General features: G+C 67.3%; 111 protein-coding genes (1 of these 111 only partly in view). 43 read left to right on the top strand and 68 right to left on the bottom strand.

From position 1 onward, the window contains the following. Positions 1-430: 430 nt before the first annotated feature. The gene (gene tyrS, locus ACFYO1_RS41895) at positions 431-1,708 is read right to left on the bottom strand and encodes a tyrosine--tRNA ligase (protein WP_387244644.1); all 1,278 of its coding nucleotides are present in this window, start codon (positions 1,706-1,708) and stop codon (positions 431-433) included. Positions 1,709-1,789: 81 nt separating this feature from the next. Next, positions 1,790-2,431 (bottom strand): TetR/AcrR family transcriptional regulator C-terminal domain-containing protein, encoded by a 642-nt coding sequence (locus tag ACFYO1_RS41900; RefSeq protein ID WP_387244647.1) that lies wholly within the window; start codon positions 2,429-2,431, stop codon positions 1,790-1,792. A 91-nt stretch (positions 2,432-2,522) separates the two neighbouring features. Here ACFYO1_RS41900 and ACFYO1_RS41905 point away from each other — a divergent pair, with 91 nt between their 5' ends. Next, positions 2,523-2,849 carry a hypothetical protein gene (locus tag ACFYO1_RS41905; RefSeq protein ID WP_387244650.1) on the top strand — a complete coding sequence of 109 codons (327 nt, stop codon included), beginning with the start codon at positions 2,523-2,525 and terminating at the stop codon, positions 2,847-2,849. A 50-nt stretch (positions 2,850-2,899) separates the two neighbouring features. Here the strand turns inward: ACFYO1_RS41905 and ACFYO1_RS41910 are convergent, their stop codons facing one another. The 6 genes from ACFYO1_RS41910 to ACFYO1_RS41935 form a co-directional block, all read right to left on the bottom strand. Further along, positions 2,900-3,313 (bottom strand): DoxX family protein, encoded by a 414-nt coding sequence (locus tag ACFYO1_RS41910; protein ID WP_387245214.1) that lies wholly within the window; start codon positions 3,311-3,313, stop codon positions 2,900-2,902. Between the two features lie 96 nt (positions 3,314-3,409). Beyond that, positions 3,410-4,036, bottom strand: coding sequence for a DNA-3-methyladenine glycosylase (locus ACFYO1_RS41915; RefSeq protein ID WP_387244653.1), 627 nt, complete (start codon positions 4,034-4,036; stop codon positions 3,410-3,412). A 15-nt stretch (positions 4,037-4,051) separates the two neighbouring features. Then, entirely contained in the window at positions 4,052-4,333 is a 282-nt protein-coding gene (locus ACFYO1_RS41920) for a DUF3761 domain-containing protein (RefSeq protein ID WP_387244656.1), read from the bottom strand. A gap of 79 nt (positions 4,334-4,412) precedes the next feature. Beyond that, a complete protein-coding gene (locus ACFYO1_RS41925) occupies positions 4,413-5,561 on the bottom strand; it encodes a low temperature requirement protein A (RefSeq protein ID WP_387244659.1) in 1,149 nt (382 codons plus the stop codon). Between the two features lie 57 nt (positions 5,562-5,618). Further along, on the bottom strand, positions 5,619-6,503 hold the full coding sequence (locus ACFYO1_RS41930) for an RNA polymerase sigma-70 factor (protein ID WP_387244662.1): 885 nt from the start codon (positions 6,501-6,503) through the stop codon (positions 5,619-5,621). Positions 6,504-6,507: 4 nt separating this feature from the next. Next, complete coding sequence (locus ACFYO1_RS41935; protein ID WP_387244665.1) at positions 6,508-7,707, bottom strand: NAD(P)/FAD-dependent oxidoreductase; 1,200 nt, start codon at positions 7,705-7,707, stop codon at positions 6,508-6,510. Positions 7,708-7,930: 223 nt separating this feature from the next. Here ACFYO1_RS41935 and ACFYO1_RS41940 point away from each other — a divergent pair, with 223 nt between their 5' ends. The 4 genes from ACFYO1_RS41940 to ACFYO1_RS41955 all read left to right on the top strand — a co-directional run bounded on the left by ACFYO1_RS41940 (position 7,931) and on the right by ACFYO1_RS41955 (position 11,865). Further along, positions 7,931-9,454, top strand: coding sequence for a multicopper oxidase family protein (locus tag ACFYO1_RS41940; RefSeq protein ID WP_387244668.1), 1,524 nt, complete (start codon positions 7,931-7,933; stop codon positions 9,452-9,454). A gap of 206 nt (positions 9,455-9,660) precedes the next feature. Further along, on the top strand, positions 9,661-10,392 hold the full coding sequence (locus ACFYO1_RS41945) for an ABC transporter ATP-binding protein (RefSeq protein WP_387244671.1): 732 nt from the start codon (positions 9,661-9,663) through the stop codon (positions 10,390-10,392). 40 nt (positions 10,393-10,432) lie between these two features. Further along, on the top strand, positions 10,433-11,227 hold the full coding sequence (locus ACFYO1_RS41950; RefSeq protein WP_387244674.1) for an ABC transporter permease: 795 nt from the start codon (positions 10,433-10,435) through the stop codon (positions 11,225-11,227). Beyond that, entirely contained in the window at positions 11,224-11,865 is a 642-nt protein-coding gene (locus ACFYO1_RS41955; RefSeq protein ID WP_387244677.1) for a TetR family transcriptional regulator, read from the top strand. Before ACFYO1_RS41950 ends, ACFYO1_RS41955 begins: the two co-directional genes overlap by 4 nt. 135 nt (positions 11,866-12,000) lie before the next feature. Here ACFYO1_RS41955 and ACFYO1_RS41960 read toward each other — a convergent pair whose 3' ends face one another. The 4 genes from ACFYO1_RS41960 to ACFYO1_RS41975 all read right to left on the bottom strand — a co-directional run bounded on the left by ACFYO1_RS41960 (position 12,001) and on the right by ACFYO1_RS41975 (position 17,416). Continuing rightward, the gene (locus ACFYO1_RS41960; RefSeq protein WP_387244680.1) at positions 12,001-12,228 is read right to left on the bottom strand and encodes a Trm112 family protein; all 228 of its coding nucleotides are present in this window, start codon (positions 12,226-12,228) and stop codon (positions 12,001-12,003) included. A 9-nt stretch (positions 12,229-12,237) separates the two neighbouring features. Further along, positions 12,238-12,879, bottom strand: a complete 642-nt coding sequence (locus ACFYO1_RS41965) for a GtrA family protein (RefSeq protein WP_387244683.1) — start codon at positions 12,877-12,879, stop codon at positions 12,238-12,240. 148 nt (positions 12,880-13,027) lie between these two features. Further along, the gene (locus tag ACFYO1_RS41970) at positions 13,028-15,274 is read right to left on the bottom strand and encodes a hypothetical protein (protein WP_387245217.1); all 2,247 of its coding nucleotides are present in this window, start codon (positions 15,272-15,274) and stop codon (positions 13,028-13,030) included. A 15-nt stretch (positions 15,275-15,289) separates the two neighbouring features. Next, on the bottom strand, positions 15,290-17,416 hold the full coding sequence (locus tag ACFYO1_RS41975) for a hypothetical protein (protein ID WP_387245220.1): 2,127 nt from the start codon (positions 17,414-17,416) through the stop codon (positions 15,290-15,292). Positions 17,417-17,800: 384 nt separating this feature from the next. Here ACFYO1_RS41975 and ACFYO1_RS41980 point away from each other — a divergent pair, with 384 nt between their 5' ends. Both ACFYO1_RS41980 and rffA read left to right on the top strand, forming a co-directional pair. After that, on the top strand, positions 17,801-18,904 hold the full coding sequence (locus ACFYO1_RS41980; RefSeq protein WP_387244686.1) for a glycosyltransferase: 1,104 nt from the start codon (positions 17,801-17,803) through the stop codon (positions 18,902-18,904). Then, a complete protein-coding gene (gene rffA / locus ACFYO1_RS41985) occupies positions 18,894-20,033 on the top strand; it encodes a dTDP-4-amino-4,6-dideoxygalactose transaminase (protein ID WP_387244689.1) in 1,140 nt (379 codons plus the stop codon). Before ACFYO1_RS41980 ends, rffA begins: the two co-directional genes overlap by 11 nt. A 295-nt stretch (positions 20,034-20,328) precedes the next feature. Here rffA and ACFYO1_RS41990 read toward each other — a convergent pair whose 3' ends face one another. After that, positions 20,329-20,991 (bottom strand): winged helix-turn-helix transcriptional regulator, encoded by a 663-nt coding sequence (locus tag ACFYO1_RS41990; RefSeq protein ID WP_387244692.1) that lies wholly within the window; start codon positions 20,989-20,991, stop codon positions 20,329-20,331. A gap of 115 nt (positions 20,992-21,106) precedes the next feature. On the opposite strand from ACFYO1_RS41990, the gene ACFYO1_RS41995 reads away from it, so the two are divergent. Both ACFYO1_RS41995 and aat read left to right on the top strand, forming a co-directional pair. After that, a complete protein-coding gene (locus tag ACFYO1_RS41995) occupies positions 21,107-22,048 on the top strand; it encodes a PLP-dependent cysteine synthase family protein (protein WP_387244696.1) in 942 nt (313 codons plus the stop codon). A 103-nt stretch (positions 22,049-22,151) separates the two neighbouring features. Next, on the top strand, positions 22,152-22,889 hold the full coding sequence (gene aat / locus ACFYO1_RS42000; RefSeq protein WP_387244699.1) for a leucyl/phenylalanyl-tRNA--protein transferase: 738 nt from the start codon (positions 22,152-22,154) through the stop codon (positions 22,887-22,889). Between the two features lie 13 nt (positions 22,890-22,902). Here the strand turns inward: aat and ACFYO1_RS42005 are convergent, their stop codons facing one another. Next, on the bottom strand, positions 22,903-23,445 hold the full coding sequence (locus ACFYO1_RS42005; RefSeq protein ID WP_387244702.1) for a dihydrofolate reductase family protein: 543 nt from the start codon (positions 23,443-23,445) through the stop codon (positions 22,903-22,905). Between the two features lie 134 nt (positions 23,446-23,579). Here ACFYO1_RS42005 and ACFYO1_RS42010 point away from each other — a divergent pair, with 134 nt between their 5' ends. Continuing rightward, positions 23,580-24,818, top strand: coding sequence for an alpha/beta hydrolase fold domain-containing protein (locus ACFYO1_RS42010; RefSeq protein ID WP_387244705.1), 1,239 nt, complete (start codon positions 23,580-23,582; stop codon positions 24,816-24,818). 208 nt (positions 24,819-25,026) lie between these two features. Here ACFYO1_RS42010 and ACFYO1_RS42015 read toward each other — a convergent pair whose 3' ends face one another. Both ACFYO1_RS42015 and ACFYO1_RS42020 read right to left on the bottom strand, forming a co-directional pair. Beyond that, a complete protein-coding gene (locus tag ACFYO1_RS42015; RefSeq protein ID WP_387244708.1) occupies positions 25,027-25,650 on the bottom strand; it encodes a class I SAM-dependent methyltransferase in 624 nt (207 codons plus the stop codon). 129 nt (positions 25,651-25,779) lie between these two features. Further along, positions 25,780-28,755, bottom strand: a complete 2,976-nt coding sequence (locus ACFYO1_RS42020; protein WP_387244710.1) for an acyl-CoA synthetase — start codon at positions 28,753-28,755, stop codon at positions 25,780-25,782. A gap of 500 nt (positions 28,756-29,255) precedes the next feature. Here ACFYO1_RS42020 and ACFYO1_RS42025 point away from each other — a divergent pair, with 500 nt between their 5' ends. The 4 genes from ACFYO1_RS42025 (at position 29,256) to idi (ending at position 33,883) form a co-directional block, all read left to right on the top strand. Then, positions 29,256-30,662 carry a family 2B encapsulin nanocompartment shell protein gene (locus ACFYO1_RS42025; protein ID WP_387244713.1) on the top strand — a complete coding sequence of 469 codons (1,407 nt, stop codon included), beginning with the start codon at positions 29,256-29,258 and terminating at the stop codon, positions 30,660-30,662. 491 nt (positions 30,663-31,153) lie between these two features. After that, complete coding sequence (locus ACFYO1_RS42030; protein ID WP_387244716.1) at positions 31,154-32,359, top strand: family 2 encapsulin nanocompartment cargo protein terpene cyclase; 1,206 nt, start codon at positions 31,154-31,156, stop codon at positions 32,357-32,359. Positions 32,360-32,441: 82 nt separating this feature from the next. Beyond that, positions 32,442-33,314 (top strand): geranyl diphosphate 2-C-methyltransferase, encoded by an 873-nt coding sequence (locus tag ACFYO1_RS42035; protein ID WP_387244720.1) that lies wholly within the window; start codon positions 32,442-32,444, stop codon positions 33,312-33,314. Further along, positions 33,311-33,883, top strand: a complete 573-nt coding sequence (gene idi, locus ACFYO1_RS42040; RefSeq protein WP_387244723.1) for an isopentenyl-diphosphate Delta-isomerase — start codon at positions 33,311-33,313, stop codon at positions 33,881-33,883. The genes ACFYO1_RS42035 and idi overlap by 4 nt, the downstream gene beginning before the upstream one ends. Here the strand turns inward: idi and ACFYO1_RS42045 are convergent. The 4 genes from ACFYO1_RS42045 to ACFYO1_RS42060 form a co-directional block, all read right to left on the bottom strand. Next, positions 33,861-34,385, bottom strand: coding sequence for a hypothetical protein (locus ACFYO1_RS42045; RefSeq protein ID WP_387244726.1), 525 nt, complete (start codon positions 34,383-34,385; stop codon positions 33,861-33,863). The genes idi and ACFYO1_RS42045 overlap by 23 nt on opposite strands. Positions 34,386-35,195: 810 nt before the next feature. Next, a complete protein-coding gene (locus ACFYO1_RS42050; RefSeq protein ID WP_387244729.1) occupies positions 35,196-35,939 on the bottom strand; it encodes an aspartate/glutamate racemase family protein in 744 nt (247 codons plus the stop codon). Continuing rightward, positions 35,939-37,444 carry an NCS1 family nucleobase:cation symporter-1 gene (locus ACFYO1_RS42055; RefSeq protein WP_387244732.1) on the bottom strand — a complete coding sequence of 502 codons (1,506 nt, stop codon included), beginning with the start codon at positions 37,442-37,444 and terminating at the stop codon, positions 35,939-35,941. Before ACFYO1_RS42055 ends, ACFYO1_RS42050 begins: the two co-directional genes overlap by 1 nt. Positions 37,445-37,530: 86 nt before the next feature. Beyond that, the gene (locus ACFYO1_RS42060; protein ID WP_387244735.1) at positions 37,531-38,253 is read right to left on the bottom strand and encodes a GntR family transcriptional regulator; all 723 of its coding nucleotides are present in this window, start codon (positions 38,251-38,253) and stop codon (positions 37,531-37,533) included. A gap of 159 nt (positions 38,254-38,412) precedes the next feature. Between ACFYO1_RS42060 and ACFYO1_RS42065 the strand changes: the two genes are divergently transcribed. Together ACFYO1_RS42065 and ilvA are read left to right on the top strand one after the other, a co-directional pair. Beyond that, a complete protein-coding gene (locus tag ACFYO1_RS42065) occupies positions 38,413-39,582 on the top strand; it encodes a serine hydrolase domain-containing protein (protein ID WP_387244738.1) in 1,170 nt (389 codons plus the stop codon). A gap of 199 nt (positions 39,583-39,781) precedes the next feature. Beyond that, the gene (ilvA, locus tag ACFYO1_RS42070; RefSeq protein ID WP_387244740.1) at positions 39,782-41,011 is read left to right on the top strand and encodes a threonine ammonia-lyase; all 1,230 of its coding nucleotides are present in this window, start codon (positions 39,782-39,784) and stop codon (positions 41,009-41,011) included. A gap of 117 nt (positions 41,012-41,128) precedes the next feature. Here ilvA and ACFYO1_RS42075 read toward each other — a convergent pair whose 3' ends face one another. The 5 genes from ACFYO1_RS42075 to ACFYO1_RS42095 form a co-directional block, all read right to left on the bottom strand. Beyond that, entirely contained in the window at positions 41,129-41,275 is a 147-nt protein-coding gene (locus tag ACFYO1_RS42075; protein ID WP_387244743.1) for a hypothetical protein, read from the bottom strand. A 276-nt stretch (positions 41,276-41,551) separates the two neighbouring features. Continuing rightward, positions 41,552-42,526: an ABC transporter substrate-binding protein gene (locus tag ACFYO1_RS42080; RefSeq protein ID WP_387244746.1), complete on the bottom strand. Its 975-nt coding sequence runs from the start codon at positions 42,524-42,526 to the stop codon at positions 41,552-41,554. 42 nt (positions 42,527-42,568) lie between these two features. Next, complete coding sequence (locus tag ACFYO1_RS42085) at positions 42,569-43,621, bottom strand: ABC transporter permease (RefSeq protein WP_387244748.1); 1,053 nt, start codon at positions 43,619-43,621, stop codon at positions 42,569-42,571. Between the two features lie 122 nt (positions 43,622-43,743). Then, complete coding sequence (locus ACFYO1_RS42090) at positions 43,744-44,550, bottom strand: ATP-binding cassette domain-containing protein (RefSeq protein ID WP_387244751.1); 807 nt, start codon at positions 44,548-44,550, stop codon at positions 43,744-43,746. Positions 44,551-44,850: 300 nt separating this feature from the next. Further along, positions 44,851-45,015, bottom strand: a complete 165-nt coding sequence (locus ACFYO1_RS42095) for an SMR family transporter (protein ID WP_387244754.1) — start codon at positions 45,013-45,015, stop codon at positions 44,851-44,853. Between the two features lie 237 nt (positions 45,016-45,252). Between ACFYO1_RS42095 and ACFYO1_RS42100 the strand changes: the two genes are divergently transcribed. Further along, positions 45,253-45,801 (top strand): Uma2 family endonuclease, encoded by a 549-nt coding sequence (locus ACFYO1_RS42100; protein WP_387244757.1) that lies wholly within the window; start codon positions 45,253-45,255, stop codon positions 45,799-45,801. A gap of 57 nt (positions 45,802-45,858) precedes the next feature. On the opposite strand, the gene ACFYO1_RS42105 is transcribed toward ACFYO1_RS42100, so the two are convergent. Further along, positions 45,859-46,182, bottom strand: a complete 324-nt coding sequence (locus ACFYO1_RS42105) for a DMT family transporter (RefSeq protein WP_387244760.1) — start codon at positions 46,180-46,182, stop codon at positions 45,859-45,861. Between the two features lie 124 nt (positions 46,183-46,306). Here ACFYO1_RS42105 and ACFYO1_RS42110 point away from each other — a divergent pair, with 124 nt between their 5' ends. After that, complete coding sequence (locus ACFYO1_RS42110) at positions 46,307-46,978, top strand: hypothetical protein (RefSeq protein WP_387244763.1); 672 nt, start codon at positions 46,307-46,309, stop codon at positions 46,976-46,978. A 335-nt stretch (positions 46,979-47,313) separates the two neighbouring features. Here the strand turns inward: ACFYO1_RS42110 and argH are convergent, their stop codons facing one another. From argH to ACFYO1_RS42125, 3 genes are all read right to left on the bottom strand, one after another. After that, positions 47,314-48,735 (bottom strand): argininosuccinate lyase, encoded by a 1,422-nt coding sequence (gene argH / locus ACFYO1_RS42115; RefSeq protein ID WP_387244765.1) that lies wholly within the window; start codon positions 48,733-48,735, stop codon positions 47,314-47,316. Continuing rightward, positions 48,732-49,655, bottom strand: coding sequence for an SAM-dependent methyltransferase (locus tag ACFYO1_RS42120; protein ID WP_387244768.1), 924 nt, complete (start codon positions 49,653-49,655; stop codon positions 48,732-48,734). The genes argH and ACFYO1_RS42120 overlap by 4 nt, the downstream gene beginning before the upstream one ends. A 160-nt stretch (positions 49,656-49,815) precedes the next feature. Beyond that, complete coding sequence (locus tag ACFYO1_RS42125; protein ID WP_387244771.1) at positions 49,816-51,018, bottom strand: argininosuccinate synthase; 1,203 nt, start codon at positions 51,016-51,018, stop codon at positions 49,816-49,818. A 256-nt stretch (positions 51,019-51,274) separates the two neighbouring features. On the opposite strand from ACFYO1_RS42125, the gene ACFYO1_RS42130 reads away from it, so the two are divergent. Beyond that, a complete protein-coding gene (locus ACFYO1_RS42130) occupies positions 51,275-51,427 on the top strand; it encodes a hypothetical protein (protein ID WP_387244774.1) in 153 nt (50 codons plus the stop codon). Positions 51,428-51,433: 6 nt separating this feature from the next. Here ACFYO1_RS42130 and ACFYO1_RS42135 read toward each other — a convergent pair whose 3' ends face one another. The 6 genes from ACFYO1_RS42135 to argC are packed head-to-tail and all read right to left on the bottom strand — an operon-like array spanning position 51,434 to position 57,370. Continuing rightward, the gene (locus ACFYO1_RS42135) at positions 51,434-51,949 is read right to left on the bottom strand and encodes an arginine repressor (protein WP_387244777.1); all 516 of its coding nucleotides are present in this window, start codon (positions 51,947-51,949) and stop codon (positions 51,434-51,436) included. Positions 51,950-51,977: 28 nt separating this feature from the next. After that, entirely contained in the window at positions 51,978-52,934 is a 957-nt protein-coding gene (gene argF / locus ACFYO1_RS42140; RefSeq protein ID WP_378721568.1) for an ornithine carbamoyltransferase, read from the bottom strand. Beyond that, positions 52,931-54,154: an acetylornithine transaminase gene (locus ACFYO1_RS42145; RefSeq protein WP_387244780.1), complete on the bottom strand. Its 1,224-nt coding sequence runs from the start codon at positions 54,152-54,154 to the stop codon at positions 52,931-52,933. Before ACFYO1_RS42145 ends, argF begins: the two co-directional genes overlap by 4 nt. Beyond that, the gene (argB, locus tag ACFYO1_RS42150) at positions 54,151-55,083 is read right to left on the bottom strand and encodes an acetylglutamate kinase (protein WP_387244783.1); all 933 of its coding nucleotides are present in this window, start codon (positions 55,081-55,083) and stop codon (positions 54,151-54,153) included. The genes ACFYO1_RS42145 and argB overlap by 4 nt, the downstream gene beginning before the upstream one ends. Then, complete coding sequence (argJ, locus tag ACFYO1_RS42155) at positions 55,080-56,300, bottom strand: bifunctional glutamate N-acetyltransferase/amino-acid acetyltransferase ArgJ (RefSeq protein ID WP_387244785.1); 1,221 nt, start codon at positions 56,298-56,300, stop codon at positions 55,080-55,082. Before argJ ends, argB begins: the two co-directional genes overlap by 4 nt. Next, the gene (gene argC, locus ACFYO1_RS42160) at positions 56,297-57,370 is read right to left on the bottom strand and encodes an N-acetyl-gamma-glutamyl-phosphate reductase (protein ID WP_387244789.1); all 1,074 of its coding nucleotides are present in this window, start codon (positions 57,368-57,370) and stop codon (positions 56,297-56,299) included. The genes argJ and argC overlap by 4 nt, the downstream gene beginning before the upstream one ends. Before the next feature lie 171 nt (positions 57,371-57,541). Here argC and ACFYO1_RS42165 point away from each other — a divergent pair, with 171 nt between their 5' ends. After that, positions 57,542-58,012: a DUF1877 family protein gene (locus ACFYO1_RS42165; protein WP_387244792.1), complete on the top strand. Its 471-nt coding sequence runs from the start codon at positions 57,542-57,544 to the stop codon at positions 58,010-58,012. A 36-nt stretch (positions 58,013-58,048) separates the two neighbouring features. Here ACFYO1_RS42165 and ACFYO1_RS42170 read toward each other — a convergent pair whose 3' ends face one another. From ACFYO1_RS42170 to ACFYO1_RS42195, 6 genes are all read right to left on the bottom strand, one after another. Then, the gene (locus ACFYO1_RS42170; RefSeq protein WP_387244795.1) at positions 58,049-58,600 is read right to left on the bottom strand and encodes a dihydrofolate reductase family protein; all 552 of its coding nucleotides are present in this window, start codon (positions 58,598-58,600) and stop codon (positions 58,049-58,051) included. Positions 58,601-58,688: 88 nt separating this feature from the next. Further along, positions 58,689-59,690: a hypothetical protein gene (locus tag ACFYO1_RS42175; RefSeq protein ID WP_387244798.1), complete on the bottom strand. Its 1,002-nt coding sequence runs from the start codon at positions 59,688-59,690 to the stop codon at positions 58,689-58,691. A gap of 79 nt (positions 59,691-59,769) precedes the next feature. Continuing rightward, entirely contained in the window at positions 59,770-60,453 is a 684-nt protein-coding gene (locus tag ACFYO1_RS42180; protein WP_387244801.1) for a hypothetical protein, read from the bottom strand. 4 nt (positions 60,454-60,457) lie between these two features. After that, positions 60,458-61,381, bottom strand: a complete 924-nt coding sequence (locus ACFYO1_RS42185) for an LGFP repeat-containing protein (RefSeq protein ID WP_387244804.1) — start codon at positions 61,379-61,381, stop codon at positions 60,458-60,460. Between the two features lie 214 nt (positions 61,382-61,595). Next, positions 61,596-61,844, bottom strand: coding sequence for a hypothetical protein (locus ACFYO1_RS42190; RefSeq protein WP_387244807.1), 249 nt, complete (start codon positions 61,842-61,844; stop codon positions 61,596-61,598). A 429-nt stretch (positions 61,845-62,273) separates the two neighbouring features. After that, positions 62,274-62,621: a thioredoxin family protein gene (locus ACFYO1_RS42195; RefSeq protein ID WP_387244810.1), complete on the bottom strand. Its 348-nt coding sequence runs from the start codon at positions 62,619-62,621 to the stop codon at positions 62,274-62,276. Between the two features lie 424 nt (positions 62,622-63,045). On the opposite strand from ACFYO1_RS42195, the gene ACFYO1_RS42200 reads away from it, so the two are divergent. After that, a complete protein-coding gene (locus ACFYO1_RS42200; RefSeq protein ID WP_387244812.1) occupies positions 63,046-63,774 on the top strand; it encodes a 14-3-3 family protein in 729 nt (242 codons plus the stop codon). Between the two features lie 106 nt (positions 63,775-63,880). Here the strand turns inward: ACFYO1_RS42200 and ACFYO1_RS42205 are convergent, their stop codons facing one another. From ACFYO1_RS42205 to ACFYO1_RS42225, 5 genes are all read right to left on the bottom strand, one after another. Beyond that, positions 63,881-63,985, bottom strand: a complete 105-nt coding sequence (locus ACFYO1_RS42205; RefSeq protein ID WP_387245223.1) for an integrase core domain-containing protein — start codon at positions 63,983-63,985, stop codon at positions 63,881-63,883. Positions 63,986-64,273: 288 nt separating this feature from the next. Next, positions 64,274-65,194, bottom strand: a complete 921-nt coding sequence (locus tag ACFYO1_RS42210) for an SMP-30/gluconolactonase/LRE family protein (RefSeq protein ID WP_387244814.1) — start codon at positions 65,192-65,194, stop codon at positions 64,274-64,276. Positions 65,195-65,503: 309 nt separating this feature from the next. Beyond that, positions 65,504-66,787: an amidohydrolase gene (locus tag ACFYO1_RS42215; protein ID WP_387244817.1), complete on the bottom strand. Its 1,284-nt coding sequence runs from the start codon at positions 66,785-66,787 to the stop codon at positions 65,504-65,506. A 137-nt stretch (positions 66,788-66,924) separates the two neighbouring features. After that, positions 66,925-68,529 (bottom strand): benzoylformate decarboxylase, encoded by a 1,605-nt coding sequence (gene mdlC / locus ACFYO1_RS42220; RefSeq protein WP_387244820.1) that lies wholly within the window; start codon positions 68,527-68,529, stop codon positions 66,925-66,927. A 117-nt stretch (positions 68,530-68,646) separates the two neighbouring features. Further along, positions 68,647-68,775, bottom strand: a complete 129-nt coding sequence (locus ACFYO1_RS42225) for a hypothetical protein (RefSeq protein WP_387244823.1) — start codon at positions 68,773-68,775, stop codon at positions 68,647-68,649. 532 nt (positions 68,776-69,307) lie between these two features. On the opposite strand from ACFYO1_RS42225, the gene ACFYO1_RS42230 reads away from it, so the two are divergent. Continuing rightward, the gene (locus tag ACFYO1_RS42230) at positions 69,308-69,949 is read left to right on the top strand and encodes a TetR family transcriptional regulator (RefSeq protein ID WP_387244826.1); all 642 of its coding nucleotides are present in this window, start codon (positions 69,308-69,310) and stop codon (positions 69,947-69,949) included. Between the two features lie 482 nt (positions 69,950-70,431). Here ACFYO1_RS42230 and ACFYO1_RS42235 read toward each other — a convergent pair whose 3' ends face one another. Further along, a complete protein-coding gene (locus ACFYO1_RS42235) occupies positions 70,432-70,824 on the bottom strand; it encodes a nuclear transport factor 2 family protein (protein WP_387244829.1) in 393 nt (130 codons plus the stop codon). Continuing rightward, positions 70,821-71,258, bottom strand: a complete 438-nt coding sequence (locus ACFYO1_RS42240) for a TetR/AcrR family transcriptional regulator (protein ID WP_387244832.1) — start codon at positions 71,256-71,258, stop codon at positions 70,821-70,823. Before ACFYO1_RS42240 ends, ACFYO1_RS42235 begins: the two co-directional genes overlap by 4 nt. 1,221 nt (positions 71,259-72,479) lie before the next feature. Between ACFYO1_RS42240 and ACFYO1_RS42245 the strand changes: the two genes are divergently transcribed. From ACFYO1_RS42245 to ACFYO1_RS42260, 4 genes are all read left to right on the top strand, one after another. After that, positions 72,480-73,403 carry a polyprenyl synthetase family protein gene (locus ACFYO1_RS42245; protein ID WP_387244835.1) on the top strand — a complete coding sequence of 308 codons (924 nt, stop codon included), beginning with the start codon at positions 72,480-72,482 and terminating at the stop codon, positions 73,401-73,403. Between the two features lie 73 nt (positions 73,404-73,476). Next, positions 73,477-73,683 carry a hypothetical protein gene (locus tag ACFYO1_RS42250; RefSeq protein ID WP_387244838.1) on the top strand — a complete coding sequence of 69 codons (207 nt, stop codon included), beginning with the start codon at positions 73,477-73,479 and terminating at the stop codon, positions 73,681-73,683. Positions 73,684-73,831: 148 nt separating this feature from the next. Then, positions 73,832-74,854: a terpene synthase family protein gene (locus ACFYO1_RS42255; protein ID WP_387244840.1), complete on the top strand. Its 1,023-nt coding sequence runs from the start codon at positions 73,832-73,834 to the stop codon at positions 74,852-74,854. 269 nt (positions 74,855-75,123) lie between these two features. Beyond that, positions 75,124-75,639 (top strand): hypothetical protein, encoded by a 516-nt coding sequence (locus ACFYO1_RS42260; protein WP_387244843.1) that lies wholly within the window; start codon positions 75,124-75,126, stop codon positions 75,637-75,639. 86 nt (positions 75,640-75,725) lie between these two features. On the opposite strand, the gene ACFYO1_RS42265 is transcribed toward ACFYO1_RS42260, so the two are convergent. Further along, a complete protein-coding gene (locus tag ACFYO1_RS42265; protein ID WP_387245226.1) occupies positions 75,726-75,908 on the bottom strand; it encodes an integrase core domain-containing protein in 183 nt (60 codons plus the stop codon). A gap of 146 nt (positions 75,909-76,054) precedes the next feature. On the opposite strand from ACFYO1_RS42265, the gene ACFYO1_RS42270 reads away from it, so the two are divergent. Beyond that, positions 76,055-76,255 carry a hypothetical protein gene (locus tag ACFYO1_RS42270; protein WP_387244846.1) on the top strand — a complete coding sequence of 67 codons (201 nt, stop codon included), beginning with the start codon at positions 76,055-76,057 and terminating at the stop codon, positions 76,253-76,255. On the opposite strand, the gene ACFYO1_RS42275 is transcribed toward ACFYO1_RS42270, so the two are convergent. Further along, positions 76,206-76,967: an ArsR/SmtB family transcription factor gene (locus ACFYO1_RS42275; protein WP_387244849.1), complete on the bottom strand. Its 762-nt coding sequence runs from the start codon at positions 76,965-76,967 to the stop codon at positions 76,206-76,208. The two genes, ACFYO1_RS42270 and ACFYO1_RS42275, sit on opposite strands and share 50 nt — an antisense overlap. Before the next feature lie 64 nt (positions 76,968-77,031). On the opposite strand from ACFYO1_RS42275, the gene ACFYO1_RS42280 reads away from it, so the two are divergent. From ACFYO1_RS42280 to ACFYO1_RS42300, 5 genes are all read left to right on the top strand, one after another. Beyond that, positions 77,032-77,718 carry a hypothetical protein gene (locus ACFYO1_RS42280; RefSeq protein WP_387244852.1) on the top strand — a complete coding sequence of 229 codons (687 nt, stop codon included), beginning with the start codon at positions 77,032-77,034 and terminating at the stop codon, positions 77,716-77,718. After that, complete coding sequence (locus tag ACFYO1_RS42285) at positions 77,715-78,494, top strand: isocitrate lyase/phosphoenolpyruvate mutase family protein (RefSeq protein WP_387244855.1); 780 nt, start codon at positions 77,715-77,717, stop codon at positions 78,492-78,494. The genes ACFYO1_RS42280 and ACFYO1_RS42285 overlap by 4 nt, the downstream gene beginning before the upstream one ends. Before the next feature lie 404 nt (positions 78,495-78,898). Continuing rightward, positions 78,899-79,240, top strand: a complete 342-nt coding sequence (locus tag ACFYO1_RS42290; RefSeq protein WP_387244858.1) for a YciI family protein — start codon at positions 78,899-78,901, stop codon at positions 79,238-79,240. Next, positions 79,241-80,470: an RNA polymerase sigma factor gene (locus ACFYO1_RS42295; RefSeq protein ID WP_387244861.1), complete on the top strand. Its 1,230-nt coding sequence runs from the start codon at positions 79,241-79,243 to the stop codon at positions 80,468-80,470. 121 nt (positions 80,471-80,591) lie between these two features. After that, complete coding sequence (locus ACFYO1_RS42300) at positions 80,592-81,278, top strand: Clp protease N-terminal domain-containing protein (protein WP_387244864.1); 687 nt, start codon at positions 80,592-80,594, stop codon at positions 81,276-81,278. A gap of 19 nt (positions 81,279-81,297) precedes the next feature. Here the strand turns inward: ACFYO1_RS42300 and ACFYO1_RS42305 are convergent, their stop codons facing one another. After that, complete coding sequence (locus ACFYO1_RS42305) at positions 81,298-82,005, bottom strand: SDR family oxidoreductase (RefSeq protein ID WP_387244867.1); 708 nt, start codon at positions 82,003-82,005, stop codon at positions 81,298-81,300. A gap of 108 nt (positions 82,006-82,113) precedes the next feature. On the opposite strand from ACFYO1_RS42305, the gene ACFYO1_RS42310 reads away from it, so the two are divergent. Further along, positions 82,114-83,016 (top strand): LysR substrate-binding domain-containing protein, encoded by a 903-nt coding sequence (locus ACFYO1_RS42310; RefSeq protein WP_387244872.1) that lies wholly within the window; start codon positions 82,114-82,116, stop codon positions 83,014-83,016. A gap of 4 nt (positions 83,017-83,020) precedes the next feature. Here the strand turns inward: ACFYO1_RS42310 and ACFYO1_RS42315 are convergent, their stop codons facing one another. After that, entirely contained in the window at positions 83,021-83,512 is a 492-nt protein-coding gene (locus ACFYO1_RS42315) for a pyridoxamine 5'-phosphate oxidase family protein (RefSeq protein ID WP_387244875.1), read from the bottom strand. Between the two features lie 62 nt (positions 83,513-83,574). Here ACFYO1_RS42315 and ACFYO1_RS42320 point away from each other — a divergent pair, with 62 nt between their 5' ends. Beyond that, positions 83,575-84,543: a helix-turn-helix transcriptional regulator gene (locus tag ACFYO1_RS42320; protein ID WP_387244877.1), complete on the top strand. Its 969-nt coding sequence runs from the start codon at positions 83,575-83,577 to the stop codon at positions 84,541-84,543. A gap of 449 nt (positions 84,544-84,992) precedes the next feature. Then, positions 84,993-85,973 carry a helix-turn-helix transcriptional regulator gene (locus ACFYO1_RS42325; RefSeq protein WP_387244880.1) on the top strand — a complete coding sequence of 327 codons (981 nt, stop codon included), beginning with the start codon at positions 84,993-84,995 and terminating at the stop codon, positions 85,971-85,973. A gap of 10 nt (positions 85,974-85,983) precedes the next feature. On the opposite strand, the gene ACFYO1_RS42330 is transcribed toward ACFYO1_RS42325, so the two are convergent. Beyond that, positions 85,984-86,151 (bottom strand): hypothetical protein, encoded by a 168-nt coding sequence (locus ACFYO1_RS42330; RefSeq protein WP_387244883.1) that lies wholly within the window; start codon positions 86,149-86,151, stop codon positions 85,984-85,986. A 399-nt stretch (positions 86,152-86,550) separates the two neighbouring features. On the opposite strand from ACFYO1_RS42330, the gene ACFYO1_RS42335 reads away from it, so the two are divergent. Genes ACFYO1_RS42335 through ACFYO1_RS42345 form a run of 3 tightly spaced genes read left to right on the top strand, consistent with a single transcriptional unit; the run spans position 86,551 to position 88,116 of the window. Further along, the gene (locus ACFYO1_RS42335; protein WP_387244886.1) at positions 86,551-86,703 is read left to right on the top strand and encodes a hypothetical protein; all 153 of its coding nucleotides are present in this window, start codon (positions 86,551-86,553) and stop codon (positions 86,701-86,703) included. Further along, positions 86,684-87,220 carry a DUF6879 family protein gene (locus ACFYO1_RS42340; RefSeq protein WP_387244889.1) on the top strand — a complete coding sequence of 179 codons (537 nt, stop codon included), beginning with the start codon at positions 86,684-86,686 and terminating at the stop codon, positions 87,218-87,220. Before ACFYO1_RS42335 ends, ACFYO1_RS42340 begins: the two co-directional genes overlap by 20 nt. Then, positions 87,217-88,116, top strand: coding sequence for a helix-turn-helix domain-containing protein (locus ACFYO1_RS42345; protein ID WP_387244892.1), 900 nt, complete (start codon positions 87,217-87,219; stop codon positions 88,114-88,116). The genes ACFYO1_RS42340 and ACFYO1_RS42345 overlap by 4 nt, the downstream gene beginning before the upstream one ends. A gap of 58 nt (positions 88,117-88,174) precedes the next feature. Here ACFYO1_RS42345 and ACFYO1_RS42350 read toward each other — a convergent pair whose 3' ends face one another. From ACFYO1_RS42350 to ACFYO1_RS42365, 4 genes are read right to left on the bottom strand one after another with little or no spacing between them, the layout of a single operon-like run. Next, positions 88,175-89,641: a GntP family permease gene (locus ACFYO1_RS42350; RefSeq protein ID WP_387244895.1), complete on the bottom strand. Its 1,467-nt coding sequence runs from the start codon at positions 89,639-89,641 to the stop codon at positions 88,175-88,177. 10 nt (positions 89,642-89,651) lie between these two features. Next, positions 89,652-90,272 carry a bifunctional 4-hydroxy-2-oxoglutarate aldolase/2-dehydro-3-deoxy-phosphogluconate aldolase gene (locus ACFYO1_RS42355; protein ID WP_387244898.1) on the bottom strand — a complete coding sequence of 207 codons (621 nt, stop codon included), beginning with the start codon at positions 90,270-90,272 and terminating at the stop codon, positions 89,652-89,654. Further along, positions 90,269-91,882, bottom strand: a complete 1,614-nt coding sequence (locus ACFYO1_RS42360; protein WP_387244901.1) for an amidohydrolase family protein — start codon at positions 91,880-91,882, stop codon at positions 90,269-90,271. The genes ACFYO1_RS42355 and ACFYO1_RS42360 overlap by 4 nt, the downstream gene beginning before the upstream one ends. A 13-nt stretch (positions 91,883-91,895) precedes the next feature. Next, positions 91,896-93,230 carry an amino acid deaminase gene (locus tag ACFYO1_RS42365; protein WP_387244904.1) on the bottom strand — a complete coding sequence of 445 codons (1,335 nt, stop codon included), beginning with the start codon at positions 93,228-93,230 and terminating at the stop codon, positions 91,896-91,898. Positions 93,231-93,335: 105 nt separating this feature from the next. On the opposite strand from ACFYO1_RS42365, the gene ACFYO1_RS42370 reads away from it, so the two are divergent. Genes ACFYO1_RS42370 through ACFYO1_RS42380 form a run of 3 tightly spaced genes read left to right on the top strand, consistent with a single transcriptional unit; the run spans position 93,336 to position 95,591 of the window. Then, positions 93,336-94,379 carry a sugar kinase gene (locus ACFYO1_RS42370; RefSeq protein ID WP_387244907.1) on the top strand — a complete coding sequence of 348 codons (1,044 nt, stop codon included), beginning with the start codon at positions 93,336-93,338 and terminating at the stop codon, positions 94,377-94,379. A 31-nt stretch (positions 94,380-94,410) separates the two neighbouring features. After that, positions 94,411-95,181: an IclR family transcriptional regulator gene (locus ACFYO1_RS42375; protein WP_387244910.1), complete on the top strand. Its 771-nt coding sequence runs from the start codon at positions 94,411-94,413 to the stop codon at positions 95,179-95,181. 2 nt (positions 95,182-95,183) lie between these two features. Then, positions 95,184-95,591: a RidA family protein gene (locus tag ACFYO1_RS42380; protein WP_387244913.1), complete on the top strand. Its 408-nt coding sequence runs from the start codon at positions 95,184-95,186 to the stop codon at positions 95,589-95,591. Between the two features lie 185 nt (positions 95,592-95,776). Here ACFYO1_RS42380 and ACFYO1_RS42385 read toward each other — a convergent pair whose 3' ends face one another. The 6 genes from ACFYO1_RS42385 to ACFYO1_RS42410 form a co-directional block, all read right to left on the bottom strand. Continuing rightward, positions 95,777-98,467, bottom strand: coding sequence for a dipeptide ABC transporter ATP-binding protein (locus ACFYO1_RS42385; protein WP_387244916.1), 2,691 nt, complete (start codon positions 98,465-98,467; stop codon positions 95,777-95,779). Positions 98,468-98,478: 11 nt separating this feature from the next. Next, positions 98,479-99,393, bottom strand: coding sequence for an ABC transporter permease (locus tag ACFYO1_RS42390; RefSeq protein ID WP_387244919.1), 915 nt, complete (start codon positions 99,391-99,393; stop codon positions 98,479-98,481). Beyond that, complete coding sequence (locus tag ACFYO1_RS42395) at positions 99,390-100,346, bottom strand: ABC transporter permease (protein WP_387244922.1); 957 nt, start codon at positions 100,344-100,346, stop codon at positions 99,390-99,392. Before ACFYO1_RS42395 ends, ACFYO1_RS42390 begins: the two co-directional genes overlap by 4 nt. 6 nt (positions 100,347-100,352) lie before the next feature. Beyond that, on the bottom strand, positions 100,353-101,984 hold the full coding sequence (locus tag ACFYO1_RS42400) for an ABC transporter substrate-binding protein (protein ID WP_387244925.1): 1,632 nt from the start codon (positions 101,982-101,984) through the stop codon (positions 100,353-100,355). A gap of 183 nt (positions 101,985-102,167) precedes the next feature. Further along, complete coding sequence (locus ACFYO1_RS42405) at positions 102,168-103,799, bottom strand: ABC transporter substrate-binding protein (RefSeq protein WP_387244928.1); 1,632 nt, start codon at positions 103,797-103,799, stop codon at positions 102,168-102,170. Between the two features lie 162 nt (positions 103,800-103,961). After that, positions 103,962-105,743: a gamma-glutamyltransferase family protein gene (locus tag ACFYO1_RS42410; RefSeq protein WP_387244931.1), complete on the bottom strand. Its 1,782-nt coding sequence runs from the start codon at positions 105,741-105,743 to the stop codon at positions 103,962-103,964. Between the two features lie 71 nt (positions 105,744-105,814). Between ACFYO1_RS42410 and ACFYO1_RS42415 the strand changes: the two genes are divergently transcribed. After that, on the top strand, positions 105,815-106,714 hold the full coding sequence (locus ACFYO1_RS42415; protein WP_387244934.1) for a LysR family transcriptional regulator: 900 nt from the start codon (positions 105,815-105,817) through the stop codon (positions 106,712-106,714). A 13-nt stretch (positions 106,715-106,727) separates the two neighbouring features. Here ACFYO1_RS42415 and ppc read toward each other — a convergent pair whose 3' ends face one another. Further along, positions 106,728-109,502 (bottom strand): phosphoenolpyruvate carboxylase, encoded by a 2,775-nt coding sequence (gene ppc, locus ACFYO1_RS42420; RefSeq protein WP_387244937.1) that lies wholly within the window; start codon positions 109,500-109,502, stop codon positions 106,728-106,730. A 102-nt stretch (positions 109,503-109,604) separates the two neighbouring features. On the opposite strand from ppc, the gene ACFYO1_RS42425 reads away from it, so the two are divergent. Next, a complete protein-coding gene (locus ACFYO1_RS42425; protein ID WP_387244940.1) occupies positions 109,605-110,099 on the top strand; it encodes a nitroreductase/quinone reductase family protein in 495 nt (164 codons plus the stop codon). 37 nt (positions 110,100-110,136) lie between these two features. Here the strand turns inward: ACFYO1_RS42425 and ACFYO1_RS42430 are convergent, their stop codons facing one another. From ACFYO1_RS42430 to ACFYO1_RS42445, 4 genes are all read right to left on the bottom strand, one after another. Further along, positions 110,137-110,556 carry a VOC family protein gene (locus tag ACFYO1_RS42430; protein WP_387244943.1) on the bottom strand — a complete coding sequence of 140 codons (420 nt, stop codon included), beginning with the start codon at positions 110,554-110,556 and terminating at the stop codon, positions 110,137-110,139. 79 nt (positions 110,557-110,635) lie between these two features. Further along, a complete protein-coding gene (locus ACFYO1_RS42435) occupies positions 110,636-111,775 on the bottom strand; it encodes an AAA family ATPase (RefSeq protein WP_387244946.1) in 1,140 nt (379 codons plus the stop codon). A gap of 32 nt (positions 111,776-111,807) precedes the next feature. After that, on the bottom strand, positions 111,808-112,365 hold the full coding sequence (locus ACFYO1_RS42440) for a sugar O-acetyltransferase (protein WP_387244949.1): 558 nt from the start codon (positions 112,363-112,365) through the stop codon (positions 111,808-111,810). A gap of 84 nt (positions 112,366-112,449) precedes the next feature. Next, a protein-coding gene (locus ACFYO1_RS42445; protein ID WP_387245229.1) for an ATP/GTP-binding protein crosses the window boundary here: on the bottom strand, positions 112,450-112,599 show its end. The gene runs 393 nt beyond the window's last position; only the last 150 of its 543 coding nucleotides appear in the window; the start codon falls outside the window, past its right edge; its stop codon occupies positions 112,450-112,452.

The raw sequence follows: 112,599 nt of genomic DNA on the forward strand, positions 1-112,599 counted from the left end.
ATCAACCGGGGGGTATGAGGAATCGGAACCAATAAAATATTGGCACTGACATTCATCGACACACTATTGAGTTCTCAAAGAACACACGCACACACTTCATCCCCGGCGCTAACCGGTTCGTCCGTGAGGCAACTGTTCCAGCCTAAACGGCGTATCCCACAGAGTCAAGTCCGTGTGATCACCCTAGGTTTCTATCTGACGGCCAGGCGCTCTCGTCCTACCTCGTTTCCCAGTCCATCCACTCAGCGTTTCCACTGGGCTTCCCGGCTCCGGGTCGGTGTCCGTGTCGCTCTGACTCGAACTAAGTTACGCGGCGGATAACGCAGAGTCAAATCCGCTGTTCCAGCCGGTGTTTCCCCAGGTCAGAGCCTCGGATCCGACCCGACCGGAAGCTTGAATCACACGGATGTGATTCAAGCCACCGCGATCTTCATGCACCTGCCCGCAGTACCCCCGCGAGGTTCTTCTTTCCACGCCGCAGCACCAGCCAGCGTCCGTGCAGGTAGTCGCTGTCGGCGGGGGTCCATTCCAGATCCGAGACCCGCTCGTTGTTCACCGAGGCGCCGCCCTCGTTCACCGCGCGCCGGGCCGCACCGCGACTTTCGCTCAACCCGGTGGCCACGAGCAGATCGACGATCGTGCTCGGCTCTCCCGCACCCAGCTCGGCCACCGCGGCCTCGCGCAGCGCCGCCCCCAGCGTCGGCTCATCCAACTCACGAAGTTCGCCGCGCCCGAACAAGGCCTGACTCGCCAACTGCACCGCACGCGTATTCGCCTCGCCGTGCACCAGCGTGGTCATCTCCGCCGCCAGCTTGCGCTGCGCTTCCCGCGCGTGCGGCCGTTCGGCGGTGGCCTGCTCGAGCTCGGCCAGTTCTTCTTGCGACAGGAAGGTGAACCAGCGCAGGTACCGCATGACATCGGCATCGGCCGTGTTCACGAAGTACTGGTACCAGGCGTACGGGCTGGTCATCTCCGGATCGAGCCACAGGCTGCCGCCACCGGTCGACTTGCCGAACTTCTTGCCGTCGGCCGAGGTCACCAGCGGAACGGTGAGCGCGTGCACGGACGCGCCGTCGACCCGCCGGTTCAGTTCGACGCCGGCGATGATGTTGCCCCACTGATCGGAGCCGCCGACCTGCAACGTGCAGTCGTACTGACGCCGCAGCTGCAAGTAGTCGTTGGCCTGCAACAGCATGTAGCTGAACTCGGTGTAGGAGATGCCCTCACCGTCGAGCCGCCGCTTGATGGTGTCGCGGGCAAGCATGACGTTCACCGAGAAGTGCTTGCCGATATCGCGCAGGAAGTCGACGGCGGACAGCTGCCCGGTCCAGTCCATGTTGTTCGCGATCACCGCGCCGGTCGTCAGGTCGTCCAGGTCGACGAACCGTTGCAGCTGCGAGCGGATGCGCCCGGCCCATTCCTGCACGGTGTCGGTCGAGTTCATGGTGCGCTCGCCGACGTCGCGCGGATCGCCGATGAGTCCGGTGGCGCCGCCGGCCAGCACGATCGGCCGATTGCCCGCACGCTGGAACCGCTTCAGCGCGAGCAAAGGAACCAGATGGCCGGCGTGCAGGCTGGGACCGGTGGGATCGAAACCGGCATAGACGGTCAACCGTCCCGCGTCCAGGGCCGCACGCAGGGCGTCCAGGTCGGTGGATTGCGCGATCAGTCCGCGCCAGGTCAATTCGTCGATGATGTCGCCGCTCACGGTGTCCCATCTTTCCGCACGGGTAGTAGGTGGTTGGACTGCACTCAGTGTGTCGAGGTCAGCCGCCCCGGGTCGAGCTGTTTATCCGCCGGCGGCGAAGCCGCGAACGAGAATCTGCACGGTCAGGGCGAACCGCGATTCGAAGTCGAGACCCGCACCCGTGGCCAGGGATTCGGCCAGCAACGGGTACGCCTGAGGGTCCGCCGGCGCCTGCGCGGCATCGGCCTGCTCGTGGCCGGGCGTGGTTCCCGCTTCGGCGAGGGTGTGTCCGATGACGAACGTCATCACCGCGTTCACTACATCCATCGCCCGCCCGAGCGGCACGCCCTGGTCACTCATCACCGCCAGAGCGGACTCCAGAATCCGATATGCGCCGGGCGAGTTGACCGGCCTGGTCGCGAGGATGCTCGCGGTCGCGGGATGCGCGAGCAGCGTCGCCCGGAGCCCATGCGCCATCGCGGTCACGGCGTCGGGCCACGGTCGATCGCCCGCGGGCAGCAACTCCACCATCGATTGCTCGAGCAGCCGCTCGACCATCCCGTCCAGCAACGCCGCCTTACTCGGCACGTAGTGATAGAGACTCATCCCGTCGACGCCCATCGCCGCGCCGAGCTTGCGGGTCGACAGGGCGGTGAGCCCGTGTTCGCCGACGAAAGCTATCGCCGCGTCCAGGATCTTCTCCCTGGTGAGCCCGGCGCGCGGGCGGGACCTTCGATCAACCACGCGACCATCCTCCCAGATTTTTCTTGCACTGCAAGAAAACTGCGGTTAGGTTTAACTTGCACTGCAAGATAAATCGGAAAGGCCCCCGAAGATGCTGATCGCAGCCATGTCTCGTCGCCTCAACGACGGAGTCGACTATGCGACTTTTCGTAAGGCGTGGATCCCCGACGAAACCGTCCCCGGCGACCCGCGCACCCGCGTACTCAGCGCGCTGAACCTCGACGACCCGCGCGAACTGTTCACCCTCGCCCTCATCGAGCATGCCGAGCCGGAAGACATCCCGGTGTGGATGGAGCGCATCGCACCGATCGAGGAACGCCGCTACGAGCGCATCAAAGACCTGGTGGGCGAACCGACCCTGAACGCCGTGTACCAGGTGGTCGCGGAAGACGATCTCGCCCAACCGATTACGGGCTGACGCGGCGCAACGATCGGCGAACCGAAGTCCGCCGATCGTAGGCAACTCACTCAGCCGAACAGCGTGTCCCGCAGCGCGACGATGGTGTCGCGCCGCTCGTAGGCGATCCAGGCGAACACCGCGGCCAGCACCAGCGGGAAGGGCGCGAGCGCGGGCGCGTCCAGCAGGAACGCCTGGGTCGCGGCGGCCAGCACCATGGTGATCGACAGTCCGGCCGCGGCCAGCCCGCTCAGCCGCGGCACCAGCAGGCCGATGCCACCGGAAAGCTCGACGACGCCGGTGAGGTAGCGGAACCAATCACCCCAGCCGATGTCGTTGAACGACTGCACGGCGTCCTCCTGGCCGAACAGTTTCGGCAGCGCGGAGGCGATGATGAAGAACAGGCCGAGCAGGATTTGCAGGGTCCAGAGCACGCGATTCAGCGTCTTGCCGGGGCGAGCGGAGGCGGCGGGCACGGCGGTCATGATGTCTTCCTTCAGGTCGGTCGCGCGGGGTGGTAGCGCGTTCACCTGATAGGACGTCATCCTCCGGGAAAACTCATCGGCCGCCGCGGAAAATCCTCAGGACGCCTCGGCACGCGGCGCCCGCGGACTGCGCCGGTACGTCGACACCGCCGGCGAGGACGGCAGCCAGAACCGCCACGCCAGATCCGCCGCTGTGCTCACCCCCACCCGGGGACCGCTGGCGATCTGCTTCGCGGGAATGGCCTTGCCGAGTTCCAGCCGGATCGCCGAACTCGCATCGAACAGCGGAGTTCCGTAGTCGCTCAACATAATTCCCAGCGCACTGCCGAGGTTGCCCGGCCCCTTCGCCAAGTCGGCATCGGACCGCGCGGCCGTTCGCCGAGCCCGGGCCTCGTCGAGCCCGGCGATCACCTCACCCGACCTGATCAGCGCGGCGCTGGCGATCCCGTCCGGGCCACTGGTCACATTGACGCAGGTGTGCATCCCGTAGCTGAGATACACGTACAGCACCCCCGCCGGCCCGAACATCACCGTGTTCCGTTTGGTCCGCCCGCGCCCGGAGTGCGACGCGGGATCCGGCCACGGCCCGGCGGGATCACCACCGTAGGCCTCGACCTCGACGATCCGCACGCCGACCGCTCCCGACCAGAGGGTCGCCCCAAGCAATCTGCGGGCGGCGACGGGCGGTTCGACGGCTAGTTCATCGGCACACACAGCCGCCATTGTCCAAGACGGCGGCTACGGCAGATCGACCAGCCACTGCTCGACTCCCTTGTGCCCGGAGCAGGTCCCTTTGCGAGTCAGGCTGGAGCTGTAGGTGCCGTCCTTGCACTTCGCGGTCGCCCCGTCCGGCGGGGTCAGGGCCTGCTGCGGGCGCGGCACACACTTCTTGTCGATGTTCTCGTACTGACTCGCCGGGCATGCCGCGTGCAGCACCGGCGTCGCCGCCGCGGGCGCGGACATCAGGGCACCGAGGCCGGCGACGGCCGCGAACAGCCCGAGCAGAGGTTTCGTTCTCATTGCGAAATTCCTTGCGACAGAATCATATTCGCAATGAACCTAGCGCGGGCGGGCGGTGCGCCGGTATCGGTCGGACGACCTACACGTAGGAGCTGTGCTGACCACTGCGCAAGGTGATCAGGTCATCGATGATGACGGCGGCGTAACCTACCGCGACCAGCGCCGCCAGCTGCGCCCACGACACCCACACCACCCCGATCGGCGTGGTCGCGGCGACCGCTGCGGCGGCGATCAGCCGGCTCCACGCCCGCGGCAGCCGCAGCGCCCGGCGGAAGAAGAACTGGCCGAGAAAATACAGCGCGACCCCGCCGGACAACGCGGCGGCGGTCGCGACGGACGCGGGTTCGTTGCCGTGCGCGATGCTCATCTGAATGCCCGCCGCCGTCACGATGATGCCGATGAGCAGGACGTACAGCGAATATCCGTACCCGAGCACCGCGGGCCGGGACCGCTCCCGCTCCGGCACCGCCGCGAGCGCGTGTTCGCCGCGCTCGTCGTCGATGCCGAAGTACGCCCACCACAGCACGTAGGCGAGGCACAGCCCCAGCGCCACGGTCGCGATGAGCGGCACCGTGATCTTCTCCCCCGCCAGCCCGACGCCGATGGCCACGATCGACTCACCGATCGCGACGATGACCACCAGCCCGTGCCGCTCACAGAAATGGCTGGCCCGGATCCGGAAGTCGCCGGTGTCGACCAGATACGGGGTCAGCACCTGCACCGCGAGCGCCGCACCCCAGAACGCGTATTGGTGCCAGCCGTGCACGAAACCGCCGGCCAGCACCAGTCCGGCGGCGAGGGTATTGAGCGGCGCGATCCGCTTGATCGCGAGAACGGCGGACTCGCCGCCATTGCTGTAGAACAGCCCCGTGTGCACCGCGGTGATCACGAAGTAGCCGACGCCGAAGGCCACGCCGGTGCCGTGGAAGGCGTCCGGGATGGCCAGTGACACCACGAAGAAGCCGAACATGCCGATCAGCAGCCAGGTGCGCCGGGCCGAACTGCTCGGCGCCACCTCGTTGGTCAGGAAGACGAATCCGCTGTACATCCACCAGATCACGCCGAACAGCAGGGCCACTTGCCCCAGCGCCGACCAGCCGGGGTGATGGGTGAAGACATGGGTGAGCTGGGTGATGGTGAAGACGAACACTAGATCGAAAAAGAGTTCCAGCGTCGAAGCCCGCAGCTGTCCCCCGTCCGCGGACGGGGTCGCGTTCTCGTTGGTCACCGCAGGAGCGTAATTCGGACACGCCGTATACGCGCGCCGGAGGGTGGGCGTGGCGCTTCAGCCGAGCGGTTCGGTATAGAGCCCCTTCAGCTTGTTCGGGTTCACCTGGAACCGCAGGTTCTTGATGCGGCCGTCGGCGATGTCGTAGGTGAACGCGCCACCCGGGTTACCGCCCTGGCAGGCCAGCGTGCCGAGTTCGCCGTTGAGGTAGGCGGATTCGAGCTCGACGCCCGCGGACACCGGCTTGGCGAACACGCCGAGCAGCCAGCGGGCCACGTGATCCGGGCCGTGCAGCGGACGACGCGCGGCCGTGACCACGCCGCCGCCGTCGTTCCACAGGGTGACGTCGGGGGCGAGCAGGTCCATCAGCGCGTTGAGGTCGCCGCCGGAGCAGGCGGCCATGAATCGGGCGGTGATGTGGTCGCGTTCGGCCTTGTCGGTGTCGAAGCGCGGACGGCGGGCCTGCACGTGGGTGCGGGCGCGGTGCGCGATCTGCCGGATGGTCGGCTCCGGGCGGTCCAGGGTGTCGGCGATCTCGGCGTGCGTGTAGCCGAATACCTCGCGCAGCAGGAAGACGGCGCGTTCGACGGGGCTCAGGGTTTCCAGCACGACCAGCATGGCGGTGGAGACGGTGTCGGCCAATTCGGTCTCCTCGGCGATGTTCGGGGTGGTGCGCAGCGGTTCGGGAAGCCATGGGCCGACGTAGTTTTCGCGGGTGGCCTGGGCGGAGGTGAGCCGATTCAGCGAGAGGTTGGTGACGGTGCGGACCAGGTAGGACTTCGGGTGCCGCACCGTCGACTGATCGGTGTCGTGCCATTTGAGCCAGGTGTCCTGGAGGATGTCCTCCGCGTCGGTGACGGTGCCCAGCATCCGGTACGCGGTGGCGAACAGCAGCCGCCGGTGTTCGAGAAAGGGATCCTGCTGGGCAGTGACGTCGACCATCGGGTCATGCTCCCAAACCCGGCTCCGGCTCAACCGCGCAGGTCAGCGCCGGGCGGCCGGCCCTCAGCTTGATCGGGACGTTCATCCGGCGGCTGAACCGGACGACCGGTACCGGGCTGGCGCTGACCGATTCCTTGTACGCGACCGCCACGCGACCGGTCAGGTAGAACCGGGCGGGGGTGTCGTCCGACTTGGTGAACTGGATGACGCCGTCGCGGCGGCCGAGGCTGACCGGCTGATGGAAGTAGCCGAAACGGAACGGCCGCACCGGCTTTCCGCGCAGCCGCCGCGCGAGGGTGTCGGCGGTGTACGCGGCGGTCGGCAGGCCGCTCTGGCAGGTGCCGTGGATCTGGCCCCACGGCATGCGGATCGCGGCCGCGTCACCGATCGCGTGGATGTTCGGGTGCGAGATCGAACTCAGGGTCTCGTCGACCACGATCAGTCCGCGTGAGTCGGTCTCGACGCCGGCCCTAGCGGCCAGGGTCGAGACGCGGACGCCGGCGGTCCAGAGGGTCAGGTCGGCGAGAATCATTGTGCCGTCGGCCAATTCGACCGCGTCCGGCAGCACCTTGGTGACGGCCCGGCCGGTTTCGCGGGTGACGCCGAGGCGATTCAGGGTGCGGTGCAGGTAGGCGCGGGCCTTGTCGCCCATCATCGCACCGGGCTCGCCGGTGCTGATCAGGGTGACGCGCAAACCCGGGTGCCCGTCGGCGATTTCGGCCGCGGCCTCGATGCCGGTCAGACCACCGCCGCAGACCGCGACCGTACCGCCCTGGGCCGCAAGGGCGTTCAGGTGTCCGGCGAACCGGTTCGCGGCGCGTGGGTCGTCGAGGGTCCAGGCGTGGTCGGCGACGCCGGGGACGAGGGTGGTGTCGGTGCTGCTGCCGAGGGCGTAGACCAGTTCGTCGTAGGGCAGGTTTATCGCGTCATCGATTATCACCTGCTGGGCATCCGGATCGATGGAAGTGGCCCAGCCCTGGACGAATTCGACGCCGGTACCGGTCAGGATGTCGGCGATGCGATGGTCGGCGAGTTCCTGGCCCGCGGCGATCTGGTGCATGCGCAGGCGTTCGGTGAAGCGTGGCGACGGGTTGACCAGTGTGATCCGGGCGCTCAGCTTGCGGGTGCGGCGAGCCAGGCGCGCGGCGGTGAGCAGGCCGGTGTAGCCGGCGCCGAGGATGACGATCCGCTGTTCGGTGTTCATGGTGTTGCTCCGATGGTCAGGTCACCGGGGTTGGTGACGACCATGGGACAAATGACCCCCGGCAGACGTGACATCAGATCGTTGTGAGCCGAGTCACATAGTCTGACCAGGTCTTATCCGGCGTTTCCGGATGAACACCCTGGGCACGTCGGTACGAAATCAAGGGTTGGAATAGGGACGCTCCCGGATGTGCTGCGGGGGTGACGATTTCTACCGTCAGCAGATGGTTTCGGTTTACCGGCCGCGCAGGTGGCGGCGGTTGTTTCTCGGTCTTGCCGCGTTCGTGGCGTTGCTCGCGGTGGCGATCGCGGGCGGCGTCACCCTGACGTACGTGAATGCGGACGTATCCACGGTCGGCAGTGCGGAATTCAGCAATGAGCTAGCCATTCCGCCGCTCGCGCAGGCACAGGTGCGCCCGGACGGGACGCGCGAGTTCCAGCTCGATATGCGTTCGGGGCGAACGGAATTCAAGCCCGGTGTGGCGACGGAGACCTGGGGGTTCAACGGCAATTACCTCGGCCCGACCTTGCGGGCCAGACGCGGTGAGAAGGTCGCGGTTGCCGTGCGCAATCAACTGCCCGAGGCGTCGACGGTGCATTGGCACGGCATGCATGTACCCGCGGCGATGGATGGTGGTCCGCACCAGATGGTTCCGGCGGGCGGCACCTGGAATCCGCAGTGGACCGTAAACCAACCTGCCGCGACGCTCTGGTACCACCCGCATCCGCACGGCGTTACCGAACAGCATGTGCGGCGTGGGCTCGCCGGGATGTTCCTGCTCGACGACGAGGTGTCCGACGCGCTGCCGCTGCCGAAGAACTACGGTGTCGACGATCTGCCCGTCATCGTCCAAGACGTGAAATTCAAAGGGAGCAAGTTCGATTCGGCGCACGCGATCTTCCGCGATGTCGGCTTTCTCGGCGATCAGACCATGGTCAACGGCACGCTCACGCCGTACCGCGACGTCGGCGACGAGTTGGTCCGGCTGCGCCTGCTCAACGCCTCGACGGCGCGGATCTACACCTTCGGCTTCGCCGACGAGCGCCAATTCTCGCTCATCGCGACCGACGGCGGGCTGATCGAACGCCCGCTCGCGCTGGATCGCGTGCAGCTGTCGCCCGGCGAGCGCGCCGAGATCGTGGTGCGGGTGCGTCCTGGTGAGCGAACGGTGTTGCGCGGCAACAAACTCGACGCCGGGCTCGATTTCTGGGGACAGCGGTTCGCGGGCGGGGACGACACCTTCGACATCCTCGAACTCCGGGCCGCCGGAACCCTGCGTCCGTCGCCCGAATTGCCTGCGGCACTGGCTCATCCGTCGACTCCCGACGGTTCGGACTCGGTGCGGGAACGCCGTTTCGACATCAATCTCGCCGGCATCAACGGCAGGCCGATGGCGATGGACCGGATCGATCTCACCGTTACTCGCGGCACCGCCGAGACCTGGACCGTGCACAACAACGACGGTATGCCGCACAACTTCCACATCCACGACGTGCAGTTCCGCGTGCTCGCGCGCAACGACGGACCGCCGCCGGCCGAGCTCGCCGGACCGAAAGACACCGTCTTCCTTCCACCGAACGCCACGGTGAAACTGGCCATGCGCTTCGACGGACCCGCCGATCCGAACGCGCCGTACATGTATCACTGTCATCTGCTGTGGCATGAGGACCAGGGCATGATGGGCCAATTCGTGGTCGTCGAGCCGGGCGGGTCGGCTGGGACTGTGCCCATGCAGCACGGGCATTGACCTGGCGGACGCCGGGACGCGAGGGGTCGATTGCGCCAGGGCCGCACCCACCGTGACACCAACTCGCCCCCGCCGGACCACACCTGGCGGACACCGTGACACGAGTAATCGACACGCCGAGGCGGGCCCAGGCCTCTTGCCGTTGCGGCGTACTCGCGCTAAATTCATCGCACAGTGAATTCAACACTCGATGAATTGAGGCGACCATGTCGCAAAACACCTCATCACCTGCTGTCGAGGTGCAGAACCTGACGGTGCGGCGCGGCGGACGCGAGGTTCTGCACGACGTCTCGCTCACGATTCCGCGCGGTTCGATCACCGGCCTGCTCGGGCCGTCGGGCTGCGGTAAGACCACGCTGATGCGCAGCATCGTCGGGACCCAGGTCGTCGAGTCCGGGGAGATCTCGGCGCTGGGCAGGCCCGCGGGGGCGGCGGAGCTGCGGCGGCGGATCGGTTACGTCACGCAGGCGCCGAGCATCTACTCCGATATCAGCGTGCACGAGAACGTCGCGTACTTCGCCGCGCTCTACGGTCGCGAACGCACCGCCACCGAAGACGCGATCAACGCGGTCGGCCTGACCGAACACGCCGCGCAACGCGGCGATCAGCTGTCCGGCGGGCAGAAGACCCGCGCCTCGCTGGCGTGCGCGCTGGTCGCTCAGCCGGAACTGCTGATCCTCGACGAGCCGACGGTGGGGCTGGATCCCGTACTGCGCGTGGACCTTTGGAAGCAGTTCCGGGAATTGGCCGCCGACGGAACCACTTTGCTGGTGTCCAGCCACGTGATGGACGAGGCCGAGCACTGCGATCGGCTGCTGCTGATGCGCGACGGCCATCTGCTCGCCCAGCTGAGCCCGGACGAACTGCGCGCCGAGACGGGCGAGCAGAATCTCGAACGCGCGTTCCTCTCGCTGATCACGAAGGCCCACGCGGCCTGACCACGCACCGCCGCAACGACATCCAACTCAGGCAGGAACCATGACCATCATCCTCGAGCCGCCGGCCCGGCGGGCTCCCACCCTTCGTCCGTATATCGCGACCACCACCCGCATCCTGCGCCAGCTCCGCAACGATCACCGCACCGTCGCGATGATCGTGGTGGTTCCCGCGCTGCTGATGACGTTGCTGTACTTCATCTACAAGGACACCCCGGCCAATCCGTTCAATCCGGTGTCACTGTTCGACCGGGTCGGCATCAGCATGCTCGGCATCCTGCCGTTCATCGTGATGTTCCTGATCACCGCCATTGCCATGCAGCGCGAACGCACCTCCGGCACGCTGGAGCGGCTGCTCACCACACCGCTCGGGAAACTCGACCTGCTCGGCGGCTACGGCACGGCGTTCTCGCTGGCCGCGGCGGCGCAGGCGGTGGTGGCGTGCCTGGTGTCGTTCGGTCTGCTCGGTCTCGACTCGGCGGGCAGTCCCGGGTGGGTGGTGCTGATCGCGGTGGTCGACGCGGTCTGCGGCGTCGCGCTGGGCCTGCTGGCAAGTGCCTTCGCGCGCACAGAGTTTCAGGCCGTGCAGTTCATGCCGGTGGTGGTGGCGCCGCAGATCTTCCTGTGCGGCTTGCTCGTTCCGCGCGGCGAGCTGCCCGGCTGGCTGGAGGCGATCAGCAATGTGCTGCCGCTGAGCTACGCCGTCGATGCGCTGCAACAGGTTTCGACGCATTCGAACGCCACCGGCGCGATGTGGCGCGACCTGGCGGTGGTCGCCGGGTTCGCGGTGGTCGCGTTGTGCCTCGGCGCGGCGACGTTACGGCGGCGCACTCCGTGACGGCGAACGGATCACCGGCCGAGGATCGCCCCGCCCGCTCCGGGCGCAGACCGGGTCAGTCCGGCGCGCGCGAGGCGATCCTCGCCGCGGCCCGGGCGCGATTCGCCGAGGTGGGCTTCGACAAGACCTCCATCCGCGCCGTCGCCTCGGACGCCGGCGTCGATCCCGCGCTGGTACACCACTACTTCGGCACTAAACAGCAATTGTTCGGCGCGGTCGTCCAGCTTCCGGTGGACCCCGAGATCACCCTCTCCGCAGTCGACACCGCTCCCCTCGACCAACTCGGCGAAACCATCCTCCGCGGGGTACTCGGCGTGTGGGACTCCCCCGCCGGCCCCGGCATAGTCGCCATGGTCCGCAGCATCATCGGCGGCGGCGACAACTCCCTCGCCCGCGCCTTCATCCTGGAGGTCGTCATAGAACGAGTCCGCCAGCGCATCGCCACCCCCGAAGACGACGGCCGCCTGCGCGTATCCCTGCTCGGCTCCCAAATGATCGGCGTCCTGATGGCCCGCAAGGTTATCGGCATAGAACCCCTGGCCTCCGCCGAAGCCGAAACCCTGATCGCCGCAGTAGCCCCCACCCTCCAACGCTACCTGACCGGCGAAATAGACACTCCCCCAAACAAACCCGACTGAGCCCGCCACTGCGACGCCCCTTTGCATATGCGGCGCCGACTCGCGCAGCCGCACTACTTCTGATTTCTCGCACCGAGATCTGCATGCGATTTCTGGTGCGGGAAATCAAACGTAGTGCGGGTGGCGGGGTGACGCTCAGGCCTCTACCGGCTGCTCGATGAAGTCGTTGTGTTCGTCGTCGGAGACGTCGCGGGCCTCGTCGATGAGCAGCACGGGGATGCCGTTGTCGATGGGGTAGGCGCGGCGCAGGCGGGGGTTGTAGAGGACGGGGCCCTCGGTGGCGCGGACCAGCAGTAGCGGGCCCTTGTCCTGAGGGCAGGCCAGCAGGCTCAACAGCGTGGCGTCCAAGGTGTGCTCCGGCATGAGCAAAACCTACCCGACGGCGCTGTCCGGTTCGACCGGTGGTCGGCGCCGGAAGGAGATGTGCCGGTGGCCGAAGTAGCTGGCGACGGCGACCAGGGCCATCACCACGACCGCGGCGGGCTTGTCCGGGAAGTGCCAGACCGAGACGGCCAGCTCGAGCAGCGCCATATTCAGCAGCAGCCCACCGGAATTGACCGCGACGAACCGGACGAAGTCGCGCACCAGGTGCCCGCGCACCCGGAACACCAATGTGCGATGCAAGACGAACGCGACGACGATGCTGACGGCGTAGGCGGCGGCCACCGCGACCGACGGCGGCACGTTGTCGCCGAGCACCGCCAGCCAGACAATCGTCAGCCCGATCCCGAGCGCGGTGTTGAACCCGCCGACCGCGGCGAACGCGACTTCCTGCCGCTGGACGAGCCGCAGCAACGGTCCGGGTTTCGCCGGCTCGGTCGCATCAAGTTCGTGCGCCAGTTGAACCGATCCCGCTGATTCGTCCGCCTCCGCCACCGGGATCGAAGCATCGAGACCGGCGCCGCGCATACTTGGCCCATCGCCATCGGCCAACGACCGCACGTCTCGCGTCACCGTCGGCGCGATCCCGTCGCCACCCGCGGACGCCGCACTTCGCTCACCGTTGAAACTCATCAGACGCCCACCTCCAGTCGCGCCAGGCACTCTATCGCCCCGCCATCCTCGCCGATCGGCGGGCGCACCCAACACGCCCCCGCGCACCCATACCCACAGGCTCGACGCCGTTGCATCAGGTCCAGAAGTAGCCCGCCTCGACGCGAACTCAGTTCTTCGCGTCGACCAGGTCCGGCTGTGGGGTGGTCGGTTTGTCGGTGTCGGCGGGTTTCGGGGAATTCGGTTCGTCGTCCTCGCGGCGGGTGCGCAGGAACGCCCATTGGAGGACGCCGAGGCCTAGGAGTCCGAGCAGGATCGATACGCCGCCGATCTTCCAGCCGGGCGGGCGCCAGCTCAGTTCCAGGTCGCCGTTCTTGGTTCCGGCCGGAATATCCAGCGCGACAAAGGTTTTCGCGACGACGCGGATAGGGATATCTCGTCCGTTGAGGGTGGCCCGGTACCCCGGCCAGCCGAGGCGAGCGAACACGACCTGTCCACCGTTGTCCGAGTTGACCCGGACTCGGCTGTCCATGTCCGATTCCGAAACGGAGGTCGCCACAACTCCGGACGTGGCCGCGACCCGCCCGTTGCGCGTCGAGATCAGCCCGTTCGCCCGCTCCAGCACCGAGATCTGCTGCTCGTGCCCGGGATAGTCGACCCACTTCCAGCCGTCCGGCGCGGGCTGGTTGCGCGCGTCGGGATACATCGACCGCTGCAATACCACCCGATCGACCTTCATCAGATCGACAATCGTGCGCCCGGTGGTCGGCTCGACCTCGAACGCCCGCCGGAACGCATCGGGGCACACGCTGGTGTCCCACCGCATGCAGAGCATCTCCCCGAACCAGAAGTGCCCGTTGGGCGTGTACCCGCTGACGTAGGTCAGCTCCAGATCCTTGGCGTAGTTGCCGAATACGAGCGAGCCGTAGGCCCCTTTCAGATTCTTCTCCGCCGGCGGAATCGGCCCACGATCGGCGAGTTGCAGTGTGGTGCCGGGGAAGTCGGGGAACGCCGCCTTCATCTCCGACCGATTCTCCGGCAGGTTCCAGCTCATCGGCGTCGGCTGCACAGCCCAAACCTGAAGGTAGGCAATCGGGAACACCGCGACGATCGTCAGCGCACAGGCCGCCACCGCCCCCTTGGTCCGCGCGAGCCACACCACCGCCGCCCCGAGCGCGGCCACCGAAACCGCCGCCAGCACATGCCAACCCAGCTCCCGCGGCGCCGCCGAGAACGACCGCACGAACAGCAACCCGATCAGCACGCCCGCCGCGACACCGCGCCGCCGCCAACTGACGAAGGTCGCGTACCGTCCGAGCAGCACGCACACCAGCACCAGCAGCCCGAGCGCCACCATCGGCAGCACGCGGGCCGGCCAGCGCAGCGGCCCGATGGTCCCCGGCCCGGCGGTCCACATCAACCCCATGATCGCGACGAGCGCGATCGCGGTGAACTCGCGCCAGTTCTCTCGCGCTTTACGCCAGTCGATGAACGCCAGCGCCGGAATCAGGAACCAGGCGATGTAGACCACCGGCATCGGCTGCACATAACCCCACCAAGAGCTGTACGCCGGCAACGTGCTCGGCAGGCTGGCATTCAACGACTCCGACCACGGCACGGTCAGGAACTGATCGTTGTTGATCTGCGCGGTCCCGCGCCAGGTCACCTTCGCGGACAGAATGCTCGGCAGATAGGTCGCCAAGCCGGCGAGGGCCGCGAACGCCGAGGCCGCGAGCAACCGCAGCGACGGCATCCACTTGCGTTGGTAGACAACCTCTCCGACGGCCACCGCGCCGATCATCAGACCGGCCTCGACCGCCGGGAATATGTACTGCACCGAGATCGCGAGATACAGGAACACGAAGGTCGGAATCGGCCCGCTGCGTCCCCGCGCATAACGAACACCCGAGGCCCACGCGTGCACCAGCCACGCCGTCCCGACGAACGCGGTGTACCAACTGGCTTCGTCGAAGAACAGCAGCCACCCGGTGAACGGAATCGCCACCCCGGCCACCGCCGACCACGGCGCGCTGGCCCCGTACTCCAGGCAGACCCGGTACACCCCGAGCCCGAGCACGATCGCGAAGATCAGCTTGACGATGGTGGCGTAGAGCGCGACGTTGTCCACCGAGGGCGCGATCAGATCGATCAGCAGCTGCGGCGGATTGAGCAGGCCCGCCTCTTCGATGGCGTAGTTACCGGCCATCCAGTGTTCGGGGACCATCGCCGGGAACTGCCCGTCCCGCAGGCGATTTCCGAGCATCACCCACAGCGGGGCGTACTGCGACTCGGTGTCGTCGGTGTAGAAATGCCGGACGTTGGCCAGCAGGACGGCACCGTATCCGGCCACCACACCGAGCGCGGTTATGAGGCCCCACTTGAACACGTCCCGCCGGGCGAGGGCGCTGCTTTCCACCACGAGTTCCAGACCCTACATGGCGGCGGACGGCACCTTGGCACGCCGCCGCGACCGCGCGTACAGCCATTGCAGCACACCGGTGCCGGCCACGCCCGCGGCCAGCGCGCCGATGCCGATCTTCCAGCCCGGCGGACGCCAGGTCAGGACCAATTCCGCGTTCTGCGTGCCGGCGGGGATATCCACGGCGACAAACGATTTGGCCACGGTGGTGATCGGAATCTGCTTGCCGTCGATAGTCACCCGATAGCCGGGCCAGCCGAGCCGGGCGAACACCACGCGGCCGCCGTCCGGCGAGCTGACCCGCACCCGGCTGGTGGTGTCGGTCTCCGCGATCGACTTCGCGGTCACGTTCTTGGCCGCGGCGACCCGGCCGTTCACCGTGGAGATCGGCCCGTCGACGCGTTCGAGCACCGAGATGAACCGCTCGTGGCCGGGATAGTCGACCCACTTCCAGCCGTCGGGCGCGGCCTGGTTGCGTGCGTCCGGGAACAGGGCGCGCTGCAACACGATCCGGTCCAGCAGCATGAGATCGGCCAGGTTGCGTCCGGTGGTCGGCTCCGGGGTGAACATCCGCCGGAACGCGTCCGGGCAGACGCTGCTGTCCCAGCGCATGCAGAGCAGTTCACCGAAGTAGAAGTGCCCGGTCGGGGTGTACCCGTTGACGTAGGTCAGCTCCAGCGACTTGGCGTAGTTGCCGAAAACCAAGGAGCCGTACGCGCCGTCGAGGCTCTTGTCCCCCGGCTGGACCAGTCCGCGCTCGGCGAGTTGCAGTGTGGTGCCGGGGAAATCCGGGAACGCGGCCTTCGCGTCGGAGCGGTTGGTCGGCAGGTTCCAGGTCATCGGCGTCGGCTGCGCGGCCTGCACCTGGAAGAACGCGATCGGGAACATCGCCACGATCACCAGCACACACGCCGCGGCGATCCCCTTGACCCGATCCAGCCACAGCACCGCGGCGCCGAGCGCGACGACCGCGAGGGCGGCGAGCACATGCCAGATCACGTCGTGCGGATCGGCGGAGAACGACCGCACCCACAGCAGCAGGATCAGCACACCCGCGGCGATCCCGCGATTCTTCAGGTCCTTGGTCGTGCCGTAACGCGCGAGCAGCACGCACACCAGCACCAGCAGCCCGATGGCCAGCATCGGCAGCACCCGGACCGGCCAGCGCAGCGGACCGATGGACCCCGGCCCGGCCGCCCACATCAGCATCACGACCGCGAAGAACGCGACCCCGGACAGTTCCCGCCAGCTCTCCTTGGCCCGCCGCCAGTCGATGAACGCGAGCGCCGGAATCAGGAACCAGGCGATGTAGACCACCGGCATCGGCTGCACATAACCCCACCAGGAGGTGAACGCGGGATGCGTGCTCGGCAGGCTGGCGTTCAGCGACTCCGACCAGGGCACGGTCAGGAACTGGTCGTTGATGATCTCCATGGTGCCGCGCCAGGTCACCTTCGCCGAGAGCATGCTCGGCAGGAACGTCAGCAGACCCGCGAGCCCGGCGCACCCGCCGACGATCGCCAGCCGCACCACCGGCCACCACTGACGTCGATAGACGACCTCCCCCACCGCGACCGCGAGCAGCATCAGCGCCGCCTCGACCGCCGGGAAGATGTACTGCGTCGAGATCGTCAGATAGAGATAGATGAAGACCGGGATCGGCCCGCCCTGACCGCGCGTGTACCGCACCGACGACGCCCACGCGTGCACCAACCACGCGGTGCCGGTCAGCGCGGTCATCCAGCTGGCCTCGTCGAAGAACAGGAAGAAACCGGACAGCGGGAACGCCACACCCGCCACCGCGGACCAGGCTGGCTTGCCGCCGTAGGCCAGGCAGATCCGGTAGACGCCGAGCGCGGCGATGATCGCGAAGATCAGTTTGACCACGGTGGCGTAGAGCGCCATGTTGTCGACCGACGGCGCGATCAGGTCGATCAGCAGCTGCGGCGGGTTGAACAGGCCCGCGTCGTCCATCGTGTTGTTGCCCGACATCCAGCGCTCGGGCACCAGCACCGGGAAGGTGCCCGCACGCAGCGCGTGGCCCAGGCCGACCCACAATCCGGTGTACTGGGATTCGGTGTCGTCGGTGTAGAAGTGCCTGGCGTTGGCCAGCAGTACCGCGGCGTAACCGAGGACCACGCCGACGGCGGTGATCAGGCCCCAGAGGTAGACGGTGCGGCGCGCGGCGGGATCGCCAGGGCCGTCGGCCGCGGTGGTTCCGGCCGGAACTTCCGCCTCGGCCGGGTCACCCCCGTTGACCTCGGCGGACCCTGGGCGCGTCACCCTCGACACTGCACTATCCGTCACGAGTTCCAAACCCTACACAGCAGTGTGGCGCTTGGCATCCGGCCGCCGACGCGTCGATGATGGTGGGATGCACACGGCGGTAGCGGCAGGCGGACGCCGCAGGGGATCCGGCCCCCGATTCCGAAACCCGCACCATGCTAGAGTTCTGGGCGGCTCGGGCCCTGCTGTCCTGCGGGGGACACCGGCACGCACCGTCATCGAAAGTCGATCCAGCTGATGCCGATTCCCTCCCGCACGCCCCGCCCCGCCACGGTCACCTCGAACGGCAGGCCGTCTCGGTCGCATGCCATTTCTGTGGTCGTGCCGATCTATCGTGGCGAGGACACCATCGGCGGTCTGGTCGCCGAACTCCACGAACTGACCCGGCCCACGCAGACGCCCGGCGGGACCACCTTCCAGGTCGACGAGATCATCCTGGTGCACGACCGCGGCCCGGACCGCTCCGACGTGGTGCTGCAAGAGCTCGAGCAGGCCTATCCCGAGGTGCGCACCATCTGGTTGAGCCGCAACTTCGGCCAGGACGCCGCGACGATCGCGGGCATGTCCGCGGCCGGCGGCGACTGGATCGTCACCATGGACGAGGACGGTCAGCACGATCCCCGGTTCATCGGCACCTTCCTCGACACCGCGCTCACCGAACGCGCCGAGCTGGTGTATTCGAAGCCCAGCAACACCCGCCCGCACGGCTTCCTGCGCAACATCACCTCGCGCGGGGCGAAGCTGGTGCTCGCGACGCTGTTCGCGTTCCCGGACTCCACCCGGTTCGAAAGCTATCGGCTGATCCGCGGTGCGATCGGACGGCAGCTGGCCGAGGTCGCGTCCAATGGCGTGTATCTCGATGTCGCGCTGACCTGGGTGGTCGGCACCGTCGCGCAGGCGCCGGTGGTGCTGCGCGCCGAGGGCCGCGAGGAGTCCGGCTACAACTACCGACGGCTGTTCTCGCTGTTCTGGAAGATGGTGCTGTGCAGCGGAACTCGCGGCCTGCGCCTGGTCAGCCTGCTCGGCGTGACGCTCGGCCTCGGCGGCGGCGTGATGGCGGGCGTCATCGTCTACGAGGCGCTCACCACCGACAACTGGGCGCCCGAGGGCTGGGCCTCGATGATCGTCGTGCTGCTGCTGGTCTCCGGGGCGATCCTGTTCTCGCTCGGTCTCATCGCCGAATACCTCGGGGTGGCGTTGCATATCCTCGTCGGTAAGCCGCTCTATCTGACCGTCGATTCACCGACGCCGCGCCCGGACGCGGCGACCGGCTACCCGGACGATGCCCGGGAACTGACCACGACCACCGCGAACAAGGGGAACGACCGGGTTGAGCACTGACCGCATCATCTTCAGCCGCCCGTTCCGGGCTCGCCGCGAACTGGCCAACCTCGAGGCGGTGCTCGGCTCCGACCAGAGCCACGGCGACGGGCCGTTCACCGCGACGGCGACCGAGAAGCTGAAGGTCATCACGGGGGCGCCGCACGCGCTGCTGACCACCTCGTGCACCTCCGCGCTGGAGATGGCCGGCCTGCTGCTGGAGCTGGGCCACGACGACGAAGTGATCGTGCCGAGCTTCGCGTTCACCTCCACCGCGACCGCCATGGCGTTGCGCGGGGCCACCTGTGTGTTCGCCGATATCGACCTGGCCACCGGCAACCTGGACCCGGAGTCGGTGGCGGCCGCGATCACCGAGCGGACCAAGGCCGTGGTGGTCATCCACTACGGCGGCGTCGCCGCGGAGATGGATCAGCTGCTCGCCCTGGCCAATACGCACGGTTTCGCCATCGTCGAGGACAACGCGCACGGCCTCGGCGGCCGCTGGCGGGGCCGCCCGCTCGGCACCCTCGGCAGCCTGGGCACGCTCAGCTTCCACGACACCAAGAACGTGCACTGCGGCGAGGGCGGCGCGCTGCTGCTCACCGACGAGATCCTGATGGCGCGCGCGGAGATCATCCGGGAGAAGGGCACCGACCGGGCCCGGTTCCTGCGCGGCGCGGTGGACAAGTACTCCTGGCAGGACATCGGCTCCAGCTACCTGCCCAGCGAATTGAACGCCGCGGTGCTCGACGCACAACTCGACGAATTCGACACCATCCAGGCCGGCCGGCATCGCGTGTGGGACGCCTACGCCGCCGCGCTCCCGGAATGGGCCGCGCGCAACAACATTCAGCTGATGACGGTGCCCGCCGACCGCGAACACACCGCCCACCTCTACTACCTGCGCACCCCCACCGAGGAACGCCGCGACGACCTGATCGCGCACCTGCGCGCCCGCGGCATCGTCGCCCCGTTCCACTACGTCCCCCTGGATTCCAGCCCCGCCGGCCTCAAACTGGGCCGCACCCCCCACCCGTGCGTGCGCAGCGCGAAGTTCTCCGGAACCGTTGTCCGCCTACCCCTTTGGCCGGACCTCACCGACGAGCAGGTCGGCCGCGTCATCGAGGCGGTCACCGACTTCACCGTCTGAGCGCTCGGCACGAACGGCCGCCAACCGGTAACCATCCGCGCACCCACCGCAGAGACGCGCACCTTCTAGCAAACGCACGCGGGTCAGCGCGGCAAGTCGGCGTGCGGGAAATCAGAAGCTGTGCGGCTGCGAGGGTGGCGTCGCACAGCCTCGCCAGGCGGCCTGCGATCTGTTCCTGCGAACCCAGTGACGCGCTGTAGCCGTTTGCCTCGGATCTTCGTACGTCTTTCGTCGCGCCGCAGGACGTGGTGGTTCCCCACGCGCGGGCCTACGTGCGAGAAGAGCGGCCGGCGCTTCAGGTCGCGTTCGCGGCGAGGGATTCGGGGGTGAACAGGTAGCGGGCGAACCAGGTCGGTATTTGACGTTGCAGCGCGAGGTCTCCGTGCACTTCGACTCCGGGTTGTCGCAGTAGTTGCGGCCAGGAGAGGTTTCCGAGCCACCATTCGGTCGCTGCACGGGTGGGTGTGGTGAGCCAGAGGTCGACGGGGGCGCCGGTGTCGTCTCGGCACAGGTCCACGCCGGTCCGGGCCAGGTGTAGCCAGAATCTGCGGTCGGAAGCCGGTCGGTCGGTGAATTCGATGGCGAGCACGACTCGGCGGGCGGGCAACGCGTCGGGGTCGACGCGTCGGCGCATGTCCCAGGTGAGGGCGGCGGTGTCGAGATCGTCCTCGTCCAGGGTGGCGCTGTCGGTGGTGATGGTCCAGCGGGCCAGTTCGCGGACCACCGGGGCGAGCGCGGCCCCGGCCTCGGTGAGCCGATAGCCGTCGACGATGCCGGCGGCGCGCAGCGTTCGCAGCCGCGCCGACAGGGTCGCCCGGGGGATCCGCGGCAACCCTCGGGACAGGTCGCCGAAGCTCGACGCCCCGAGCAGCAGTTCCCGAACGATCAGCAACGTCCATCGCTCGCCGAGCAAATCCAGCGCCCGCGCGACGGCGCAGAACTGTCCGTAACCACCCATACCCGCAGCGTACGTACTGCCCGGCCGCAAGCACGGTTCAAAGATTGAACTTCCGGCGCCGAACCGAGGTGCCGAGGATCGACAACGTCAAGGTATGCCGCAGAAAGGCGAAGTCATGGAAATCGAGACCAGCGTGCTGACCACGATCGGCCACACGCCACTCGTTCGATTGCGCAAAGTGGTGCCCGCGAACTGCGCGACCATCCTGGTCAAGGTCGAGGGCCACAACCCGACCGGCAGCATGAAAGACCGGATGGCCCAGTCCATGCTGGCCGCCGCCGAGGCAGACGGCCGGCTACAGCCCGGCGACTCCGTCGTCGAATACACCGGCGGCAGCACCGGTGCCGCACTCGCATTGGTCTGCGCGGTGCGGGGGTACCGGCTGCGCATCATCAGCTCCACGGCGTTCAGTGGGGACAAACTGATCCAGATGGCCGCGCTGGGCGCCGAACTCACTCTGATCCCCAGCGCGAACGGGCAGATCACCAAGCAGCTGATCCGCGAGATGATCGGCACCGCCGCCGAATTCGGCCGCCGACCCCACACCTACTGGACCGATCAGCTCACCAACACCGCCAGCATCGCCGGCTATCACCCCATGGGCCAAGAGATCTGGGATCAGACCGGCGGCCGCGTAGACGGCTTCGTCCAAGCGGTCGGCACGGCGGCGTCGCTGCGCGGCGCGACCACACCACTGCGACAACATAATCCGCGCCTGCGGGTGGTGGCGGTCGAGCCGGCCGAATCCGCAGTGCTGTCCGGCGGCGCCCCCGGCGCCCATCTCATCGAAGGCATCGGCATCGGCTACCACCCTCCGATGTGGGACCCCGACCTCCCCGACGAGATCATCCCCGTACCCACCGCCAACGCCGAAGCCATGGCCCGACGACTCGCGACGGAAGAAGCACTGCTCACCGGAACCTCCTCCGGCGCAAACGTTGTCGCGGCGATCGAACTCGGCCGACGACTCGGTCCCGACGCCACGATCGCCACCGTCCTGGTGGACTCCGGCTTGAAATACCTCAGCACGAACGTGTTCCGTACGAACCAGATCTGAACAGAGCACACAGGCCGCGCCGCCACCGGCATACAGCGTCCGGGCCGGTCATCGGGACCTGCTCTACCCGAGGCCGATGGCTCGAATCGGTAATGTCTGTCCGGTGACCGATGCCGGCGACCTGATGCGGATGTATCTGGCCGATCCAGAACAGCCTTTCCCACCTGTCGAGCTCGCGGATCCGTCCGGGCTGGTCGCGTTGGGTGGGGATTTGTCGCCGGAGCGGTTGTTGGACGCGTATTCGGCGGGCATTTTTCCCTGGTACAACCCGGGTGAAATGATTCACTGGTACTGCCCGGATCCGCGGAGCATTCTGGTGCCTGCCGATTTGCGGGTGAGCAAATCCTATCGCCGGTCTGTCGCCAAGGCCGACTATGCGGTGACCATGGATCGCGCCTTCGCCGAGGTGATGGCGAATTGTGCTGGGCCGCGGGACAAGGAATCCGGGACCTGGATCGGTTCCGACATGATGGCGGCGTACCTGCGGCTGCACCATCTCGGTCATGCGCACTCGGTCGAGGTGTGGCGCGACGGCGACCTGGTCGGCGGACTCTACGGCGTCGCATGTGGCCGCTCGTTCGCCGGTGAGTCCATGTTCTCCCGCGCCCGAGACACCTCCAAGATCGCACTGTATTGGCTTTGCGCCCAGCTGACCGCCTGGGATTTCGCCCTCATCGACTGCCAGGTCTCTTCGGCCCACCTCACCTCCCTCGGCGCCATCGACCTCCGCCGCACGGACTACCTGCGCCTACACACCCAGGCCGCCGCCCGCCCCGGCCGCTCCGCCCCGTGGCACTTCGAATTCCCAGTCCCCAACTCCCCCAACCATTTACCGGCGTGAACGAGGGAATCCGTCAGTCCCGTTTGCGGTAGTGGAGCAGGAGGCACTGGCCGGATCGATCGCTCTCGCGCAGCTCGAATTGCTGAAGGGTGCCGGTGTCGGCGAACAATCGGCGCCCCCGACCGGCGAGATTGGGCGCTACGACCAGGCGCAGCTCGTCGACGAGATGAGCGGCGAGCAGGGATCGGGCGAGATCCAGACTGCCGTGGACGCCGATATCGCCGCCGGATTCTCGTTTCAGTTCGGCCACAGCGGATTCGGCGGGTTCGGTGACGCGGGTGGTCGCCGTCCATTCCCGGGTGAGTGGTTCGCCGGCAAAGACGAGTTTCGGCGTGTGGTTGATGAAGTCGGCGAACGGTTGCATTGTCGACTCCGGCCAGTCGACCGACCAAGCGTCGAAAGTTCGCCGGCCGAGCAGGACAGTGTCCTGCTCGGCGATGATGCGGCCGAGGTTGTCGACGAGCCGTTCGTCTGCGCCACTCATCCAGTCACTCCGCCCGGGGTCGTCGGCGAACCCGTCGAGGGACATCAGCTCGTAGAGGACGACTTTGCGCATCGGAGTGCCTTTCGGTTCGGTTCTGTCCTTCCGATCGTGCTGAGCGGAAACGGCAGAAGGAATGGCCGGATCGGCATAAGCGACTACCCGTAATGGCATAACCCGCGCGCTATCGATGGGCAAGACTGTTCGGTATGGACAGCGCGCGGCCCGGCAACCCGACCGATGCGGCGGTATTGAAGATGACGGCGGCGCCCGACGCGATCGAATTACGTCACCTGCGGGCATTCGTCGCGGTGGCCGACGAGCTGAACTTCAGTCGCGCCGCGGACCGGCTCTACATCACCCAACCGGCATTGAGCCGGCAGATCCGCAGCCTGGAACGCCTGATCGGCTGTGATCTGCTGCGGCGCTCGACCCATCGCGTCGAGCTCACCGTCGCGGGCAGCGCCTTCCTGGTCCGCGCGCGGCGGGTGCTCGGCGAACTCGATGACGCGGTGGCCATGACCCGCTCGGTCGGTGGCGAGCACGCCCAGCGGCTGACCCGGCTGTGGGAACTGTTCGTCGATCTCAACCGAACCGGCGCGGAGCTGGCCGAGATCCGCGCTGCCGTCGAGCAGCTGCACGCGCAGTTCGCACCGCCGGCCGACGTGCAACTACGAGCGGTCAATGCCGGCGGTGTCCCGTCGCTGCTGTCGGTGTCCGCCGGAGTGGATCCGGCGAGCGCGCCCGTGCTGTTCCTGCACGGCGGCGGGCACGTCGCCGGATCCTCGTTCGGGTATCGGCATCTCGCCGGCGCGCTGGCGGCCGTAGCTCGACGTCCTGTCCTCGTCCCCGAATACCGTCTCGCACCCGAGCACCCGTTTCCCGCTGCGCTGGAAGACGCGTTGCGCGCCTACCTGTCCGTCCTGGACGCCGGAGCCGCGCCGGAAACCGTCAGCGTCGCCGGCGATTCTTCCGGTGCGGGCCTGGCGTTGTCGATGACGCTCGCCCTGCGCGAACGCCGGCTGCCGATGCCGGGCCGAATGTTGCTGATGTGCCCGTGGATCGACCTCACCGGCGCGGCGCAAACCCGGGCCGAGGACGCTCCCCTGGTCTTCACCTCCCATGATGCCGCTCGATTCGCCGACCTCTACCTGGCCGGACACCCCGCCGACGACCCGTTGCTCACTCCCCTGCGGACCGACCTTTCCGGCCTACCCCCGATTCTCGTGCAGGCCGCCACCGGAGACAGCGTCCTGCCCGAGGCCCGGCTCCTGGTCGAACACGCCCGCGCCGCCGGTGTCCCTGCGAACCTCGACCTCTACCGATCCCCGACGCACACCTTCCACCTCTTCTGGAGCTTCCTCCCCGAAGCCGCCGAGGCCCTCGAACGCGGCGGCCGGTTCCTCGCGGCCGCTCCCGAAGTGAAGGCTGCGGCGTCCCCGGCCTGAACGATCATCGGACGGGCGAGGGCGAGCACGTAAGAGGCTGGTCACTCCTCGATACGGCCAGTCAACGCCACGGTGTTGGCGGTGTCATGTGCGAGGAGAATGTAACGACAACGCGGCGTTGGGGTCTCGTGCGCTGCTTCGGTGGGCCGACAGCACCTCCGCACACCTGAAGCACGCGTGTCAGGGCGGCACGGCGATGTGCGGTAGGTCAGGGAGTGTGCGGCTGTTCGGGATCGGCGTCGAGTACGTAGAGCTTTTCGCGGCCACCGGCGATCAGTTCTCGGCGGACCACTCGCGACTCGTAGGGACCGAAGAACGCGTCGAGGGTGGTTTCGGTGAAGCGGTGGGCTTGGATGCCGTCGCCGGCGTTGGTGAAGCGCTGGCCGACAGCGGCGAGGACGCGGTTGTCGCTGCTGGCCATGTTGCGGATCGGTTCGGCGATGATCACCTGTTCGCGGGCGGCGGCGAGCATGCGGTCGAGCACGGGGGTGGCTTCGGGGAGGAAGTGGTAGAGGCTGGCTTGCATCAGGACGTAGTCGGCTTCGGGGAGCGGGTCGGCGGAGGTCAGGTTCCAGACCTTGCCGTGCGCGCCCGCCTCGGTCAGCTTCGCGACGAACCGATCGTTGCGATCGAGGCCGGTGTAGTCGACCGACTTCTGCCGCAGGTAGCGGGTGTAGAGCGTCGCGGGTCCGCAGCACAGGTCGAGCACGCTGGCGCCGTCGGGCACGAGGGCCGCGACGGCTCGGTAGCGAGCGGTGTAATACCGGCCGTAGAGCGCGCGGATCAGCAGCTCGTAGAGGGTGGCGTTGCGATAGATGAGGCTCGTACTCACACCAAGTACTCCTGACAAATCGGGCAGCAACGTCAGCGTCGGATGGTACGGCGCGGGGTACCCGCACGCACGACCGGGTCGAGCGGCCGAACCGGTGAATCCGGCCGCTCGACAACTCGATTCAGGGTGTCAGCTGTCGCCGAGGACGCGCGTCGCGTCGTCCTCGGTGAGGATCTCGTACGCGTCGGACGCCCGATTGAACCACCAGGTGTCCGGGCCCGGCACCGGACGACCCGCCGCCTGCACCGCCCGCGTGGACGGCCGGTAGGACGAGCTGCGCGGGATCTCGTCCACCACGTAGACCAGATCGGGCCGCTTGCTGGGTTCGAGCGCACGCAACGCCTCGGTCACGTCCTTCGGCTCCAACCGGAAACCCTTGCGCACACTCACCGCGGCGACGGCGATGCAGTGTCTACCCACGCCGCCGGCCGCCGCCTCCCCGACCTCGAGACCGTAGGCCACCTCCATGTCGATCGCGGTGATGTCGTTGAGCACGTCGACGATCGGCTGCCCATACACCGGCCCGCGCGGTGTATGGATCACCGTGTCCTTGCGATCGACCAGCCAGTAGTCCCCCTCGCTGTCGCGGCGGAACAGATTCTCCGTCGGCATCCACGAATCACCCGGCGCGAACACGCCGCGCAACCCGCCCGCGGAGATGTCCACCCCCTCCGAGGCCTTGCCGATCAGCAGTCCGACCTCGTTGTCCGCGCACCGGCGGGCATACCCCGAGTCGTCGACCAGGATCTCCTCGGCGATCGGGTCGTAGGCGACCAGCTCGACCCGTGCGGTGCCCGGCACCGGCCTGCCCTTGCAGCCGCGCTTCACGCCCTTCACGTTGGCCAGCACCACGTCGCCCTCGATGGAGGCGTAGAACTCCAGCACCCGAGCCGGATCGAACTGCTCGGTGGTCCGCCGCCACAGGCCCGCGGGCATGCCGGAGCCGATGAACAAGCGGATCGGATGCCGATGCCCGGCCGGGAACACCTGCGCGTCGAGGATGTCGCGCAACATCGTCCAGGTGTAGGTGACGACGGTGACGCCGTAGCGGTGCACCTCCTCGGCGAACTGCGCCGGATCCAGCGAACGCGCCAGCGCGATCCGGCTACCGCCCGCGATCGCGCCACCCAGACTCACCAGCAGTCCGGACGAATGATGCAGCGGCGCAAGGCAATACACCGTGTCCCTGCGATTCAGATCGGCGGTCGTCGCGGTGCCGAACGCGGACAGCGCCCAGCGATGGTTGCTGATGAATTTGGTCTCCAGCCGATCGCCGGTGCCGGTGACCAGCACGAACGCCAGCTCGCGCGCCAGACCGGGATCGGGCCGATACCACCCGGGCAGCTTCACCTGCGCCGGATCGATCTGCTCCAGGTCGATCACCCTGTCGCTCAACGGAATACCGAGCTGACGGGAATCGCCACCGCCGAGCACCAGCACCCGCGCGCCGGTCGAGGCGGCTTGCCGCAGGTTCTCCGGATCCGCGACAACCGTGTCCACGCCGGTGATTTCGAGCGCACGGACCAACTCGCTGCCCGGCGCGAGCAGCACCGCCACCGCACCGAGCCGGGACAGCGCGGCCACCGTCGCCAGCGCACTGGGCCGGGTCTCCATGATCACGCCGACCCGCATCGCCGGCCGGATGCCGACCGAGATGAGCCCGCGCACCACGTTATCGATGCGCACGTTCACCGCCGCATTGGTGTGCACCCGATCCTCGAACAGGAACAGATCCTTCAACGGCGCCCGCCGGCCCTGCTCGGCGATCAACCGCCCGAGCGAGATCCGGGTGTGCGGCTGAATCATGCCGAGCCGGGTGAGCCGCGGCAGCGCCCGCGCCGCCTCGCCGGCCAGCTCGACCGAGCCGCGGACGGTATTGCTCGCGATGCCTTCCAGCGCCTTACCGACGCCCGCACCGGCCTCGGCCAGGGTCGCGGCGGTGTGCACCACGCGGGTGGCCGCCGAACGCGGCCGGTTGCTGTCCACATGCTCGGCCATCCGGTGGATCTCCGGCGGCAGCAGGGTGTCCCGCTCGAGCCAGTCGATCCACTGCCGCACCAGCGGCCAGGTGTGATTGGTCGCCGTGCTGCCCGCCACCAGGCCGAAGTGCCCGGCGACCAGGTTCGCCTCGTACACCTCCGCGTTCGGCGCGGCCCGCACGATGCCGCGCACCGCGGCGGGCTGGCCGATGTCGTCGACCTCGCCGACGAACGCCAGGATCGGGCACTTCAACTCGGCGAGCGAGACCGGCTGATCGCGAATCACGAAGCCGCCCAGCATCAACCGGTTGTGCGCGACGAACTGCTTGAGCAGATCGGCGGCGGCCGGTCCGGCGTAACCGACCCAGCCGTCGTTGTTCAGGAACCGGCGCTGACGCTCCTTGGGCAGCAACGCCTCCCGGTCGTGCAGCTGGCGCAGGAAGTCGATCCTGGCCTTGGCCGTCTTCATCGGGTCCAGCATCTGGAAGCCGATGCGCACCATGGAGTCGGTGATCGGCAGCCGGGTGACCACGTGATCGGCCAGGAAGTCGGCGACTTCGGAGACCATCCCGTAGGGCAGTCCGAACGGCATGCCCGCGACCACATCGACCGGGCTGCCGAAGGTCACGATGCTCTGCACGCCCTTGCCGTAGCGGTAGGCGGCGACCTGGTAGGCGAACATGCCACCCTGGGAGTAGCCCATCAGGTGCACGGCGCTGCCGGTCGCCTCGGTCACCGCGTCGATCGCGCTGCTCACCGCGAGTACGTGGTCGGCGAGGTCGCGCTCCCAGCCACCCTCCTCGCTCGCCGGGGAGCCGAAATCGACCACCCAGCAGTCGATTCCGCCGCGCTGCAGGATGCCGACGGCACCGTCCTCGACGTTCACGTCCCAGATGTCCGCGTTCACCATCAGCGGCGGCACCAGCAGCGCGACGGGGCGCCCCGGCGTAGTGTCGTCGGGGAAGTAATGCCGCAGCCGGTACATCCGCCTTCGCTCGACCACCTCGAACGGGGACGACTCGACGTCGTGGGTCAACCCGCCGAAGCGGATGACCTCGAGGCCGTTCTGCGCGGTCGCCATCAACCGCTGTACCGATCCGACCAAATCCTTCGCACTGAACTTCAAGATCGCTCCTGGCCCTACCCTAGAACGTTGCCCTCATCCGTCTCCGCGTACTCCACCGGAGGGATACCCTTCGGTCCCCAAGAAGTACGCGGCGATGTTTCAGACGAGCTTCCCACATCGTGTGTCCATTATGTGTCCGCTGTGACCCGATCCATGCACGTAATCCGGGGTCAGTGGCCGAATATCGGCAGATTCCCGCGAAGCCCGCCGCGCACGGTAGCTACCAGGCGGCGACCTGTCCGTGGTTCTCTCGATTCCTGCCGGGAAGTTATGTCCCGGCGATTCGATCGGCAGCGTGTCGTAACCATCCGCGACGGTATCCGCCGTTTCGCTGCGTGCGGCCCGCTGTCCGACCTAAGATCGATGCCGTCTGGAACGCACTGTCGCGTAAGCCATTTCGCTCGAGTGACTGGTTTCACGGGCCTTTTGCCCGCTTGTTTTGCTGTGCAGAATAACCGTCGCCGCATCACGGGGTGACCCTCTCGAGGTGAGGACAACGCATGACTATCGAAATGCCGGTCCAAACGGAAAACAACCACCGCAAGAGCCTCAGCACCTCGGCCGCGGCCAAGCTGGCGCACACCACCAAATCCGAACCCCAGATGCAGGGCATCAGCTCCCGCTGGCTCACCCGCATGCTGCCGTGGACCCAGGTCAAAGGCGGTGTCTACCGGGTCAACCGGCGGCTCACCCACACCCTCGGCAACGGCGAGGTCGAATTCGACGTGGACGGCTCGCAGGCCCGCGTCATTCCGGCGGAATTACGGGAGCTGCCCGCCCTGCGGGATTTCGACGACGAGCAGGCGCTGCACGCCCTCGCACAGCGATTCCAGCAGCACGATCTCGCGCCCGGCAGCATCGTCGCCGAATTCGGCAATCCGATGCATCAGCTCGTCCTGGTCGTGCACGGCAAGCTGACCAAGAACGGCATCGGCGAATACAACGAACGCACCATGCTCGGCATTCTGGCGGGCGGTAATTACTTCGGCGATCAAATCTTCACCGACCCGCACGCGGTCTGGCCGGTCACCGTCAAAACGGTCACCAGGACAACCCTTCTGGTACTCCCCCGCCAGGCCCTGCACGACGTGCTCGGCAACTCGCCGCGGCTACGCGAGCAACTGTCCAGAATGGCCGAGGCGCCGGCCCGGCCGCAGAACACCAAGGGCGAGGCCGCGATCGAGATCGCCTCCGGCCACGCGGGCGAGCCGCTACTCACCGGAACGTTCGTCGACTACGACGCCGCGCCGCGCGAATACGAGCTAAGCCTCGCGCAGAGCGTGCTGCGGGTGCACACCCGCGTCGCCGATCTGTTCAACGATCCGATGGATCAGGTCGAACAGCAGTTACGCCTGACCGTCGAGGCGCTCTATGAGCGGCGCGAGCACGACCTGGTCAACAATCCCGACTTCGGGCTGCTGCACAACTGCGACCTCAAGCAGCGCATCTCGACCGAGTCCGGCCCGCCCACCCCCGACGACATGGACGAGCTGCTCAGCATGCGGCGCAGCACCAAACTCTTTCTGGCCCACCCGAAAGCGATCGCCGCCTTCGGCCGCGAATGCAGCAAACGCGCCCTCTACCCCGACCCCGTCGACGTCGACGGACACCGCGTACCCGCCTGGCGCGGCGTCCCGATCTTCCCCTGCGGCAAGCTAGGGGTCAGCCCGACCCAGACCACCACGATCCTCGCCATGCGGACCGGTGAGAAGGACCAGGGCGTGATCGGCCTGCACCAGACCGGCCTGCCCGACGAATACGAACCGAGCCTCAACGTCCGGTTCAAAGGCATCGACGACCAGTCGATCATTTCGTACCTGGTCAGCTGCTACTACTCCGCCGCCGTACTGGTACCGGACGCACTCGGCGCGCTCGACAACGTCCTGGTCGCCCGGCAAACCGACTGACGAGGTGATGCGCCATGTCGATGCTGTCCCGCACTATGGCCCTGCCCGCGACCCACGAGGTCGCCACCGCCGTCGCCGCCCTGCTGTCCGACCTAGGCGGCAGCGCCCCGCCACTGTTGACGCACAACGATTCCCTGTCTCCAGAGGTGACCGACTCGGCTACTCCGCAAGACCCGGGTGTCCCGATACCGGACACCCCCGGCGCGCCGACCCTGAACGCGCCCGATCGGCTTCGCATACTCGGTCCGCGTGGACTCGGGACTTCGACACTACCGATAAACCCGCCCGCTGATCCGTCAGGATCCGCTGTCCCACAGTACATCTCGTCAACCGCATCGGCACCGCCACCCGTGCGGTCCACCGGCGCGGTGTTGCCTGCCGTCGTAGCGTCTCCATCGACCGCCCCCGCCGCGCCGGAATCGTCCGTCCCGACCGGTCCGCCCCTCTCGTTCGGTCCTGCAGCTCCACCGGCCAGCCGATCCGACGAGTCGATGGGAAGCGGTATCCCCACTGGCCCAACCGGATTAGGTACCGGATCGACCCACAACAGCGGCACCGCGCCCGCCAGCGTGGGGCAGGCGACACCATCGACCAGCTCGATCGATCCCGCCATCGCTCGAACGGTCGATCGATCATCGGAGCCATCCGGGGGTCGAATCCCCACCGGTCCAACCGGATTGGGTACCGCGTCGACGCGGCGCGGCGCCGAGGGTTCGGCGATCCCGCCGCTCTACTGCCCACCGCCGATGCGTGATGACCCGGTGCTGGCGGCCGATGTCAACGAGCGGATCGTCGCGTGGGCCGGTTCGATCGGCCTCTACGAGGGCAGGTTGGACGAGCTGCGGGACGCGGGGTTCGGGCGGTTGATCATGCTTGCCCATCCCGATTGCGACGACCCGGATCGGCTGCTCGCCGCGGCGAAATGCGCGGTGGCCGAGTGGGCGGTGGACGACTACTACTGTGATGCCGACGCCAGTGACGTCGCACCCGACGGCACGCCGTCGAGCGCCGAGGCGGAACTGGGACCGCGCCTCGAACTCGCCGCCGCCGCAATCGATCCCGTGCACCTGCCCGCCCGCTACGCCGCGCGGATCGAGCAGGCATTGCAGGCGGACCCGATCGTGCGGGCCTTCCGCAGCGGATTCGCGCACCTGGGCCAGTTCTCCACACCGGCGCAATTGGCGCGGCTGCGCACCGAGATCGCGGGCTGGTTCATCGCGCTCGGCGCCGAAGCGGGCTGGCGGCAATCCGGGCGGACACCACCGGCCTGGGAATACCTGACCAACCGCCAGCCGCACAGCTTCCTGCCCTGCATGGCGCCGATCGATATGGTCGGTGGCTACGAACTCCAAGCCGCCGAATACACCGATCCCCGGGTGCGCCGGGTGATCACCACCGCCGCGCTGGCCAGCCAGCTGGTGAATGACCTGTACTCGATGGCCCGCGAAGACCGTTCGGACGGAAGGGAATTCAACCTGCCGACGGTCCTGGTCGCGGAGGAGGGCTGCACCCGGCACGAGGCGGTGCTGCGCACCGCCGAGTTGCACGACGAACTGATGCATCGCGTCGAACTCGAGGCGGCACCGCTGGCCGCCACCGGCTCCGCCGAACTACGCCGGTTCCTCACCGGCGTCTGGGCCTGGCTAGGCGGCAGCCGCGCCTGGCATGCGGAGAGCAAACGGTACTCCGACCAGTAGATCACCGAAGCCGCGACACCTCCACGGCGGTGACCCCCGCCGATGAAATATTCAGTGCTGCAACGAGAGAGGGTGAATTGGCATGACCATTCTCAATCCGGACACCGATGCCGTGCTTCAGACCAGCTACCAGAAGGCCGTTGCCGCGTACTGGAACAACAACCCGAACGATGACCGGGTCAACACGAAACTCGGTGAGGTGGACGGGCTTTACCACCACCACTACGGCATCGGCGCCCCGGACCTCTCGGTGCTGACCGGTCCGGAGGAGACCCGGCAGCAGCGCATCGTCAAGGAGCTGCACCGGTTGGAGACCGCGCAGGCGCAGCTGCTACTGGACCATCTCGGCACCGTCCACCCGGACCAGCGCCTGATGGACGGCGGATCCGGCCGGGGCGGCACGAGTTTCATGGCGAACCAGCGTTTCGGCTGTCAGGTCGACGGCGTCACCATCTCCGAGTACCAGGTCCGCTTCGCCAACGAGCAGGCCGCCGAGCGCGGGGTGGACGACAAGGTGCGCTTCCACTTCCGGAACATGCTGGAGACCGGTTTCGAGCCGTGGTCGATGCGCGGCATCTGGACCAACGAGACCACCATGTACGTCGACCTGTTCGATCTGTTCCACGAGTTCTCCCGGCTGCTCGAACCGGGCGGGCGCTACGTGTGCATCACCGGTTGTTCCAACGACGTCACCGGCGGCCGCTCGTCCTCGGTCAGCTGGATCGACGCGCACTACGGCTGCATGATCCATCCGCGCAGCGAATACTTCCGCGCGATGGCGGAGAACAACCTCGTCCCGGTCGACGTGACCGACCTCACCGCGGCGACCATCCCGTACTGGGAGCTGCGCACGAAATCGGAGCTCGCGACGGGTGTCGAGCAGCCGTTCCTGACCGCGTACCGGGAGGGCAGCTTCCAGTACCTGTTGATCGCCGCCGATAAGGTGGGCAGGTGACCGACACCGCTCCCCCGGCATTCACCGATCGCGAAGCTTTGCCCGTCGAACTGGTCGACGACGCGGGGCACGCGATCGGCACCTGCCCGGTGTCACAGGCGCATCAGGCGCCGGGACAGCTGCACCGCGCGTTCTCGGTGCTGCTGTTCGACGACGCCGGGCGGGTGTTGTTGCAGCAACGGGCCGCGGTGAAGACCCGCTTCCCGTCGCGGTGGTCCAACGCCTGCTGCGGCCATCCCGCGCCGGGCGAGCCGGTCGCCGCGGCGGCCGCGGTCCGCCTCGCCGAGGAGATGGGCCTGGCCACCACCTTCACCGAGGTGGGCGTGTACCGCTATCGCGCCGAGGATCCGTCGACCGGCCGGGTCGAAGTCGAATGGGACCACGTGCTGGTCGGCCGGCTCACCGCCGGCGCACCGCGACCGAACCCGGACGAGGTGGCCGACTACGTCTGGATGGCGCCCGACGCGCTGCACGAGGCAATGGCCGCCGAGCCGGACGCCTACACGCCGTGGCTGACCGGCGTGCTCGAGCTGGCCGAGCGGGCGCTCACTGAAACGTGGCCGCGCTGAGCCGTCCGACGCCGGTGCGCAGGCCGGGACCGAGACAGCCGCCGACCATGGCCGGCGTCATCATCTCGTAGTCGGCGGTGATCCGGACCCGGCTGCCCTGACCGAGACCGTCGACCACGTCCAGCGTGCCGATCGTCGGCTGCTGCATGGTGACCGGCCACGGCCCCCACAGCCTGCTCGTCTCGCCGTTCGACCAGAGCACGTCCACGGTGATCGGGCCGTCCGCCGGGCGCATGCAGTCCGAGGTCGCGATGTGCGTACCGGTGAAGGTGCCGCCGGTGATGCCCGCGGGTCCGCCGGAACAGTCGCGCAGCGTGCCGACCGAGGTGAAGGTGAGTACGTGCGGGGTCATGTCGATCGCGCCGTCCACGGCCGTCCAGCGGAAGTCGCCGTTCGCGCAGGTGCCCGCGGGCGGCAGCGCGGTTGCGACGGGAAGGTCGAACGGGACGAGCAATGCCGCGGCTACGGCGGTCGTGGCGGCGGCCTTCCCGAGCATCAACACTGCGGCACCTCTTCTCGCGGGCGGTATACCTGCAAAAACGGGTGGAGCACGCGCAGGGGAAGAATCCCATACCGTCCATGCTGTTTTTGGGTCCGACACACAGGCGAGCGAGTCAAGATCTTGCTGGCAATCACATTGATAAATGCGCATATCTACGTAAAGCAATGTCGCGAACCCTGAGAGAAATCATAGGAACGGCACAGGCTATGACCAGGTCCACCCGGCATTGTGAGGTGCGTAGGAGTTGTCGGCGAAGTGAGGTGCGCGATGGTCGAAATCGAGGTCACGGGGACGACTGTGACGATCCAGGTGGTCGGTGGACACCAGGTGCTCGCGCTGCGGGAGCACATCACCTTCGATCTCTCCGACATCACCCAGGTGGTCCGGGCCGAGGTGGACCTGCGCCCGCCGTGGGTGCGCGCGCCGGGCACCTTCTTCCCCGGTGTCATCGCGGCAGGCACCTTCCGCGGCAAGGGCCGTAAAGAGTTCTGGGACACCAGGTTCGACGGCCGCGCGGTCCGCATCGAACTCGACGGCGGCCCGTTCACCCGGTTGGGGGGGGGGGGGGGGGGGCCCGCCCGCCCCCCCTGCGGCTCTCTCTTCCTACGCGCGGGCGCCCCCCCCCCCCCCCCCGGCCCCCCGCCCCCCCCCCCCCCCCCCCGGCCCCCGCCCCCCGGGGCCCCCCCCCCCCCCCCCCCCCCCGACCTGACCCTGCACGCCCTCCGCACCGCCGTCGCCGCCTAGCCCACGCAGCCGCACCACTTCTGATTTCCCGCACCGAATTTCGCATGCGATTCTCGGTGCGGGAAATCAGGAATGGTGCGGGAACCTACCGAAGCTGTGCAGCAGGCCGGTGTAGGACTTGGGCGGGGGCGCAGCGAACTCTCCCCTGCCGGACTTGCGCAGGCCGAGCGTGATCAGCGACTGGACGGTCAGGGTCGCGGCAGCGACTCCGTCGATCACCGGGACCCCGATCTCGTCGCGGATGTCAGCGCACAGGTCCGCCATGCCCGCGCAGCCCAGCACGATCGCGTCGGAGCCGTCGGCGTCGACCGCCTCCCGGCAGGCCTCGGTGACGATCTTGCGGGCATCCGGATCCGAGTCCAAGGCCAGGACCGGCAGCTCGCAGGCGTGAATGCCGAGGCAAAACCGTTGCCGTCCATAACGTTCCACCAGATCGCCGGCGCGTCCGATGGTCCGGCTCAGGGTCGTGACGACGCTGAACCCACGGCCCAGGTGACTGGCCGTTTCCATCGCCGCCTCGGCAATCCCGATCACCGGTCCCCCGGCCACTTCGCGCGCGGCGTCCAGCCCCGGATCGCCGAAGCAGGCGATCACGTACCCGTCGACACCCGCTGCCTCCCCACGCCGGATGGCCGCGAGAATCCCTGGGACGCTGAGGGCTTCGTCGTAGTGACTCTCGATCGACGCGGGCCCCATCTCGGCGGTCACCGCGTCGAGCAGCGTGCCGGGACCGGCGACGGCCCTGGCACACTCCTCGATCGTGTCGGTCATCGCCCGGGTCGTGTTCGGGTTGACCACACGGATACGCATCAGGCAGGTACTCCCTTCACCGCCAGCCTCGTTCGGGTGGCCAGCACGTAGTAGACGGCGAAGCCGAGGCCGCAGCCGATGAACCAGCTATACTGCGCCGCGGTGTACATGCCGGTGACGTCCTTGGCCAGCACCGGGATCACCGCGACCACGGCGCCGATCGCGGTGGCGAGAACCGCCGCCGGGTTGTAACCCTTGCTGTACCAATAACGTCCGGTCTTCGACAGGGTGAACAGGTCGTCCACCACCACGTGCTGCTTGCGCACCAGGTAGTAGTCGGCGATGAGCACACCGAACAGCGGGCCGATGAACGCGCCGAGCACCTCGAGCGTGTAGTGAATGACCTCGGGGTTGTTGTAGAGGTTCCACGGGGTGATCAGCACCGAACCGACCGCCGCGATCATGCCGCCCGCCCGCCAGCTGATCCGTTGCGGGTCAACGTGCGAGAAGTCGAAGGCCGGCGAGATGAAGTTCGCCACGATGTTGATGCCGACGGTGGCGACGGTGAAGGTCAACGCGCCCAACACGATCGCGAACGTGCTGTCGATGCGCGCGACCGTCGCGACCGGGTCGGTGATCAGCTCGCCGTACACCGGAACGGTGAGCGAGGCGGTGACCACCACCAGCAGCGAGAACAGCAGGAAGTTGACCGGCAGGCCGAGCAGGTTCCCGCGCCGCACGGCGGCGAAAGTCTTTCCGTAGCGGGAGAAGTCGCCGAAGTTCAGCATCGGCCCGGAGAAGTAGGACACCACCAGCGCGATGGCGCCGAGCATCACCGGCAGCGAGTCCCAGCCGGTGTATTTCACGTCCCCGAGGTTCAGATCGATGGCGCTCCAACCGGCTTTCGCGATCAGGTATCCGCAGAGCAGGAACATCACCACATAGACCGCGGGCCCGCAGAAGTCGATGAACTTACGGATGGATTCCATGCCGCGCCAGAACACGCACGCCTGCACCACCCACAGCGCCAGATAACTCCCCCACCCGAGCAACGAAAGACCGAGGAAGCCGTAGTCGTCGACCACCGCATAGGGCGCCAAACCCGGAAAGAGCTTCACCAGAACGACATCCAGCGCCGCCGACGCCAGGAAGGTCTGAATCCCGTACCAGGCCACCGCGATCAACCCGCGGATGATGGCCGGGATATTGGCGCCGATCACCCCGAAGGCGCTGCGGCACATGACCGGATACGGCACACCGGTCACCTGGCTCGGCTTCGCCACCAGATTGCAGAAGAAATAGACGATGGTGATGCCGATCAGCAGGGCGGCCAGCACCTGCCAGCTGGCCAGGCCGAGCGCGAACAGGCTGCCCGCGGTGACGTAGCCGCCGACGCTGTGCACGTCCGACATCCAGAAGGCGAAGATGTTGTACGAACCCCAGGTCTGCTTGCGCAGCGGCGCGAGGTCGGCATTGGTGAGCCGTGGATCGTAATTCGGTGGCACGGTGCCGGGAACGGCGACAGGTGGGGTTACGACGCTCGGTGCCGCGATGGTTTCGGTCATGGTGTTTCCCATCCGGGAGGTGAAACTGTGATCGAAACGACGGTAGGGATTCGCCATTGCCCGCCCGTTGCGTCGTTATTGCCCGGCTATTGCGCGGCAGATATATCTTCCGGCGCGAGCAGGCCGGTGTCCGTCGGCAGAGTCGAGATGACCGTCTCCAGCCTGCGGTGATGGCGTTCGGCGATGAGCAGCAGGCGATCGACGTCGCGAGCCAGGAACGCGTCCATCATGAGCGCATGGTCGGTGTGCAGCCGCACCCGGTCGCCCCGGCTGATGTGCACCATCGACTGCACCGGCTCGGTCACGTTCCACGCCGATTCCAGCATGTGCAGCAGCCGGAACATGCGCGACGGCTTGGTCAGCGCGACATGGAAGTTGCGCGATTGGCGATGGTAGGCGGCCGGATCGTCGTCCCGGATCGCCTGCTCGAGCAGCGCGTTCACCTCGATCAGGGCGGCCCGGTCGGCGCCGTCCGCGTTCAGCGCGGCCGCGGCCAGCGACGCGTTCTCCAACGTCTCCCGCACGATGTACATCTCGCGCAGTTCGGCGGCGGTCAGCTGGGCCACCGCGTAGCCGCCGTGCGGTTCGTGGGTGACCAGGCCCTCCCCGATCAGCGTCTTCAGCGCCTCCCGGACCGGGATGTGACTCACCCCGAACAGCTCGGCCACCTCGCGCAGCGGGATGACCGTGCACGGCGGCACGGCGCCGTCCAGGATCACCCGGCGTAATTCGCCGAGGATCACTTGCGGTCGGCCGGGTGCGTCGACAACCAACCTCGCGAGCAGCGCCGAACGTCGTCTCGGGGGCATGCGAAACACGCTAGGCCAGGCGTGTTGCGGTTTCGGTCAGCTGTGTGACGCTCAGGAAACGTATTCGGACAGAACCAACCGGTCGCACCAGCCGGCCTTTGCGGTGATCCGGCACATCCGTGTAATTGTGGACCGGACCCGTACTACAGAGAGTTCCCGATGACGGTTTCGGCAGCACAGTTCGTAGATCGCCGGTTCGCGACCCTGGTCGCCGAGTTCGACCGGCTCTTCCGGCGACCCGGCGACGGCGGTGGGGCGCTCGCGGTCTACCTGCACGGCGAGCCGGTGGTGGACGTCTGGGCCGGGTACGCGCGGCCGGAGGTCCCATGGGCGCGCGACACCGTCGCCATGGCGTATTCGACCGGCAAGGGCGTGGCCAGCACGCTGCTGCACCGGCTGGCCGAGCGCGGCGCGGTCGCCTACGACGAGCCGGTCGCGACGTACTGGCCCGCCTTCGCCGCCGCGGGCAAGGACCGCATAACGGTGCGCGAATTGCTCAGTCACCGAGCGGGTTTGCATCGCCTGCGCGGCCTGCTGCCCGGACCGTACGACCGGTTCTTCGACGACGCGGCGGTGACCGCGGCGCTCGCCGCGGCCGAGCCGGACCCGCGCCGCCTGGTCACCAGCGGGTATCACGGAATCACCTTCGGGCACTTGGTCGCCGAGCTGGTCCGCCAGGTCACCGGCACCGAGTTCACCGAGGTGCTGCGCACCGAGATCGCCGAACCGCTTGCCGCCGAGGAACTCTGGTTCCGCGTCCCGGACGCCGAACGCGACCGCATCGCGACCAACTTCCCCCGCCTGACCGTCGCGGGAATGAGCTGGGAGAACAGCTCGCGACTGCTCGGCAGGACCAGATTCTCCGCCGCCATGGACACCACGCCCAAGGGCTTCGCCGATCTGGTTTCCGATTCGCGCCTGCATGATTCGGTGATGCCCGGCCTCAACGGCGTTTTCTCCGCCCGCTCACTCGCCCGCGTCTACGGCGCGCTCGCCAACGGCGGCGAACTCGACGGCTACCGGCTGCTCCGCCCGGAGACGATCGAGCTGATCACGCAGCGCCAGGTCTTCACCCCGGATTACGTTCTCGCCCTGCGGGTTCCCTGGGCGCTCGGCTATCACGCGGTTCCGATGAAACCCTCCAGGGCCGACCCGATCTCCGCCTTCGGCCACTTCGGCCTCGGCGGCTCCGGCGCCTTCGCCGACCCCGCCACCGGCATGTCCCTCGGTTTCATCACCAACCGCCTCGGCGGCCGTCTCACTCCCCTCGGCGACGCCCGCCTGGCCCGCCTCGGCACCCTCGCCCACAACCTCGCGAAAGCCGCCTGACCTGCCTGACCCAAGGTCTCCGCCAGTCCCCGAGACACGACGAAGGTCCCGGTCAGTCGAGTGCCCGCCGAGTGCAGGCGTCCCTGCTGTCGTTGTCCCGCAGTGCTGGGCGCATTCGGTCGGGGGGCTACGACCGGGAGTCTTGGGGGCGAGACACCCAGTTCAGAATCGTCGGACGTTTCGGCCCGGGAGTGGCAGCATGTGCGGCATGGAGTTGGTCGGGATGGAACGAATCGCCGCTGCCGCGGAGTTGCTCGCGCCGGTGATTCGGAAGACGCCCATCGTGGCGTCGCGCGTGCTGTCCGAGCGCGCGGGCACCGAGGTGTGGCTGAAGTGCGAGAACTTGCAGCGGACCGGGTCGTTCAAGCCGCGCGGCGCCTATAACCGGATCGCCAATCTGCCCGCCGCGGACCGCGCTCGCGGCGTGGTTGCCGCGAGCGCGGGCAACCACGCGCAGGGGGTGGCCTGGGCGGCGACCTCGCTCGGTATCACCTCGACGGTTTTCATGCCGGTGGGCGCCTCGCTGCCCAAGCTGGCGGCGACCAAGGCCTACGGCGCCGAGGTGCGGCAGGTCGGCGAGACGATCGAGGACGCGCTGGACGCGGCCAAGGACTTCGCCGAGCGCACGGGCGCGACGCTGATCCATCCGTTCGACCACCCGGACGTCGTGGCCGGGCAGGCGACGGTGGCGCTGGAGATCCTGGAGCAGATCCCCGATGTCGGCACGGTGCTGGTGCCGACCGGCGGCGGCGGGCTGCTGGCCGGCATCGCGGTGGCGCTTCATCAGCTGGCCCCGCAGGTGCGGGTGATCGGGGTGCAGGCGAAGGAGGCGGCGGCCTGGCCGGATTCACTGGCGGCGGGCAAGCCGGTGCGGGTGGGGCGGATGTCGACGATGGCCGACGGTATCGCCGTCGGGCTGCCTGGCCAGGTGCCGTTCGTGCATGTGGCCGAGCACGTTCCGGCGATGCTGACCGTGGACGAGGACTCGCTGTCCAAGGCGCTGCTGCTGTGCCTGGAGCGGGCCAAGCTGATCGTCGAGCCGGCGGGCGCGGCGTCGGTCGCGGCGTTGATGAGTTGCACCGCAACGGAACTGGACCTGAAGGGTCCGGTGTGCGCGGTGCTGTCCGGCGGCAATATCGACCCGCTGCTGCTCACCCGCCTGATCGGCCACGGACTCAGCGCGGCGGGGCGTTATCTCGATGTGCGCGTGACGATCTCGGATCGGCCGGGCGGGTTGAGCGCGCTGCTCGGGGTGGTCGGCAAGACCGGCGCCAGCGTGGTCGACGTGGCACACGCCCGCACCGGCAGCCGCCTGGCCCTCGGCGAGGTGGAGGTCTCGCTCACCCTGGAAACGCGCGGCCCGAACCACCGCGACGACGTGCTGAACGCCCTGGCCAACGCGGAATACTCGGTCCGGGTGGAGGACTGATGGCGACCTCGCCGGGGCCGGATCTCGTTCAACTCGATCCGATCCCGGCGAGGTCCCGTCGAACACCTTCCCGCACAGCCGAACTCACGCTGGATTACGCGCGGAAACGCGGGACGCTCAGCTGCCCAAGAACAACATGGGGCTCACGATGGCGGCCATCGGCAGCAGCACGGCGTCCATGATGGAGCCGCCGATCGGGAAAGCGACGGCCAGGACAGCGGCCATGAACATTGCCAGACTGTTGCCCACGATGGATCCGATCATGTCCTCTTCTCCTTCGGTTCGTTACTTCTAGCTGTCGAGCTACAGAAGACTCGAAGTGCGTAGAGCAGTGAACTGGGTAGAGGCCACCTCACCCGGGGAGGGCGAGGCGTGCGGACGCCGATCAGAGGGGCGCCGCGAATCATGATAGAGCACGGATGATCCGTTTTGGGTGTTTCCAGAAGTTTGCTGGATATCCCGTCCGGGGGCGCAGAATCTGCAGCGCACCCCGTGCCGACCGGACGCGGGGCGTCCGGTCGGCCCCTCATCGGATAACCCTCAGCACTTGCGCTTGTAGAAGTACTTCGAGTTGGCGTCCATGTCGGCCTGCGTGATGGCGATCATGTCGGTCTGGATGTTGCGGGTGACCGGCTTGCCTTCGATCGCCGCGGCCGCCTGATCGACCCCCTTGGCCCCGATGCCCGCCGGGTCCTGGGCGATAAGCGCTTGCACCGTACCGGCTTTCAGGTCCTCCACCTGCTTGGGGCTCGCGTCGAAGCCGACCAGTTTGACCTGGCCGAGCTTGTTCGCGTTGCGCAGACCGGTGGCCGCGCCCTCGGCCGAGCTGAGGTTGGTCGCGAAGATACCGGCCAGGTCCGGATGTGCGGCCAGCGTCGCGGTGACGATCGAAGCCGCCTGTGCCGCTTCGTTATTGTTGTACTGCACGCCGAGCGAGGTGATGCCGGGGAAGCTCTTCACCGCGTCCTCGAAGCCCTGCGCCCGCGCGTCGGTGGTGGACGTACCCGCCTTGGTGTTGATCACCAGCACCGGGCCCTTGTCCCCGACCAGCTTCGCCAGGGTCTGCGCAGCGAGCGCGCCGCCCTTCTTGTTGTCCGACGAAATCGACGACAGCGCAACGGAAGTGTCGTCCAGCGCGGTATCCACCTCGACGATCTTGATGCCCGCGTCCTTGGCCTGCTTGATCGGATTGGCCATGGCGGTGGCGTGCGTCGGCGCGATCAGGATGCCGCCCGGCTTGTTCGCCACCACACCGGTCAGCACCGGGGTCTGCGACCCGGCGTCGAACTTGGTCGGCGCCTGCGTGTCCAGCTTGTAGCCGAGCTTCGCGGCCTCGTCCTGCGCGCCGCACTGCATCGAGATGTAGAACGGCTCGTCGGCGACGCCCGGAATCAGCACCAGCTTTTTGCTGTCACCGCTCCCCGAGTTGCTCACCTGCCCGCTACAGGACACCAGCAGCGCGCCGACCGACACCATCGCGCCGATCACCACCGCTGTCCGCTTGGCCACCCTCATTTGGCTACCTCCGCCGTATTGTGTTGTTCCACTGTCGAATTCCTATTTCCGATCGCGGGCCCGGCGGCGGAGCTGGTCGAACCAGACCGCCGCGACCAGCACCACGCTCACCGCGATCGGCTGCCAGAACACCGGCACCTGCGCGATGACGAACCCCTTCTTCAGCACCGACGGAATGAACACGCCGATCACCGTGCCGACGATCGATCCGACCCCGCCGAACAGGCTGGTGCCGCCGATCACCACGCCCGCGATGGCGTCCAGGTTGTCGGTGGTGTGCCCGCCGATCGTGGTGGTGCCGAAGTAGGCCAGGTTCATGAAGCCGGCCAGACCGGCCAGCACGCCGGTGAGCAGGTACACCGTCACCAGATGCCGGGTGACCGCGATGCCGGAGCGGCGGGCGGCCTCCTCGTTGGAGCCGATGGCGTAGGTGTAGCGGCCGAAGCGGGTGGTGTGCAGCACCCATGCGGCCAGCACGGTCACCACGGTGGCGACCAGCACCAGGTTCGGAACGCCGCCCAGGGTGGTGCCGAAACCGAGGGTGTCCCGCAGGTTTTCGGGCACCGTCCGGGTGTCCACGCCGCCGGTGATCAGTTGCGCCGCGCCGAGGGCGGCGCCGAACGAGCCGAGCGTGACGATCAGCGGCGGAATCTTGGCCTTGGCCACCAGCAATCCGTTGATCAGGCCCCAAACACCGCCGCCCGCAATGGAAAGCAGGAAGCCGACCGCGATGATGCCCCAGCCCGCGTTGGTGGCGTCCTGATCCGGGCTGAGCCACTCCATCGACTTCGCGCCGATCACGCCGGAGAAGATCAGCACCATGCCGACGGAGAGGTCGATGCCGGAGGTGATGATCACGAACGTCATTCCCACCGAAAGCACCAGCAGCACCGAGGTTTCGATCAGCAGTGTCTGAAAGGTGAAGCGGGTCGGGAACGCGTCCGGGCGCAGCACGCTGAACACGATGCACAACGCGACCAGCACGACGCCGATCCATACTGTGCTCGCGCCGAGAAGTCGTTGCAGGACAGTGCGTTCGGGTAACTCCTGGCCGTTACCGTTCCCGTCGGCACCGACGGACTTGACCTCACTCATACCTTCGCCTCGCTGACGCTCGGCTCCGGTATGCGCGATGCACACTGTGACATGATTCGTTCGCTTCGCTCACTCATAGTCCTGCACCTCAACACAATTCGACGCCGCGGGGCACGGATGTCTCACGCCGCCCCCTCCTGTGACAACGCGCCGGTCATGGCGCCCACCAACTGCTCGAGCGTGGCCTCGGCCGCGGTGAACCTGGCCACCCGCCGGCCGAGCCGGAGTACCTCGATGCGGTCCGCGACCGCCAGGACTTCGGGCATGTTGTGGCTGATCAGCACCACCGCGATGCCCTGATCGGCGACCCGGCGGATCACATCGAGCACCCGCTCGCGCTGCACCACGCCGAGCGCGGCGGTCGGCTCGTCCATGAACACGACCTTGCTCGCCCACATCACCGCCCTGGCCACCGCGACGCTCTGCCGCTGCCCGCCGGACAGCGAGCCGATCGGCACGTCCGCGCTCTGCAAGGTGACGCCGAGGCGCCGGAAGTGTTCCACCGCTTGGGCTCTCATCGCGGTGCGGTCCAGCATGCCGAGTTTGCCCGGCAAGCCCTTGCGCACCAGCTCCCGGCCGAGAAACAGGTTCGCGGCCGGGTCCAGATCGGGGGCGACCGCGAGGTCCTGATACACCGTCTCCACGCCGAGTTTGCGCGCGGCCGTGGGCGTATTCAGCACCACCTGCTTGCCGTCCAGCAAAATCCGCCCGGAATCCGGCTGCTCGGCGCCGGAAAGGCATTTCACCAGAGTCGATTTACCCGCGCCGTTGTCGCCGATCAACGCGACGACTTCACCGGCGCTCACCTCGAAGTTGGCGCCACGTAACGCCTCGACCCCGCCATAGCGCTTCACCAACCCCTCGGCCCGCAGCACCACGGCGGAATCACCCGCGGGTTCGGCCGGTTTCACGGCATCGTCCGAGGTCATCGGCCACATCCGTGCGCGCACAGCTGAGCAAACGTCCAGTCCATCCCGCGATGCTACGTTCGGCCCATCCGTTCGTGGGACATATTCGGCAAAATGCGGACGCCGCAATGCAATCCCGGTTTGCGAGCCGAGAAAACAATGCACTCAATACCCGAACGGCCGTCCCATCCGGTAGGGCATCAGCAATCGCTCGGTTTCACCGCTGAAACTCGTCGGGATTCACCGGAACCATTGATCGGCAGCTCGCATCAAACGGTAATGCATGACGTTACGTCACCGTGGGAGAAGCGCGCCGTTCGATCAATGCTGGCCGCCGAGTTCCAGCGCGAGTACGCCGATGATGACCAGGGCGATGCCGCCCACTTGGATCAAGGTCAGGCGTTCGTCGAGGAAGAGGGCGCCGATGATCGCGATGGCCGCCACGCCGACGGCCGACCAGATGCCATAGGCGACACCGATCAGCATGCCGCGCTTCAACGTTGGAACTCGCGGAGATTCGCGGGAACTATCGGGCGACATCGCACGTCAAAGGAAATGCACAACCGTCATGTCGCCGAGTAGGAGGAGTTCCAGAATGGACCGTAGCAGCCCACAGTCGGCACCGGGGCCCGGATGAGCCCGCGCACCGCGGCGCGGCACCTGCTGGCGGACGACCAGCGAACCGAACCCGCGCCACCCGGTTACCCTGGGGATATGAGCAGCATGGACGCCGATGTGACCCTCGCGGAGTTCGAGGTGCTGGAGCGCGCATCGTCCGAGGAAGTCGACGTCGAGCTGATCAATGGAAGGATCTACGTGGTTCCCGTTCCGGATGGTGAGCATGTCGAGTTCACCAGCATCGTGGGCGATCAGATTCGGGACCACTGCCCGGAATGGCGGCTATTCTCCGAGGTCGGCGTACGCATCCCGGCCTATCGCGAAAGCCGTGCGCGAGTAGATGGCGCAATCGCACCGCGTGGCTATTTCCGGGACCAGCCGTCGTGGTCCGACCCGGCCGGCATCCTGATGATCGTGGAGATCACGTCGGGGCGCGAACGCGACGCGGAGGTCGATCGCGTCGAGAAGCGCGATGCATACGCGCAGGCCCACATTCCCGCATACCTGCTGATCGATCGCCATCGTGCCGACATGACTGTCTATTGGGAACCGGCGGACGGGGAGTATCGGCACACCGCCACCGCCAAGTTCGGCGCCGCACTCCGGCTCCCGAAACCCTTCGAGTTCGACCTGGATACCAGCGAATTCCTCTGATCTACCCAGCGTTCGGGCGTGCCTATGGTCTCGGTGACCATAGGCACGCCCGCTTGATCAATGCTGGCCGCCGAGTTCCAGCGCGAGTACGCCGATGATGACCAGGGCGATGCCGCCCACTTGGATCAGGGTCAGGCGTTCGTCGAGGAAGAGGACGCCGATGATCGCGATGGCCGCCACGCCGACGGCCGACCAGATGCCATAGGCGACACCGATCTGCATGCCGCGCTTCAATGCCTGGGAGAGGAACCAGAAGGCGCTGCCGTAGCCGAGCACGACCAGGATCGACGGAATGACCTTGGTGAATCCGTCGGAGATCTTCAGCGAGACGGTGGCGGTCACCTCGGACGCGATGGCGATGGCCAGCAGAAGCAGGGTCATGGCGGCAGCGTATCGAGTGGCGCAGAATAGGGGTCTGGCGCGCTGTCGGACAGGGAGCGGCCTGGGGGAACTGGGGATCGAGCCGTTGCTTCGACGACCGATGACAAAGAGTGGGGGATCGGTCATGGACGCGGTGGAATTCGGTGTCTACGCATGTGTGGGGCTCGCGGTCGTCGCGCCGGCCGCGCTTATCCTGGTGCCCATGCGCAATGACCAGCAGCGCCGGAATGCGCTGTGGGAGTGGACGACAGCCAACAACTGGACCTGCACGCAGAACGCGCACGCGAACTGGACTGCGCGGCTGCCCGGAGGCAGCAAAGGACAGCTCGGTCTGGCGATGACCGGTCAATTGGGTGGCCGATGGGTGACCGTGGCGGACTACAACTATCAGACGACGCGCACTACCTACGACTCGGAAAACAATCCATCGAAAAAGGTCACGACGCATAACTACAACGTCGTCGTCGTACACCTGGACCGGCCATACCCGCCGATCGCGGTCGTCCCCCGCGGCCCGCTCGCACAGCTCTCCCATGCGGTATTCGGCGACAAGCCCACCGCCACCGGCAACCCCGACTTCGACTCCCGCTACCGCATCCACACGAGCGAACCCGACTACGCCCGCTGGCTCATCGGCAAACCACTGATCGACGCCCACCTGTCCGGCGCAGCGCCGCACTGGAGCCTCAGCGGCCACGAACTACTCACCTACCGCGCAGGCCGCCTGCAATCCCCCGACGCCATCCCCGCCCTCGCCGCACCCCTGCTCCACATAGCGGACCTACTCCCCCGCTGAATCGGCAACATCCGCACTCCTGCTCAGATCACGCGAGCGCGTGTGCGTCCGCACGCGGTTCGGATGAGCGGCCGCGCCACCTGCGGAACCGCACGCCAAATGGGCACACGGCCCAACCACCCACGGAACCACACCGGGCGGGCGCACGGCACCACCACACGCGGTTCGGATGCGCGGCTCGGGCACCTGCGGAACCACACACCAGACGCGCACGCGGCCCAACCACCCACGGAACCGCACACCGGGCGGGCGCACGGCTCTGCCACCAGCGGATCCAGACGTGGCTCGGTCAGCGGGCCCGCACGGGGTGCTGATCTACACAGGGCTGCGCGAGGTCAGCCCAGCCAGCTACGGAGTTGGGTTGTGGTGGCGGCGATTTCGTCGAGCTGTACGGCGACCTGGGTGCCTGCGGTGCCGCCGCGGGCGTTGCGGGAGGCGATGGAGCCGTGCACGGTGAGGACCTCGCGCACCTTCGGGGTGAGCGCCGGGTCGATGGCGGCGAACTCCTCGTCGGTGAGTTCGTCGAGACCGACGCCACGCGATTCGGCGGCGCGGACACAGGCGCCGGCCGCCTCGTGCGCCACCCGGAACGGAACACCTTGGCGGACCAGCCATTCGGCGATATCGGTCGCGAGAGTGAAACCGGCGGGCGCGAGTTCGGCCATCCGATCGGTGTGGAAGGTCAGCGTGCCGACCAGACCCGCGATGGCGGGCAGCAACAGCTCCAGCTGCGCGACCGAGTCGAACAGCGGCTCCTTGTCCTCCTGCAGGTCACGGTTGTAGGCCAGCGGCTGCGCCTTCAGCGTGGCCAGTAGTCCGGTGAGGTTACCGATGAGCCGCCCCGCCTTGCCGCGGGTGAGTTCGGAGACGTCCGGGTTCTTCTTCTGCGGCATGATCGAGGACCCGGTGGACCAGGCGTCCGCGAGCGTGATGTATCCGAATTCCGGTGTGCTCCAGAGGATCACCTCTTCGGCCATACGGCTGAGATCGACCCCGATCATGGCGAGCACGAACGCGGCCTCGGCGGCGAAGTCGCGCGAGGAGGTGGCATCGATCGAATTCGCCGCGGCGGCATCGAAATCCAGCTCGGCGGCGATCGCCTCGGGATCGAGGCCGAGCGAGGAACCGGCCAGCGCGCCGGAACCGTACGGCGACACCGCCGCCCGCTTGTCGAAGTCGCGCAGCCGGTCGATATCGCGCAGCAGCGGATGCGCGTGCGCGAGCAGATGGTGCGCGAGCAGCACGGGCTGCGCGGCTTGCAGATGCGTCTTGCCCGGCATCACCGCGTCCGGATGCGCGCTGGCCTGCGCGACCAGCGCGTCGACCACGTCGAGCACACCGGCGGCGACCCGGCGCACGCCGTCGCGCAGCCACATCCGGAACAGCGTGGCCACCTGGTCGTTCCGGGATCGTCCGGCACGCAGCCGCCCGCCGAGTTCGGCGCCGACCCGTTCGATCAGCCCGCGTTCCAGCGCGCCGTGCACGTCCTCGTCGGACTCGGCGGGCGCGAACGCACCCGAATCCACGTCCGCGGCAAGCCGATCCAGCCCGGCGAGCATGCCGGCCAGGTCGCTCTCGGACAGCAGCCCGGCCTTGTGCAGCACGCGTGCGTGCGCCTTGGACGCGCGCACGTCGTACGGCGCCAGCACCCAGTCGAAGTGCGTCGACTTGCTCAGCGCCGCCATCGCCTCGGCCGGTCCGGACGCGAAGCGCCCGCCCCAGAGCGCCCCGGTGTTGGTGCTGCCGCTCTGCGTCATGGTGTGCTGTCTCCTCCGGGTCGGATTGCGGTCATCAGTAGGTGGGTGCGCATGTCGGCGGCGATGTCGTCGGGCACGTCGCGGCCGCGGTCGATCAGCACGGCGGCCGGGTCGGCGCGCACGACCGTCCAGCCTTGTTCGCCGAACCACTCGGCGGGATCGGTGCGCCCCTCGGCCGGATACCAGAGCGAGTCGACGTCGAGATCGATGTCCAGCGCGGCGCGCAGCCGGTTGCGATTGTCTTCCTGCTCTTGCCTATTCGACGTCAGGTTGCCCGGCGTCATATTGAGTGCCACCCGGCTTCCCGGCGCGCTCTGTGCCGCTAGGTGGGTCAGCAGCCGATCCTGCGCGTCCACCGGCAGGTAGCGCAGCAGTCCCTCGACCAGCCACGCGGTCGGCACGGCCGAGTCGAAACCCTGGTCGCGCAACGCCGCAGGCCAATCCTCGCGCAGATCCACCGCGACCTCGCGCCGATCGACCGCAGGCCCGGTGTCCTGCGCGGCCATCGCGGACGCCTTGAACTGCAACACTTTCGGCTGGTCCAGCTCGAAAATCGTGGTGCCGGAAGGCCAGTCGAGCCGGTACGCCCTGGCGTCGAGCCCGGCGGCCACGACGACGAACTGCCGGATGCCCGCCGCGGCCGCCGCCTCGACATAGTCGTCGAAGTAGCAGGTGCGGGCCACCAGCAGATCGCCGAGCGCCCCGTAGGAACGCGCCACGTCCTGGTCGATGTCGCCGACGTCGCGCTGACTCAGCCGTGTCCAAGCGGGCGATCCGACCGCCATCACCATCAGTTCGGCATATGGATCACGGAACAGCGCATCGGCGCGCCGGGTCTCTCCCGCACGCAACGCCGCGACACCGAGCGCCGTCGCGCCCACACTGCTCACGATGTCCCAGCTGTCGTCATCAGCCCGCATAGCAACGCAGCTCCTTCCGCCCGGCGCATCCCACCGGCCGCCTCCGACCCTACGACCGCTCGGGACCGCCCAGACCCACAGACACTGCACACGGTTCACAGTGGTTGCACTCTCTGTGAACCGTACGCATGGTCTGTGGGCTCCCCCAATGCACCAGCGCTTACTTCTGGTTCAGGTCCCGGCGCGCGGCGACCTTGGACGACAGGCCGTGGATCTGCACGAAGCCCTTGGCCAGCGACTGGTCGAAGGTGTCGCCCTCGTCGTAGGTGGCCAGGTTGAAGTCGTAGAGCGACTGCTCCGAGCGCCGGCCGTTGACCACCGCGTTGCCGCCGTGCAGCACCATCCGGATCTCGCCGGAGACGTGCTCCTGGGTCTCGCCGACGAACGCGTCCAGCGCCCGCTTGAGCGGGGAGAACCACAGGCCGTCGTACACCAGCTCGCCCCAGCGCTGCTCGACCTGCCGCTTGTACCGGCCCAGCTCGCGCTCGACGGTGACCGCCTCCAGCTCCTGGTGCGCGGTGATCAGCGCGATCGCGCCGGGCGCCTCGTAGATCTCCCGGCTCTTGATGCCGACGAGCCGGTCCTCGACCATGTCCAGACGGCCCACGCCCTGACGGCCGGCCCGGTGGTTCAGTTCGACGATCGCCTCGAGCACGCTGACCGGGCGGCCGTCGATGGCGACCGGAACGCCCTTGTCGAAGGTGATGATCAGTTCGTCGGGCGCCTCGAAGTTGACCGTCGCGTCGGCGGTGTAGTCGTAGACGTCCTTGGTCGGCGCGTTCCAGAGGTCCTCGAGGAAGCCGGTTTCCACCGCGCGTCCCCACACGTTCTGGTCGATGGAGAACGGCGACTTCTTGGTCACGTTGATCGGCAGCGAGTTCTCCTCGGCGAAGGCGATGGCCTTCTCCCGGGTCCAGGCGTAGTCGCGGACCGGGGCGATCACGTTCAGGTCCGGGGCGAGCGCGCCGATGCCGACCTCGAAGCGGACCTGGTCGTTGCCCTTGCCGGTGCAGCCGTGCGCGACGGTGCTGGCGCCGTGGAACTTGGCCGCCTCCACCAGGTGCTTGACGATGAGCGGGCGGCTGATCGCCGACACCAGCGGGTAGCGGCCCATGTACATGGCGTTGGCCTGGATGGTCGGCAGGCAGTAGTCGTTGGCGAACTCGTCGCGCGCGTCCACCACGATGGCCTCGACCGCGCCGCAGTCCAGCGCTCGCTGGCGCACCACGTTCATGTCCTCGCCGCCCTGGCCGAGGTCGATGGCCACGGCCACCACCTCGGAACCGGTCTCCTTGGCAATCCAGCTGATCGCCACGGAGGTGTCCAGCCCACCTGAGTAGGCGAGTACGACGCGTTCGGACATGGTCTGTGTGCTCCTTGTTTTCGATGCCTGCGTGCTCGAGTACGGACCGGCTTCCCGCCGCAGCGGCCCGCACGTCCTGCAAATGATTATGCACGATGATGCAAGCCCATTCACAACCGGGGTCCGGTGCGACCCGTCACAACCCCCGATCGTTCGCGAAAGTCACTGCCCATCAAGCGAATAACCCCCTTGGCGCGCCTTCTTCCGTGTGCGACCCTAAAGGCGGAATCGTCGAGCGGGTAGAAGGACGGACGCCATGCTGCACCTCATCGCGCAAGAATTCAGCACCCTCGGCAACGATGTCCTCAACATCGGCCGAGCCGTAGTCGACCTGGTCCAGGACATCATCAACGTGGCCACGCCGGGCAAAGGCCCAGGCGGCGGCGCCGGCCAATACCCGTTCTCCTGACCAGGGTCAGGCGATCTCCTCGATCTTCGCCGCCAATTCGGCGCCGGTCAGTGGTTCCCGCGCGATGACCGCAATGGTGTCGTCGCCCGCGATGGTGCCGACTATGTAGGGCAGGGCCGCGCGGTCCAGAGCGCTGGCCAGGTAGTGGGCGGCGCCGGGTGGGGTGCGCAGGACCGCGATGTTGCCGCTGTGGTCGGTGGAGACCAGGAGGTCGCCGAGCAGTTTGGCAAGGCGGTCGGTGCCGCCGATGACTCCGCGGATGGGGTTGCCGTCCTCGGGGACCACGTAGACGCCCGCGCCGCCGTCGGCGGCGCGCAGCTTCACCGCGCCGAGCTCGTCCAGATCACGCGAGAGCGTGGCCTGGGTGGTCTCGATGCCCTCGGCGGACAGCAGTGCGGCCAGCTCGGTCTGGCTGCGGACCGCGTGCGCGGTCAGCAGTTCGACGATGCGGGACTGCCGGCCGGCGCGGGTGCGCGCGATCTCCGGCCCGGCCTTCCCCTGCTCCGGATGCACCACACTCACGCCGGCACCTCACATCGGTCGCACTCCATCACGACAAACCACCATTTCGCTTGGCCAGCAACCACACCAGCAGCGCCTTCTGCGCGTGCAACCGATTCTCCGCCTCGTCCCATACGACGCTGTGCGGACCGTCCAGAACCTCGTCGGTGACCTCCTCGCCGCGATGGGCGGGCAGGCAGTGCAGCACGACGGCGTCCGGTTGCGCGTGCGCGAGCAGCTCGGCGTTCACCTGGAACGGACGGAACGGCCCGACCCGGTCGAGACCGTCGTTCTCCTGACCCATCGAGGTCCAGGTATCGGTCACCAGCGCGTCCGCGCCGTCGGCCGCGGCGATCGGGTCACCGGTCAGCGTGATGGTCGCGCCGGTGTCGGCGGCCCGCTTGCGGGCGGCCTCCAGGATCCACGGCAGCGGCTCGAAACCCGCAGGCGCGGCGATGGTGACGTTCAAACCCGCGGTCACGCCACCCAGGAGCAGCGAGTGCGCCATGTTGTTCGCGCCGTCACCGAAGTAGGTGAGGTTGCGCCCGGCCAGGTTCCCCTTGCGCTCGACCAGCGTCTGCAAGTCGGCAAGCACCTGGCACGGGTGGAACTCGTTGGACAGCGCGTTCACCACGGGAACCGTTGCGGTCAAGGACATTTCGTCCAGCCGGGATTGCTCGAAGGTGCGCCACACGATCGCGTCCACATAGCGCGACAGCACCGTGCCGGTGTCGCCGAGGGTCTCCTCGCGGCCGAGCTGGGTGTCGCGCCCGTCCACCACCACCGCGTGCCCGCCGAGCTGAGCGATGCCCACCTCGAAGGAGAACCGGGTGCGGGTGGAGTTCTTCTCGAAGATCACCCCGACGCCGCGCGGCCCTTCCAGCGGACGCCGGGAGAACGGCGCCTGCTTGAGTTCCGCCGCGAGGGTGAGGATTTCGGCCTGCTCGGCCGGGCTCACATCGTCGTCGCGGAGGAAGTGCCGTACCGCGTGCTGTGCTGAAGTCATTGCGCCGCAGCCTCCTTCGCATCTAGGGTCGCCGCGTCCAGGATTCCCGGCAGATCGGCGACGAAGTTGTCGGCCTGGGTTTCGGTGATGATGAGCGGCGGCGCGAGCCGGATCACGTTGGGCTTGGCCGGATTCACCAGATAGCCTGCCGCCCGGGCGCGCGCCTCGACGTGCGCGGACGCGTCCTCGGTGAGCACGACGCCGAGCAGCAGCCCGGCCCCGCGCACGTGATCGATCAGCGGATGCTCCAGCAGTTCGATGCCGTCGGCGAGCCGCTTGCCGACCGACTCGACATGCGCGAGCAGATCCTCGTCGTCGATGGTGCGCAGCACCGCGAGCGCGGCCGCCGCGCACACCGGGTTGCCGCCGAAGGTGGTGCCGTGCAGGCCCGGGGTGAGCAGTTCGGCGGCCCGGCCGGTGGCCAGCACCGCGCCGATCGGCAGCCCGCCGCCGAGCCCCTTGGCCAGGGTGATCACGTCGGGCACGATGCCGACGGCCTGGTGCGCGTAGAACTTTCCGGTCCGGCCGATGCCGGTCTGCACCTCATCGAGGATCAGCAGCGCGCCATGCCTGCTGGTGATCTCGCGCGCCTTGGCCAGGTAATCGATCGGAGGGACGACGACGCCGCTCTCGCCCATCATCGGCTCCAGGAACACCGCGGCGGTGTCCTCGTCCACCACGGCCTCCAGCGCGGCCGCGTCACCGTAGGGGACGTGCACGACGCCGGCCGGCATCGGCTCGAACGGCGTGCGCTTGGCCGCCTGCCCGGTGAGCGCGAGGGCGCCCATGGTCCGGCCGTGGAACGCCTCCTCGCAGGCGACGATCTTGCGCCGACCGGTCAGCCGCGCGATCTTGAACGCGGCCTCGTTGGCCTCGGTGCCCGAGTTGCAGAAGAACGCGCGGCCGCTGTGGCCCGCCGCCGAGGAACCGTCGCCGAAGTGCGCGAGCAGCCGCTCGGCCAGGTCGACGGTCGGCTGGTTGATGTAGAGGTTCGAGGTGTGCCCGAGGGTGCCGAGTTGCTCGGTGACCGCGGCCAGAATGGCCGGGTGCGCGTGGCCGAGACTGTTGACCGCGATGCCGCCGAGGAAGTCGACGTAGCGGTTGCCGTCCGCGTCGTAGACCACCGCGCCGGCGCCGCGCACCAGCGCGAGCTTCGGGGTGCCGTAGTTGTTCATCATCGCGGCGCTCCACCGCGTCTGAAGGTCTTGGTCTGTACTCATTTTTTCGTTCCGTCCAGCGAGCCAACCCCATTCGAGGACGGGGCGGGCGTCACCATCGTTCCGATTCCTTCTCCGGTGAACAGTTCCAGCAGCACGGCGTGCGGCACGCGACCGTCGATGACGTGCGCGGTCGGCACCCCGGCTTGCACAGCGCGCAGGCAGGCCTCCATCTTGGGCACCATGCCCGCGTCCAGGCGGGGCAGCAACTCGGCCAGCGCCGCGGTATCGATGCGGGTGATCAGCGAGGTGCGGTCGGGCCAGTCGGTGTAGAGGCCCTCGACATCGGTCAGCACCACCAGTTTTTCGGCGCCGATGCCCTGGGCCAACGCGGCCGCCGCGGTATCGGCGTTGATGTTGTGCACGACGCCGTCCGCGTCCGGCGCGATGGTGGACACCACCGGGATGCGGCCCGCGCCGATCAGGTCGAGCACCGCGTCCGGGTTCACCGAGGTGACGTCGCCGACCAGGCCGATGTCGGTCGGTACGCCGTCCACCTCGACGGTGCGGCGGGTGGCGGTGAACAGGTTCGCGTCCTCGCCGGAGATGCCGACCGCGTACGGGCCGTGCGCGTTGATCAGCCCGACCAGCTCGCGCCCGACCTGGCCGAACAGCACCATCCGCACGACATCCATCACCTCCGGGGTGGTCACCCGGAAGCCGCCGCGGAATTCACCTTCCAGGCCGAGCTTTTTCAGCATCGCGCTGATCTGCGGGCCACCGCCGTGCACCACCACCGGGTGCACGCCGACCGTACGCAAGAAGGCCATGTCGGCGGCGAAGGCGCGTTCGAGTTCCGGGTCGACCATGGCGTTGCCGCCGAACTTCACCACCACGATCTTGTCCCGGAACTTCTGCAACCAGGGCAGCGCGTCGGCCAGGACGTGCGCCTTGTCCAGCGCCGAGAGTTCGTGGTGGAGTTGGCCGGTCATGAGCTGTAGGCCGAATTCTCTTCGACGTAGCCGTGCGAGAGGTCGGTGGTGCGGATGGTGGCCTGCGCGTCACCGACATTCAGGTCGATGCGGACCTCGATGTCCATCCCGGACAGATCGACATCGCGGGCGCCCGGCGCACCGACGCCGTCGACGCAGACCGGACTTCCGTTGAACGACACCGAGATCCGATTCGGGTCCAGGGTGACCGGGGCCATGCCGACCGCGGCGAGCACCCGGCCCCAGTTCGGGTCGGAGCCGAACAGCGCCGTCTTCACCAGGCTGTCGCGCGCGACGGTGCGGGCGGCGGCTACCGCCTCTTCTTCGCTCACCGCGCCGGTGACCGTCACCAGCACCCGCTTGGTGACGCCCTCGGCATCCGACATCAGTTGCGCGGCAAGGTCGTCGCAGACCGCGAGCACGGCGGCGTCGAGGTCGGCCTGGCTCGGGGTGACCTCGCTCGCACCGTTGGCGAGCAGCAGCACGGTGTCGTTCGTCGAGCACGAGCCGTCGACGTCGAGCCGGTCGAAGGTGCGGCCGGTCGCGTTGCGCAGGGCCTGATCCAGTTGGTCGGCGGTGACGGCGGCGTCGGTGGTCAGCACCACGAGCATGGTGGCCAGCGAGGGGGCCAGCATGCCCGCGCCCTTGGCCATGCCGCCGACGTTCCACTTGTCCCGGTGGTGGAACGCGGCCTCCTTCGGCACCGTGTCGGTGGTCATGATGGCGTGGGCCGCGTCCAGACCACCGGAGAGGCCGCCGCCCATCTCGTGCACGATCTCGGTGATCGCGGGCACCAGTTTGTCCATCGGCAGGCGGTCGCCGATCAGACCGGTCGAGCAGACGGCGATCTCGCCGGCGCCGGTCTCGGAACCCCAATTGCTCAGCGCGGCAGCGAGTTCCTCGGCGGTCCGGTGCGTGTCCTGGAAACCGGCCGGACCGGTACACGCGTTGGCGCCGCCGGAGTTGAGGATCACCGCGCGCAGGCGGCCGCCGGAGAGCACCTGCTGCGACCACAGCACCGGGGCGGCCTTCACCTTGTTGCGGGTGAACACACCCGCGGCCGCGTAGTCCGGGCCTTCGTTGAAAACCAGGGCCAGGTCGGGCTTTCCGCTCGCCTTGATGCCCGCGGCGATGCCGGCCGCGCGGAAACCGAGCGGGCCGGTCACGCCCTGGTTCCGCACCAGCTTGCCGGTCTCGATCGATGCGGATGTCGTCACGGTGCCACTCCTACGGTGGAAAGTCCTGCGGTCTCGTCGAATCCGACGGCCAGGTTCATGGATTGCACCGCGGCGCCCGCGGTGCCCTTGGTCAAGTTGTCGATCGCGCCGATCACCACGAGCAGGCCCGCGTCGGCGTCCACCGCCACCTGCAAGGTGACGGCGTTGGAACCGAGCACCGAGCCGGTCTGCGGCAGTACGCCTTCCGGCAGCAGATGCACGAAAGGTTCTTCGGCGTAAGCCTTTTCATAGACAGCGCGGGCTTGCGCGGCGTCCACCGAGGTCGGCGCCGTGCAGGTCGCCAGGATGCCGCGCGGCATCGGCGCGAGCACCGGCGTGAACGACACGGCGACGTCGAGACCGCCCGCCGCGGAGAGGTTCTGGGTGATTTCCGGGGTATGCCGGTGGGCGCCCGCGATGCCATAGGCCCGCGCCGAACCCATCACCTCGGAACCGAGCAGCCCGACATCGAGCTTGCGGCCGGCCCCCGAGGTTCCGCTCACCGCGACGACATTCACCCGCGGTTCGATGATGCCCGCCGCGACGGCGGGCGCGAGCGCGAGGCTGGCCACGGTCGGATAGCAGCCGGGTACCGCGATGCGGCTCGCGCCGCGCAGCTTCTCCCGGCCGCCGGGCAGCTCGGGCAGGCCGTACGGCCAGCTGCCCGCGTGCTCGCTCCCGTAGTACTTCTCCCACGCCGCGGCGTCGGTGAGCCGGAAGTCCGCGCCGCAATCGATGATCACGGTCGATTCTGGTAGCTGCTGCGCGATCGCCGCGGACTGCCCGTGCGGCAGTCCGAGAAACACCACGTCGTGCCCGGCCAACTCCGCCGCGCTGGTCGGCGCGAGCACCCGGTCGGCGAGGGGCAGCAGATGCGGCTGCAACTCCCCGAGCAGGCTCCCGGCGTTCGCGCCCGCGGTCAGCGCCCCGAGTTCGAGGCGCCCGGCTCGATACGCCGGATGCCCCAGCAGCAGCCGCAACACTTCCCCGCCCGCGTACCCACTCGCCCCGGCCACCGCAACCCGCAACGCAGGCCCGTCCGGCTCCGGCGCGTGCACCGAATCAACCATGTGATGATTATGCACGACCATGCAAGCTCATTCACCACGAGGGGTAGTGAGGTACCCCCCGATGCTACGGAGCGGTGCGGGTGAACCGGTCGATCAGGTGACCGGCTTGTCGGACCTCACCGCTACTCTGCACCGAAAGGCAGTGCAAGAGACGGCGATCGGGGTTGGCAGATGGGCATGGTGGTCTCGTTCACTCGGGTGACGAGCGCGGAGTTGGTACGGATCAAGGCCGCTCCGCAGGACGCGACCGACATCATCGATGCCCGCTCGAAAACCCGCAACGAACCCGACGGTTATATCGACAAAGCCTGGGGCGGCCTCGAGTACCTGTTCGAACACGCCGGCATCGGCGTCGACCTGTTCGCCGACGGCGAGTTGATCGACGAGGACCGGATGCTCTACGCCTGGTCCGCCGACCTGGTCAGCGCCACCGCCGACCAACTACGCGCGACCCCGTTCGCCGAGCTGGCCGAATACTTCGACGCCGATGACATGGACGACTCCGACGTCTACCCGAACATCTGGGTCCGCGACGGCGACGAACTCGGTCTGGGGTACCTGCGCCTCAACTACGCCGAACTGACCCGCTTCTTCGAGTTCGCCGCCAAGTCCCGGTCCGCCGCGATCATGACCTTCGGCTAGCCGGACCACCTTTCACCAGAGCGGTTTTCACCGAACTCAGTCGACGAGATAGCGATGCAGCGTCACGGCGTTGAAGTGCTTCGTCTCGGCCAATCGGAGGTTGATGCGCTTGTCCAGGGCAGGGAAGAACGGGGTGCCGCCGCCGAGCACTACGGGCGCGAGGAACATCTGATACTCGTCGATGAGCCCGTGCGGCATCAGCGAGGCCCCGAGGCTCGCGCCGCCGACCTCCATAACGCCGTCGCCGCCCGCCTTGAGCCTGCGCACCTCCTCTACCGCGTTCTCCCTGACCAGGGTGCTGTTCCAGTGAACCTCGGTGAGCGTCCGGGAGAACACGACCTTCGGTTTCTCCGTCCAGAGTCCGGCGAACTCACGCTGAATGGGCGGCGCGTCCGCCGGCACGTGCGGCCAGTACTCGGCCATCAGTTCATACAGGCGACGGCCGTGCAGCGAGAGCTCGAGCGAGCGATAGCGATCATTGTGGAACTGGTGCAGTTCGTCATCAGGGTCGGACCAGTCAATACTGCCGTCGCGATCGTTGATGTAGCCGTCCAGGGACACGGTGAACCCGTAGATCAGTTTCCTCATGATCAGGCAGACCTCCTACGCGCGCGAAACTCATCGGCGGACACCAGTGACAGTGGCAGATGCACGGCTTCGCCACCTACCCGTTACGTCATCTGGCTGCTCGAACAGGCGGGCAGTCGATTTCGGTCGCCGATTCCGCGATTCCGCTTATGCCCATTTCCCTGAGCCGGGCGATTTCACCGGCGGCGAACTGATGCGGGCTGTGGAGTGTAGTGCTGAGGCCGCCTAATCCTCCGGTGGATAGCTGGGTTTCGCTGCGCAGCTCGGTGTCGGTCGGGATGCGGATGTCGAGGGTGTAGCAGCGGTGCTGACCGTTGTGGCGCAGTGTGAGCTCTGCGACGTTGCCATCCTTCCACGCGAGTGACAGCGGCTGGATTTCGGTGGCGATCACGCCGCGACGTGTGACGTCTTCGGCGAGCGCGTCGAAGCATTGAGATATTTCGACGGCACCGGGTGGCGGGCTGATATCAATATCCCAATACCGGCCGCGCGATTCCGTGCGCGGCTGGTAGAAATCCGCGAAGCGCTCGTTCCTGTAGACGGTTTCGGCGCAAGCGCCGTTTCGGTCGATGGCCGATACGAGCAGCCCCCGGTAACGAATCCGGTGTGACACCCAGTCGAAATCGGCAGGAACCGTCAGAACGTCGCCCTGGTTGTCGAGGAAGAATACGAAGAACCAATGTGGCGCGGCTTGCGCTGATTCGGCGTCCGGATCCTCCCGGAGATAGAATCGTTTGACGTGCGGAAAAAGAACGTCGAGCCAGGTGACGGCCTCCGCATAACTCACCTCGGCACCGGATGATCCCACCCCATCGGCATCGGATGCCGCCGAGACGAGCAAACTCAGCATGTGCACCGGCCCGGTGGCGGCGAATGTGCCATCGTCCTCGACCCGTCGGCTGCCGACCTCGGCGACGATGCCGACGCTCGGGTCATCGCAGGACTGCCCGCGTATGGTCCGCGTGACACGTTCCACATCCTCGCCGGACAGACGGGCGAGGTCGGCAGCCACCGCGGCAGCCTCATCGGTCAACCGCAGTGCCAGTTTCTCTCGCAACCTGTCGATCGCAAGCTCCGGTCGTCTGCTCATCAGTTGATTTTATGCCCGGCCGCTGCCAGGTGATCTACGAATGTGGTCATGTCCGCGCCGGACCGGCTTGTGCTGCTGCTCATTTGATCCCCCTGCCCTTGGCTCCCTTGTCCAGGGCCGCGGTCACCCAGAGGTCGCAACGGAGCTTGGCCGCCGCGCCGTAGTCGCAGTAGACGGTCTGCAGACCGAGGGGATCTCCCGCCGGCATGCCGCCCTTCGGCTCGCGCTCCGCGCCACCCTCGGTGGACGCCGCCCGCACGGGCACGCTTATCTTGTTCGCGCAGGCCTCCGGGTCGTGGGAACCCTTGGGGCATTCCGTGCCGCCGTTGGCGTAGGCCAAGAAATTCCAGCCGAAACCCCAATCGTCAGTTTTGGTCGTTACATTCGACGAGGGGGCCGCCAGCACGAATTTGACCGCCCGCAAGGCCGTGGCTCGATCATAGCCATCCTGTGGGCGTCCGATGTAGTGCCGATTCTGAACTTTGTCGAGTCCGAATCCGAATCCATTGGCAGCCTCTAGTACCGGATTACCCTGGGACGATTTGGGGACACAATAGAAGCCTCGCCGGATGAACACCTCGCCGGCCGTCGGATTGTCGTAAGAACCCAGTTTCTCCGAACTGTCGTAGCCGGGAAAAATCGGATCCGCCGCGGTGCCCGTGCAGTCGTCCACATCGGCCTGAGCGGCAGGAATGTTATCCGACACAGTGGGGAACGTCATCAACACCAGGGCGATAATCGCGATGAAAGATGACAACGGCATGCTCTTAGTACGACGCCGTATAATAATCATACGTCTCACCCCTGTCGATGTAGATGATCGAGCCATTCTGGAAGCCTTGCCCTACTCCATTATTGGATTGCGGGAGCGAGACCGCTTCGACCGCCGTGGTCGGGTAGCCGAACTTTCCGCTTTCGAATCCGAACTGGGCGAAGACAGCCAGCACGCTGGGAGGTACTCGCCAAGCACCGATCACGGGATACCAATAGATAGCGGAGCCGTCCTCGAAGTTCGCGACATGTCCGGTGCCGTCGGCGGCGACCTGCTCGTCACCGAGCGGGAGACCCATCTCGCCGTCCTCTCGCCCGAACGAGGCCCATCGATCTCGGACCGCGCCGAACAGCAGGCGCGACCCGGTCTGACCGGACCAGGTGATCGTCCCGTTCTCGAAGTTGTTGTACCGGCCGTTGTTTTTCTTCGCCGATAGTTCGTCGGTGGTCGGGTACCCGAGCGGGCCGCCCTCGGCCCCTACCGAGTTCCACTTGTCTCGGATCGCGCCGCCGATGGCGTAGGCCTCGTTGAGATGCCAGTAGATTCCCGCACCCTGGAATTCCTGGCGGCGTCCGCCGTTCGCGCTGGGAATCTCGTCGGTCGTCGGATAGCCCAGCGGGCCGGACTCCCAGCCTTGCCGTTGCCAAGCGGCGAAGAAGTGATTGACCACCGGGTGCGCGCCCCCGGCTGGAGACCAGTAGATCGGACCGTTCTGGAATGTGGAACGCTTCCCGAATCCGTCGGGATTGGACAGTTCGTTGCTGGTGGGCCACAGCAGAAACGAGTTCGGGCCGCCGAGCTCGTTGTACTTGTCGCGGATGGCCCCGCAGACCTCATACGGCGCAGGCCAATAGACCTGACAGCCCGGCGTCGCCAGCGCCGCCCGCTGCTGGTTGCGCCCCGCAACCGCGGCCTCCATCGTCTCCGCCCTGTCGGCTTGCTCTTTGGTGAATCCGCCCGGAATTTGCTGGCAATCCGAACGCATCCGGCCCGGGACCACCGCGGACTGGGGATCGCGAGTCGGCTCCCATTTCTCCGGAGAACGAGAGTTCGAACCCGGAGCGCACACCGGACGCGTCGGCGTGGTGGCCGGAGCCCGGGTAGTGCTCGGCGCCGGAGTGGCAGTGGTCGATTTAGCCGGAGCCGGCGTGGTAGGTGAAGGTGATTGCGGCGCAACAGATGTCGACGTTGCCGCCGTGCTCGGTGCAGGACCGGTGGAGGTCGCCGAGGGTGTGCTCGATGCGTGACTCGACGACGGGGGCGAAGGCGAGTTCGAAGGCGGACCTGCAGTCGCGATCTGTGCCCCCGTCGCGATCATCAGCATGCCGACACCAATCACGCTGGCCTTGAGTGGAATTCGTCTTCCTGATCGACGCCGCCACGGCATAGATATAGATGAACGACTCACCCTGCCCCCCTACTTTGAGATTGCCAGTTTATAGCTGGTCTGAAATCAGGATGGCAGACGAAATCGTTGTTGTCAGTAACGAAGCCTGGGGAATCCAACTGGGGACGAACGAGTGCCTGCTCGGTATCCGCCTTGGAACCGCCGGCTGAACGCCATCGCCGACCGTGACATGGCGCGCCCTTCCCGGCTCCTGGGACCAGAACCGTAAACCTGGCGACGCTGCGGAGGATCTTCACGCACTAGATGCGTGTCTTGCGTCAAGTCGGCGGCAGGGTGCGGTGCCGAGTTCGGTTGTCGGATCGGGTCCTGACAACGTCTGGTATCGCCGAAGAGCGCGCGAACTTCGGGTTCGCACGCCCTCTGGGCTGATTCTGACTATCGGTGCTGAGGACCTTGAGAAGTCCTAGACCAACTTCAGGATCTCAGCCTCCGAAGGCGCGCCAGTCAACCGCGGCCACTGCGCATAGATGTCTCCGATGTCTCCGCTCCCATCGCTGTTTTGTGTCCCGCCGAATGGCAGCAGAGATGGAATGGTCAGGATCTGGAACCGCTCAACGAGGTCAGGTTCTTCGTCGGTGTTGACCCGGTACACGACGAGTTCGTCGTGCTCGTCGGCGATCTTGTTGAGCGTAGGTGCCAGCTGCTTCGACGGACCGGCCCAATCTGCGTCGAATATCACCAGCACAGGCTTCTCACTGTTTGCGATCACGCTGTCGAACGCACCGGTCGTCAACTTTCTGATTTCTGCCATGTCCTGCCTCCTGCTCGCTCTGAATCGCCTCTGTTCCAGCGCCATGCGCGAGAACGACTCTCAGCCAACCACATCCGGCGCTGACCCGATCTCATAAGCGCGGGCAACAGCATGTTCCGACGGGCAGGCGGCCATCCGATGCAAGCGCACTCATCTGCCGCATGGCGCGCGGTCCGGCCGGGCCGCGCGGTACGCCGGAAGATCAACAGTCCGAGATCATCTGGGTTGCCGAACACACCCTTAACTACTGACGTTCGCCGATCACGCGTATCGGGCCCGTGCCCGGTTGATCAGCGGCGTTGCGTCGCGGATTACCCAGTGCCGAAACGATATTGGCCGTGTTGGTGCGCCAGCGCTGTCATACTCGCCCGTGCACGGACTGTGATCTTGAAATCTGCGACGACGATCGAAAGAGGAGTGTGCCATGGCCGGAAACCACTATGAGCAGACGCTGTACCAGGCGAAACTCAGCGAGATCGCGCACAGGTATGACGACATGGCCGACGAACTCGCTGTTGTCGCCGAGCTGGCCCGCAAGAACAAGACCGCGCTCACCGAAGACCAACTGCACCTGTTCATCCGCGCCTACGATGCCCAGATCGAGACCCGGCGAACGAGTCTGCAAGAACTGCGGCCGATCCGGCAGAAACTCCTGGACCAGAAATCTGACCTGGCATCCGTCGCTGCGGAGAAGATCGGCGTGATCGAAAAGGAACTGCGAGGAGTATGCGACAAGACCCTGAAGGCTCTCGAGACCATGCCTTCCCCTGAGACGAGCATCGAAGCCAAAGTCCTTTTCCTGACATGGCAAGCGGACTGCTGGCGGTGCAAGGCCGAACTCGCCACCAACGCGGACGACACCGAAGCCGCCGACAATGCTCGAAAGAGCTACGACAACGCCATGCGCGAGGCGGACAGTCTCTCCGTCACCGACTCTGCCCGGCTCCGTGCAGCGCTGGGCTATTCGGTCTTCCTGCACGACATCGTCGGAGACACCGAGGCGGCATCTCGTGCAGCCAAGAACGCCTTCGATGAAGCGACCTCCGAGATGGACCACCTCGACGAAGACCAGTACAAGCAGTCCACCCGGGTGATGCAACTACTCAGGGACAACCTGACAGCCTGGACGGCGCCCGGCCAAGGCGGCCTGTAGCAAAGCCTGATCCCGTTTGCCCCTCTCACCGAGATCGGCGAGGGGCAAACGGTAGACCAACCTCCGGATCCGGCAACGCGCGATAATAGCCGCATATCGCGTGTTCTCAGTCGGATTGGTCCTGGAGGTAGGCGATCTTGGGGGTCCGGTCTCCGAGTGCTTGATGAGGTCGGAGGGTGTTGTAGATGACGCGGAATCGGTGGACCTCCATGTCCAACGCGTCACCGTCGGCGATCACACCGCGCTACGCCGTCACACCAGTGGTCACCCGGTGGCGGCGCGAGGATCCATCGCGTTGACTGCCGGCAGTCCAGCCGGGCGGAAAACTAGTTCGGTACTGCCGTGCCGCAACCAAGCCGGTGCAGTGACGTCGAGATTCGCGACCAGTCACGAACGACGTGCTGCCCAAATTCGCGACCATGCGGTGTCCGAATCGCGATCAAAGCCATCGGTTCCATATCCGAAGAACTATGTCGAGGGCGGCGCCGAACATGCTGGGTCATTCCGGCAGTTGGGTGATCGCCAGTGCTTTGCCTACCACGCTGCTCAGGTAGAGGGTGCGGTGGTGTTCGACGACGCCGGTGATCTTGGCGTAGTCGTCGCCGGCGCGCTGGAGGTCGTGGACGAGGGTGCCGGTGACGTCGTATGCCTGCACCCATGCGGTCTGGGCAGCGTGGGGCCGCGCGGATCGTGGGAGCGCCCGGAGCAAGCGGCGGAAGATGCCGGGGCGGGGGAGCAGGAAATCCAGTAGTCGGCTTCGCGGTGCGACGAGGGCGACCCAGAGCAGTCCGTCGGAGCCCACGCTCAGGTTGTAGGGCAGGCCAGCAAGGTTGTCGACCAGGTAGTCGCAGGTGCCCTGCTTGGGCCCGGTGAGCCAGTAGCGGGTGATGCGGTAGCCCGCCGATTCGGCGACCAGCACGCAGGACTGGTCCGGGGTAACGAGCACCCCGCTGGCGAATTTCAGCTCGTCGAGCAGTGTTTCGACCGTGCCGTCGGGTGTGCGGCGGAACAGTCGGCCGGTGTGCGAGCCCTCGAAGTAGTCGGCCATGTGCTGTTCGAACGGGTAGCGGGTGGTGGAGGAGGAGAAGTAGATGGTTCCGTCGGGGACTTGCCAGACGCCGCTGGTGATCGATAGTGGCTGCCCGTCGACTTGACCGACCAGGACCTCGACGGTGCCGTGTGGTTTGTCCAGGCGCAGTAGCCCCCGCTCGGTGTGGCAGACCAGCAGTGAGCCGTCGGGGTTGGCGAACAAGCCCAGCAGCCGCCCGCCGGTCTCGCCGATCTTCTCGACCCTGCCGTCGGCGGGATCGACCGCGAAGACCGAACCGTCGGCGGCACCGGTGACCAGTCTGCCGTCCGGTGCGAGCACCACATGTTCTGCGCCGGGGCTGGGCAGGGCAAGAAGTCGTAGCGCGGGCATGGGAGGCGTGCTTTGTTTTTCGCTGGCACGCGGTGGAGTCGGCGGCGGGGTCCATCGGATGGCTTGGAAAGACATGACGATCCTTTCACGTGCGGTTGGTGCGGAAAAATCATGTGAATGACTATGCGGCACAACCGCATCGTTGCGGGGGCGCGGATATCGCCAAAGCTCACCGACGTGTCACGGATCCGATCTGGTCAGCGATGCTCGTGTTCCTGCCCGGCATGCTGTGCGCGGTCTGGGGTGTACAGCCGGATCCGTTCCCAGACCGCGAACACAGTGACTGCCTTGCGTGTTCGGGGTCGGTGCTCAGTGGCCGAGCCAGGTGAGGGCGGCGGTGGTCATGGCCTTCACACCGACGGTGATCGCCGGTTCGACCACCGGCGCGTAGTACGGGGTGTGTGTCGCGGGGATCTTGGTCGGGTCGATGCGCCCGGCGGCGAAGGCGGACCGGAACGTGTCGGGGTCGGCTGCGGCATCGCCGAACAGCTTCGGGTCCAGGGCGCCGAAATGCCAGTAGCACAGCGGTGCCTCGGCCGCGGTCGCGAAGTGGCCGGCGTCTTCGCTGCCGGGCTGGGGTCCCGGATCCAGCACCGGTATCCCGAGCGTGTCGCGGAATGCTGCTGCGGTGCGGGCGATGGCGTCGGGGTCGTTGACCAGGACGGGGAAGGTGTCGATCACCGAGATCTCGGGCTCGGTGGGCGCCCCCGCCGCGGCGGCCTCGGCTTTGATGATGCGCTCGACCGCGGCCAGGACCTTCTCGCGGACCTCGGGGGTGAAGGTGCGGATGTTGACCTTGAGTTCGACCTCGTCGGGGATGATGCTGTCCTTGCTGCCGCCGTGGATCGCACCGACGGTGACCACCGCGGCGTCGGTGGCGGCGATCTCGCGCGAGACGACCGTTTGCAGGCGCGTGATCGTCGCGGCCGCCATCACTACCGGGTCGACCGTGAGCTGCGGCATGGCGCCGTGCCCGCCGCGCCCGCGCAGCACCCCGCCGCGCCCGCGCAGCACCACCCGCCAGGCATCGGTTGCCGCTTCCGCGGTGCCGGGGTGCATGCCCACCATCCCCACCGGGCCCGGGGCGGAGTGCTGGGCGAGCACGATGTCAGGGGTGCCGAACCGGTCGAAGAAGTTGTCATCGATCATGGCCTGAGCACCCTGGCCGGTCTCCTCGGCGGGCTGGAACACCGCAATCACCTTGCCCGACCAGGTGTTCCGCGATTCGGCCAGCAGGTGCAGCCCGCCGAGCAGGCAGGTGGCGTGCATATCATGACCGCAGGCGTGCATCACTCCCTTGTGCACCGACGTGTACGGTAGACCGGTCGCCTCCTCGATCGGGAGCGCGTCGAAGTCCGCGCGCAGCAGCACCGTCGGGCCGGGGCCGTTGTCCAGCACGGCCACCACGCCGGTGCCGCCGACACCGGTGGTCACCTCATAGGCGCCCAGTGCCTTGACCTCGCGGGCCACGGCCTCGGCGGTGCGGTGCTCCTGCGACGACAGCTCCGGGTGCTGGTGCACGTCACGGTAGAAATCCGCCAGATTCGGTAGTAGCGGATCCAGTGCATCGAAGTTCGGGGCGGTCTTCGTCATTGCTGTCATCCTTTCTACGGGCGGACTCACCGAATGGGACACCGGCGAACCCGAGGGGTGCACAGAGTCGGAAACGAGGCGCGTGAACCACATTCGGCCGTCCGCGGCGACGAGAACGTCTCAGGGGTGCGGAGGTGTCACGCCGGTCCGGTTGTGGTGGTGGGGACGGCGATGAGGGTCGGGCGATTGTGGTGGGTGAGGGCGGTTTTGAGCAGTTCGGCCAGGTGATCGGTGCCGGTGGCCTGGTGGGCGTCGATGCCGTAGCCGGTGGCGATGGCGGTGATGTCGAGGGCGGGCAGGTCCAATCCCGGCACGCCGGAGGTGTGTTCGATGCCGCCGAATTGTTTGAGGATGCCGTATTCGTGGTTGACGGGCACGACGATGGTGAGCGGGATGTTGTGTTGGGCGGCGGTCCACAGGGCGGGAACCGAGTATTGGATCGAGCCGTCGCCGATGGCCGCGATGACCGGGCGTTCGGGTGCGGCCAGTTGCGCTCCCACGGCGGCGGCCAGCCCGAATCCGAGTCCGCCACCGGCGGCGAACAGGTGGGGAAACCGTTGGCTGGAGCGGATATTGGCGGCGATGGCGGTTTCGTTGCTGCCGGATTCGCTGACCCACAGGGCCTCGTCGGGAGCCACCCGGCCGACGGTGCCCCACAGGGTTTCCGGCCGCACCGGTGTAACGGCCGGTGCCACGGCCGCCGGTTGCGGGCGCGCGGGCGGGGCGGGCCGGTCGGTGACGGTGATGTGGTCGAGCAGGGCCAGGGCCGCGGCGCGGATATCGGTGACGTAGGCCTCGCCCATCGGGGCGCGGGCGGCTTCGTCGGGGTCGCTGGTGAAGTGAACGAGTTCGGCACCGGCGGGCAGGTAAGGGCCGGGAATCATCGGATAGTAGCGAAACACCGGAGTACCGATCGCCAGGATCAAGTCGTGCCCCGACAGTGCCTCGGCCACCCAGCCGCGACCGGGAGGCAGCATGCCGCGATAGCTCGGGTGATTCATGGGGAAGCCCGGCGTTCCGGTAAGAGGAGCAGACCACACCACCGCGCCGATACGCTCGGCCAGCGCGACCATCGCCTCGCGCGCCCCGCAGCGTTCCACATCGCCGCCCACGACCAGCACCGGCGAGTGCGCCGCGTCGATCCGCGCCGCGATCGGCGCGGCCAACTCGGCGGGAAATCCCCCGGCGTGCACCACTTTCCGGTCGCGCACCGCCGCGATCTCGGCCAGCTGATCGTCGGTGAGCTCCACGTCCATGTCGTCCATCGGCAGTGAGACGAACACCGGCCCGAACGGCGGGGTGGTGGCCAGGTGGATCGCGTGGGCCAGCACCGCGGGCACCTCGCTGGCCAACGCCGGTTCGGCCGCCCACTTCACGAACGGTTTCGGCACAATCGTCGCATCGACGTTGGTCAGCAGATTGTTCTGATTCTGCATCACGCGCCGCTGGTTACCAGCGGTCACGATCAGCGGCGACTTGTTGAGGTAGGCGTTGTACAGCGCGCCTTGGGCGTTGCCCATCCCCGGGGCGGTGTGCAGGTTGACCAACGCGGGCCGCCCGGTGATCTGGGCGTAGGCGTCGGCCATGCCGACCGGGACTATCTCCTGCAGACCCAGGATATAGCGCATGTCATCCGGAAAGTCTTGCAGCAGCGACAATTCCGACGAGCCGGGGTTGCCGAACCACGTCGTCAAACCATGCGCCCGGAACAGATCGAGGGCCGCTTCTCGTACGGTGGTCATATCGCCTCCTGAGGAATCGTTGGAGAGAAATAGGGCTTCTCGCCCCGCCCGGCGAGTGGTGAGGGTGCTTCCGACACCTGTCGATGTGCGGCGGCACAGGACTCGGTCAGGGGTGCTTCAGTGGCCGGCGGCGCCGAGCCAGGCTCCTGGAACGACAGCTCCGGGGTGCTCGTGCAGATCCCGATAGAAATCGGTCAGGCTCGGCAGCCGCGAATCCAGGACATCGAAGGTTGTCGTGGTCGTCATCATCGGTCCTCTCGGTGGGCCGATCCACCGGCACCGCACCGGCGAACCGAACAGCCTGTCTCAAAGTGACCATCAAAGGTAGGTTAGCCGTAGTCGCTGACCCTACCTACGGATTGTGAGCAGGGACACCGAAGCGACCCTCGAGTGCGGACCACAGATCGGCTTCAAGCGGTGAAGCGCACCGCCTGGCCGATTCCGCATACGACAGCCGCAGGCGACTGAACGGCCGCTACTTGCAGCACGGACGCGATTTGACAAGGGGTTCCGACCCTTGATGGGCGGATTCCCAGGGCGTGGCGGGCCACACCCGCCTGCAAGCACGGCCAGTGGCCGTGTCGACCGAGTTACCTTCGCTCTCGAATGTGCCCGACTGAATTATACTGACGTCAGATCGACGCAAAGAGACAATCAATAGCCGATCCGATACCCGGCTCCGCCACACAGGCGTCAGCGCTGGACCGGTACGCGAGACTCGCGTGCCTACAGTGAAGACGTCGCACAGGACGAACGAACGGACCGTAGCAATTTCATGGTGCTGACAGCAGAACAGGCGAAAGCCAAGGCGATGGTGCGCCGCGCCATCGTCGACGCGGCGCTGGATCTATTCGAACAACAAGGCTTCGACCAGGTCACCGTGCAGCAGATCGCCGACGCCGCCGGGGTGACCCGACGCACCGTCCACCGCCACTTTCCCGCCAAAGCCGCGGTGATCCACGGCTACGACGACGATCTGACCAATCAGATCCTGGCTGTGCTGCGCGACCGCCCCGCCACCGAATCGGTGCTCACCGCGAGCCGGGCCGTGGTGTGGGAGTTGCTCTACGGCAAAGGCGAACTCGTCATGACCGCACATCAACTCGACACCCTGCGCCGAGTCCGCCGCCTGATGATCGCCAATCCCGAACTCCAGCAAGGAAACTGGCCCCAAGCGCTGCGGCGGCGCCAGGAGATGGCCGCCGAATTCGCCCACCGCAGCGGCCTGCCGGTGACCGACCTGCGCGTCCAACTGGCCGCGGCCACCTGGAACACCGCCGCGCTGCTGGCCATGGACCTCTGGGCCGCCGACACCGACACCGGCCTGACCGGCTTGGCCCACAACTTCGACGCCGTCCTGACCGGGCTGACAGACGGACTCGACGTACCCGCCGCACCCGCGGTGCCGGTCGACGAGTGACTGTGCGGACACCGGCGCGGCCCTGAAACATCTACGCCACGCCGAACACGGCCGGACTTCCGAACGCGTCGCGGCCTGGGGCCCGGCGGTGGGGACTGATCGAACGCATCGCCCGCTGGGCCGTGGCCATGGGCCGGCTCACCGTCGCACTCCTGGGCAACTTCGCGTTCAAGTGATAACCGTTGAGTTTCACCGACCTCTGATTGAGCAGTCTGGCCTGAGAGCTGGGGGTTTCGTGTGTCCTGAGCTGGTTTTCGGATTTGATCAGATCTCGGGATTTCTGAACTAGATTCGGCCGGTCCGAGGTCCTGCGGTCTGAGCTGAAGGTGGGGGTGTGTCTTGCGTCAACCGGGTGGCAGGGTTCGGTCGACGGTTGAGTTAACGGTCCGTCGGGGGCCCGGCGATGTCAACGTCCCGTAGCCGATTACCGTGCAAGTGCGCGAGGGCAGTGTCGGCGACTGCGGAATTCCCGTCGATGGATCTCACTGCGACGTCGGGAGTGCTTCGACGTCGTCGATGGACCAGTACGCCTGTAGTCCAGTGATCAGGCCGTGGTCGTTCACGGTGATGACGTCGATGGCGCGGGCTCGGGTGTGGGTGCCGTCGAGGTCGAATTCGAAGGTGAACGCCATGGCTGCTTGGTTGGCGTGCGAGCCCCGGATCGGGGTGTCGAGCTGCGCGCTGAAATTGCCGACGACCGACGCGTAGATCTTCCGCAGCGCCGCGCGCCCTCGGACCGGATCGGAGCCGACCGGGTCCTCCCAGGTGACATCGTCGGCGAACAACGCGATGAGCGAGTCGAGATCGTTGCCACAGAGGGCATCGAGATAGTTTTGAGCCGCCTGCACCGCGGCCGCCGAGGTGTTGGTTGTCATGACTGCCATACTCGGCCGACCAAATTGGACCAGCAAGTACGATCTACGGCCGGGCGGCCGCAGACCGCAGATAACTCACTCGCGGGTGCGACCTGGTTGACCAGCACCCGCAGCGGACAATCCCCACCTCGACTGTCGAACTCCCCGAGCAACTGCACGCGCCACAGTTCCCAGGCGGCCCAACTGGTCAGCGGGTTCATACGGGCCGCCATGCCATCAAGCACCCGTTCGGCCTCTTGCTGGGCAACCGCGACGAACAGTTCCTCCTTTCCGCCCGGAAAGTAGTGAAACAGTTGGCTTTTGCTGGTGCCGGTGTGGGCGCACACGTCATCGACTGTCACATCGCTGATACCGCGTGCCATGACTACCTCGGCTGCCCCGGCCACGAGGCGCGCTCGGGTGGCCTCACCCTTTGCGGTCATTCCCTTCGGCATCTGTCGACGCTAACGCAGTCACCCCTCCCCGCTGTCGGCAGCGACGCCGAGTCTGGCCATTGAGCTCTCAGGCCGGAATGCTGAGGCACCGTCGGCTCGTCCTGAGAACGCACTCAACTGCCGCATGGCGCGCGTTTATTGGGCGTCCAACCTGGTTGGCTGACAGCGCTTCTCAACGCACGCCCTTGCCGATTATGTGATGGTTCGTCTGCACCACCTGAAGTGTCGGCTCGCGTGTTGGGTGACTCGGCAGCTACCGCGAGGCAGGGGGCAGGAGCCGACCGCTGAGGACGGGACGGTTGAGGAGGTCATCCACAGAGATGCCGACGCCGAGGTTCTCTGCAAGCCTGTAGAACGTTTCGAGGGACCTCCCCGGGACGGGTCCGGCCAACGCGCGCCCAGCGGCAGTTCCGTGCGTTCTTCTACCGGGCGGCCATCGTCTTTCGGACAGACCCGTTGATATTTCCGAGCGGGTCGTATTCGACCACCACGTAGGTCCGGCCGTCGCTGGTCGTGGCGAATTCCGAATCCCATCCGCTGGGTGCCCTTCCAGACCACCTGGGTGAACCGTCCTGTCGTGCCGGAGTATCCCGGATGGTTGTAGTCGCAGTTCTAGTTCGCGGCGTATCAAGCATCGACGGCAGCTGTGCACGACACCGTCGTAGCAGAGGTCCCGAAGAGGTTCTCGCCGTACGAGCTGCGGCTGCTCTCACGCAACGGCAACGACATCAGCGTCGCCTGGTCCGAACTCGCCAGTCTCCGGGCCGAATTGTCTGGGGCAACCGAGGTTGTGCGATGCAAGACCCTCGGGGCCGATCAACCAGGCCCGGCCTCTGCGGAGTTGCCGGGCCGCACCGGGTTGAGAGGTTTCCGGAGCCACCTTCGCCTGCGCTGGCGAGGCGCGTTCATGCCGGCGTTCAAGCCACTCCGTCACGTGGACCGCGAGAAGAACTAGGTCGGTGTCGGACCCGATCACACCGTGAAGAACTGCTCGGCTGAGGCGACATCAGCATCTGGCGCGATTCGCAATATAGTTGTCCTTGACATTCCCTTTTCAAGCCCACGCCCGGTAGGGCGGTCGGCCTCATGTCATGAGAAGCCGTAACCGCGTGTGTGTTCCAACCATTCCCGACGTTGTACACGCGATTACATGCTGGAACCGAAACGGTAACGAGCGTGCCTTTCGCGTGCGAATATCGTTGCGCTGTCACAACATCAGACGTGAAGCTCGAACGAAAGGGCCTCTATGTCTCTCGCGCTCGGCAGCGAACAGTTCGATGGGGAGAACGCGGCGATGTCGCCACGTCGATTCTCGAAGCAATCGCCGTGCCTTGGTATTTCACGATGATCGGCGCCGATGATATTCACCGGACGCTGCTGGGTGAGCAGGACCTCATCGATGCCACCTTGTCGGAGTTTCTGCATCAGAAGCGCAGTGATTGTTCGTTGCCGTTGGGCAGGGGCGAGTTGCCGATGTTCGTCGATGCGCTGAGTGAGTTCCTGGTGGGTGGTAAGCGTCTGCAGCCTGCCCTGTGCCTGCACGGCTGGCGGGCGGCAGGGGCTACCGGTGCGCCGTCGGTGTCGGTGCTTCGTGTCGCCGCTGCGCTGGAGCTTTTCCACGCTTTCGCGTTGATCCAGGACGACATCATGGACCACAGTCACACCCGGCGTGGCCGGCCAGTGGTGCACCGGCAGCTAGCGATCGGTCATGCAGGCCATCCAGCCGCCGGCGAACTCGGCGTCGCCGCCGCCTTGCTGTTGTCGGATCTGGCGTTCGGCTGGTTCCACGAGCTCGTGCGCAGCGCACCAATGGCTCCCGCGACCGCGGAGGCCACCTGGTCGTTGCTGGATCGTATGCGCACCGACACGATGGTCGGTCAGTACCTCGATCTGCGCGCGGCCCGGACCTGGCCAGTCGACCTCGGCGGTGCCGTCGAGATCGGCTTGCTCAAAACCGCCAAGTACACCGTGGAGTATCCGCTGCGCGTCGGCGCTCAGCTCGCCGACGCCGACGCCGACGTTCACCGCGCGTGCACGGCCTTCGCCATTCCGCTGGGGGAGGCGTTCCAACTGCGCGACGATCTGCTGGGAGTGTTCGGCAACCCCGACCTTCACCGGCAAATCCGCCCTCGACGACCTGCGTGAAGGCAAAGCGACCGTGCTTATGGCCCTAGCATGGCAACACACAGACGACGCACAGCGCCACCGGATCGGCAGCATGATCGGTGAGCCCACCCTCGACGAATCGCACGCGGATGAACTCCGCGACATCCTGGACGCCACCGGAGCACGCGCTCAGGTCGAGCGCCTCATCACGACACGACTGCATCAGGCTCTACGTGCGCTGGATCAAGCGCCTTTCCCGCCCGGCGCCGGCGAGTCGCTGCGCGAACTCGCAGCCACTGCGACGGCCAGAACCTCATGAACACGACGACACCGGCGGCGAGCGTGCATCGCGGGTCAAATCAACGAATTGCAGATTTGGAGGCTTCTCAACCATGAACAGAGCGGGTGACGAACGACCGTCGGGGATGCTCGCGGAATCCTGTCCACGCTCGGCCAGGCTGTGCTCAGTGGTCGTGCCGGGAAGTGAGTTCCATGTCGATCCGCTGCCGTGCATGGTGCCCGTGCGGCCCCACCCGGACGCGCTAGAGGTCGAGCAAGAATCCAATGCGTGGGCTCGCCATCATCTGCCTCAGCTTTATGGAGGAGATGCTGACTCTTTCCTCGCTCGCCGCTCGCCGTCCTGGCTCGGATCATGCTTTCCCACCGCGTCACGCGAACAATTGATGCATGCGTGGAACTTCAATCACCTCGCATTTTGGCTGGACGACGCCTGTATCGATTGGGAATCCAAAGGGCACCGCGCCGCTGAGGGACCGACACAAATTGCGAAGCAGATACGTGGCCTCGCTGAACCCGCGACGATACAGGACAGATTCTTCTTGGAGACTCTCTCGGTGTGTACCGAGACAATGGAACCCGGGGTCGCCGGGAGGGTCCGCGAGGGTGTAGCGATTATATTCGACGGCTTCGCCGAACAGATCGAATACATGGTCGACTCCCAACACGGGCCGACACTCGACCTGCATGGCTGTATCGACATGCGGACACGATCGGTGGGACTGCAATGGTTCGAGACATGGACCGAGCACATCGCCGGAGTCGACTTGACAGTCGAACACGAACAACACCCGATACTACGAAAAGTCACCCGACTCGCCGGTCTCCAGACTCTGTATGTCAACGAGATCTGCTCGTTTCGAATCGAGCACTTCGGCGGGGAACACGCGAACTTGCTCTGCTTTGCCATGAATAGCGGAGCGCAGTTACAGGAAGCGGTCAACCTGGTGTTATCGCTAGCGGCTCAAGCCGAACGCGATTTTCACCAGCTGAGCGCTACTATTCTCAATACGCCATGGGGCTCCACGGCAGAAGTTAAGTCGTATCTCCAGGCTCTCGCTCAGTTGATAGCGGGAGCGACCGAATGGCAGTACAACGTAGTCCGATATCACGGCGTGGGGTTCGAATGTGACCCCGGAAAAGGTGGGACCTGGAAACTGCTGGCAGACCGAACTGTTCTACTCGACCCGTAGCCGACGTTCGCACTCCCGGCTATGGCCGATCCCATTGACCATCGTTACCCTTTTGTCGATTACGCCTGGCTTCGGCGTAGTGGCTTCTGGACACTGTCTTGCGTCAACCACGCGGCAGGGCTGATACCTTAGTTGGGTTGTATCCTCCAATGTTTGCGATTGTGTTGCGGTTGATCGGCTGACGCTGTTTCCGGCGTACGGTCAAGCTCTGGTGACATGACCCACGTTTCACCAGAAATCTGAAGGGCTTGCGGATACGGATGGTCCGCATGACGCAAACAACCTCTACCAACGGCATTGAAACGTTCACGCCTCGCACCGACGAGGCCGTGCTGGACGATCTGTGCAGGCGGCTGCACGCCACGCGCTGGCCCGACGCACCCGAGGACCCTTCGGGCTCACTGATTCCCCCGTCGGCCTGGGTCATCGACAAGATGCGCGCCTGGAGCGACGGCGACGGCGACATCGAAACCGTCTACACCAAAGACGAAATCCTCACCAACGTCATGATCTACTGGCTGACCGGCACCATCGGCTCCTCCATGCGCATGTACTCGGCCAACGCCGCCATCGACCCGGCACGCGTCGACCGCCGCGTCGAGGCCCCTCGGGCTACTCGATCTTCCCCGGCGACGTGCTGCGCCCGCCCAAGGCGTGGCTCGAACGCACCAGCAACCTGGTCTACCTCAGCGAACCCGACCGCGGCGGCCACTTCGCCCCCTTCGAACAACCCGACCGCTACGCCTACGACCTGCGCGAGTTCTTCCGCCCCCCTGCGCAGCTGAGCGAGCCCACACAGCCCGGCACCGGCGTACCGATGCCAGCTGCGGAGAAGCCATATCTCCCAATGCATTTCGCGTTCCGAGCTGGATCAACCGCGCAGATAGAATTCCTTGGGTGTCCGGTCTCCGAGTGCTTGATGAGGCCGGAGGGTGTTGTAGATGACGCGGAATCGGTGGACCTCCATGTCCAACGCGTCACCGTCGGCGATGACACCGCGATACAGGTGCTCCGCGCCGCCTCGGACACGCTCATCTCGCCCCGGAGGACCGATAGGACGATCCGCAGCTTGTCCTCGACCGGGATCCTCGACCTCGCCGACCGCGACATAGCGTCTCCTTCTGGGCTTGTGGGTCCAAGACCTTTAACCTGGCGAACCTGCCACATATGGTGACGCACTAGATGCGCTATCATTAGAACATGCGTTCGAACACAGCCTATGAGGAGCAGGTCAGCGCGCTGGAGCGTGCGGTGGCCGCGCTGCGCGGGCTGGACGTTTCGCGGGCCACCGAGGAAGAGTTGGCCGAGTTGCTGGAGCGGTTGGAATCGGCGGCTCGGATGATGGCGGGGATCATCTCGCGGGTCGCGTATCGGCTTCGGCAGTTGCGGGATCCGGCGTAGGAGTCAGCTCGAGAACGGACGGGTCGATGTCCAGCAGCGTGTGCAGGCCGGACTCGCCCTTCGAGGTGACGCGGACGGCGCGGCCGGTGCCGACGCGGGCGATCCAGTCGAGTTCGTGCAGGCGGCGGCAGAGGTGCGCGCCGGCGGCGCCGCCGAGGTGGGTACGGCGTTCGGTCCAGTCGAGGCAGGCGCGAGCCAGCGGGCGGCGGGTGGAGTGCAAATCGGCTGACCGGACCCCTAGAGGTCCGGTCAGCCAGGACAAACCGGCTTCGGTGAGCGCGAAACCCCCGCTCTGATCGAGCAGGCAACGGGTGGTCATGGCATCGGTGATGGCCACGCCGAGACGACCGGCCAGGTGGTCGTAGCAGGTCCGGCCGCGCGCCAAAGCGGCAGCGACAGTGGCGGTTCGGAGATTGGTCACGGCCGGGCGGGGTGGGTCGAGGTGGGTGATCATGGACTCCAGCAGCTCGGCCACCTGCGGGCCCGCGAGCTGCACGTAGCGATGCCTGCCCTGCCTGCGTTCGACGAGCAGCCCGCCGTCGAGCAGGCGGTGCAGATGTTCGGTGGCGGTCGATGCGGCGACCCCGGCGTGGCGGGCCAGCTCGCCCGCCGTCCACGCGCGGCCGTCGACCAGCGCGAGGCACATCTCGGCGCGGGTGCGGTCGGCGAGCAACGCGGCCAGGCCGGCCAGCTCGGCTCCTCTGGATGACACCACCCCATGATGGTGTGCGAACGTTTCGGCGGCCACCGAAACGTCCCGGAGTTACGGTCACCGCATGAATCGGATAGTTCCGCTGATCACCGACCCCGATCAGGTGCGCGCGACCTTGATCGACGCACCGGTGCCCGCCGTGCCCGCAGTGGATGGGCCGGTCGGCATCGCCTGGCTGCGAGCGCACGTGCCCCGCTTCAGCACCGGCTCCGAGCATCAGCGTTTGCGCGCGTTGGTCACCGCGGAACTCGATCGGCTCTCCCCGGCCGATCTGCGGGAGCGCGCACGCACCGCCGACGGACCGCTGCCGCACGTCCGCGTGCTGACGCAAGCTCTTGGCCTGCAAGACATTTCCGTCGATGCCGTCGCCTTGGTCGCCGCGCACTATCAGCCGTTCGAGCCGGACAACCCGTTGGCCGACGAAGCTGTAGCCGAACTGGTCGCGGCCTGCGGCGCCGCCGACGACGCCACGGCCGCGCGAATCTGCCTGCTGGTTCAGGCCTGTGCCGCAACGAGCGCGTTGGTCGCCAACGCGCGAGAACTGAACGCACCAGGCACCGCCGAAGAACTGATCGAACGAACCATGAACGAGAACCCACCCCTGCGTTCGACCAGGCGGGTCGTCGACGACGAGATCGTGGAACTCGACATGCGCCACCCTGGACTAGGTTTCGGTGCGGGGCCACACGCCTGCCCCGGCCGAGCACACGCCGTCGCCATCGCCACCGGAATCATCGAGGGGTCCGAATGAACAAGACGAAGCTCTTCCACGAACTACATCACGGCGACCAACCGCTGGTCCTGCCGAACGCCTGGGACTACGGCTCCGCGGCATTGCTTGCCGCCGAAGGCTTTCCGGCGATCGGCACCACGAGCCTCGGCGTCGCCGTGGCGGCCGGCCTGCCGGACGGCACCGGCGTCACCGGCGAGGCGACCCTCGCGCTGGCCACCTTGCTCGCCCGCCTGCCCGTGCCGGTCACCGTCGACATCGAGGGCGGCTTCAGCGAAAACCCCGCTGCCGTAGCCGAATACGCCGCCCAACTGGCAGACCTGGGCATCGCCGGAATCAATCTGGAGGACGGCCGCGCGGACAGCACCCTGGCCGACCCCGAGCACCAAGCCGACCTGATCACCGCGATCAAACAACGCGTGCCCGACCTGTTCGTCAATGCCAGAGTGGACACCTACTGGGTGAAAGACGACATCGCCCGCACCCTGACCCGCGCCGAGCGCTACACCGCGGCGGGCGCCGACGGCATCTTCGTCCCCGGCCTGACCGACCCCGACGGCATCACCCAACTCGTCACCACCATCCCCCTGCCCATCAACATCCTGTACTCCCCCGCCGGCCCCGCCATCGCCACGCTCGCCGCTCTGGGCGTCCGCCGCGTGAGCACCGGCTCCCTCCTCTACCGCGCCGCCCTCACCACGGCCCTCGACACCGCTCGCGCAGTCCGCCAAGACAACACCATCCCAGTCCCCGCCCCGCCCTACACCGAAATCCAAGCCCTCACCAACCCCACCTGACCTCCGAACCCGCCCAAACCTCAACCTCCCCACGTACTGACGAGCGCCCCACCACAACCGGCGACCGGGCCCCGGCGGAACCCTCCACGCCCCGCCCGACCAGCCAAAGAAGCTAGATTCGGCGCGAGCGGGACATGACCGAGGCAAACGTCGAGAGACGACTCAGTCATGTCCCGTTCGAATCAGCTGCCACGTCTGAGTTCGCGAACGCGACACGGCCGAGCCGCGTCCTCGATCGAGATTCGCGGAAGAAGTTTCCGAGAGGGTGTCGATTTGGTGGAGGCTCGTTCGTGTAGTTGGTGACGCCGACGATGGATCGGCCTTACCGGAGGAGCAAGGATGGGCAGGATTATCACCACGGGCGTCATCATCGCCACCTACCAGCGCGGATGAGGAGGACCACGATGCCGCAGTATCTGCTCAGCATCTACCAGCCCGACGGCGAAGGGGTGCCGGACAATATCGACGAGATCCTGCGCGATCTCGATGCGGTCAACGCCGACCTGCGGGCCGCGGGCGCCTGGGTGTTCGCGGCCGGACTGCACGCGCCGAGTACCGCGACCGTGGTGCACGCCAAGGGCGATGACGTGCTGATCACCGACGGCCCGTACGTCGAGGGCAAGGAACACATCGGCGGATTCACCATCATCCGGGCCGCCGATCTGGACGAGGCTCTGGAGTGGGGTCGCCGGCTGACCGAGGCGATCACGCTGCCGATCGAGATCCGGCCGCTCCGGGACAGCTAGATGGCCGAACCCGTGACGGCCGCGGTGATCGAAGCGGTGTTCACCGAGCACTACGGTCGCGCGGTCGCCAGCCTGACCCGCGTCTTCGGCGACATCGGAGTCGCCGAAGACGCGGTGCAGGACGCGTTCACCGCGGCGGTGCTGCGCTGGCCGGCGGACGGGCTGCCGCCGAGCCCGCCCGGCTGGATCATCACCACCGCCCGCAACCGCGCGATCGATCGGCTCCGCCGGGAAGCCTCCCGCGCCGACCGCTACGCAGCGGCGGCGTTGCTGCACGCCGACGACGAACCGGCCGAGGAGGGCGCGGTGCGCGACGACCGACTGCGGCTGATCTTCACCTGTTGCCACCCCGCGCTGGGCCGCCCGGCCCAGGTGGCACTCACCCTGCGGCTCCTCGGCGGACTGACCACGCCGGAGATCGCCCGCGCCTTCCTGACCGTGGAATCGACTATGGCGCAACGGATTGTGCGCGCCAAGGGCAAGATCCGCGCCGCCCGCATCCCCTACCGCGTACCCGCCGACGCCGATCTTCCGGCGCGGTTGCAGGCCGTGCTCGCGGTCGTCTATCTGATCTTCACCGAGGGTCACACTGCGACTTCCGGCGACCGGCTCGTCCGAGCGGACCTGTGCGCCGAGGCAATTCGCCTCGGTCGCCTGCTCACCGACCTCATGCCCGACGAGCCAGAAGCCGCCGGCCTGCTCGCGCTGATGTTGCTGACCGAGGCCCGTCGCCCGGCCCGCACCGCCGCGGACGGATCGCTGGTGCCGCTGCCGGAACAGGACCGCACCCGCTGGCATCGCAAGCAGATCACCGAAGGACACGCGATCGTGCGAGAGTGCTTGCGCCGCAACCAACCTGGTCCATATCAAATCCAGGCCGCGATCAATGCCGTGCACACCGACGCCCCGATCGCGGCAGCCACCGACTGGCCGCAGATCGTGCGACTCTACGACCAGCTGACTTCCCGGACACCGAGCCCGATCGTCGCACTCAACCGGGCCGTCGCCGTGGCCGAAGTCGACGGCCCCGCCACCGCGCTCGCGCTGCTCGACGATCTCGACCTGGAAAAGTACCACCTGTACCACGCGATTCGAGCCGACCTCCTCGAACGTCTCGGCCGCACAACGGAAGCCGCAGCGGCGTTCGACGCGGCGATCACCCGCACCGAGAACGCCGCCGAACGAGCCTTTCTCGCCCGCCGCCGCGAATCGCTGACCGCACGCGACTGAATTCGCGCAACCGCGCCGTTCACGCAGCGCTTCCCCGCCGCTCGACCCACGCATATCGACCGGCGACCGCGCATTGTTGACTACCATCGAAATCAGCGGCCGACGGCCGGAAGGGGTCGCTATGTTCGAGAAATTCTCCGATCAAGCCCGCCGGGTGATCGTCCTGACCCAGGAAGAGGCGCGCGAGCGCGGCCACGACTACATCGGCGCGGAACACATGTTGCTCGCCGTCCTGCGCGCCTGCGAGATCGGTTCCGCGGCCACCACCGCACGCGCGCTGACCGAGCTGGGCATCGATCCGCCGACGGCCAAGGCGCAGATCGCGCTGACGCCGGGGACCGCGGACAACAGTGTCTCCGGGCACATCCCGTTCACCGAGCAGGCCCGGAAAGCACTGGAGAACAGCCTGCGTGAGGCCCGGGCGCTCAACCATGCGCACATCGAACCGAGCGACCTGTTGCTCGCGCTGACCAGCACGGCCGACGACGATCCCGAGACCCCGATCGGGACCGCCGTCACCGCGCTGGGTTTGACGTACGAGAGGCTGCGGCGCGCGTTGCGCGTCGGCGCGACCTATCAGGCCGTGCCCTCGGTCACCCCGCACTTCACCACCGCAGCGCAGCAGGCCCTTGCCCGCGCCACCGTCGAAGCGCGCCAATCCACCGAAAGCGGGGTCGATACCGGGCATTTGCTGCTCGGGCTCCTCGCACGGGAGGACGGGATCGTCTATCCCGCCCTGCGAGCGCTCGGCATCGATCCCCAGCAACTCGCGACCGAAATACGCCACCGACTCGCACGCGAGGAGTAATTCGGTCGCCGAACAGCTTTCACGCCAGGCGCCCGCCGCCGTCGACGTGCAACGTCGTGCCGGTCACGAAGGGATTGGTCAGCGCGAGCAACGCGGCCGCCGAAATGTCGGCCGGATCACCAACGCGGCGTGCGGGATTGGTCGCGGCAACACCGGCGAGAAAGTCGTTCTTCCCCTCCCCCAAGCGATCCCACATTCCGGAGTCGATGATGCCCGGGGATATCGCGTTCACCCGGATCGGTGCGAGTTCCACCGCGAGCGCCTGGGCGAGGAAGCTCACCGCACCGTTGGTCGTCGCCATCACGACACGTTCGGGTGCGGGCCGCCACGCCGCGAATCCGGAGAACAGCAGTACCGCACCGCCTTCGCGCAGGCGCGGTCCGAAGTGCTTGGCCAGCATGATCGGTCCGATCACTTTGGCATCGAACGCCCGCGTCACAGCGGCCCGGTCCAGGCCGGTCACCGGTCCGTTGGCCGGCGCGGCGGCGACCGACACCAGATAGTCGACCTCGCCGACCTCCGTCGCCAGCCGCGCGATCGATTCCTCGTCGCCCAGGTCGACGGCCGCGCTGCCGGCACGGTCACCGAGATCGGCGAACGCTTCCGGGTTCCGCCCGGCCAGTACGACCGTCGCGCCGGCGTCGATCGCGTCCGCGGCGATCTGCCGTCCGATGCCGGAACCGCCGCCGATGATGACGAGTTTCTTGCCGTCCATCGTGCCTGTCATCGCTGTCTCCTCGTTGTGGTTGACCTACACCGGGTTCCAACGTGGGCGATCAGTCGAGCAATCCCGTCGCGATATCGATTGTTTCTTGCTTTCCGATAGTATTTACGAATGGCAACACTGCGCGCCCTCGAATGTCTGGTGGCCGTGCTCGACTTCGGATCGGTGACCGAGGCGGCCGCGCGCCTGCACATGTCGCAGCCCGCGCTGTCGCATCAGCTCGTGGCGCTGGAGCGCGAGATCGGCACGCCGGTGGTGGAGCGATTACCGCGCGGGGTGCGGGCGACGGCTGCGGGGCGGGCGATCGTGGCGGACGCGCGGGCGGCGCTGGCCGCGGCCGAGCGCGTGGTGAGCACCGGGCGAGCCGTCGCGGCCGGCACGCAGGGGCAGTTGCGCATCGCCTGCGCCGAGAGCATGACCGCGGGGCTGCTCGCGCCGGTATTGCGCGGGTGGTGGCGGCGGCATCCCGGCGTGCACGTCACGCTGAACGAAATGTCCAGTGCCGACGCACTTTCGGAGCTGGTACGGGCGGGGGCCGCGGACTTGGGCATCGGCCCGCGTCCGATGCAATGGGACGGCCACCTGGAGGTGATCGGCCGCGAAGAGATCGTCGCCGTCCGGGCGGCGGCGGATACCGCGAAACCGCTGACCCTCAACGACATTGCCGCCGAACCGGTGGTGCACTATCACCCCGACAACGGCCTCGGCGCCTGGCTGGACGAGATCGCCGCCGGCCGCGGCGTCACGCTCACCGCCGCGACCCGCACCAGGCAGGCGAACACCGCGGCGCAACTCGCCGCCGCCGGTCTCGGGACCGCGCTCGTGCCGACCTCCGCGCTGTCGGCGACCTTCCCCGGCGTCGTGCGCAGCTTGCACCCACCGATCCTCCGCGAGGTCGTCTGCTTGACCGCGACACCCAATGACCCACTGGTGCAACGGTTTCAACACGAGCTGCGCAAGCGCGGCGTCCCGGTCCCGGCGGCGATCGCGGCTCAGCTCACGCCCCAGCGCTGAACCCTCAGTGCTTACGCACGATCCGTTCGCCCTGCCCCGGCTTCCAGATGGTGATGTCGAGATGGTCATCGACGACCTCGACCGTGGAAGCGCTGCTCAGGTCCGCGATGTAGAAGTGGTCGAACTCCTGCCCGCGGATATCGAACCCGGTGTCGTCGAACAGCTGCTGCGCGAACCGCACGTGCACCTGCCGGTCCGGCAGGTCGACCACGGTGCCGAACAGTTTCGCGTCGCCGTCGCTGACCTTCGTGTCGACGGTCGCGGTATGCAGGCAGAAGCGCGGATCGCGCGCCAGATCGCGGAACTTGGTCGTGCCCGGCATACCCGAGATCACCAGCATGTCCTCGAAGAACCGCGGTTCCACCGGACTGATCCGCGGGAACCCGTCCGAGCGAAGGGTGCCGAGCATGCACAGGTTGCCGGTGGCGGTGTGCCTGCGCACGAAGAGGTCGGCGATGTGTGGGGCTTCTGCGGCGAACTCGCTCCAAGTGGTCATATCACCGACCATACGACCGATCCTGGACATCTTCTGTCATGTTTTCCGGCTAATCTCGGACCATGCGAGCGAGCCGACTGGTGCAGTTGCTGCTGATCCTGCAAACGCGCGGCCGCACGACGGCCGGCGAGCTGGCCAAGGAGCTCGAGGTGTCGGTGCGCACCGTGTATCGGGACGTCGAGGCGCTGTCCGCGGCGGGAGTGCCGGTGTACAGCGAGCAGGGCCGGGCGGGCGGCGTGCAGTTGGTCGACGGCTACCGCACCCGGTTGACCGGACTCACGACCGATGAGGCCGATGCCGTACTGCTGGCCGGATCGCCAGGCGCCGCAGCCGATCTCGGACTCGGCACGGTGCTGGCCACCGCCCAGCTCAAAGTGCTCGCCGCGCTGCCGCCCGAATTACGCGGCCGCGCAACCAGAATCGCCGAGCGAGTACACATCGACGCGCCCGGCTGGTTCCGTCCGCCGGACGAGACTCCCACGCTGAACATCGTCGCCGATTCGCTCTGGCACGACCGGCGGTTGCAGGTTCGATACGGGCGCAAAGACAAGATCGTCGACCGCCGCCTCGACCCGCTCGGTCTCGTAATGAAAGCCGGCACCTGGTATCTGGTCGCCCGAGACGGCGCGGCGATCCGTTCCTACCGAGTCAGCAGGATCATCGCCGCGGAGCCGACCACCGAATCCTTCACCCGCCCGGACGATTTCGACCTGGCCGTCCATTGGTCCAGGGCGGCAGACGATTTCGCCCTTTCGATGCTGCGCGTCCGCGCCCGCTGCCGGATGCCCGCCACCCACCTGCGCCTACTGCGCCTGTGGCACGAACCCGTCGCGGTGGCCGAGGCACTGGCCTCGGCCACCGAACCCGACGCCGAGGGATGGGTCGAACTGACCGTCCCCTCCGAGTCCTACGAGGTACTCGCCCACGCCATCCTCCCCCTCGGCGAACACTGCGAGGTCCTCGAGCCGCCCGAACTACGAGCGCAAATGGCGGAAACCGCCGCCCGCATGCATGCCCGCTACAGCAGCTAGCCCCGCAGACCCGAACCTGCCGCACACCATGCAGATACCCCCACGCGTCGATCGCGATCAGCGAACTCGGCCAGCGGCGGCGAGCACTGTGGCGGGCTGCGGTGGGGATGCACTTAGGACAGTGCTGTTCCTAGCCATCTGTCATCTTGCACCGCGTGCTGGAGACCTCAGAGCGGCTGCTCAAACTCTCGACCCGAGCCTGGCCGCACCGCACCACCGCACACCTTCTAACTTCCTGCACACAAACTTGCAGCGTCGATGCCGCGCGGCGTCAGGGCGTACGGGCTTGCCCAGCGCCGCCGCACACCTTCTGATCTCCCGCACAGCAACTCACCGACCTGACACGCGTGCGGATGTCAGAAGATGTGCGGCGGCGAGCACTGTGGCGGACCGCGATGGCGAGGCGCTTAGGACTGTGCTGTTCCTAACCTTCTGCCATTCTGGACCGCATGCTGGAAACCTCGGCGCGGCTGCTCAAACTGCTCGCCCTGCTGCAAACCCACCGCGATTGGACCGGCGCTGAACTGGCCGAACGGCTCAACGTCACCGGGCGCACCGTGCGCCGCGACATCGACCGCCTCCGCGAACTCGGCTATCCGGTGAACGCCACCCAGGGCGCCGCCGGCTACCGTCTCGGGGCCGGCGCGGCACTGCCTCCCCTGCTGCTCGATGACGACGAGGCCGTGGCGGTAGCAGTCGGCCTGCGCAGCGCATCCGACGGAATCGTCGCCGGCATCGAAGAATCCTCCCTGCGCGCACTCACCAAACTGGAGCAAGTCCTTCCGCCGCGCCTACGCCACCGCGTCCGCACCTTGCGCGGCGCCACCCTCCGCGTCGCCGCCCCCGGCACCCCGGTCGAACCCGACACCCTGATGGCGATCGCCGAAGCCTGCCAACGCCACGAACGCCTCCGCTTCGACTATCGCGCCCACGACGGCACCACCACCGTCCGCACCGTCGAACCCCACACCCTGGTCCACTTCAGCCGCCGCTGGTACCTCGTCGCATGGGACACCAGCCGCACCGACTGGCGCACCTTCCGCGCCGACCGCGTCACCCCCCGCACTCCCACCGGCCCCCGCTTCCCACCCCGCGATCCACCGGAAGGGGATGTCGCCACCTACCTTTCCCACCAACTCTCCACCCGGGCCTGGCCGCACCGCGCCACCGTTCTCCTGCACGCCTCCGCCGAAACCGCCGCCCCCAACGTCTGGCCCGGCATGGGCGTCCTCGAACCCCTCGACCCCACCAGCTGCCAGCTCCACCTGGGCGCCGAATCCCCCGAAGCCCTCGCCTGGATGATCACCGCGGTAGACCTCGACTTCACCCTCCTCTCCGGCCCCCCGCAACTGGCCACCGCCCTCCGCACCCAAGCCACCCGCTGCCACAACGCCCTCATCAATTACCCAGTGCCGGAGGAGTATTCATGAGTCCGCGGACTCATACCGCATCTCGCTCCCCAGCACCGAGCTCGTCGTCGGACCCATCCCCGCCCGACCTGATCACCTCCGTGTCGTCGTCATCATCGGCACCGACCTCGTCGTCGGTATACACGAGGTACTCGATCACCCCACCTTCGAACTCTTGAATTCGCCAGTGTTGCACCATGTTTTGCCTCCTCGATTGACCCCCGCCGATCGGCCGATGAAAGGTCGCATCGTGCCGTTCCCGGAGATTAAGCGTGGTGAAACCGATGGCCGAGTGGTTTGCAGCGCCTTGCAGTGACTCGCCGGAAACATTCCCTCACCGGCATCTACCAGGCAATATGAGTAGCACCAGAGCGCGACACCACACCGCTGGACGGAAGGCCCGATCATGGGGAGATCGACTACACGATTGAAGTTCTTGGGCAAAGGTGGCTCGGACGTGGGTGAGTGCCCCAGTCTCTATGCCACTGACCACCGCAGCTATCTCGTCCAAGGATGGCAGACCGATACACCCGGGACTGTCGAGATTCCGCACCTATTAACAGGTTTCGCGGAACCGGACACTTTTCTAGGGGCCCTGTTGACCGATACCGGCCGGGGTACGTTCCTCATCACCGGCCGACCGGTGACCGATCCGGAGACCCTGACCCAGCTCACGATCGCGCCCCACGAAACCGCTATCGAGGTGCCCATGGTCGAGAGGGGATTCTACGGTGCAACACCGGCGCAGTGACGAGCCCAATCTGTGGCCGGCGTTGTTCGCCGAGGCACAGCGCTATGCCTTCCATCTCGAACAGCGCGATTCTTACGCCGTGCCCGAGGAGACCGAGCGCATCAAGCGCTACCTCGCCGGCGAGACACCGCCGGTCGACACCAACCGGACATGGCCAGACCTTATTCACAATGCCACCGGGCGAGGGGTAATCGTTTCCCGTGTCCGTGTAGTCACGGTGCCGCACACCGACTATCACCGCTGGCTACTCTCCGTAACGAACGTCCGAGTGGATGACGGCGAGGACATCCGCTATCTACCACGTCACCTCGCCGGAGAGGTTCCGCCCGACGATTGGTGGCTGTTCGATGCCACGAAGGTCGCCTACAACCTGTCGACCGAAAGCGGCGAGCCCGCCGGGCTGGCGATAACCACTGATCCTCGGATTGCCGAGTACTGCGCGAACGTGAAAGAGCGACTGTGGAAGCTCGCTATTCCATACGCGGAGTACGTGAAAAGCGATTTCACCCGGCAGTGACGAACAGCGCCGACGCCGCCCGCCATGCTCTCGGATTACGACTCCGGGAGCTTCGTCGCGCTGCGGGCTTGTCGGGCCGACGCCTGGCCGAACTCTCCGGTTGGCACGAGAGCAAGGTATCGAAACTCGAGCATGGCGCCACCAATCCAACTGATCCAGACATACGGGCATACGCCGAGCACACCGGGGCAACCGCCCAACTCCCCGATCTCCTGGCCACCCTCCACAACATCGACACGGCCTATCTGGAGTGGCGGCGGATACTCGCGACCGGCCTGAAACGCCGCCAGCAGAAGTCGATCCAGATCGAAGCCGACACGAAAGATATCCGCGTCTATCAACCGCAGATTGTTCCCGGCCTGCTGCAAACCGCCGAGTACGCCGAAGCGAAGCTGAAACGCGGCATCGAGTTCTACCGCATTCCCAACGACCTCGCGGAAGCCGTTGCCACGCGGATGGAACGGCAACGGATCCTCGGTCGGCGTGACCACCGATTCCACTTCGTCATCGCTGAACAGGCCCTGTATACAACCGTCGGCGATAGCGACGTCATGATGAGGCAGTTGGATCGGCTGGCTTCACTCACCGCGGTAGCGCGAATGACCCTCGGGATCGTGCCCGCGAGTGCTGAGGCCCTTGTGGTGTCCAGCAACTTTGCTATGTATGACAATCGGCTCGTCATGGTCGAGGGCACGGCCGCCGAGCTGAGCATTACCCAACCGCGCGAAATAGCCATCTACGGCCGTGCTTTCGACATCCTCGCGAAGCAATCCATCACCGGCAAACAGGCTCGCGCACTGATCGACACCGCATTGAAACGGCGGCAGGAGGGCGTCGGCGGGCAGGCGCAAGATACCGATGCGGGGCCGGAGGCGGCGGGCGGGCTCGTCGACTGAGTCGACGGGCGATGGCCACCGGTTGTCCGGCCCCGCAGGGGTTTCGATGGAACTACCGTCAGCTGACGATGGCGAACAACACCGCCGCCACCGCGAAACTCACTACCGACAGGATGGTTTCGAGGACGGTCCAGGTTTGCAGGGTCTGCTTCACCGACATGTTGAAGAACTTCGCGATGATCCAGAACCCACCGTCGTTGACGTGGCTGAGGATGATCGACCCCGCCGCGATGGCCATCGCGATCAGCGCGATCGACATCTGCGAGTAGTCGTGACCGGTTACCAGCGGCGCCACGATGCCACCGGTGGTGACGATGGCGACGGTGGCCGAACCCTGCGCGATACGCAGACCACAGCTGATGATGTAGGCGAGCACGATCACCGGGAGGCCCGCCGCCGACATGGTGTCGGCGAGTGCCGTGCCGATCCCGGTGGCGGAGATGACCTTTCCGAAGAACGCACCCGCGCCGACCACCAGCAGCAGCATGCCGACCGGGCGCAACGATTCCGCGGTGAGCTCGCTGAGCTCCTGCACGGTGGACCCGCGCCGCACGCCGAGCACGTAGAAGGCGATGAGTACCGCGATGAGCAGCGCCACCGCCGGCGTGCCGAAGAAGGTCAGCACCTGAAGCAGCTGAGAGTTCTTGTCCAGCAGCTGAGTACCGAACGTCGCGCCCAGGATCAGCACCAGCGGGATGGCGATGATCGCGCCGATCAGCCCGACCGACGGCGGTGTGGTCGTCACCGGCCGCTTGGTCGCGACGCCGCCGGTTCCGTCGGAAACCCGCTCCCCCTCATCGGGAGCGGTCTCCTTCTCCTCGTCCTTGCGCACGAGAAACTCGTCCGGCACCTCGACCTGAATGCGCTTGCCGATATAGCTGCCCCACACGATGCCCGCGGCGATGAATCCCGGTATGCCACAGACGAATCCCATCAGGATCAGCCAGCCGAGGCTCACCCCGAGCAGGCCGCCCAGCGCCACCGGACCGGGGTGCGGCGGCAGGAACGCGTGCGTCATGGACAACCCGGCCAGCATCGGCATGGCGTAAAGCACCAGCGACCGGCCGCCGCGCTTGGCGGCCACGTAGATCAGCGGCGCGAGCACGAAGATGCCGATGTCGAAGAACACCGGGATGCCGAAGATGAGCCCGAGCAGGCCCATGGCGACCGGAGCGCCCTTCTCGCCGAACAGATTCAGCAGCTTGCCGGTCAGCACGTCGGCGCCGCCGGATCGTTCGAGGATCGCGCCGAGCACCGTGCCGAGGCCGATGATCACGGCGATGTGCCCGAGGATGCCACCGAATCCGGTCTCCAGGATGGAGTCACCGGCCTTGATCGCCGTGCCGACGATCTTCGACACCGGTAGCCCGGCGGCGAGCGCCAGCGCTAGACCGGTGAGCAGCAGCGCGATGAACGGCTCCAGCTTGACCTTGATGATGGCGAACAGCAAAACCGCGATCGCGAGCCCGCAGAGCACGAGCAGCCCCGGGGTGGTAGTGCGCAGCCAATCAACGGTAGCGCCCATGGTGGACCTCTCAATTCATGGATCGAACGAACGACGCCGCGCGGGAAGCGATTTCGGACCAACGGCCCGCGGCGACATCGGAAGGGGAAACGACGTCGGTGCCCGCTGTGACGGCAATCGCGCCCGCGGCGAGGAATTCGGCGGCGTTGCCCGCATTGACGCCACCGGAAGGGATGAGCGCCACGTCGGGGAACGGACCACGCAGGTCCTTCAGGTAGCCGGGGCCGAGGGCCCGGGCGGGGAAGATCTTCACCGCGGCCGCACCGAGATCCAGCGCGGTGAGCACCTCGCTCGGCGTGAAAGCGCCCATCACGACGGGAATGTCGTGCTGGGCCGCGACCTCGGCGACATCGGCGCGCAGACCCGGCGTGACCAGGAACTGCGCGCCACTATCGATGGCGGCCCTGGCTTGTTCACCGGTCAGCACGGTGCCGACGCCGAGCACGGCCCGCTCGGCCGCTCTCGCCGCGGCGAGGTAACCGAGCACACCGGGCGTGGTGAAGGTGAGTTCGAGCGCCCGGATCCCGGACGACGCCAGCGCTTGCGCGAGCGCGACCGGATCGGGGATCTCCGGCGCCCGGACCACGCTCAGCACGCGATCGGCACGGATCACCTCTAGGGCCGTGGTCAATATGTCTCCTTCCGCGAGGCGTCCATGCGCAGCGCACGTCCGGCGAGATTTCCGGTGGGCGCGCCGTTTTCGATGGCGAACTCACCGTTGACGAGCACGTGCCGGATGCCGCGCGCCTGCTGTTTCGGGTTGTCGAAGGTCGCGGTGTCCACGACCGTCTCCGGGTCGAACACGACCAGATCCGCCGCGTACCCGGTGAATACCAGCCCGCGATCACGCAACCGCAACCGATCGGCCGGCCTGCCGGTCAAATGGTGCACGCAGTCTTCGAGTTCGAGCACGCCCAGCTCGCGAACATAGTGACCGAGGTAGCGCGGGAAGGTGCCCCAGGCCCGCGGATGCGGCCGGGCCGGCGCGAGCAGCGCGTCGCTGCCGCCCATGTGCCCGGGATGCACCATGATCGCGCGCACGTTCTCCTCGTGCCCGACGTGCTGAAGAATGCTGGTCGCGAACTGATCCCGGCGCAGCAGATCGAAGAACACCTCGACCGGCGCCAGCCCGCGTTCGCCGGCGATCTCGCTCACCCGCTTGCCGACGTACTCGTCGAGTTCCGGGTTGGCGACACCGCTGATCTGAATGGTCTCCCATTCGACGGTCACCCCGTGACAGCCGTCGGACCCGTTCGTGTTCACGTCCAGGATGATTCGCGCCCGCGTCTCGTCATCATCGAGACGCGCCAGCGCCGCGTCCGGACCGCCGGACATCGCCCAGCTCGGCAGCAACGCCGAAAGCGTGGTCGCACCAGGCAGATACGGATACGTGTCCAGGGTGATGTCGCAGCCCTCGGCCCGTGCCGCATCGATCAGTGCCAAGAATTCCGGCGCGCGACCGGCATTCACGTGGAAGTTCATCGTGGCGTGCGTGAGATGCAGTGCGCAGCCGGTGGTCTCGGCCAGCTCGATCATCTCCGCGTACGCCTCGAGCGCACCCGCACCGTAGGACCGGGTATGCGGAGCGTAGAAGCCGCCGAACTCGGCGACCACCTTGCACAGCGCCGCCAATTCCCCGGTGTCGGCATACATTCCGGGCGTATAGGTCAGCCCGCTCGACATCCCGACCGCGCCCTCGCGCAGCCCCTGCGCGAGCAGTTCCTGCATCCGGCGGATCTCGTCCGCGGTCGCGGCACGCTGCTCCGAGCCGACCACGAGCAACCGCAAGGTGCCCTGCGGCACGAGATAGGCCGCGTTGGGCGTGATTCCGCGATCGAGCCGGTCGAGGTACTCCCCTACGGTCCGCCAGGAGAAGTCGAGATCGGCGGGATTGCCGTTCCACCCGGCGATCTGGCGTCGCACCACCGCGAGGGTGGCGTCGTCGATCGGCGCGTAGGACAGTCCGTCCTGCCCGATCAGTTCGGTGGTGATGCCCTGGCTGACCTTCGGGAAATGCCCCGGCTCGGTGAGCAGATGCAGATCCGAGTGGGCGTGCATGTCGATGAAGCCCGGGCACAGTACCGCACCGGGGCCCGCGTCGACGACCCGGCCGGCCTCGGCGATGCTGCCGGGCTCGGCGATCCGCGCGATGCGCCCGCGCTCGACCAGCACGTCGCCGCGGAAGCGCGGGGACCCGGTGCCGTCGATGATGTCGATGTCGCGAAAGAGTAAGTCCGTCATGGTCTTCGGCTCGTCAGAAGAACGTGTGCAGGAGGTCGACGACCCGCGGCGACTCGGCGTCGGCGTCATCGATCACGGGAATGAGCCGCCACTTGTCGAAGGCGGTACACGGGTGCGACAGACCCAGCCGCACGACCGCGCCGACCGGCGGCTCGCTGCCTTCGGGCAGCCGCAGGAAGGTGTGCTGATCGTTGAGTGCGGACACCGTCGCCGCCGGATCCACGGCCGAACCGCCTTTTCCGGCAACGAATTGCGGCACCGGCAGCCCCTCGTCGTAGGGCAGGTCGCGCTTGCCCGCGTCCAGCAGCGCCAATCCCGGCTCCGGGCGGGAGATCGTGCGCGCCCAGCCGTGCATGGCCGAGCGCAGCGGATGGTCGCTGCGCGACGCGGCGAATGGGGAAATGCCCGCATAGAACCCGTCGTCGTGAATGATGTACGCCCCGGAACGCAGCACGACCGAGGTCGGAACGCCCTGTGCGCCTTGCTCGTCGGCCAGGCCGGCCAGCCGCTCGACGACCAGGTCCGGGTAGGCGCTGCCGCCGGCGGTCACGATCGCAGCATCCGAATACTGTCCGGCGGCGGCGATGTCCCGGTGCAGGCGGGCGAGTTCATCGAGGTAGTGCCGCACGGTGTCGACACCCTCGGTGGTGCGATCGTGTGCGAGCGCCCCCTCGTACCCGCCGACTCCGGCCAGCGTCAGCCGCTGCGCGGCGGCGATCGCGGCGGCGACGGCGTGCGCCTGCTCGACGGTGCGCGCACCGGTACGCCCGTGCGGCCCACCGAGTTCGACGAGCACCCGGACCTTCGCCGCGCCGGGCGCGGGCCGCAGGTGCTCGTCCATCAGCTCCACGGTCTCGACGCTGTCCGCCCAGCAGACGAACTCGAAATCCGGGTCCTTCGCCGATTCGGCGGCGACCCAGTGCAATCCGACCGGGTCGACCAGCGCGTTGGCCAGCAGTATCCGGGCGACACCGAACGACCGCGCCACCTGCACCTGCCAGACGGTGGCCAAGGTGATGCCCCAGCATCCCGCGGTCAGCTGCTGCGCCCACAGCTGCGGCGACATGGTGGTCTTGCCGTGCGGGGCGAGTCGCACGCCCGCCGCGCGCGCCCACTCGGCCATGCGGGCGACATTCGCGTCCACCGCGGACCGGTCGATGGTCAGCAGCGGCGTCTCGAACTGGTCGAGACTCGGTGCGGTGGCGAGGAATTCGCGCACGGTGTGACCCCAGGCAGCGGGCGGCAGCCCTTTGTGCTCGGGACCGATCGTCCGGTCTCCGAGTCCTGCTACGACGTCTTCGTCGATCGCCACGGCGTTCCTTCCCAGCGAGTTCACCTCATTATGCATAGCGTATTGCTATTGCATATTCTGCAATGCTTGTTGCGCATCGTGTTTCGTGTGGTTATTCTGCACGGGATGGCCGGTGGCCGCAAGCACAGGAAGGAGATCGGTGTGACGTGGCCTACGTCGACCCGCTCACGGGCGGTAACTGTCGGCGAGGGACTCGCGGTGCTGGTGGCGCAGCCGGGACCGCTGGAGGAGTCGGAGATCTTCGAACGGACCGCGGGCGGCGCGGAGGCCAATGTGGCCACCGTGCTGCGCCAGCTCGGGGTCGACACGGCCTGGCTGTCCCGGGTCGGCGACGACGGCTTCGGCCGCTATCTCGTCGCGCACCTGGCCGCGCACGGCGTCGACGTGTCGGCGGTGGTCACCGATCCGGGCCGGCCGACCGCGGTGTATGTCAAGGAGCGCGGAAGCGGCTCGGGCAAGGCCACCGATCTCGCCGAGCGGGCGAGCCGCATGCTCTACTACCGGACCGGCTCCGCGGCCAGCGCGCTCTCGCCCGCCGATCTCGCGGCGACCGCGGCGGCCGAGCTGCTCGCGCATTGCGACCTGGTGCACTTCACCGGGATCACCACCGCGCTGTCGGCGTCGGCGACCGGGCTCACCGAGGCGCTGCTCGCGCTCCCCCGCAACGGCAGGCTGATCAGTTTCGACCTGAACTTCCGGCCCGCGCTGTGGGCCGGCCGCGGTGAACTGGCCGCCGAGGTGCTCGACCGGCACGTGCGCGGCAGCGACGTGGTCTTCCTCGGCGCGGACGAGGCCGGCGCGGTCTTCGGCACCGACGACGCCGACGAATTGCGTGCCCGGTTCCCGGAACCCGCGCAGCTGATCGTCAAGAACGACGCGCACACGGTCACCGGTTTCGCCGGCGCCGAACGGGTCGAGGTGCCCGCGCTCGGGCTGGAGATCACCGAGCGGATCGGCGCGGGCGACGCGTTCGCCGGCGGTTACCTGGCCGCGCTGCTGCACGACCGGCCGCTGGTGCAGCGCTTGCGATTCGGGCACCTGTGCGCGGCCGCCGCCCTGACCGGGACCGGTGACGGAGCCGAACTGCCCGCGACCGCGATCCTGGAACGCCTGGCCACGCTGGACGAAATGGACTGGGCCGGGCTGCATTACAACGACAGCGTCATCCAGAATGTGGCGTCATGAGCCGCCACCCCGAGGTCTGTGAGTATCGGCCATGAGTCAGAGTTTGTCCCGTGCGTTGACCATTCTTGTTGCGCTGGGCGAGGATTCACGCTCACTCGACCAGCTGGCCACCCAGCTCGGCGTGCACAAGTCGACGGTGCTCCGGCTGTTGCAGACGATGGAGGCCCAGCGCTTCGTCACCCACGACAGCCAGCACCGGTACGTGCTCGGGTCGCGGCTGTTCGAGCTGGCCAACCGCACCCTGGAGCAGCGCGACGTGCGCACCCTCGCCCGTCCGCACCTGAGCGCGTTGAACGCCGACACCAAGCAGACGATCCACCTCGCCACCTACGAGTCCGGCGACGTCATCTACATCGACAAGCTCGACGCGACCCAGAGCGTGCGCATGTACTCCAGGGTCGGCCGCCCGGCGCCGCTGCACTGCACCGCCGTCGGCAAGGTGCTCATCTCGGCGCTGCCCCGCGCGGAGTGGCGGGCCATCGCCGAGAGGATCGACTTCCATCCGTTCACCGAGCGGACCATCCGCACCCCGGAGCGCTACCTCATCGAACTGGAGAAGGTTGCCGCGCTGGGTTATGCGGAGGACCACGAGGAACACGAGAGCTTCGTCAACTGCATCGGTGTCCCGGTGCGCAACGGCACCGGCGCGGTGGTCGCCGCGGTCTCCATGTCGGTGCCGGACATGTTGCTCGACCACGACCAGGTGCTGGCCGAACTGCCGCGGGTTCGCGCGGCCGCCGACGCCATCTCCGCCGAGCTCGGCTGGATCCCCGGCCGCGCGACCACCCCCACGAAAGGCTGACCATGAGTGAGAAGATCGCCGTCCGCACCACCGACGCGCCCGCGCCCGCGCACACGTTCTCCCAGGGCGTGCGCAAGGGACCGTTCGTGCAGGTCTCTGGGCAGGGTCCGGTGGACCCGATCACCAACGAGTACCTGTACCCGGGCGACGTTGCGGCACAGACCATCCGCACGCTGCAGAATGTGAAGGCGATCGTCGACGCGAGCGGGGCGACGTTCGACGATGTGGTGATGCTGCGCGTCTACCTGACCACCCGCGACGACTTCGGCGCGATGAACGAGGCCTACGGCGAGTTCGTCAGTGCCAATACCACCGGTGACGTATTGCCCAGCCGCACCACCGTTTTCACCGGCCTGCCGCGGGCGGAGATGCTGGTCGAGATCGACGCGATAGCGATCGTCACGGAGTAACAGACCCGTCCCGCGCACGAATTCACTTCGCGCGCACTGAATCACCGGCAATCTCGTGCGCTGCTCGCGATCTGGTGCGCGGAGGGTGTTCGAACGTGCAGCCGCCCCGACCCATGGATGGATCGGGGCGGCTGGTCCGCGTCGCGTAGTCAGCCGCGACGCGGGGCTCGGTTCGGCTGTTGCCGTCAGACTTTGGCAGCCAGTTCTTTCTCGACCGACGCGGCGACGTCGTCCGCCTCGGCTGCCGAATCCTTGGTGTCCGGGGCGGCGGCACTGCCGAGCACACCGGTGCCGGGGATCGCGTCCAGCAGTTGCCGCGTGTACTGGTCGGCGGGCGCGGTGAGGACCTCTTCGACCGGCCCCTGTTCCACCACTCGGCCGTCCCGCATCACCACGACGTCGTGCGCGAGCGCGCGAACCACGGCGAGGTCGTGCGAGATGAACAGGTAGCTGACGCCGAGCCGCTCCTGCAGGGACGCGAGCAGCGTCAGAATCTGGTCCTGCACAAGCACATCCAGCGCCGAAACGGCCTCGTCGCACACGACGAGCTGCGGCTCGATGGCCAGCGCGCGAGCGATCGCGACCCGCTGGCGCTGGCCGCCGGACAGTTCGTTCGGGTAGCGATGCGCCATCGCGGCGGGCAGCGCGACCTGTTCCAGCAGCTCGGACACCCGCTTGCGGCGCGCCGCCCGATCACCGATACCGAAGGCGCGCAACGGTTCCGCGATCAACCGCTCGACCGTCCACATCGGATCCAGCGACGCGTACGGGTCCTGGAACACCGGCTGCATCGACAACCGCGCCGCGCGCAACGGTGCACCGCTGAGCCCGACCATGTCGACGCCGTTCAACTTGATCGTGCCGGAGGTGGCGGGCACCAGGCCGAGCACCATCCGCGCGGTCGTGGTCTTGCCCGAGCCGGACTCACCGACGATCGCCGTGGTGCGGCCGCGCGCGATCGAGAACGACACGTTGTCGACCGCGCGCAGCACACCGCCGCGACCACGAATCTTGTACTCCTTGCTGATACCGGAGACCTCGAGGATCGGAGATGCCTTGGCCGGCTCCACAATCGCGGGCTCGACCTCGGCGACCTGCTCGGCGGACACCTTCGCCTCATCGGCCTCGTCGTCGGCCGACTTCTCGTCGCCCTCGGCAACGGCGGTCCGCTGCGCGGAATCGTCTGCCTGGTCAACGATCCCGGCGCCGGAGACCTTCTCCCCGACAGACGACTCGCTGTCGGCCTCCGCGACGGCGACTTTCTCGTCGGCAGACCCGCTGTCAGTCTTCGCAACGGCGGCCTTGCCCTCGGCGACCTTCGTGCCGGGAGACTTGTCAGCCTTCTCCTCGGCAGCCTGGCCATCGGCAGCGTCTAGTCCGGTCGACTTGCCGTCAACTTTCGCGACAGCGACCTTCTCGACAGACGACTCGCTGTCAGCCTTCGCAACGGCGCCCTTGTTCTCGGCGACCTTCGCGTCGGACGCCTTCTCGTCGGCATCCTCGCCATCGGCAGCCTCTTGACCGGTCGACTCACCATCAACCTTCGCGACGACCTTTTCGACGGACGAGTCGTCATCGGCCTTCTCTACGACAGCGCCATCCGCCTCAGCAGACTTGTCGTCGGCCTGCTCGCCAACGACATCCTCGCCGCCGGTGGCCTTCTCGTCGGCAGCCCCCGCATCGGACGACTCGCCGTCAGCGGTCTCCCCGACAAGGGGCTTGTCCTCCGCGACGACCGACTTGCTCTCGGCTGTCTTCTCCGCGACGACGTCCTCGCCGGAAACGCTTCCGCCAGAATACTTCTCGGCAGCCGCGGACTCGGCGTCCGCCTTGGCAACCACTTTGCCGTTGGCGGACTTACCGTTTACGGCGGTCGCGACGGCACCATCGCCGTCGACAGCGGTCTCCTCGGCAACGTCGCCCTCATCGACGACGCTGCCCTCGACCGTCTGCTCCTCGACACCCGCTCCGTCAGCAGCCTTTTCGTCGGCAACCGGCTCGGCGACAGCGGTCTCGGCAACCACTGCGTCCGCCTCGGCGACCGCGGCCTGCTCCTCGAGCACCTCGTCCACCACCACCGGATCGGCCCGCCGCGGCGCGATCAACGCCGGCGCGGCCGCGACCAACCGCCGCGTGTAGTCCTCCTGCGGGTCGGTCAGCACCTGCCGGGCCGGACCGGACTCGACAATGCGCCCATCCGACATCACCACGACCCGGTCGGCCCGCTCGGCGGCCAGCCCGAGGTCGTGCGTCACCAGCAGCAGCGCGGTACCCAGCTCCTGGGTCAGCTTCTCCAGATGATCCAGAATCTGCCGCTGCACAGTCACATCCAGCGCCGAGGTCGGTTCGTCGGCGATCAGCAGATCGGGCCGGCAGGCCAGGCCGATGGCGATCAGCGCCCGCTGGCGCATGCCGCCGGAGAACTCGTGCGGGTACTGCCGCGCGCGCCGCGCCGGCTCGGGCAACCCGGCCTGGCCGAGCAGCTCGATGGCCCGTTCCTTCGCCTCGCCGCGCGAGCAGATCTTGTGTGCCAGCAGGGTTTCCGAGACCTGCCGCCCGACCCGGGACACCGGGTTGAGGTTCGACATCGGGTCCTGCGGGACCAGCCCGATCTCCTTGCCGCGCAACGCGCGCAGCCGCTTCTCCTCGGCGTGCGTGATGTCCTCGCCGCGCCACCGGATGCTGCCGCCGGTCACCGCGCCCGAGCCGGGCAGCAGGCCGATGATCGCATGGGCCAGTGTGGATTTGCCGGATCCGGAGGCGCCGACCACCGCGACCCGCTCCCCCGGCTGCACGACCAGGTCCGCGCCTTTGACGGCGTTCACCGCGCCGAAGGACACCCGCAGATCGCTGATCTCCAGAAGTGGTTCACTCATTGCGGGCTCCTTCAGCGCCGTGTCTTCGGGTCGAGCGCGTCCCGCAGGGCGTCGCCGAAGAGGTTGAATCCCAAGCAGATGATCGCGAGCGCCACACCGGGGAAGATGCCCGGCCACGGCGTGCGGAGCAGGTACTGCTGTGCGTCGGACAGCATGATGCCCAGGCTGGGCGCGGGCGGCTTGATGCCGAGTCCGAGGAAGGACAGGATCGCCTCGCCGATCACCGCGGTCGGCATGATCACCGTGGCCTGCACGATGATCGGGGCCAGCGAGTTGGGCAGGATGTGCTCGCCGAGGATGCGCCAGGACGGCACGTCCATCGTGGTCGCCGCGAGCACGAAGTCGGTTTCCTTGAGCCGCAACGTTTCCGCGCGCACCACCCGCATCATGATCGGCACCTGAGCGATGCCGAGCGCGATGGCGGCGTCGGCCAGACCACCGCCGTTGATCGCGGTCAGCCCGACCGCGAGGATGATGAACGGGAAGGCCAGCAGCACGTCGGACAGGCGGGACAGGATCATGTCCAGCGTCCGCCAGTATCCGGCGAGCAGGCCGAGCGGCACACCGATCAGCACCGCGCACAGCACCGACAGCACGCCGACCTCGAGCGAGGCGCGGGTGCCGTAGAGCACGCGGGAGAGGATGTCGCGGCCCAGATCGTCGGTGCCCAAGAGGAATCCGACGGTGCCCGGCTGCTGGAACGGGGTGGAGAAGTGCACCTCGCTCGGCGAGTAGGGCGCCAGCAGCGGCGCGAACACGCCGACGAAGATCACGATCAGCAGCAGCACCGCGCCGACCATGCCGAGCGGGTTGCGCCAGAGCTGGCGCAGCACCCGCCCGCGCACCGCGGTCAGCGGCGGGGTTTCCAGGGGCTTGTTCTCGACGCCGGGAGTGGTCTCGACGACCGGGGTTTCGGTAATGGTCACTGCGCCCTCCCGGACACTCGCACGCGGGGGTCGATCACCGTGTACAGCACATCGACCAGCAGGTTGATCACGATGTAGGCGGTGGCGATCACCATGATGACCGCCTGGATCACCGGGTAGTCCCTGGTGAACACCGAGTCGAGGGTCAGCTTGCCCATGCCGGGCAGGCTGAAGATGCGCTCGGTGACCACCGCGCCCGCGATGAGCCCGCCGAGTTGCAGGCCGACGATCGTGGTGACCACGATCAGGCTGTTACGCAGGCCGAAGCGGAAGATGACCGCGGGCCGGCTGAGCCCCTTGGCCCTGGCCGTGCGGACGAAGTCGGCGGTCAGCGTCTCCACCATCGACGAGCGGGTCTGGCGCTGCACCACCGCCGCGTGCGCGAGGCCGAGGATGATCGCGGGCAGGGTCAGGAAGTACAGACCGCGCAGCGGATGTTCGAACGGCGAGACGTATCCCGAGGCCGGGAACCAGTTGAGCTGCACCGAGAGATACAGCACCGCGAGGATGCCGACCCAGAAGGTCGGCACCGACAGCGCGGCCAGCGAGAACCCGTTGGCCACCCACTCGGGCCAGCGGCCGCGGTAGACCGCCGCGATGACGCCGCCGATCACGCCGGCCAGCACCGCGATGATCATCGCGTACACCGCCAGCTGGACGGTCACCGGCAGCGTGGTGCCGATCATGTCGATCACCGGCGTTCCGGTGCGGATGGACCGGCCGAAGTCGCCGGTCAGGGCGTGCCAGACGAACTGGAAGTACTGCACCGGCAGCGACTGGTCCAGCCCGAGATCGGCGCGCACGGCGGCGATGGCCGCCGGGTCGGCCTGCTCGCCCGCCATCGTCGTGGCGGGGTCACCGGGCAGCGCGCGCACCCCGATGAAGACCACGATCGAGGCGAGCACCAACGTGACAGCGGACTGCCACAGACGGTGGAACACATACTGCAACATGGTTTTTCAGCCCTTCCGATCCGCGACGAACGCGGCCTTGCCGAGCCGGACAGCGCCGTCGGCATACACCTCGATGCCCGTCACCCATGTCGAGTGCACGGTCAAGTTACGCAGCCGGTAGGTGTAGATGAACGGGTTCTCCCGCGCGATGAACCGCACCGCCTGCTCATAAAGCGCACCGCGTTGCGCGGCGCTCGTACTGTGTGCGGCCCAGCCGAGGATCTCGTCCAGTTCCCGGGAGTTGTATCCGCTGTAGTTACCGCTCGAGCCGGTGGTCAGGAACCGGGCGGTGTTGCCGTCCGGGTCGAGCCGGCCGGACCAGCCGAGCAGCAGGGCCTCATAGGTGCCGCGCTTCTGCGCGTCCAGCATGGCCGAGTATTCGGTCGGCACGATCCGCAGATCGAACCCGCCCTGCGCGACGCTGTCCCGCAGCGCCTCGGCGTACTGGAGATAGTCCTGCGTGTTGGTGACCTGCATGGTGACCGGGTACGGCAGTTGCACCCCGGCCTCCTCGAGCAGCTCCTTGGATCGCTGTGGATCGAAGAGCGGGCAGGCGGTGCTGGCCTGCGTCGCATAGGAAGTACGCGGCGCGATCGGCGTGCAGGCCGTGTCGTACCAGTTGTTGAACACCTTCTTGACCAGGGCCTCCCGATCGGTGGCCAGCGAGAACGCCAGCCGCACCCTGGCGTCCTTGGCGATGGCGGTGTTGATCGGCTTGACCGGTTTACCCGCGCCGTCGACGTTGCCGATGTTCAGATACAGGCCCTGGAAACCGAAGGACCCCGATTGCAGGACGCGCAGCTGCGGCAACTTCACCAGGCTGTCGATGTCCATCGGGGACATCGTGTCGCCGACCTGGATGTCACCGGAGCGCAGGTTGGCCGACCTGGTCTTCGCGTCGGGCATGATCCGGTAGGTGATCGAATCGAAGTGCACGTTCTTCGCGTCGTAGTACAACGGGTCGCGGGCCACCTGGATCGAGGTGTTCGGCACCCGCTTGACGAACTTGAACGGCCCGACGCACACCGGATGGTCGCCGAAGTTCTTCTCCGACTCCTTGAGCGCGGCCGGCGACATGATCATCCCGGCGCGGTCCGCGAGCGCGGCGGTGAGCGGCGCGAACGGCTCCCGGTAGCGGATCGTCACATGCGTCGAGTCGACGGCCTCGATCTCGTCGATCGGGCCCATCTCGCCGGTACGCTGGGAACCTTCCATCTTCCAGTGCCGCTGCAGGCTGGTCTCGACCGCGGTCGCGTTGAACTGGGTGCCGTCGGCGAACTGGATCCCGCTGCGTACGGGAATGGTGACGGTGAGCCCGTCCGGCGAGATGTCCGGCAGCGCGGTGGCCAACTGCGGCACCAGGTTTCCGGAGGCATCGTTGTCGTAGAGCTTCTCGCAGATCGTGCTCATCACGTAACGCATGTAGAGCGAGCTGGACGTGGTCGGATCGAGCTTGTCGGGTTCGTTCGACAGGCCCATCACCAGGTCACCGCCCTCACGCACCGGCTGCGAACCGATGGGCGTGCCGTAATCGTCGACGTGCGTCGCGGGCGGGGTGGCGTGTTGCGTCGGTGCGCAGGCAGCGAGGACGGCGGCGACGACACCGAGGACCGCCATCCGAGTGGAGCGAACGAGCATGCGCTACAACATACTTCAACACGGTGCATTTTTCGCCACCACCGTTTCTTTTTGTACATTGTTCTCTTAGCCGCCACCGGTAGAAATCACGGCGAGCGGAAATCGATACGGAAAACAGCGGTCCGGCTAATCCGGACCGCTATTCCTCGTCGATGTTCGGCTATTGCGCTATCGCGCGCGTATTCAGCTCTTCTCGTTCGTGAAGGCGGCCTTACCGAGGCGGACGACACCGTCGGCGTAGGCCTCGATGCCGGTCACCCGCGCGGTGTGCACGGTCAGCACGCGGATTCGGTAGGTGTAGATGTACGGGTTCTCCTCTTGGATCACCTTTGTCGACTGACCATAGAGTTCGGCGCGCTGCGCGGTATCGGTGGTGCGGGCGGCCTTGGCCAGCAAGTCGTCGAGTTTAGGCGAACTGAAACCGCCGTAGTTACCGCCCGAACCGGTGGTCATGAAGCGGGTGATATTGGCGTCCGGGTCGAGCCGGCCGGACCAGCCGAGGAACAGGGCCTCGTAGGTGCCGCGCTTCTGCACGTCCAGCAGGGTCGAGTATTCGGTGGGCACGATCTTCAGGTCGAATCCGCCCTCGGCGACGTTGGCCTGCAACGCCTGTGCGTACCGGAGCTGATCCTGGGAATTGGTCACCTGCATGGTGATCGGGTACGGCAGCTGCACACCGGCCTCGGTGAGCAATTGCTTCGACTTCTGCGGATCGTAAGCGGGGCACGCGATTCCGGCCGGCGTGGCATAGGTGCTCTTCGGCACGATTCCCGAGCACGCGGGTTCGTACCAGTTGTTGAATACCGTGTTGACCAGAGTCTGGCGGTCGACGCTGAGCGAGAGCGCCTCGCGGATCTTCGCGTTCTTCGCCAGCGGGGTGTCGATCGGCTTGGCCGGCTTGCCGACGCCGTCGACATTGCCGATATTGAGGTAGATGCCCTGGAAGCCCAGCGATCCCGATTGCAGCAGGCGCAGATCCGGGTTCTTAGCCAGCGCGTCGACATCCTGCGGGGAGATGGTGTCGGCGACCTGGATGTCACCGGAACGCAGGTTCGACGCGCGAATATTGGCGTCGATCATGATGCGGTAGGTGACCTTGTCGAGGTGCACCTTCTTCGCGTCGTAGTACAGCGGATCGCGTTCGACGATGATCGAGGTCTGCGGAATACGCTTGACGAACTTGAACGGCCCGACGCACACCGGGTGATCGGCGAAGTTCTTGCCCTCGTCCTTCGCGAGTTCGACCGGGGACATGATCATTCCGGCGCGGTCGGCGAGCGCGGCGGTGATCGGCGCGAAGGGCTTTTTGTAGCGAATCACCACGTGCGTCGGATCGGCGGTCTCGATCGAAGCGACCGGACCCATTTCGCTGGTCCGCTGCGAGGTCTTCATGCTGAAGTGCCGCTGCAGGCTGGTCTGCACGGCGGCCGCGTCGAACGGGGCGCCGTCGGCGAATTGGATTCCGGTCCGCACCGGGATGGTGACGGTCAGGCCGTCCTCGGAGACGGTGGGCATCGCAGTGGCCAACTGCGGCACCAGATTTCCGGACGCGTCGTTGTCATAGAGCTTCTCGCAGATCGAGTTCATGACGTAACGCGTGTAGAGGGAGCTGGAGGTGGTCGGGTCGAGCTTGTCCGGTTCGGAGGAAAGGCCCATCACCAGGTCGCCGCCCTCACGTACCGGCTGCGATCCCACGGGTGTGCCGTAATCATCTGTGTGCGTTGCGGTCCCAGCGGGGTGCTGTACCGGTGCGCAGGACGCGATGGCGACGGCGGTTACGCCGAGCACCAGCATCCGTGTGAAGCGAGCGAGCATGCGCTACAAGATACTTCAACGTTTCGCACTTTTCTCGCCGGGTATTCCTTTTCGTAGAATGTTCTCCAGCGCGCCATCGCACGAATCGGCGGCACCTTCCAAATGACACGACAAATAGCGGTCCGGCGTATCCGGACCGCTATTCTCCATTTAGTTGTTCAGTTATCGTCCCGCGGCGTAGCCCTGCATGCCCCTGGGATTGGCTCCAGCTGAAAGTACACCGTTCTCCCGGTCGCGAGCTACCGCGCACAACCGGCCTTCCGACCACGGCGGGCCCACCGTGACGCTGTGCCCGCGTCGTTCCAGGTCGGCGATGACCTCGGTGCCGATGCGCGACTCCACGATCACCGCGCCCGGGCTCATCGCCCGCGGATAGAACGAGCCGGGGAAACTTTCCTGATGCCAGTTCGGGGCATCGATGGCGCCTTGCAGATCGAGTCCGCCGCGCACTTTCTCGCGCAGCGCCACGGCCAGGAAGAAATGCAGGCTCCACTGATCCTGTTGATCGCCGCCCGGCGTACCGAACGCCATCACCGCTTCGCCGTCGCGCAGCGCCAGCGACGGGCTGAGCGTGGTGCGCGGGCGGCGGCCCGGCGCGAGCGAGTTGGGCAGTCCCGGCTCCAGCCAGGACATCTGTAGTCGGGTGCCGAGCGGGAAACCGAGCTCGGGGACCACCGGATTCGATTGCAGCCAGCCACCACTGGGCGTCGCCGCGATCATGTTGCCCCAGCGGTCGACGATATCGAGCTGGCAGGTGTCGCCGCGGGTGGCGCCGGAGGTGGCCACCGTCGGCTCGCCCGCGCCCACCGCGGCGTCAACGGCCCCAACGGAATTGGTCTGCACGTAGCCGCTCAACCGCGGCCGCTGGCCGTCCGGGCTGCCCGGACGCAGTTCGTAGGACGCCTGCGGTCCGATAAGCGCGCTGCGCTGGGCGTTGTACCACGGGGAAAGCAGGGTGGACAGCGAGACCTGGGTGCTGTCGCCGTACCACGCCTCCCGGTCGGCCATCGCGAGCTTCGAGCCCTCGATCAGCGTGTGGTAGTACTCCGGCGTGCCGTACTCCAGTCGTTCCGGCAGGAGCGCGAGCTGTTGCAGCAGGACCGGGCCCTGGCTCCACAGACCCGGCTTCGCGACGGTCCAGCCGTTCCAGGTGTAGGTGACCGGATTCTCGTATGTCGCACTGAAATTCGCGAGATCGTCACCGGTCAGCCAGCCGACGTGACGTTCGCCGGAGGTGTCCATGGTCGGGCGCGCGGCCGCGGCGGCCAGCGCTTCGGCGATGAAGCCCTCGCGCCAGACGCGCCGGGCGGCCTCGATCTGGCCGTCCCGGTCGGAGCTCGCGGCCTCGGCCTCGGTGATCAGCCTGCGCCACGTCGCGGCGAGCACCGGATTGCGCAGCAATGCGCCTGCGGCAGGGGCCTTTCCGTCCTTCAGGTAGAGCTCGGCGGAGGTGGTCCATTCGTTCTCGAACAGCTCGGCCACCGTCTCGACGGTCTCGCCGACCCGCTCGACCGCGGGGTGGCCACGCTCGGCGTTGCCGATCGCATAGGACAGCACCTCGGCCAGCCGCTTCGTGCCGTGATCGCGCAGCAGCACCATCCAGGCGTCGAACGCGCCGGGGACCGCGGCGGCAAGCGGGCCGGTGCCGGGCACCAGGTCCAGGCCGAGCGCGTTGTAGCGGGCGATGGTGGCGCCGGCCGGGGCGGGGCCCTGGCCACACAGCACGCGCGGCGGCAGGCCCGCGGGTGCGAGAATGATCGGCACCTCACCGGCCGGGCCGTTCAGATGCGGCTCGACCACGTGCAACACGAACCCCGCGGCGACCGCCGCGTCGAACGCGTTACCGTCGTTCTCGAGCACCGCCATCGCGGCGGCCGAGGCGAGCCAGTGGGTTGACGACACCATCCCGAAGGTGCCCTGCAAGGTAGGACGCGTGGTGAACACCTGCCGAGTATCGCCTTATAGCGGTACGTACGTCCAAGACATCTATGGCACCAAACCGATAGCCTATGGTTATGGAACGCAGGCAGCTCGAGTACTTCGTCGCCATCGTCGAGCACGGCGGGTTCACCCACGCCGCGCGGGCTTTGCGGGTAGCCCAGCCGTCGCTGTCGCGGGCGATCGGCAAGCTGGAGCGCGAGCTCGGGGTGGCACTGTTCCACCGGGTCGGGCGCAACGCGGTGCTCAGCAACGCGGGCGAGTTCATGGCCGACCGGGCGCGGCAGGTGCTGCGTGATCTGGACGCGCTGCGGGCGGCCGCGCAGGCGGTCGGCGAGGGCGTGGTCGGACGGGTGGATGTGGCGGCCACCTCATCCTCCACGCTGGAGCCGGTGATCAGCACCATCGCCGAACTGCGCGAGCATCACCCGGGGCTGACGGTCGGCACCTGGTCGGCACTGTCCGCCGCCGAGGTGGTCGCCATGGTGTTGCGCGGGCGCTGCGAAGCCGGGGTCTGCGGCAGCGCGGAACGTCCCGCAGGCCGCGGTCTGGTGGCCCATCACCTGCGCGACGAACAGTTCCTGCTCGTCGCTCCCCCGGGCACGACGATCGGCACCGATGGCACAGTCACGCCAGAAGACCTGCGCGGCATGAGCTTTGTCATCACCCAGCCGGCCACCGCGGTCCGGGCGCGGTTCGACCGGCTCGCCGCCACCGTCGGCGACCTGCACATCGCGGCCGAGGTCGGCGACCGCAGCGTGGTGCTGCCGATGGTGCTGCGCGGCATCGGCTCCGGGCTGATGCCGGACGGCTGGCACGACCTGGCGATGCGCGCGGGGGCCGAGGTCTATCGGTTCGACCCGCCGGAGAAGCTGCCGCAGTGGCTGGTGCACCGCGGCGGCCCGCTGACCGCCGCGGCTCAGGCGTTCGTCGATACCACCCTGTCCCAGGCCGCACAGGCGCGCGCGGCACGCTGAAGCCTCGTCCGGGCTAGCCCGAGTTGCGCAACGCGGTGGCGAGGCCGTTCATGGTGAGCAGGATGCCGCGCTTGACCAGTTCCGAATCGTCGCCCGCCCGCAGCCTGCGCAGCAGCTCCACCTGCATCTGGTTCAGCGGCTCCAGGTAGGGGAAGCGGTTGTGGATCGACTCGGCCAGCGACGGGTTGTCAGCGAGCAGGTGATCGTTGCCGGTGATCGCGGCGTGCATCCGGATGGTCCTGGCGTGCTCGTCGCGGATCATGCCGAAGATCTGCTCGCGCAGCGCCACGTCCTCGACCAGCTCGGCGTAGCGGGCGGCGATGTCGAGGTCGCTCTTGGCCATCACCTGCGCCAGATTCGACAGCACGGTGCGCAGGAACGGCCAGCGCCGATACAGATCGGTCAGTGTCGCGAGCCGTTCCGGATCGCCGCCGATCCATTCCTCCAGCGCGGTGCCGGTGCCGTACCAGCCGGGCAGCATCACCCTGGCCTGGCTCCAGGACATCACCCACGGGATGGCGCGCAGATCCGACACCGAGTTGGTCGGTTTGCGCGAGGCGGGCCTGCTGCCGATGTTCAGGTCGCCGACCTCGGCCACCGGGGTGGACTGGCGGAAATACTCGACGAATCCCGGTGTTTCGTGCACCAGGCGGGCGTAGGCGGCGCGGGCCCGGTCGGCGAGCTCGTCCATGAGCTCGTAGGACGGTTCCGCGTCCGCGCCGAGACCCTCCACGTCGAGCAGCGTGGACTCCAAGGTGCCCGCGATGAGGGATTCCAGGTTGCGGTGCGCCGCACCGGGTTCGGCGTACTTGGCGGCGATCACCTCACCCTGCTCGGTCAGCCGCAGCGAGCCGCGCACGGCGCCGGCGGGCTGGGCGAGGATGGCGTCGTAGCTGCGGCCGCCGCCGCGGCCGACGGTGCCGCCGCGACCGTGGAAGAGCCGCAACCGGATTCCGGCCTTGCGGGCCACCTCGACGAGATCGAGTTCGGCGCGGTACAGCGCCCAGTTGGCCGCGAGGTAGCCGCCGTCCTTGTTGGAGTCGGAGTATCCGAGCATCACCTCCTGCCGCATCCCGCGCGCGGCGACCAGGTCGCGGTACGCCGGAACATCCAGTGCCGCAGCCAAAGTCGCTGCTCCGGCGCCGAGGTCCTCGATGGTCTCGAACAGCGGGACGATGCCCACCGAGCAGTGCGGCGGGCCGTCCGGCTCGCCGGGATCGAGCAGGCCGCCCTCCTTCAACAGCAGCGCCGCCTCCAGCATGTCGCTGACCGAGGTACACATGCTGATGATGTAGTTGGGCACCGCTTCGGTGCCGAACGTGTCGACGACATCGCGTGCGGCGCAGACGATGTCGACCTCCTTGCGGGCCAGCTCGCTCAGCCTGGCGTGCGGGCCGAGCAGCGGGCGGCGGGTGCGCAGTTCCCCGGCGAGCAGCTCGACGCGCTGCGCTTCGGGCAGGCTCGCGTAGTCCGGATGCACTCCCGCCCAGGCGAACAGCTCGGCGACGACCTGCTCGTGCACCTCCGAGTTCTGCCGCATGTCCAGGCCCTGGAGGTGAAACCCGAAGGTCTCGACGGCGTGCCGCAGCGCGGCGAGGCGGTCGTCGGCGAGCAGGCCGTCGCCGCTGGCGCGCAGGGAGGCGTCCACCGCGTCGAGGTCGTCGAGCACGGCCTGCGGGGTCGGGTACGGGTCCGCGCCGACATCGAGTCCGTCCGGCGGGAGTTCACCGAGGGCGCGCCGCGCGGTGGCGGTCAGCCTGCCTCGAATGGTGTGCAGCGCACGGCGATACGGTTCGTCGGCGTGGGTGGCGGGGTCGGGGTATCCGGCCTCGGCCAGGGCGGCCACCTCGGGTGTCACCTGAACGAGCCGCGCCGAGAGGGCCAGCGCCTTTTCCAGTTCCACCAGTTCGCGCAGGTAGCGGGAGAAGGCGACCAGCGCCGCCTGGTGCCCGGCCTGGCGCACGACATCCGCGGTCACGTACGGGTTTCCGTCCCGGTCGCCGCCGATCCAGGAGCCGGGGCGCAGGATCGGCCTGGGCAGCAGCTCGGCACCAGGCCAGCGCGAGCGCAGTGCCGCGCGCACCTCGGCGTTGATCGCCGGGATCACGTCGAACAGGGTGATGTCGTAGTAGCGCAGGCCGACCGAGATCTCGTCCTGGATCCGCAAGCGCTGCAACCGGATCAGCGCGGTGCGCCACAGGCTGAGCACCTGCCTGCGGATCTGCTGCTCGAAACCGGCGCGCTCCCGGTCGGTTTCGGTGTAGCGCTGACGCAGCCGCATCAGTTCGGTGATCCGGGTCTGGCTGTCGAACACCGTGCGGCGGCGAGTTTCGGTGGGGTGCGCGGTGATCACCGGCGACACCAGCGCGTCGGCCAGCAGGTCGGCGACCTCGGCGCCGTCCAGCGCGGCCGCGTCGAGCTTGCGATAGGTGGCGGCCAGCGACGAATCCTGCGGCGGCTCACCGGCCGCCTCGTGCGCCTTGCGCCGGCGATCGCGCTGGATGTCCTCGGCCAGGTTGGCCAGCAGCACGAAGTAGCTGAACGCGCGGATCAGCGGCAAGGCCACCGCGATGTCGACCCCGTCGAGCATCTCCGCCACCGCGCTGCGCTCGACCTCGGCCCGGCGCACCCGGAAGGCCTCGATGCGCACCCGCTCGATCAGGTCGAACACCTCGGGACCCTCGTGGTCGCGGATGGCGTCGCCGAGTACCCCGCCGAGAAACCGGATGTCGTCGCGTAGCGGCCGGATGGCGTCGTCGTGTTGCGTCTCGCTCGTCGATTCACCCATGATCAGACAGTATTGCCGTCCGGTCCCCGTTGGTATGCGACGCCGCCCACACCGTGTCGCCGCGGGCCGGCGAACGGCACCGCAGCACCCGGGAGGACGACCATGGCCGAGAACACCCCCGACAGTCCCACGCTCACCCTCAGCGGCCGATTCGCGCATTTCGGCACCACCAGGCTCAACGCGATCAGCCGCTGGCAGAGCCGCCTGCACAACGCGGTGTATCAACGATTCGACGGCACGGTGCTCGGAAAGTTCATGGGCCGCCCGGTATTCCAGCTGACCGTGCCCGGACGCAAGACCGGCGAGCCGCGCCCGGTGATCCTGATGCTGGTCCGCGACGGCGACGATCTGCTGGTCACCGGGTCCTACGGCGGCAACCCGAAACCGCCCGCCTGGTGGGGCAATCTGGTCGCCGCCGGCGGCGGGCAGGTGCGGGTCGGCCGGGAAAGCTGGGCGGTGACCGCGCGGGTGATCACCGATCCGGACGAGTACGCCGGGTACTGGCGCAAGCTGGTGGACCAGTACCCGGACTTCGCGACCTACCAGGCGCTCACCTCGCGCAAGCTACCGGTCGCGGTGCTGACCCGCGCCAGTTGACGCCTGGAAAGCCCAGGGGGTCAACGAGTTCCGGGACTCAGCCGAGAACCTCGGAGAACCGGAGATGGTTGCCCCACGGGTCGCGGAACCCACAGTCGCGCATGCCGTAGGGCTGGGTGATCGGTTCCTGGGTGACCGCGACGCCGGCGTCGCGCAGCCGGGCGAAGGTGTCGTCGGCCGACTGGACGCTGAAGATCAGCGTCCCCGCCGCGCCGTTCTTCAATCGCGCCTGCGCCGCCTCGCGCGCCACCGCATCCGGGTTCATCTCCGGCACCTCGAGGATGAATTCGAGACCGGGCTGATCGGCCGGCCCGACGGTCAGCCAGCGGCCGCCGGGAAACGGCATGTCCTGGCGGACCTCGAGGCCGAGCACGTCGCGATAGAACTGGAGGGCCTGGTCCTGATCGCCGACGAGCAGGGCGACATGGGTGAGTGCGAGATCTTTGCCGTTGCTCATTGTTAGTTCTCCTTAAGTAGGCAGGGCATCACTACTGACGGCTGAGGCGACACGAACTCATCGGCCGGGGCTCAATTGGCTAGCGTTTCGGCCAGTACCAGGGCGGTTGGTCGAGCCGACCTTGGCCCGCGATGGTCGTCGCACCGTTCTCCTTGACCAGCTCGATGGTGTGCAACTCCGGCGCGCTCGCGGTCAGCGCGGTGACCAGTGGTGACGCGTGCGTGACGACCACGACCTGGGTGTCCGCCGAGACGGTGGCGATGAGTTCGGCGAGCGGAGCCAGCAGTTCGGGATGCAGGCTGGTTTCGGGCTCGTTGAGCACCAGGAGTGCGGGTGGGCGCGGGGTCAGGAGGGCGGCGACCAGAAGCAGATACCGCAGGGTGCCGTCGGAGAGTTCGGCGCCACCGAGCGGGCGGACCAGGCCGCGCTGGTAGAGCGCGAGTTCGAATCTGCCGTCCCGGTCGATGATTTCGACCTCACTGCCGGGGAACGCGCGGTCGATCGACTGGGTGAGGATGTGCGCGTCGCCGATCTCCCGGATGGTTTGCAGCGCCGCGGCCAGATCGGCGCCGTCGTGGCCCAGGACCATCGTCCGGGTGCCGACCTGCGGTGATCGGGCGGGCGCGTCGGCGTCGGTGCGGAGATGGTCGTAGAACCGCCAGGACCGGATGCGTTCGCGCAGCACCAGCAGGTCCGGCGCGCTCTGCGGATCGGCCAGTTCGCTGAGCATGCTGTCGAACGGTCGCACGGTGTGCGGCACCATCGCCCAGCCGCCGTCGCCGTCGCGTAGTCGTACGACGGGACCGCCGCGGTCGGCCAGCAGGGTGGACGGGCGCAGCACCGGGCCGGCCCAGACCGCCTCGGTTTTGATCACCGGATCGCGGTTGAACATCGAGGTGCGATCGGGCACCGGCATACCCAGCTCGGCGGCGTAACCGAAGTCTTCCCCGGCGAACCCGACCCGCACGCCTATCGAATCGCCTTTGACGGTTCCGTCACCGATGCCGCCCTGCCCCGCCCACAGCGTGGAAGCCACGCCACCTTCGCGGGCCAGCGCGGCGATGGCCCCGTTGCGGGAGAAGTCCGCCAGCAGCCGCAGGGTCCGATACAGACTGGATTTGCCGCTGCCGTTCGCCCCGGTCACCACATTGAGCTGGCCCAACGGCATGGTCAGTTGTCGTAACGACCGGTAGTTCTCGATGGCGAGGGTCCGCAACATGACCCCAGGCTAACCATCCGCTACGACAGCGATCACAGCTCGCGGATCACCCGCGCCGGATTGCCCGCGGCGAACACCTTCGGCGGCAGATCCCGGGTGACCACGCTGCCCGCGCCGACCACGGTGTCGTCCCCGACCGTCACCCCCGGGCACACGATCACCCCGCCGCCGAACCACACGTTGTTCCCGATCCGGATCGGCGCGGCGGTCTCCCAGCGCTGCCTGCGCAGTTCGTGGTCTGCCATCGGGTGCAACGCGGTCAGCAGCTGGCATCGCGGCCCGATCGACACGTCGTTACCGATGCTGATCGGCGCGCAATCCAGCAGGATCGCATCGAAATTCAGGAAACTGTTCGTGCCGATCTCGATCAGGTACCCGTAGTCGCACTGGAACCGCGGCCGGATCCACGACCCCTCGCCGAACTTCCCCAGCAACGCCCGCAGCGTCGCCTCCCGCCCCGCCCGATCCCCGGCCTCGCTGCGATTGAACTCGTCGCACAACCGCTGCGCGCGCTCCCGCTCCGCCTCCAGCTCGGGATCGTTGTCCCGGTACAACTCCCCGCGGAGCATCCGCTCCTTCTGCTCACCCACCCCCGCCACCTTAGACGCCGAACGGGACATGACCCGGCCCCGCTTTCGACGGCCGCCGTGGTCGTGTCCCGTTCGATGGAAACGTCAGGCAGGCAGTCCCTGCACCGATAGTCGGTGGAACAGCACCTGCTCCAGGAGGGCGACGAGCACGTCTTTGACCGATTCCCGGTCGCGCGCATCGCATTCCAGCACCGGGATCCAGTCGTCGAGCTCCAGCGCCTCGCGCACCTCGCC

The sequence above is a fragment of the Nocardia sp. NPDC006044 genome, from assembly GCF_042871115.1.
Classification (GTDB): domain Bacteria; phylum Actinomycetota; class Actinomycetes; order Mycobacteriales; family Mycobacteriaceae; genus Nocardia.

Coding starts and splice junctions, on each gene's coding strand:
- ACFYO1_RS42320 (WP_387244877.1), top strand. CDS start 83,575: ATGCGAGCGAGCCGACTGGTGCAGTTGCTGCTGATCCTGCAAACGCGC.
- ACFYO1_RS41920 (WP_387244656.1), bottom strand. CDS start 4,333: ATGAGAACGAAACCTCTGCTCGGGCTGTTCGCGGCCGTCGCCGGCCTC.
- ACFYO1_RS42425 (WP_387244940.1), top strand. CDS start 109,605: ATGGCCGAGAACACCCCCGACAGTCCCACGCTCACCCTCAGCGGCCGA.
- ACFYO1_RS42205 (WP_387245223.1), bottom strand. CDS start 63,985: ATGGAGGTCCACCGATTCCGCGTCATCTACAACACCCTCCGACCTCAT.
- ACFYO1_RS42075 (WP_387244743.1), bottom strand. CDS start 41,275: ATGATCGGATCCATCGTGGGCAACAGTCTGGCAATGTTCATGGCCGCT.
- ACFYO1_RS42170 (WP_387244795.1), bottom strand. CDS start 58,600: ATGAGGAAACTGATCTACGGGTTCACCGTGTCCCTGGACGGCTACATC.
- ACFYO1_RS42215 (WP_387244817.1), bottom strand. CDS start 66,787: ATGACGAAGACCGCCCCGAACTTCGATGCACTGGATCCGCTACTACCG.
- ACFYO1_RS42060 (WP_387244735.1), bottom strand. CDS start 38,253: ATGCCCCCGAGACGACGTTCGGCGCTGCTCGCGAGGTTGGTTGTCGAC.
- ACFYO1_RS42330 (WP_387244883.1), bottom strand. CDS start 86,151: ATGGTGCAACACTGGCGAATTCAAGAGTTCGAAGGTGGGGTGATCGAG.
- ACFYO1_RS42260 (WP_387244843.1), top strand. CDS start 75,124: ATGACGCAAACAACCTCTACCAACGGCATTGAAACGTTCACGCCTCGC.
- ACFYO1_RS41980 (WP_387244686.1), top strand. CDS start 17,801: ATGCCGATTCCCTCCCGCACGCCCCGCCCCGCCACGGTCACCTCGAAC.
- ACFYO1_RS42100 (WP_387244757.1), top strand. CDS start 45,253: ATGGACGCCGATGTGACCCTCGCGGAGTTCGAGGTGCTGGAGCGCGCA.
- ACFYO1_RS42270 (WP_387244846.1), top strand. CDS start 76,055: ATGCGTTCGAACACAGCCTATGAGGAGCAGGTCAGCGCGCTGGAGCGT.
- ACFYO1_RS42400 (WP_387244925.1), bottom strand. CDS start 101,984: ATGCTCGTTCGCTCCACTCGGATGGCGGTCCTCGGTGTCGTCGCCGCC.
- ACFYO1_RS42350 (WP_387244895.1), bottom strand. CDS start 89,641: ATGGGCGCTACCGTTGATTGGCTGCGCACTACCACCCCGGGGCTGCTC.
- ACFYO1_RS42415 (WP_387244934.1), top strand. CDS start 105,815: ATGGAACGCAGGCAGCTCGAGTACTTCGTCGCCATCGTCGAGCACGGC.
- ACFYO1_RS41945 (WP_387244671.1), top strand. CDS start 9,661: ATGTCGCAAAACACCTCATCACCTGCTGTCGAGGTGCAGAACCTGACG.
- ACFYO1_RS42395 (WP_387244922.1), bottom strand. CDS start 100,346: ATGTTGCAGTATGTGTTCCACCGTCTGTGGCAGTCCGCTGTCACGTTG.
- ACFYO1_RS42010 (WP_387244705.1), top strand. CDS start 23,580: ATGGACAGCGCGCGGCCCGGCAACCCGACCGATGCGGCGGTATTGAAG.
- ACFYO1_RS42130 (WP_387244774.1), top strand. CDS start 51,275: ATGCTGCACCTCATCGCGCAAGAATTCAGCACCCTCGGCAACGATGTC.
- ACFYO1_RS42430 (WP_387244943.1), bottom strand. CDS start 110,556: ATGAGCAACGGCAAAGATCTCGCACTCACCCATGTCGCCCTGCTCGTC.
- ACFYO1_RS42195 (WP_387244810.1), bottom strand. CDS start 62,621: ATGGCAGAAATCAGAAAGTTGACGACCGGTGCGTTCGACAGCGTGATC.
- ACFYO1_RS42180 (WP_387244801.1), bottom strand. CDS start 60,453: ATGCCGTTGTCATCTTTCATCGCGATTATCGCCCTGGTGTTGATGACG.
- ACFYO1_RS42025 (WP_387244713.1), top strand. CDS start 29,256: ATGACTATCGAAATGCCGGTCCAAACGGAAAACAACCACCGCAAGAGC.
- ACFYO1_RS41960 (WP_387244680.1), bottom strand. CDS start 12,228: ATGCCGGAGCACACCTTGGACGCCACGCTGTTGAGCCTGCTGGCCTGC.
- ACFYO1_RS42300 (WP_387244864.1), top strand. CDS start 80,592: ATGTTCGAGAAATTCTCCGATCAAGCCCGCCGGGTGATCGTCCTGACC.
- ACFYO1_RS42085 (WP_387244748.1), bottom strand. CDS start 43,621: ATGAGTGAGGTCAAGTCCGTCGGTGCCGACGGGAACGGTAACGGCCAG.
- ACFYO1_RS42240 (WP_387244832.1), bottom strand. CDS start 71,258: ATGCCGAAGGGAATGACCGCAAAGGGTGAGGCCACCCGAGCGCGCCTC.
- ACFYO1_RS41940 (WP_387244668.1), top strand. CDS start 7,931: ATGGTTTCGGTTTACCGGCCGCGCAGGTGGCGGCGGTTGTTTCTCGGT.
- ACFYO1_RS42090 (WP_387244751.1), bottom strand. CDS start 44,550: ATGACCTCGGACGATGCCGTGAAACCGGCCGAACCCGCGGGTGATTCC.
- ACFYO1_RS42310 (WP_387244872.1), top strand. CDS start 82,114: ATGGCAACACTGCGCGCCCTCGAATGTCTGGTGGCCGTGCTCGACTTC.
- ACFYO1_RS42185 (WP_387244804.1), bottom strand. CDS start 61,381: ATGGAGGCCGCGGTTGCGGGGCGCAACCAGCAGCGGGCGGCGCTGGCG.
- ACFYO1_RS42305 (WP_387244867.1), bottom strand. CDS start 82,005: ATGACAGGCACGATGGACGGCAAGAAACTCGTCATCATCGGCGGCGGT.
- ACFYO1_RS41905 (WP_387244650.1), top strand. CDS start 2,523: ATGCTGATCGCAGCCATGTCTCGTCGCCTCAACGACGGAGTCGACTAT.
- ACFYO1_RS42080 (WP_387244746.1), bottom strand. CDS start 42,526: ATGAGGGTGGCCAAGCGGACAGCGGTGGTGATCGGCGCGATGGTGTCG.
- ACFYO1_RS42295 (WP_387244861.1), top strand. CDS start 79,241: ATGGCCGAACCCGTGACGGCCGCGGTGATCGAAGCGGTGTTCACCGAG.
- ACFYO1_RS42200 (WP_387244812.1), top strand. CDS start 63,046: ATGGCCGGAAACCACTATGAGCAGACGCTGTACCAGGCGAAACTCAGC.
- ACFYO1_RS42365 (WP_387244904.1), bottom strand. CDS start 93,230: ATGCATAATGAGGTGAACTCGCTGGGAAGGAACGCCGTGGCGATCGAC.
- ACFYO1_RS42435 (WP_387244946.1), bottom strand. CDS start 111,775: ATGTTGCGGACCCTCGCCATCGAGAACTACCGGTCGTTACGACAACTG.
- ACFYO1_RS41950 (WP_387244674.1), top strand. CDS start 10,433: ATGACCATCATCCTCGAGCCGCCGGCCCGGCGGGCTCCCACCCTTCGT.
- ACFYO1_RS42380 (WP_387244913.1), top strand. CDS start 95,184: ATGAGTGAGAAGATCGCCGTCCGCACCACCGACGCGCCCGCGCCCGCG.
- ACFYO1_RS42375 (WP_387244910.1), top strand. CDS start 94,411: ATGAGTCAGAGTTTGTCCCGTGCGTTGACCATTCTTGTTGCGCTGGGC.
- argB (WP_387244783.1), bottom strand. CDS start 55,083: ATGACCGGCCAACTCCACCACGAACTCTCGGCGCTGGACAAGGCGCAC.
- ACFYO1_RS42050 (WP_387244729.1), bottom strand. CDS start 35,939: ATGCGTATCCGTGTGGTCAACCCGAACACGACCCGGGCGATGACCGAC.
- ACFYO1_RS42105 (WP_387244760.1), bottom strand. CDS start 46,182: ATGACCCTGCTTCTGCTGGCCATCGCCATCGCGTCCGAGGTGACCGCC.
- ACFYO1_RS42210 (WP_387244814.1), bottom strand. CDS start 65,194: ATGCCCGCGCTACGACTTCTTGCCCTGCCCAGCCCCGGCGCAGAACAT.
- ACFYO1_RS42175 (WP_387244798.1), bottom strand. CDS start 59,690: ATGAGCAGACGACCGGAGCTTGCGATCGACAGGTTGCGAGAGAAACTG.
- ACFYO1_RS42250 (WP_387244838.1), top strand. CDS start 73,477: ATGATCGGTGAGCCCACCCTCGACGAATCGCACGCGGATGAACTCCGC.
- ACFYO1_RS42235 (WP_387244829.1), bottom strand. CDS start 70,824: ATGACAACCAACACCTCGGCGGCCGCGGTGCAGGCGGCTCAAAACTAT.
- ACFYO1_RS42315 (WP_387244875.1), bottom strand. CDS start 83,512: ATGACCACTTGGAGCGAGTTCGCCGCAGAAGCCCCACACATCGCCGAC.
- ACFYO1_RS42280 (WP_387244852.1), top strand. CDS start 77,032: ATGAATCGGATAGTTCCGCTGATCACCGACCCCGATCAGGTGCGCGCG.
- ACFYO1_RS42385 (WP_387244916.1), bottom strand. CDS start 98,467: ATGAGTGAACCACTTCTGGAGATCAGCGATCTGCGGGTGTCCTTCGGC.
- ilvA (WP_387244740.1), top strand. CDS start 39,782: ATGTGCGGCATGGAGTTGGTCGGGATGGAACGAATCGCCGCTGCCGCG.
- ppc (WP_387244937.1), bottom strand. CDS start 109,502: ATGGGTGAATCGACGAGCGAGACGCAACACGACGACGCCATCCGGCCG.
- ACFYO1_RS42165 (WP_387244792.1), top strand. CDS start 57,542: ATGGGCATGGTGGTCTCGTTCACTCGGGTGACGAGCGCGGAGTTGGTA.
- mdlC (WP_387244820.1), bottom strand. CDS start 68,529: ATGACCACCGTACGAGAAGCGGCCCTCGATCTGTTCCGGGCGCATGGT.
- ACFYO1_RS42030 (WP_387244716.1), top strand. CDS start 31,154: ATGGGAAGCGGTATCCCCACTGGCCCAACCGGATTAGGTACCGGATCG.
- argH (WP_387244765.1), bottom strand. CDS start 48,735: ATGACGCAGAGCGGCAGCACCAACACCGGGGCGCTCTGGGGCGGGCGC.
- ACFYO1_RS42005 (WP_387244702.1), bottom strand. CDS start 23,445: ATGCGCAAAGTCGTCCTCTACGAGCTGATGTCCCTCGACGGGTTCGCC.
- ACFYO1_RS41990 (WP_387244692.1), bottom strand. CDS start 20,991: ATGGGTGGTTACGGACAGTTCTGCGCCGTCGCGCGGGCGCTGGATTTG.
- ACFYO1_RS41910 (WP_387245214.1), bottom strand. CDS start 3,313: ATGACCGCCGTGCCCGCCGCCTCCGCTCGCCCCGGCAAGACGCTGAAT.
- ACFYO1_RS42290 (WP_387244858.1), top strand. CDS start 78,899: ATGCCGCAGTATCTGCTCAGCATCTACCAGCCCGACGGCGAAGGGGTG.
- ACFYO1_RS41935 (WP_387244665.1), bottom strand. CDS start 7,707: ATGAACACCGAACAGCGGATCGTCATCCTCGGCGCCGGCTACACCGGC.
- ACFYO1_RS42110 (WP_387244763.1), top strand. CDS start 46,307: ATGGACGCGGTGGAATTCGGTGTCTACGCATGTGTGGGGCTCGCGGTC.
- ACFYO1_RS42285 (WP_387244855.1), top strand. CDS start 77,715: ATGAACAAGACGAAGCTCTTCCACGAACTACATCACGGCGACCAACCG.
- ACFYO1_RS42065 (WP_387244738.1), top strand. CDS start 38,413: ATGACGGTTTCGGCAGCACAGTTCGTAGATCGCCGGTTCGCGACCCTG.
- ACFYO1_RS41995 (WP_387244696.1), top strand. CDS start 21,107: ATGGAAATCGAGACCAGCGTGCTGACCACGATCGGCCACACGCCACTC.
- ACFYO1_RS42325 (WP_387244880.1), top strand. CDS start 84,993: ATGCTGGAAACCTCGGCGCGGCTGCTCAAACTGCTCGCCCTGCTGCAA.
- ACFYO1_RS42095 (WP_387244754.1), bottom strand. CDS start 45,015: ATGCTGATCGGTGTCGCCTATGGCATCTGGTCGGCCGTCGGCGTGGCG.
- ACFYO1_RS42120 (WP_387244768.1), bottom strand. CDS start 49,655: ATGCGGGCTGATGACGACAGCTGGGACATCGTGAGCAGTGTGGGCGCG.
- ACFYO1_RS42035 (WP_387244720.1), top strand. CDS start 32,442: ATGACCATTCTCAATCCGGACACCGATGCCGTGCTTCAGACCAGCTAC.
- ACFYO1_RS41965 (WP_387244683.1), bottom strand. CDS start 12,879: ATGAGTTTCAACGGTGAGCGAAGTGCGGCGTCCGCGGGTGGCGACGGG.
- ACFYO1_RS42055 (WP_387244732.1), bottom strand. CDS start 37,444: ATGACCGAAACCATCGCGGCACCGAGCGTCGTAACCCCACCTGTCGCC.
- ACFYO1_RS41930 (WP_387244662.1), bottom strand. CDS start 6,503: ATGGTCGACGTCACTGCCCAGCAGGATCCCTTTCTCGAACACCGGCGG.
- ACFYO1_RS42225 (WP_387244823.1), bottom strand. CDS start 68,775: ATGACGACCACGACAACCTTCGATGTCCTGGATTCGCGGCTGCCGAGC.
- ACFYO1_RS42360 (WP_387244901.1), bottom strand. CDS start 91,882: ATGACGGACTTACTCTTTCGCGACATCGACATCATCGACGGCACCGGG.
- ACFYO1_RS42405 (WP_387244928.1), bottom strand. CDS start 103,799: ATGCTCGCTCGCTTCACACGGATGCTGGTGCTCGGCGTAACCGCCGTC.
- ACFYO1_RS42145 (WP_387244780.1), bottom strand. CDS start 54,154: ATGAGTACAGACCAAGACCTTCAGACGCGGTGGAGCGCCGCGATGATG.
- ACFYO1_RS41915 (WP_387244653.1), bottom strand. CDS start 4,036: ATGGCGGCTGTGTGTGCCGATGAACTAGCCGTCGAACCGCCCGTCGCC.
- argF (WP_378721568.1), bottom strand. CDS start 52,934: ATGACTTCAGCACAGCACGCGGTACGGCACTTCCTCCGCGACGACGAT.
- ACFYO1_RS42125 (WP_387244771.1), bottom strand. CDS start 51,018: ATGTCCGAACGCGTCGTACTCGCCTACTCAGGTGGGCTGGACACCTCC.
- argC (WP_387244789.1), bottom strand. CDS start 57,370: ATGGTTGATTCGGTGCACGCGCCGGAGCCGGACGGGCCTGCGTTGCGG.